Source organism: Candidatus Nomurabacteria bacterium, assembly GCA_023898605.1.
Classification (GTDB): domain Bacteria; phylum Patescibacteriota; class Minisyncoccia; order Phycocordibacterales; family UBA9973; genus HK-STAS-PATE-34.
In genome coordinates this window covers 457,492-572,834 of record CP060230.1, presented here as the reverse complement: position 1 = coordinate 572,834, position 115,343 = coordinate 457,492, and the positions used below count along the sequence as shown (strand labels likewise).

The following is a 115,343-nucleotide window of genomic DNA, read 5'->3' as shown; positions in this document are numbered from 1 at the left end:
AAAAATTTAAATCTAGATACAAGTGGCTTCTTATAAACCTTGGTACTGCATTTTTGGCAGCGAGTATAGTTGGGCTTTTTGAAGAAACTATAAAATCATATGTTCTTCTTGCAGTTTATATGCCAATAGTTGCTGGTATGGGAGGAAACGCAGGAACTCAAACTCTCGCTGTTATGGTTAGAGCCATAGCATTGGGACAAATAAACTTTTCAAATGCGCTTCCTGCAATAAAGCACGAAGTAACCGCTTCTGTACTAAACGGAATACTAAACGGTGTAGTGGTTTCTATAATTCTATTTTTCCTACATCAAGATTACAGAATAGGAATAATTCTTGGCCTAGCGATGATAATCAATCTTGTAGTCGCAGCCTTCTTTGGAACAATCATACCTCTAATAATGAAAAAAATCGGAAAAGACCCAGCAACATCTGCAACAATTTTTATAACAACAGCTACAGATGTTCTTGGTTTTCTTTCTTTCTTAGGTCTCGCAACACTACTTCTAAACTAGTGCTGTTTCTCAAAATCCAAAAAATTATAGCTATGTAATAAAAGACAAGCAAAAAAACCGGTATTTTTTCTATGTACAAAGTCGCAAATGATAAATCGGCAAAATATTTTGTAAGAAAAATAATATAAGAAAGTAGTTTTTCTCCCAGAAAGGCAATCGGTTCAGCCAATACCGGTAGAAAACCTAAAAATGCCAATATCCCTCCAAAAATCATAATAAAAGGTATAACGGGCAAAACTAATAAATTTATAGGAAGAGAAACAACTGAAAATGTCCCCATTTTATAAAGAATAAAAGGCGAAACTGCGATCTGGGCAGCGAGAGTTGTTGTAAGTATTGTAAGAAAAAAACCAAGTTTTTTTCTTTTGAGGACTTTTTGAATAAGAGGAGATATATATACAACTCCGAGAGTTGCCAAAAAAGAAAGCTGAAAAGATATATCAGAAGACAAAAGGTTTGGTTTTATAACTAGCATCAAAAATGCAGCCCAAAAGATTCCTCTTGTAATCGAATATTCAAATCCAGAAGAAAGCGCAAGAAGTGCCAAAATTGCCATAATTCCAGCTCTTATAGATGTCTGACTAGAACCGGTCATCAAAACAAACAACACAATAGAAATCATCGCGAGTGATAACGCAAATCTTTTTGAAAAAATAAGGTTGAAAAATTTTTCAACACCAAGCGCAACAATACTAACGTTGTATCCTGACAAAGCGACTATGTGTATGAGTCCAACAAGAATGAAATCTTTTTCTAAATCGTCAGGTATTCCACCTTTTTCACCTATCATAATCCCAGACAAAAGACCTTTCTCTGGAGATTTTACAAATCTTTCCATGTTATAAGTAACTTTTTGTCTAATTTTATAAAGAAAACCAACTAAAGATACTTTTTCATTTTCTAAAATCTGTACCTCGTCAGCATATATTATGTAGTTTATGCCATCTTTCTTGAGATAACTTATGTAATCAAACTCTCTACCAAAATCGTTGAAAAAATTTTCTGGCAAAGCTATTTGTCCTCCGATAAAAACTTCATTTTTATAATCTAACTCTTGATCTTTTTCTACATAAACTAAAAACTTTGTTCTATACTCACTGGATTTTAGAATAAACTTTTTCTTTCTAGTGGTTTCTTCGGGATAACTAGAAACTTCTCCTTCTACATAAAAATCTTTTCCAACATAAAAAGATAAATCTTCTGACTTTATTCCATCTCTATATAAAAAATACCCTCCTCCGGAACAAAAAGCTATTATAAAAATACCAATAGATAAGTTTTTGAAACTAAATGTTTTAAGAATTACAAAAAACAAAAATGAAGAAAAAACAAAATATAAAAAACCTTTATCAAACCAATCTATTTTCAAAAAAATTGGAGCCCAAAAGACTCCAAATATAAAACCAAAAGATATAGGATAAAAATATCTATCTTTCATCAGGATTTTCGAAACTCTTCAATTATTCTTTTTTCGTCTTCTTCGTTTCTGGACTTTTTATATAGTACTCCGCTTTTTCCCGAAACTCTTTTTTTGCAGTCTTCCCAACTTTTATCTATAAAAACTTTTCCTCCGACCAAAGATACATAAGAGTATGCTTTGAAATTTGGGGTTTTTGTTTTTTTCTCTTTTAACTCGTTTTTATAAAGGGCTTCGTACTGGCTTCTTGAACCAGTAAACAAAAAGACATGTTCTTTGTCGGCATACATTGTAGCAATATCATCCGCTCTTTCGTTCAAAAGAACACCGCTATGTCCTTTGACCTTGTTCATATTTATACCGTTTTTTCTTTTTATTCTAAGAAAAAGCCCAAGTAATTCTTGCCATATGTCTTTGTTCAAAACATCTTCGCCCGTGCTTGTTTTCCAGCCATTTTTTTCCCAGCCATACATCCAGCCAGAAAGTCCGTTGAGTGCGTAACTTGAATCAGTAAAAATATTTATTTCTCCTTCTATTTTTCTTTTTTCTATATGAGAAAGAGATTCTTTTATTGCCGTTAGTTCCATTCTGTTATTTGTTGTTGCTTCTTCAAAACCTCCGAGTTCAACAATCTTGTCTGTATTTCCATCTTTGTTTTTTGGCTTTATACAAACAATGCTCCCCCAGCCACCCCTTCCAGGATTACCTCGAGAAGATCCGTCTGTATATATATCGATAACCTGCATGTTCTAAATAGTACTAAAAACCAAAAAGATTGTCACAAAAATCTCTATCAAAAGAACACAACAAAACTCTAGTCAATAGACACGTACCTAAGTCTCAGTTCATAAGACCCTCCGTAATAAGATTCGTCAATATGAGCTTTGAGAGAAAATATATCTATTTCTTCTAGCGCTGCCACATCGTCATCCTTGGCAAAGAAATAAATAACCTTTCTATCTTGACCTCCGCTTTTATCAGAAACAATAAGTTCTAGGTGGGATTTGTCTTTACCAAACTTGCGAAGATTTTTTAAGTTTAGTTCTTCAAACTTTATTATGGGCTTTGGATTACCAAAACCAAACGGAGACATTTTTCTAAGCATTTCTGCGCTTTCTCTAGAAACATCTATAAGAGAGAGGGTTGTGTCAAAAATACTTTCTACTTCACCGGTTTCGTTTTCACCTCTTTTTGAGTTTTTAGAAAGTTCTTCTTCTAAAAAATGTATCTTGTCTTTGCTTACAGAAAATCCTCCTGCGCCCTTATGTCCGCCAAAAGAAACAAAAGAATCTTTTGTTTTGTCCATTAGTGTAAATACATCTTCATCACCAAAAGACCTGCAAGAACCCTTTATTTCACCTCCTCCGTCTTCTCCCCATACAAAAGTGCTCTTGCCATATTCTTCAGAAATCTTCGAAGCAACAAGTCCTAGTATTCCAGGCCTCCAAGTTGGGTCTCCTATAACGATAACTTTACCTGTTTCTCTTTTTGCCAATCTTTTTTTTGCTTCTTTTACTGTCTGGGCTACGAGTTTTTTTCTTGTATCATTTATTTCACTTAGTTTTTTTGCTAGAAGCATCGCCTCTTTTGCATCCTTGGTTGAAAGAAGTCTAAAAGCAATCATTGGATCATCTAGTCTAGAAGCGGCATTGATCCTAGGAGTTATCATAAACGTTATATCGTCTTCACTTATGAATCTTTTGTCGATAGAAAGTTCAGAAAGAAGTGCGTTTAATCCTGGTCTTTTTGTTTTTCTAAAAACCAATAGGCCGTATTTTGCAAAAACTCTATTTTCCCCCAAAAGAGGAACCATATCAGAAAGCGTCGCAAGAGAAACCATATCCAAAAGCCACTTTTCCCAACCATTAGGGACAGAATATTCAGTTCCATATTTGGATAAAAATCCTTCTACAAACTTGTAACAAACGCCACTTCCACAAAGCATCTTTTCTGGGTAATCATCAGTCTTTGGGTTTAGTATCGCGAAACACTCTGGTAAAACTTCCTTGGGTTCATGGTGGTCGGTTATGATGAGATCAACCCCTTTCTCTTTTAGTAAAAGTGCTTCTTCTATTGCAGTAATACCGAGATCTATTGTTACAAGAAGTTTTGTTCCGTTTTTTAAAATAGACTCTACTGCTGACATATTTAGTCCATAGCCTTCGTCATGTCTATCTGGTATATAAACTTCAAAATTGGAAAAACCTATTTTTTCTAAAAAATCAGAAAACACAACCGCCCCGGGTATGCCATCACAATCGTAATCAGAGTATATTGTTATTTTTTCGTCTTTATCTATGGCTTTTTTTATCCTTTCTACCGCCTTTTTCATATCTTTCATCAGAAAAGGGTCATGCCTATCTTCATAAGAGGGGTTTAGAAATTTCTCTATTTCAGTTTTGTTTACTATACCTCTCTTTTTCAGGAGATCTTTTATAAAGTCTAGTGACATAAGTACAATTATATCATTTCTCAAAATTGGCAAAATTATCAAAAAAACATATTTGTACTATAATAAAAATATGGAAAACAATGATAATTGCGTATTTTGCAAAATAATAAGCGGAGAATACCCGTCTTTCAAGATATATGAAGACAACGACCTGGTTTCATTTTTGGTAATAGAACCCATAAACGATGGCCATGCTCTTGTTGTGCCAAAAAAACATTTTGAGAACATATTTGAAACACCAGAAGAAACTCTTTCCAAAATACTTCCCGTCGCAAAAAACTTGTCACAAAAAATAATGAAAGCCGTTGATGCAACTGGGATAAATATAGTTCAAAACAATGGAAAAGATTCAGGGCAAGAAATCATGCACTACCACCTACACATAATCCCAAGGTTTGAAACTGACGGCCTAAAACCTTGGCATCATACTAAAAAATCACCAGAAGATTTGGCGCCTATTGCTGAGAAAATAAATTCTATCTCTTAACGAATAAAAAGTTTTTTTATAAAAAATCTTTTATTAGATTTTTTGACTGCATCGATACCAGGAAGTGTCCCGCCAGATAGGTAGTCTATCATTGCTCCACCAGCCATAGAAACAAAATAGAATTCGTTTTTTATTCCTAGTTTTGAAATTACAGCCACGGTATCACCTCCACCTATTATTATTTTTTTGTCTTTTTTGTCTTTCAAAAAATTTAAGATTTCTATAGTCGCCTTATCAAAACCTTCTTCATATTTTCCAAAAGGTCCATTCCATAAAATAGACTTACTTTTTTCTAATAAATCTTTCATAGCTTGAACTGTTGTCTCTCCTATATCTACAATTTCTCCATTAGAAGAAACTCCGGAAACTGAAACGAGTGAGCTTGTTCCGTTTTTTTCTTTTACAACAACATCTTCTGGTAAAACAATCTTTTTATTGTTTATTATTTCTTCCAAACCATAATCTCCCCTGTCAGAAAATGATTCTCCTATAGACAAACCTTTGAGTTCTAAAAATCTGTTCGCGAGTGCACCTCCGACAAAAACACTATCGGCTATTTTCAAGAACTTTTTTATAATAGGAAGTTTCGTATCAAACTTGGCTCCGCCTATAATAAAAGTAAACGGTCTTTCTGGTTTGAAAACTGCGGACAAACTTGTCATTTCCTTTTCAAAATGAAGTCCAAAATACGAAGGTAAGAAATGCGTTATAGCGTATACAGAAGATTGCTTTCTATGAGAAACAGAAAAAGCATCATTTACAAAAATATCCGCCAATTTTGAAAGATTTTTTGCAAACTCTAAACTGTTTGTCATTTCTCCATCAAAAGATCTAACATTTTCAAGCAGTACCAATCCTGTTATATCTTTTTTATTTTCTGGAATCTTCTCATAAAAAGTAATCTCATATATTTTTTTCAAATACTCAAAAACTGGCTTCAATGTCTCGTTTCCATCTTTGCCAAGATGAGAAATTATAAAAACCTTTGCACCTTTTTCTTTGAGAAAATTTATAGTTTCTATGTTTGCATCGATTCTAGACGTATCTACTATTAGACCGTTCTTTATCGGCACATTGAAATCCGCTCTAAGTATTACCACTTTTCCTTTTAGGTTTTTTACTTTTGAGATAAAGTTCATATTTTACAAACTCAAAAATCTTTTTGGATCAAGACTAACTCTTCCAACTAAAAATCCTTCTGCCATACCATCTTCTATGTAAGATGCGGAGTTTTCTTCATTTACTGAACCACCATATATTATTTTTACTTTTTTTGAAGAATCAGCATCATAAAGATCTCTAATTATTTTTCTTATAAAGATAACCATTTCTTGGCACTCTTTCGGTGTTGCCTCTCTTTTTGCGCCACTACCTATAGCCCAAACTGGCTCATATGCGATGATGAGAGAAGAAAGACTTTTCTTCGAAATACCATATAGCGCACTAGTTATTTGGTCAGAAACTTCTTTCAAATAAAATCCGTTTTCATCTCGATCATTTTCTCCTATACATAAAATAGGCGTCATAGAAGATGAGATTATAAAATTAACTTTTTTGTTTATAGATTCATGTGTATCGATAGAGGCCCTCATTTCTGAGTGACCAACAATACTATAATTAGCACCTATACTTTTTGCCATTGGCGGTGTAATCATTGCAGTGTGCGCACCAGACTTGTCGAAATATAGGTCTTGTACACCCAAAGCAGCACCTCTAGGGAGATTTTTTGCCACAACATCTAGAAATATAGCTGGAGGACAAATAACATAATCTTTGTTTTTAGAATCTCTAGATTTCCAGTTTTTTGATAGACCTTTGGCTAATTTTTCAGCTTCTTTTTTTGACTCAGGATTTGCTTTCCAGTTGGCAACTACGAGGATTTTTTCTGTTTTCATGTACTAATTATACACAAAACGAGACACTAATTTGCGACTTCTTTCCAAGAAACTGTGGAATAGGCCTCATCTGCAAGAGGAAAATATGGAGGCGGTCCATAAAGAAGGTTTGAGTCGTAATTTATAGATATGGCGGCATAACCAGATCCGTCATCATAATAAAACTCATGAGCTCCATATGTGGCAATAGCACCAAAAAGTGTAAGCTCGTCACGAGCATAATACGAAGTACACTGATCAGAATAATAATATCTACCTATTCTTCCATTTTGTGCAATAAGAGCTCCGTCTATCCTTAGGTGGTCAGCTGATCTAAGTCCTATGTTTATATTGTCTTGAGCTATCAAACCTATTGCGTCTTGTCCGTCATAATTTGTATAAGTAAGATCGTTATTTATAATTATATTTTTTCTATCTGATGGCACGTCTGGAAAAGTTGCCGCGACTATAGTTACTCTATATCTATCTACTTGCCCGCTAACCCAAACATCATCTTCAACAAAGATTATTCCATCAGCTGGCACGTCATAATTATCAATAAACGTTTCACCTCCAGTTGTTTTTATGCTCCACAAATCCCAACCATCTTGGTTTCCTGGATCAATACAAGACCCGCTTTGCTGTACCAGTTTTGCAACTCTATATAAATCATACGTTCCGTCAGTTTTTAACTGTATTCTATATCCATATGCACCACTAGAAGATAGATATGAGCCGTTCGTCTGAGAAGCTGTTTTCATTTCTGAAAAATCTCCACTCATGCCAACAAAATCTGCGGTTGTTGTAGGGAATTCTCTACCAGCAGAAAAAACATCTGTTCTGTCTGCCATAGTTGCCGGGGGTGTCTCTGCAGCAACAGAACCTAGGGCATCATCATATGTACCTGTTTCTGGTGGTGGTTTTACATGAGTGTGTACAGCGAATTCATTATCACCATCATGGTCTGGGTCATCATAATCAGAAACGGAACTAGTTACTATGTTATATGCAATACCATCCATTCTAACTCCCTGATTTGAATGAATCGGACCATAAACTTCTGTCCCCTCATCAAACTTCAAATTATCATTGGAAACAACAGCCCACTGCGCAAAAGAAGGTATAGCGAGTTTTGCCTGAATTGATCTTGTTGCATCTGGATTATCATATATAGAACCAGTAGAAGTTATTGTTACAAGATTTGACCCTTCTGAGGGAGCAGTTATATCTAAACTAAACTCGCCTATTGCTATATCGTTTCTGTTATAAAAAACATGAACATATGGTCCAGATGTACCTGTACCATCTTGAAAATCATCTGGGTCATGGGCTAAGTGCCATCTATAATAATCGATTCCTGCGTCGGCTATTTGAAAAGCTTGTTCTTTGTCTAGAACAGTATTTGAAACCCTAGAAAGAGAAACTGACCACCCTATAAAAGCAGTGACAAGCGATATAGAAATAGCAGAAAAAAATACAACGCCTAAGAGAAGAGATCCTTTTTTATTTTTTGAGTTAATCAATTTCATAAAGATTAATAATTATCTTTCAAGTTTCTAAAAGAAACCTCTGTAACTATTGATAATGGTGGTGGATCTTTCTGAGGATCTTCGTCTATTGTTAAGCTTATTTTTATAAGTCTCGCATCTGTAACAGTTATAGGAAAAGTAAGCGCGCTAGTTGTTCCGTCATAATCTGTATCATAATAATAAAATATATCACTATTTGTCACACCTCTTATTATAGTAATTGTCTCTGTTGTTCCACTGTTATAATCATATGGGTTTTCAGCTGGTTCAGTAACTTCTTTTTTTATATCAGTACCATCCAGATAATATCTGACCATTTCTGCAACATCATCAGAATCTATATCTGAGAAGAAAGTAACCGAAGTGGCTGTTCCTTCTGAAATAGCATAATTACCAACTTCAGAAGTTTCTGCTGCGCGAAGTTCGTTGGAAATAGGCTTGAGTACCCTTCTTGCATGATCTGCCGCACTAAGCCCAGCATTAAATGTTCTAGTGAAAGAGAAAACGTTTGCTTGGAAAGCCGCAACACTGGCAACAATAAGACCTACAACCGCCAAGGTCACAATTGTTTCTGCCAACGTAAAACCTTTTTGTAAATTTTTATTGTGAACTCTTTTCATATTATTCTGTAAGTGTTACTTCTGCTTGTTGCCACGTCGAACCAACTGTAAAAGATAATATGTCAGTATTATAGTCAGTCTTGGATGAAGTTATCGTGTAATTTCCAGTTGGAATACTTTGGAAGACTACTTGTCCAGGAGGTGTACAGTTAGTTGTATATGTAAAACCTATATCAGAAACTGTCGGCGTATAAGCAGTATTGTCAGTAGATAGATAAACTTTATATCTCAAATATCTATCCCCGTTGTGTACGGAAGAGATCGCTTGATCTCCATATGTATAGTAAGTGGCGTTTGTTCCATCTGGTCCCAAGAAATTCCAAGTTGTATAGTCATTGTTTGTAGCTATCTGGAATCTAACACTACTTGCCGCCCCAGCTTCAGCTGGCTGAGTATATGGGTTCCATGTTATTTCACTAAAATTACTTGCGGAACCAGTATCATAAGTAGAAGAAATAAGATAACCAGAAGATAGATACACTCCACCTTGATATCTTAGTTTCATATCACCTTCTGGACTTCTAAGTTCCAAGTTGCTGTCTGAAGAAAAGTAATCTACTCCATCTGGAACAGAGGTAGCCACACCAGAAGAACCAGACCAGTCTGTCTGACTCTTTGATCCCTTACCAGTTATAGCACTGTCCGTATAACCCGCACCGTCGTCTATATCTACCGTTACGTCAGAAAGTGCAAGGCCAGTACTTCCATCTTTTACACTAACTAGTAGTGTAGGCTGATCTTTTGGTGCTACTACCAATTGCATACTTTGAGTAGAGTTTGGTGAGACAGAAAACTCGAGAAGAGGGTTTGATCCTATAAGGTCATATACAGAGTCTATAGAAGTAACAGAATATGTGTCCCACTCAACATTTGAAAGATTTTTTATCCCAGAGGCGTTTGTAACGAGAGATTGATTATATTTCAAATATGTCGGATTAGTACCCAAAAGTTTTTCACCCGTAAGTTGAAAGTCAAAAGCACCAATAGCGTTGCAGTCTTCATCAACAGATGAAAACTGTATGTTACTGACCCTGTCTACAACCATTGTTATAGATGTAATTTCTTGATCAATTACAGAGGCGTGTGGAAGAACCGGAGTAGAGCCGCCAAGGTTTGACTTTAGATACGTACTGTCGAAAGTATACCCGGATTTCGTGGCCTGTATTCTATATTTTCTTGTTCCAGATGGTGCACCTATAACCTTGTACACACCATCGGCCCCAGTTTGATCGTTTATACTTATAGACTCTGAAGCATTATCTATATCTAAATCTATATTTGGGAGAGGGTCACCATTGGCATCTATGACATACACGTAAAGCGCTCCACTGTTTGTATCAAACTCCATATTTTTAGGAGAAATAAGTGCTGTAAAAGCCATCGTATTGTAATAAGTATCACATTCTATACACTGAACCCTTATCTCGACAAGTTTTGCGTCAGCTGGCATGTCGTCGTTTGGAGTACCACCAACAGTTCCGTCAAAATCTTGATCAACATTTTCTATAAAAGTCTGTATTCTCATAGTGTAACCATTTCTGGTTATATTTTGCTGGTAGGGTATGACCCCGTCTGGAACTCCACCCTCTACACCAACATCGGCATAAGGAAGATTTCTGATTATTTCTATATATTCATTTGCTGTAGTCGCGATAATATCTCGCATTCTAGCAACGCGAGTAAGTTCTAGTATTTTTCCATACACACCGTAGATTGCAGTCGAAACACCAACAAAAAAAGCGACGGCAATAAGCGTTTCAATCAAAGTCGTTCCTTTGCTATAAAACTTTTTATTTTTTTGGTTAAAAACCATTATTCTAATTTTAACCGATTGTGTCCAAAATGGAATACATAGGAGTTATCATAGATAGTGCAAAGAACCCCACAGCTCCACCAATAAATATCATAAGAACAGGTTCGATAATTGTTGAAAGGTTTTTTGTCTTGGCATCTACTTCTTCTTCGTAGAAAACAGCTATGTCCATAAGCATAGAAGCAAAGTTTCCTGTTTCTTCTCCAACTTCCATCATTTCACTAACCATGACGGGATAAAGTTTTGGATACTTTTTGAAAACTTCTGACAAAGCTACACCCTTCTGAACAGAAGCAATTGATTCGTCTATAACGTTTTTAAACTCTGTATTTTGAAGAACCTCTTTTGTAATCTCCAAAGCTTTTGTAACAGAAACACCAGCAGAAAGAAGAGAGGACATGGTTCTGGTTGTTCTGGCGGAATTGACCTGTCTTGCGATAAGACCTATGACAGGTATCTTCAATATGATTTTATGAAAAATCTTTTTAAGTTTTGGTGTTCTTTTTACAAAATACATAACTCCAAAAACAACTAGACCCAATCCCATAAACACAAATATCGCGTAGTTTTGGAAGAGTTCACTCATAAATATGATGAACTGTGTTGATGTGGGAAGATCAATTCCAAGCTCGACGAAAGTTTTTGTAATAGAGGGTACAACAAATATCATCATCAAAACTCCAACCAAAACTATTGCCCCCAAAATAATAGATGGATACGTCATCGCACCTTTTACTTTTTTGTTTAGGTCATAAGCCTTCTGAAGGTTTAGTCCAACTTCTTTTAGTGCATTGGAAAGTGCTCCAGACTCTTCACCTGCTCTAACCATAGAGACAAAAATCGCTGAGAAAACTTTTGGATTTTTTGCCATACCGTCAGAAAGTGTACCTCCCTTATCTATTTCATCTATAAGAAATCTCAAAACTTCTCTCATTTTTTTATTTTCTGTTTGCTTTTCTAAAACCTGAAGTGCTCTAGACAGAGAAAGTCCGGCAGAAATCATCCCAGAAAGGTTTCTGGTGAAAAGTATTTTTTCAGCTAGTTTTATTTTTCCAAAAGGAAGAAGGTCTAGGATAGAAGACCCCTTCTTTTCAGATTTTGGTTCAAGAGAAAGCACTGTTATTCCCTTCTCTCGGAGATCTTTTGCGGCATTGAACTTATCTGGAGACTCTATTGTCCCTTTTACTCTTCCTTTATCTTTTGTGATTCCTTCGTAATTAAAATTCATATTTTTATTCTGAAACAACTCTTAGAACTTCTTCTAGAGAAGTTATACCTTGAGCAGCTTTGACTACACCGTCTTCTAACATTGTTATCATGCCCTCTTCTTTTGCCTTGGCTTCTATCTCGTCAGGTGACCCGTCTTTTATTATTATTTCTTTTATAGCTGGGCTTATTTTAAGTATTTCGTGTATTCCGACTCGGCCACTATATCCATCTGGGCACTCGCCAGACTCTTTGGCTCTATAAAACGGTATAGTTGTCCAATCATCTTTTTCACCAACTATCTTTTCTTCTTTTAGAACCTCTAGAATCCTATCTAGATTTGCTATTTTCGAAACTGCAGCAAGTTCTTCTTTTGAAGGTATATATTTTTCTTTGTCTTGGCAAAGTCTTCTAACAAGTCTCTGAGCAATAACAGTTTTTAGAGTAGAAACGATCAAAAAAGACTCCGCTCCCATGTCTATAAGTCTCGGCACGGCACCAGCAGCAGAGTTTGTGTGGATAGTTGAAAGCACAAGGTGTCCTGTCAAAGATGCGTTGATACCCAAAGAAGCTGTTTCTCCATCTCGAATCTCACCCACCATGATTATGTCTGGGTCTTGTCTCAAAAGCGCACGAAGTCCGTTTGCAAATGTCATACCAATTTCAGACTTTACTTGAGTTTGGTTGATTCTCGGCATCTGATACTCGATAGGGTCTTCTACTGTCGAAATGTTTACGTCGGGAGTGTTTAGCATGTCGAGCATTGTATATAGTGTTGTGGTTTTACCAGAACCAGTTGGACCGGCAGCAAGAAGCATCCCTGTGTGTTGCTTCATACCTTCGTGTATTCTCTCAAGACCAAGTCCATGGAATCCAAGACCCTCTAGAGTAAATCCCTTACTAGACTCTCTCAAAAGACGCATAACGGTTTTCTCTCCAAAGTAAGTAGGAAGTGTAGATACACGGAAAGAAACTTTTTGGTCATCAGTGTTTATCTTGAATCTTCCGTCTTGCGGAAGTCTCTTCTCGTCTAGTTTCAAGTTCGAAAGAACTTTTATTCTTGCAGTTATACCTGCAGCAGACTCTTTTGGAAGTTTCATTGCATCGTGAAGGATACCGTCTATTCTATATCTAACAACGAGCTCGTATTCTCCTGGTTCTATGTGTATGTCAGACGCTCCTTGCAAAATCGCGTGAGAAATGAGCGTGTCGACGATTTTGACGATAGGTAGATCTTCCGCCATTTCTTTCAAATCTTTTTCTGAAACATCGTCACCAGCGTCTTCTTTGATTGCTTTTAGTGACATCGCTTCTTTTTGGATGATGTCGTCGAACTCTGCCTTTAGAGATTTTTTGTATTGCAAAAGTGCGTCCTTGATAGATGCTTCATCACTAAGCCTGGGAACAATCTTTAGGCCAGTCTTTTTCCTAACAAAGTCGATAACTGGAAGCTCATCTGTGTCTAGCATAGCCACTTCTAGTTCTTCGCCAGATTTTTTGTAGGCGATTATGTTGTTCTTTCTAGCAATCGGCTCCGGAATCATAGAAAGAATCTTGAAATCAACCTTTTGACCAACAAGAGAAACAAAAGGTATACCCAAAACATATGCTTGCATCCTTCTTAGATTATTTTCGGAGATTTTGCCTTGAGTTAGAAGTGCTTCATTCAGAGTTATTTCTTTTTCTTTTGCGATTCCCTCGGCGGCTTTTAGATCTTTCTCAGAAAGAAGTCCTGAATCTAGTATGAATCTTTTTAGGTCTGCATCTTTTATGCGCATGGCTAAATTATAACACGATAAAATTAAATCTTCGCTACAATATTTCCAGTTTTATTCATTTTTACCAAACTCTGCGCTTGCTTTCAAAATAGCTTCTTTGACAGAGCTCGGAGATCTCGCATCTTTTATGACAAAGTTTGTTTCTGCACCCGCTGTTTGGACATGAACATCTCCAACTTTGAAAATTGTTCTTAGAAGACCCTTTGTTTCTACACTTACATCTTGGATTCTATCTAGATTCATATATACAACTCTTCTATTGAAGAGCGCTTTTTGATCTACATCTATTATTCTCTTGTCAGTGACTATCCATATGTCCAAAAAGTAGTTTGTAAACTTGAGAGAAAGTCCCACCCATAAAAACAAAAACCATATACCGAGAAATATTCTCCACAAACCTATAAGATCAGACTCTGTACCTATAGTTACATAAGAAGAAAGGTACATTTTGAAGAAATACGCAACTAGAAGTGGCAAAATCATAAGCAAAACAAAACCAAACACCTGAAAAGAGAAAATTATCAGGCTTCTTCTTACTGTTTTGATCACCCTTTCTTCTTTTTCAAAAAATATTTTTCTCATATAAAAAATCTATTCAAAACACTTAACAAAAATCCAAGAGAAGTCAGAACTCCAAACAAATACACTCCAGAAAACACAAGTGGCCAAAACTTACTCCTAGAATACATAAACCAGTGAAACAGTATCGCCACAGAAATAACGCCGACAAAGCAAACCAAAAGCAAAAATGCTGGCCAAATCACTGTCGGAGATAGATATATATTGTCTAGATTTGTTAGGTCTAACCTTTCTATAAACTGAGCTGGGTTGGTCATCCTGTATGTGTTGAAATAGTCTATTTCATTCATTACCGGCTAATTTTACCACAAAAAGGCCTTTTTTTGCCTTATTTTGTGGTGTTGTGGAAAATAATCCTTAATTTGCTTGACATTTGGAGTAAAAAATAGTTTTATAGAGTCAGAAGAACTTTGTTAAACAAAACTATCAGCAATGAAAAAACTCATCTTTTTGATGCTTTCGCTGCTGGTAGTAGCGATCGCATACCCACAAGCACCAACGGTGCAGGGTTACATGAATCTTGTCGGCATGATCAACGACGATGCCTACATTTACGGTCAATATACACAAGATGATGGCAGTGTTGTTTGCTTCGGCAAAAACATCACCAACGTTAATGGTATGCCTGTAGATGGCGCGTTTGTGCTCGATGGCGACGACATCCTTTCGGGGTCCGTCAAAGACGGTACTCACGGGATCCTGGATTTTCAGGGTGAGAAATACACCTTCGGAGAAGGTGGAGTTTTCACTCTCGGAACAAGGGCTTTGGTATTTGGTATCGAAGGTTTCATTTCGTTTGGCTTTGCTGACGAAGAGAGAGGTTATTGCTTGTTTGTTCAAGAACTCCCTTATGATAATACTTTTGGATTTAGGTCCAGAATATTACTCTGGGACGGAGTAGACACTACAACCATTCTTCCTTATGGAACGTTGGTAAGGTGTCTCGAACAAAAAGGTGACTACCTTTTCATCGGCGGTGAAAACCATCACTACGAATCATTTCTGAAGTTTGATCTCATCTCGCAAGAGTTTGTAGATCTTTCAGCAAGTGAAGAGTGGGAAGGCTGGCCTCTCGAGTATATCGAGATCCTCGACATGAAACTCTTCCAAGGTAAACTAACAGTTGCAGCTGGAATGAGCGGTGGCGGTGTATACCAACAGTCAAATGCCGGGTGGTATGTAAACTATTCGGAAGACATGCTTGGAAGTTTCGGTGATATCGAAGACTTATACAATAGTCCCGATGGAGAAACTCTTTACATAACCACCGAAGATCCTGGAAACGGTGACGAGCTGTCTGAGATATTGTTCTCAAACAATGTCAAAGACTGGACCGAATTCATCGACCAAAGGGGTGCAAAGATTGGAGGTGGAGGCAATTGTCATGTTATCTTTACAAAAGGATATACGTGGCTTGTTGCAAAGCAAACTTTCGGAGGCGGCTTACGCTGTGCAACTGACGAAGAAGTCCAAGAATACTCCTACGAGTTGGGAGATATCTGGGTATTGAAAGATACTTACAATACTTTTACGTCTGTTGAAGATCAAAAGGATGCAAATTTATTGTATCTTTATCCAAACCCGGCAAATGATCATCTTGAAATCAGTGGGTTAATGGGGATTGGAACTATCTATACACTAGAAGGAAAACTTTTAGAAAAAGTTAGTTCAGGAACCTTGAATACATCTGATTACCTGCCCGGGATATACTTCATCCGAACAGAAAATGGTCAGTCAGCCAGATTCATGATCGCAAACTAAAAGTCCCCGACTACTCGGGGACTCTTTTTTTTATAATTATTTTGAACAGATTGCGTAAACTTCTATTTCCGATGTTGTGGCTCTACATTCTATCTTGAATGCATTGTAGTAAGCTGCGCCACTTTTTATAGGTTCGAGTCTTTTTATTCCTTTTTGATCAAATAGTCCGTCTGGATAACACTCTCCACCTCCACCAATCACATATGGGTGTGTTGCTGGACAATATGCTGTCCTGTCATCAGAGGTTAGTGCACTTGTGGGGTGAACTATAGTTATATCTCTAGAATATGAGTAGAACGGATCCTCACCTTCTGGGATTGCATCACATGTGACAATCTCTCCGGTACTATTTATACAAAGATTTTTTGGAAATACTCCAGGGCTATTATATTCATTATAAGGATCAAAAACTAAATCTTTTTTTACAAACAAATTTGGAGTAACTCCAGTTATACCAGCCACACCTATAAGAGTGTCGCCTTTTATAACGGATCCATCTTCCCATGTATATATTCTGTCAGCTGAAACCTGACCTTCTTCTACTCCACCAGTTGCAGTGTTGTCTTGGATAAAAATTCTTCCTGATTTATTATTAGAAATATTTTTCACGTCTATCGGTGAAACAGTATCACAAGAAGGAGGGTTACAACCACTTCCCGGTTCTGACCATGCAGAAACAAATGATCCTATACCAGCAACAATCGCAATAACAAAAGTCACTGCTACCAAACTCAATATTTCTTTTTTATTGTTTATTTTATTCATAACTATTTTGAACATATCGCATATATACGACCATTGTCACCTATACCCTTACATCCAAACCCCCAGTTTGTGTACTCTAAATGATCTATACCGTCTACATTTCCGCCCAAAGAGTCTGGGATTGATTTTTGTATTTTTTCAGATGTTAGCCCGTCCCCAGTACAGTATCCTCCACCACCGATTATATATGGATAATCTACCGGACAAACCATATACGGGTTATTTGTATCAAAATCTTTATAAACTACTGTCATTGTCGAACCCGCACTATAAAACACTGGATCTCCAACCTCGTTTGGTCTTGTGACCATAACTCCGTCTGTGTTTACCCCTAGAACACCCTCGTCTAGTGAAGTTACAGACATACTAGCATTTTCTTTTATATAGAGTGACGCATCAAGACTTGTTGTTATTGCTGGATGACCTATATTTACTGCATCGAAAAATACGCTTGGTCCAAAATCTGAACCAAATATTTCAAATCTATCGGCAACTAGTGAACCCTCTATCGCAGCTGTTGTTGTGTCGTCGAAAATAGAAAGGTTCGCATATTTATACTGATCAGAGTTTAGACTATTTATAGGATTAGATTTGTTACTGTATGGAGGATATCCTGTAGGTATAGACCACGCACTAGCAAATAGAGAATAACCCAAAGCGGCAACAAGGGCAATAGAGATTATTTTTATGTTTTTCTTTAGGTTATTTTTCATATTTATATTGAACATATTGCATACGAAGTTGTAGTGTCATTTGTGTTTTCGCAGTCTGTCATCCATGCGTTATATGTTGGACTACCGGTATTCTTATAAGGGATACTTTTCATGACTGTCTCACTTGTTCCGAGTCCTGTCGATGAACAATATCCTCCGCCACCTATAAGATTCGGATGACTAGCTGGACAAGTTGCAACAACATTGTTTCCCTCTACAAGCCCGGTCTCAACTATAGTTGTATAGTCATGCATAGAAAAAGTTTCTGGGTCAAAACCAGTATCAGTATCACCAGTACATATAACAGTTTTACCATCTGAATCTACACATATGTCAGCTGGATATGTTACTCCTGCATTTAGAGGGTTTGCTGATCTTTTGTCATGAAGGGTTACGTCTCCCAAAACACTAAGAGAAGACGGTTCTGTTCCATCACCTATATCTAGACTACCAAACAAGAAAGAGTCTCCCCATATACCGATTCTGTCTGCATAAATTTCACCAGAAGAAGAAGGAATATCCTCGTCAGCCACTACATATAGATCACCTTCTTTTCCTTGTGATGTAACAGACTCATTTACAAGTCCTGGAGTGTTACATTCTCCACCGCCACAGGCTGGATAGTTCCAAACACCGAAATCTTCTGCGCCAACAACACCAATAGCAGATATAAATATTGCAGAAAGTATCAGTGTTTTTATTTTTGTTTCTAGATTTGTTTTCATTTTATATCGAAATTATATCATTAAAACTCTATCCAAGTCGGTCTTACAATTGGGTTTTTCGGTGAAGAATCGTTGAGCTTAAGCGTGTCAGAAACTGTTGAGTCGTCGTCGCCTATACATGTAATTGTGTAATCTTCAAACGGTGATGTATAGAGCACCCCTACCTCTGTATATATTCCATCTGGAGTTGCAGCTTTTGGCCCAGTCCAGAGAGTATCAGTAGAAGAAGCTTCGCAAGAAACAACGTCTTGTGTTTTCCAGATAAGTGTCACAGATCCAGGAACCAATACTCCAGGAATAAAATCAGCATATGTTAGCGCAACAGCAGGTCCATCAGCTGGGAAACAATCTGTACATGAAGTATCTCCGTCATCTCCAGGATCAGAAGGCGGGAACACTGTTACAGAATCACTCGCAGAACCATAAGCACCAGAGCAAGTAATGGTATAAGTTGTCCCTCCGTCAGAAAGACTAACGTCACTTTGAGTATTGAGACCAGGTAGCGCAGACTTTGGTCCAGACCAACCAGATATTCCATCTTCGTTAGAAGCAGTACATGAAGTCACGTTTAGTGGTTCCCAAGAAAGATCAACGTTGTATGATCCAGGTGTTCCAGACGGACTCGATGCAAATATATCTACACTCGGCACCGCTAGAACTCTAGGTACAACGGTTGTTGCAGTTACGCTTTCGCTAGCAAGAACATCTTCACAAGTTATAGAGTATTTTGTCGGATTTTCTGGAACAAATATAGTTTCACCCGGAGTACTTGCGGTGTAAGAGTTTGTAGCTGTTAGTGATGTTTGTGGTCCTGTCCAGCCAGTTCCAGTTAGAGGGACGTCTGTTCCAGTTGCTATAGAGTAAGAGTTTGCAACACAAGATGTGAGTGTTGTAGCTGTAGGAGAATACCAAGTAAGTTTTACTTTGTATCCGTTGTCACCAGAAGCAATTGTTGGAGATGCTTGTAGAACCAAACTTCCAGCTGAAACACCATCTTCGTATATAACTTCTACATATTCTTCTGAAGAAATCGGTTCACCTGTTGTTGTATCGCAATCCATCACATATTTTGTGTAATAGTGTATATCTCCAAACTCATCTGTAAGGACGATATCGCCAGAAGGTATAACTGACTCCGGTGCTATAGAGTTTGTAGGTTTTGTACCGGTCCAAAGTGCGTCAGAAGAAGATGCGCTACAAGAAGTAGTACTTGTAGATGTCCAAGAAAGTGAAGTAGATCCGCCAGCAGAAACAATATTTGGAGTAGCAACGAGAGAAAGTGTTGGCTGAGGTAGATCAACAACAACATCTCCAAAATATACCCATCCTATAACATCGCTTCCCCATGCCCATCTATCTGTACCGCTTGTTGCACCTGTTCCAAGATCAAACTTAACCTTGTAGCTTGGAAAACAAATAACCAAATCGTGGTTCTTACAAGAAAGAGAGATCCACCCATCCCAACCGTCGTCAGATGTGTTTCCGTTTATTGCCTTTGCCCAACCTTTTAGTGCGCCAGTTCCAAGGTCCATACTAGGACTACAAATACCTTCTCCGGGGCATCCTGAAGATTCGTTGAAAGAAATCCAACCTATATTTTCACTCCATGCATAACCAGACATACTTCCTGTCAGAGGATCTATGTTTACTCCATAATCAACTCCAGGAGGAGAAATCCCATCTAGATCATCTGCGTATATAGTCTCTGGAGAAAGAGTATCTTTTATAAGATAAGAGAGTTTTTTGTATATTTTATATGTAGGTGAAACAAAAGCAGTATCGAAAGACTCTATAGTTTTATTAACAAGCATCCTCCAAGAATTTTCTATAAATCCTGTTCCAGCATCTGTTCCTCCTGTGTCTTCTGTTCCTGGAATAGTGTCTCCGCCAGGACCTTCGAGTGTCCCATCTGCTCCAGGATCATCAAAAAGTGTCCCGGCATCACAAGAGCTATCTGTAACACAGTTGAAAGATATCCAACCTATGTTGGAAGACCACGCCCAACCGGTAACATTGTCCCCTGTCCCAGCAAAAGACTTACTAAATCCAAACAAAAATAGTATTGAGAATATAAGAATTATTTTGCTAAAACTTTTTATCATATTATTGAGTACTTACACTATCTAATATTTGCTTCTTTTCTTCTTGAGTAAAAGTAACTGGTCCAGTTTCTTGGTTTAGATCATTTATTATTGCTTGTTTTTGAGCGTCTGATAGTCCGTCTTGTTTTTTGGAAAAATCACCGAACTTAGAATACAAAACAGCAACTCCTGCTATCAAAACCAGAGCTAGTGCAATAATAAAGACATGTCTTTTCTTCATGTGCGGATGGTGGTCTTCTACATTTGGAGTTATGGTGGGTGTAGGATTCGAAGCTCCTTCTTCAGGAATAGAAACAGTTTCTTTAGAAGAAGATCCTCCGCCAAAAACTTTGTCTTTTACTTCTAGATTGTAATCAGGAATATTTTCCATTTCTTGTCATGATTATATCATGATAAATATGACTTTATATATAAAATATCTTGTGGAAATCTATTTTTTGTGTATAATGGTTGTGTCGTAAACACTCGCCGAAAGCGAGTGATTTTTAGTAAAAATTGAATATAAAATTAAATATGTTAGATCTAAAAGTACTTTCTTCAGCACTAGAGCAACTAGAAGAAGAAAGAAAAATACCAAAAGAAAAGATCTTGGAAGCGATAAACCAAGCACTTGCTGCCGCTTACAAGAAAGAATACGGAAAAAAGGGCCAGATAGTCAGAGCCAACTTTGACACAGAGACTGGCGAAATGACATTTGAACAAGTAAAAATAGTAGTAGACGAATCAACAGTACGAATACTAGAAGAAGGAGAAGAGGATGAGGTAGTAGAAGGAGAAGAGGGAGAAGACGTACTGCCTAGATACAACGAAGAACATCATATAATGCTAGAAGACGCAAAAATAATAAAGGCTGATGCAAGTCTTGGCGATGAGCTAGTATTTCCACTAGAAACAAAAACAGATTTTGGTCGTATTGCAGCCCAAACAGCAAAGCAAGTTATTATCCAAAAGATAAGAGAAGCTGAAAAAGACGCTGTTCACGAAGAATTTGGAGAAAGAGAGGGAGAAATCGTGAGTGGAATAGTCCAAAAGATAGACAGGGGTATGGTTATCCTAGATCTTGGACGTGCTACAGGTATAATCCCACCAGAAGAACAACCAAACGGAGAACACTATAGAAGAGGAGATAGGCTAAAGGCTTATCTATATGAAGTAGAAGACGGTCCAAGAGGTATAAACCTTAGACTATCTAGAACTCACCCTAGATTTATCGAAAGACTTTTCGAAATTGAAGTACCAGAAATAACAGCTGGAACAGTCGAGATCAAGGCAATTGCAAGAGAAGCTGGATCAAGAACAAAAATGGCTGTTTATTCAGAAGACGAGCACATAGACCCAGTTGGATCATGTGTTGGACAAAAAGGTATAAGAGTTTCTACTGTTATGAGTGAGCTTGGAAACGAAAAAATAGATATCATACCTTGGTCAGAAGACATGGGTAGATACATCGCCAACTCTCTATCACCTGCAAAAGTTCTAGATGTTGAGATAAACGAAGAAGAAAAACAAGCTTTTGTTGAAGTAACGGGTGACCAACTATCTCTTGCAATAGGAAAAGGTGGTCAAAACGTTCGTCTCGCAGCAAAACTAACTGGCTGGAAGATAGATATAAAAGGAGCTGACATAGACGAAATAACAGAAGAAGAAAGTGAAGTTCAAAACGAAGAAACAGAGGAAGTGGTAGAAGAAGTAGTAGAAAACAACGAAGAAACAAATGAGGTCGCAGAAGAAGTAACAGAAGAAGAAGCAGAATAATATATGAATTTACTACACGAACTTAGTATCGGAGAAAAATCTCCAGAAGTAATAAACGTTATTGTAGAAATACCAAAAGGATCAAAAAACAAATACGAAATAGACAAAGAAACTGGACTTATTGCTCTAGATAGAGCAATGCACACTGCACAAGACTACCCTTTTGATTATGGTTTTGCACCACAAACATACTGGGACGACGGCGATGCACTCGATGTTGTGCTTCTAACAACATATCCACTTGCTCCATCTATACTAGTTAGAGCAAGACCTGTCGGAATCATGAATATGCTAGACGATGGAGACAGTGATGCAAAAATAATCGCTGTTCCAGCAAAAGATCCAAGGTGGGACGAGGTTACAGATCTCTCTCATGTAAATAAACACACATTGAAAGAAATCGAACACTTCTTCACAACTTACAAAAAAATCCAAGACAAAGTTGTAGAAGTAACTGGTTGGGGTGACAAAAATGCCGCACTAGAAGCAGTAAATAGATCTGTTGATCTATACAAGGAAAAATTTGGAAAATAGACTGTGTACAATAAATATTGATATATAGTCACTATGTTATACTAAGAAGGTGCATATCATGCACCTTCTTAGTATTTTAAGACAAATAATCAAACAAATTTATGAAAAAGAAATTATCATACATCCTGATTCTTATGTTGGTTCTTGGAATCAGTTTTGTAGCAACAAGTGCAAGAGCCGAAGACGAAGATGAGTCTATAGACGACAGCACAGAAACAGTAGTAGACGATTCTTCTGTAGATATCGAGGACAAAGATGAGGAGGAAACTCCAGCAATCGTTCCTGGATTTATAAGACCAAGAGCAGTGCCCGGATTCGTTAGACCGCTTAACGAAGACAGAGAAGATGGTGAAGATGGTGAACACATGATGGAAAGACATGGATTCAGAGGTCCAAACGGTGAAGGTGTTCTAGAAAGAGATGGAGAAGAAGGACACTTCATGAGAGGACTTGTTTCAGAAAGATTCCAAAACGCCATAACAAACCTAGAAAGAATCCTAACCAGAGTAGAATCTAGAGTAGAAAAGATAAAATCTTCTGGAGAAGATGTATCTGATATAGAAACTCTAGTAGAAGACATAAAAACTTCTATCGCCGATGCAAAAGTTTCAGTTGATGGTCTAAAAGACCTTATCTCAGACGATGAAAAAGATCCCGCATCTATCAAGGCTGCAGCAGAAGAAACAAAAGAATCACTCAAGAAAGTACACGAAAGCCTAAGAGCAGTAGTCGACGCTCTAAAACCTTATTCACAAGAACAAAACTAATAAAAACAAAATATGGAAGGTGAAAACATGATGAATCAAACTCCTATGAACGAAGGAGAAAATATGTCTCAAAACGAGATGCCAAGTCAAAACGAGTCTATGCCAGAGAGTAGTATGTCTATGGCAAAAGAACACAAGGGTAGTCCTTGGGGTATTGTGATAATAATCATAATACTTATTGCAGGTGGAATATTTATTCTTTCAAGCAAAAATCAAACAATAGCGCCAACACAAAATGATGTTGTAGAAACATTTACAGAAGTAAACATGGTAGATGATCTAGAAGTTCCAGAAATAACAAACACTTCTGACGACGTTAGCTCTATAGAACAAGATCTAAATTCTTTGGATCTAGAAAATCTAGACGCAGACTTGTAAAAACATCTTTTGAAAAAATCCGCCGATATCGGCGGATTTTTTTTGACATAAGCCTATATTTTGTATAAAGTGTGCTGTGTTATGGATAAAATAAAAATAAAACTAGGAGAGAAAAAAGACAGCAAAATAGAGATTTTGGGAGAAATACCAGTAGAGCTTATAGAAACAGAAAAAGAAAAAAGTCTCAAAAAACTGGCTGAAAATATAGAGATCAAAGGTTTCAGAAAAGGAAACGCGCCTCTTGATATGGTCAAAAACCAAGTAGGTGATCTGAAACTAATAGAAGAAACTGCAAAAGATCTCATACTAGATAGATATATAGAAACAATAACAGAAAATAACCTATCCCCTATCGGACAACCAGAAATATCTCTTACAAAAGTAGCGAGCGGTTCACCTGTTGAATTCAAAATAGTTACTTTTCTTATGCCAGAAATATCTCTTCCGGATTACAAAAAAATTGCGAGTGGTGTAAAAGAAGAAGCACCTTCTCAAGTAAAAGACGAAGATGTTGAGAATGTTATAAAAGAACTTCAAAACATGAAAGCAGAACAAAACGCACACGCAAGAGAACATGGAAACGACGAACACGACCACTCACATCCACACTCTCATGACATAAAACCAGAAGATATACCAGAATTGAACGATGACTTCGCAAAAAGTGTTGGAAACTTCGAATCTATAGATGATCTAAAGAAAAAAATCAAAGAAAATCTAGAAGAAGAAAAGAAGGCTGCTCAAAAAAACGAAAGGAGAATGAAAATACTTGATGAAATAAGAGAAAAATCAAAAGTATCTCTTCCAGAAATATTGATAGAAAACGAAATAGATATCATGATGTTTGAACTAGATGCAAGAATCAAAGGTTCTGGCATGAAAACAGAAGATTATCTAAAACAAATAAACAAAACACCAGAAGCACTCCGCGAAGAAATGAAAGAAAGCGCAAAGAAAAGAGTTGAACTACAAATGGTTTTCTCAGAAATTGCAAAAGAGGAAAAAATAAAAATAGATGATGCAAAAATAGACAAAGAAGTAGACGCTCTTATGGGTATGTATCCTGGAGCTGACAAAATAAGGGTCAGAAACTACGTAGAAGAAACATCTAGAAACGAAGAAGTTATAAAAATCCTAGAAGGAGAAGCTGGTGGAAAGGAATAAAAATTGTTATTATTCGAAAATACAAAACTAATTAGTAAAAACATATGTTAATCTCAACAGTCCCCCCAATACTAAAAAGCGCTCGTTGCTTCATTTTTAGTACGGGGCGAGAAGTGCTGATTTAACAAATAAAGACTTTTATAAACTTAATCAATTTTTATCTTATGTTGATACCTACCGTACTAGAAAAATCACAATTTGGAGAAAGAGCTTACGACATATACTCTCGCCTACTCAAGGAAAGAATCGTTTTTCTAAACGATGAAGTAAACGATTACACTTCTAACCTTGTAATCGCACAACTTATATTTCTAGCTCACGAAGATCCAAAGAAAGACATACAGCTATATATCAACTCACCAGGAGGTTCAGTAACAGCTGGTATGGCCATATACGACACAATGCAATACATAAAACCAGATGTATCTACTATATGTGTAGGTATGGCGGCTTCTATGGGTGCAGTTCTACTTTCTGGCGGAGCAAAAGGCAAAAGATTTGCTCTTCCAAACTCTAGAATCATGATCCACCAACCACTTGGTGGCACACAAGGACAAGCTTCAGATGTAGAAATCCAAGCAAGAGAGATACTCAAATGGAAAAAAGTTCTAAACGAAATAATTTCTAAAAACACAGGCCAAAAAATAGACAAAGTAGAAAAAGACACCGATAGAGACAACTATATGGAGGCTGACGAAGCAAAAAAATACGGACTCATCGACGACATAATCACAAAAGCAAAGTCATAGAAAAAGCCCGCACCAAAGAGTGCGGGTTTTTGTCAGAAAAATTCAGGAATTTTCTGGAGAAAATTTGAATCGCGGTCATCAAATCCACGATGGTGCCTCTGCACTGCCGGATTATTTTTGTTCCGTTTTTCCTCTACCTTTTTATTGCCTGGAGCTTTTTTCTCGTTTTTCTTCAAAAACTCGAGAAACTTTTTGAAGGCGAGTATCTCTTCTTCCTTGAGATATTTCGAACTTCTTTCCAAGAAGGAAGAAACTTCTGATATCAGACTGGAGAAGGTTTCTCTTTTGACAAAACCACTCTCATCCAAGACAATATTTTTCCCAAAATCACGATGATTTTCCCCGAGAAGTTTCTTTTTTTTGGAAAAGAGTTTTTTTAGTTTTATGGGCATATGTACGGGTTTTTTATTAAACTAACACAAAAATAACTTATGGCAAGCCAGATTCTGGCACTATACAAAAATAAATGTTAGTATGTATTTTGTAGATTAATAAGTAACCAAAAGAAGGGCAAATTCTGTCAAAACCGCCGAAACTCTGAAAATCAAACAAATTCAAACCTAAAAAACATTGAATCCTCTGAAAAACTAACGAAAAAATAAATATATCTTGGGCAGATTTTGCTCTTACAGAAAAAGTATGAGCACATTTGCAATTGCGCTCGGAGCATTGGGAATGCTTGTCGGGCTCGCGCTCGGGTACTACTTGAGACTTATAGTTTCTTTGGGAAAGAAAGGTTCCATGGAGCTCGAGATCAAAAAGATGATGATCTCAGCCAAAGAAGAGGCTCGAAAAATACTCGACGACGCAAAAAAGAAAGAAGAAGAAAAGATAGAAGAACTCAAAGGTCTAGAAAAAGAAAAAGAATTGGAATTCAAAAAGACCGAAGAGAGATTTATCAAAAAGGAAGAATTCCTAGACCAAAGACAAAAAGACTTGGACGAAGAATCTGAACAAATAAAACAAAAATCGGAAGAAATCGAGAACAAAAAGAAAGAAGTAGAAGAAATCGAGAACAAAAAGAAGACTGAACTAGAAAAAATTTCTGGTTTAACAAAAGAAGACGCGGAAAATAAAATCCTCGAAGAGATAAGAAAAAACAACGAGGAAGACATACTAGTCAAACTTCAAAAACTCGAAAGAGACGGTGAAGAAAAACTTGAGAAAAAAGCTCGAGAGATTTTGACTACAACAATTCAGAGATTAGCTAGTGCAACAAACTCTGAAATGATGACGACTTCTGTAACAATACCTTCAGACGAAATAAAAGGAAAAATTATAGGAAAAGAAGGTAGAAACATAAGAGCGTTTGAAAAAGCAGCCGGTGTAGAACTTATCGTAGACGACACACCAGGAACAATAGTTATATCTTCTTTTGACCCAGTTAGACGGCAAATCGCCAGAGTCGCTCTAGAAAACTTGATTCTAGACGGAAGAATTCAACCTGCAAAAATAGAAGAAGAAATCGAAAAAGCCAAGAATGACATAAACAAAATCATCAAGCAAAAAGGTGAAGAAGCAGTTTATGAGTGTGGGATACTAAACTTTGATCCTAGACTTGTTGCGGTTTTGGGAAGACTATATTTCAGAACTAGTTATGGTCAAAATGTGTTGCAACACTCGGTAGAAATGTCACACATTGCTGGAATGATTGCCGAAGAGTTGGGACTAGATCCGTATGTTGCCAAGGCCGGTGCTCTTGTTCACGACATAGGAAAAGCTCTGGATCATGAAGTTCAAGGTACACACGTAGAAATAGGTATAAGAATACTAGAAAAGTTTGGTGCTGATCCTAGAATAGTTATTGCGATGAGAAGCCACCACGATGAATACCCTTATGAATCACTAGAAGCTAGAATTGTTCAGACAGCCGACGCTATATCTGGAGGAAGACCAGGAGCAAGAAGAGATAGTGTCGAACAATATCTAAAGAGACTAGAAGATATAGAAAATATCGCAAACTCTTTCTCTGGAGTAGAAAAAACATATGCCCTTTCTGCTGGTAGAGAGGTTCGAGTTTTCGTAACACCAGGAGAAGTAACTGATCTCGATGCCAAAGAAATGGCGAGAGATATTGCACTCAAGATAGAGCAAGAACTCCGATATCCTGGAGAAATCAAAGTTATGGTTATAAGAGAAACTAGGGTGATAGAGTTTGCCCGGTAGTAGATCTTTGTTTTGTTATGTTCTATGTTTATTGCTTGCAAAGCAAAAAACATTCTAATGAGTTGTATTTTGGTTATACAAAAAACTTAAAAGATAGAGTTGCAGAACATAACGCTGGACAAAATATTTCAACCAAAAGATATATGCCGTGGAAAATCATATATTATGAGGCCTGTATTCTTGAAAGTGACGCAAAAAGAAGAGAAAAATATCTAAAAACTAGCACGGGCAGGAGAATGTTTAAAAGAAGACTAAAAGATTACTTTAAAAATATTTTGTCTTAAACAAAGGCTCACTACCGGGTTTGCAAGATAAAAATCAGTGATAAAATAAAAACATTAACAATCTAACTAAAGTAAAAAACTATGAATGAAGGATTTCCTGGTGCAAATACACCTGAAACAAAAGAAGATAGAATTAGTAGAGAGGATTTTGAAAAAATTCTCAAAAAAGTAGGTGCTATGAGCGAAAAAGCACAAGACTTATTGCTTAGCTATGCTAGAGAAGAGATGTCAAAAGAAGATATACAGTCTTATCTAGACAAAGGGTGGCTAGAAGGAAATGAAACAAGTAGAGAGGATTTTGAAAAAATTTTTAGCGAAATAGAATCTCTTAGGGAAAAAGACAAAAGTCTTGCACTTGAGTACATAAAAGGAGATATGGACAAAGAAAGTGTAGAGTATTATTTAGACAAAAAGTGGTTAGAATAATCAAAAGTCCGCCAAAACGGCGGATTTTTTATTTGTTTAAAAAACATGTAACAATTTTGTCAATATTTTGCCAAAAAATAGCCTTGCTGTATAATAGTTTATAGCTATCAAGCATATTTGAAAGCTAAGCTTAGTATTATCAGCCTAATAATGAAGCTCGTTTTCGACTAGTAGAAAACCTGTTTCTTATATAAAAACTATGAACAAACAAGCAATTGTTGAAATGGTACACCAAAAAATGGGTACAACAAAAGTTGCTGCAGAGGGCGTAGTAGACGGAATAATAGATTCTATCGTTTCTACTCTAAAAAGAGGCGAAGAAGTTTCTATAGCTGGTCTAGGAATCTTCTCTGTAAAAGACAGAGCAGCTAGAACTGCAAGAAATCCAAAAACTGGAGAAGCGGTTCAAGTTCCTGCAACACGTGTTCCTAAGTTTAGAGCAGCAAAAGCTCTAAAAGATGCGGTCAAATAAATTAAGGCCTGTCTGCCTTAGGTAGAACGCAGTTAAGTAGTAACAACTAACAAATCCTGAGCCTTACTTGTTGCAACAAGTAATGGCCGAAGGAAAAATAGTCCCCCGTATTCCTATTTACGAAAACACCTCGCTTTTAGCGAGGTGTTTTCGTTTTATATAAAATAAAAAAGGCCGGGCAATGCTCGGCCTAATAAACTATATCCTCCGGTCTGGAATAAAAAACTTCTAGATACGAATCAAAGCATTTTCTCAGGCATGTGTGTGCTTCATGCTCTAGGGAATTTTCTCTAGAGTATTCCAAACAATACAGATCAGATACACTTCTCCTGGCTCCAATAGAATTATCTACTGGCCAGAATAAAAATGATCTAAATATACCGCCCGTTGCTCGAGAAATTGACCTGCAGGGCTGATAATAAAACTGTAATGAATGTGCTATTTCACCAAAGAAAATATCGATATCCGGTCTGAATATTCCGTCATCTCCTTTTTTGCAGATTTTTTTGAAGGATATCCTTTTAGACAAAGGGTTGTAGAATGCGTCTGCTCCAATACGAAGCATCATGTTTCCTTCCCCTTTTTTCTTGAAAGAGAACTTTGATCCAGGAGACTTATTGTAAACCCCCCAAACCATTTCTTTCCAGAGATCAGCATCGACACTATCCGATGCGACAACAGAAAATCTATCCAAGCTTATGTTATGCTCATAAAGATATCTATCAAACTCAGGCAATGACATTTTTGAAAAAAGATCCAGTCTATTTTTTGTTTCATTTTTCCAAGAAAAAACAACAGCTCTTTCTAGTGCAGATTTACATTCAAAAATGGTGTCCTCCAAGAAAATAGATAACTTTTCCTCTCGAGTAAGTTCTTCACATCCTGCAAAAACATTAATAATATGATCTGTCTCAATGTCGCCGCTACTGTAATAGGTATTCAGAATTACTGGTGGAATAACTGTAAAGCTGTCTTCCGGTATTGGATTTTTATTTTTTTCAAAAATTCCAACAATCGCAAAGATGGTCCAAAAAAGAAAAAATGTACTGAGTAGGACAATTGCAATCCTTGTAACAAGTCCTAAAAAATCTTTTATTTTTTTCATTTTCAAGCGGTTTTTTCTATTTTTACACCCCCAAAAGCATTTTTGCAAATTTCTGCTATAATAGTCCTCATATATGTCTAGTTTAATATTTCTCGGACTTCTGGTTATTCTTTTGTCATTTATATTCTCCTTGGTTGAGACTTCTTTGTTTGGGGTCAGTCTTTCTAAGGCAAATATACTAAAAAAACAAGGAAAGTTCGGCTCCTCTGCCCTACTCGAAATAAAAAAACACCCTTCTAGAAGCATCACCACAATTGTTCTACTAAACAATGTAAACAATATTGTTGGTAGTATCTTTATAGGTCACGTTGCAACAAAAATTTTTGGAGACGAACTTTTGGGAATTATAAGTGCCATTTTGACAATACTTATAATCTTACTAGGAGAAATAATCCCAAAAACCCTAGGAGACAACTTTGCAGAACCAATAGCACTATTTGTATCTAGACCTGTTCTGTTTCTGACAAGTGTGTTTAGACCAGTAACGTTTCTTATAGAAAAAATCACCAAAAAATTCATACGCCACAAAAAAATAACTTCAGAAGAAGAGTTGAGGCTTCTTTCGGAGCTCGGTGAACTTGAGGGTTCTATCGAGAAAGACGAGAGAGAGATGATCGGTAGAGTTTTTACCATGAACGACAAAACAGCTAGAGACATCATGACACCCAGAACTGTTGTTGATTATGTAGAAAAAGACGCAAAGCTAGAAGATCTAAGCAAAAGCCTTTATGAAAAAGCTTATTCTAGGCTACCTGTTATAGACAAAGATCTAGACAACGTCGTAGGTGTTATACAGACAAAACTAGCCCTTATAGAACTTGCTCGAGACAACAAATACCTACGTGCTGTAGACATAGCAGACAAGCCTCTTTTTGTTAGTGAAAAAACAAGAGTAGACGCGCTTCTGACGATCTTCAAGAAGAATAGGACACACCTGGCAGTAGTTAGAGACGAATTTGGTGGAACAGCTGGCATAGTGACCCTAGAGGACGTTCTAGAGGTACTTGTAGGAGAAATAGTGGACGAAACTGACGAAGTTGTTGATTTGCGCGAATACGCTAAAGAAAATCAATCATAAATATGCTAAAATCTAGTTTATGAACCAAGGAATAAAAGGTTTCATGGATTTTATAAGAGAACAGGGAGTTGTTGGGCTCGCTATCGGTTTTATTCTCGGTGGTGCTGTTTCAAAACTCGTTTCAGCTCTAGTAGAAAACATCATAAATCCCCTAATTGGCCTCCTTATGGGTAGAGTCAATTTGGCTGATAAGATGATTGTAGTGGGAGATGCAAGTATTATGTGGGGAGCATTTGTCTCAACACTTATAGACTTCATCATAATAGCCGCTGTTGTTTATTGGGGTTTCAAAGCTCTCAAAATAGAGTCTCTGGACAAGAAAAAAGACGCTTAAGCGTCACAATTACAAAAACAAAAGCCCGCAAAAGCGGGTTTTTTGTTTGTTTATATAAATAAAGTCTAAAGGATATCTTCTGGATTCATCTTATTCATCTCTTTTCTATAGTCAGATTGTCTAACGCCTCTCTTTTTTGAGTTTTTGGCATCCATGCTTTTTTCACTTTTTTCATTCTTGTAAACACCATCCAAAAAATTTCTATGACCCAAGGTGGGGTTCATGGATTTATTTTCAGCCTCGTGATCAACCTCTACAAAGTCTTCATATTTTTCTTCCATTAATCTATTTTCATTTTGATTTTCTCCAATCTTATAAACTACTTGTGTTTCATTTGGACCAACATGCGCAGTTTCTAGATTTACATCATGAGGTATTGTTTTATCTTCTTCTTTGTTTCCACCAAATACTTCAAACATTCTTTTGAACATATATTTATTAAAAATTAATTACAATATATTAATTTTACCAGTAAAACAAAAACTTGCAAAAAAGCCAATAAAATCATAGAATAGTTCTACTCCACGAAAGTCATGCGGGTGTAGTTTAGTGGTAGAATGACTGCCTTCCAAGCAGTAGACAGGGGTTCGATTCCCCTCACCCGCACACAATTACAAAAGATATCGGGGCATGGTGTAACGGCTAACATACTCGCTTTGGGAGCGAGCGACTCTGGGTTCGAATCCCAGTGCCCCGACAAAGAAATTTCTATATTGGGCAAGTAAAACAACTGCTTGTTTTACGCCTGGGATTCGAAGGGTTTTATCATATCGAAAATTCGATGGAAAAACCCCGGCCCGAAGGGGAATCCCAGTGCCCCGACAAAGAAATTTCTATATTGGGCAAGTAAAACAGCTTTTTGTTAGTTAAAAATTATTTCTTAAAAAAATCTTTTCCGACTCTTTTTTCTATTTCATTTTTCACAAAAATTATATTTTCTTTAGAAATATTTTCATCAATTACAAACTCAACATATTCTATAAAATCTTCAAGGCCGTCAAAAAGACCTTTATCTATTTTTGAACTATCAAGATCTCTTACAAGTGTTTTTGTCCAAGTATTGTCAAGGTTTTCACTGATCCTAATATCATATTTATCTCGTATCTTAAAACCTCTTAAAACATCAACAATATCTAAAACTCTCTCGTCTAACAAAAAGATTAATTCTTCTGGTTTTTGAGGAAAACCATCTGGGAAAAATATCCCATTTTCAGTCATAATATATTTATCTGTATTATAGGATCCAAATACTGGTGGGAAATAAGCATCTTCAGGCATTTCTACAATATGTTTTTTAAGACCTGCATCTAATACGGGCTCTTTATCTCCTTTTTTTATAAAAATATCAATATCACTAGCTGTATTTTTGTTAAAAATTTTATCTAAAACATAAGAACCCTGTACAAACCACTTTGGTTCTTTTTCTATTGAAGAGTATTTAATTTCTCTCATTTTGTTTTCATTAAATAATTTTTCCATTGAAATAAATAATACTACAATATTATATTTTCCAAAACATCAACTTTCGCCAGCTTATTATCTTTGTCTATATAAACTAAAGCCAAGTCAAAAACCCACTCCCCTTCTATATTATTTCTAACAATATACTCCTCTATTGTTACCTTTAGACTACCAACCTTTTTAGGTGTCATATTCTCCTCTGGTCTAAAATTGTTTCCCGTGAAACCCATAGAAAGATCACAAAATGAGGATTTTACTTCTATAAAATGAATTTTACTTGTTTCATGAGAAACACTCTCTTTCATTATTAGATCTATTTCTCCCCTTTTTGTCATAAAATTATCTTCTATTTCAGAAAAACCCTTATTTATAAAGTACTTTTTGGCTATATTTTCTCCCATTTTACCCTTAACTTGAGATTTTGAAGTGAATACTTTTGGCATTATTAATATAAATTGTTACACGTGTAACAATTTTTATCAATAAAAATAGGTTTCACGTGAAACATATTATAGTGTCCTTTAAAAAACATTATAAAATAAAGGTTTTTTAGAAATGTCTTTTAAATGTCCGTTAAAAAATGTCCTTTACCAACATTATGAACACAATTATCCCCATATTTTATATAGAAATTGTGTATTTTGTCTTTTACTCTAAGGGACATTCTAAAGGACAAAATATAGTCTTTGTCTTTTTGCGCTCCCGGAGGGACTCGAACCCCCAATAACGGTTCCGAAGACCGTCGTGATATCCATTTCACCACAGGAGCCTATATATGGCTGGACTAGATTATGACACAAATTTCAAAATAAATATACACCGATTGCAAATATAATACATAAATACTATAATCCAACTTATCGAAATAACTTTCGAAAAAATATTATAAACCGCGGCTATGGTTTAGTGGTAGAATGCATCCTTGCCAAGGATGAGACAGGAGTTCGATTCTCCTTAGCCGCACACATAAAACCTCTTTCTTGAAATCAAGAAAAAACAAAAAATGAATAAAGTACCAACATATGTAATAGAAGTCATAAAAACCTTAAAAAATAAGGGTTTTGAAGCATATCTAGTTGGTGGATGTGTGAGAGATCTACTTATAGATAGGGTGCCAAAAGACTGGGACATAACTACAAATGCAAAACCAGAAGATATAACGTCTTGTTTTGAAAAAACAGTTTACGAAAATAACTTTGGGACAGTTTCTGTTTTTATACCAAAAGATGATGAAACTTATGAAATGGTGGAAGTCACTCCTTATAGACTAGAAGGGAAGTACACAGACAAAAGGCACCCAGACAATGTTTCTTTTTCTGACAAGCTAGAAGACGATCTTTCTAGAAGAGATTTCACAATCAACGCAATTGCATATTCTCCGGACATAGAAAGTCCAGATGATATTTCTAAAGGACAACTAATTGACCTTTATAAAGGACAAGAAGATATAAAAGACAAGACAATAAGGACAGTTGGGGGTGCAAAAGAGCGTTTTTCTGAAGACGCTCTTCGTATAGTAAGGGCTATAAGGTTTTCTACGGAACTTGGTTTTACTGTTTCACAAGAAACATTTGATGCGATTATAGATCTTTCAGGGACAATAAAGGACATTTCTAAAGAGAGAATAAGGGACGAATTTACAAAAATCATAATGTCCGATAAGCCAGAAGTGGGTATAATGCTTCTAGAAAAAACTAACCTTTTGGAACACATAGTTCCAGAACTACTGGAGGGTGTGGATTGCGAGCAGGGAGGTGCTCACAAATACGATGTATTTAGACACCTTGTTGAGGCACTGTCTCATGCTAGTCAAAAAAACTGGCCTCTTGATATAAGACTTTCTGCACTGTTTCACGATATAGGAAAACCTAGAACAAAAAGGCAACCAAAAGGTTGGGGAAGAAAACCGACTTTCTACGGGCACGAAGTTGTAGGTGCAAGAATGGCAAATAAAATAATGGAAAATCTCAAATTTCCAAAGGATCTGACAGAAAAAGTAACGAAAATGGTTAGATACCATATGTTCTTTTCAGATACAGAAAAAATATCTCTTTCTGCTGTAAGAAGAATAGTCAAAAACGTAGGGGTAGAAAATATATGGGACCTCATGAAAGTACGCGAGTGCGACAGGGTGGGTATGGCCAAGACAGAAGCTCCTTATAGACTGAGAAAATACCATGCAATGATAGAAGAAGTTCTTCGTGATCCAATAAGCGTGAAACAGCTAAAAATAGATGGCGAGTACATGATAAAAGAACTTGGCATGAATCCCGGACCTCGCATGGGTTGGATACTTCATGCACTTCTAGAAGAAGTTCTAGATGATCCAAACAAAAACGATATAGATTATCTTGTGAAACGCATCGAAGGGTTTGAAAAAATGAACGACGACGAATTAAAAGCTCTGGGTGAAAAGGCTAAACTACAAAAAGATATTCTGGAGGAGAATGAAATTACAAGGTTACATCAGAAACATAGCGTCAGTAATAAAAAATAGAAATATTTTTGTAGTCGCCCGATCATTTGCAGAGCAAATGATTTAAGGAAAAAGTAAAAAAGACGAGTTGGAAGAGTCGGAAGTAGGAGAGTTACACAAGAAACATCGAGTAAATAAATAAAATATATTTCTTGTTAAAATACTATTATTAAAATTAATTAATCAAAAATTATGAATTTATTCAAAGATCCCAGATATTCATCACTTAGACTTGTAATCCTTATAGTTCTAATCTTGATATCTGGATACTTTATAAACAAATATACAGGCTCACCAGACAACTACTTTTCTGGGAAGGTGGGTGATGTAGCAAACAGAAAACCTATAAACAAAAATATAGATAATATAGGTATGGGTAATGGGCAAAATGAACTAAAAAAATACCTAGTAAACACAACTACAGAATTTGATTACAGTGGCGGATGTACAGTTACGTTCTTCTTTAGTGATGGAACTTCTCAAACATACAGCGGTACACCCGCAGGACTTTTTCCAGAAGATGGCTGTAATATAGGTGGCGAAATATATTATGGAGAAGATACAGGAACTGATATTGTAATCTCTATAGACCAAGCGGGAGAAGTTTCTGTAAATTCTAGTAATCCAGTTATTACAACTCAAATGCTTCTTTGGATGAGAGGATTCTTGCCAGAAAACGCGATAACAGGAACAATGGGTGGAGAAACAGTATCGGCAATCAATAGTTTCCAGAGTTACCTTGGCGTTTCACAAACAGGAGAAGTAAACAGTGCCGTAGAAAGTGGCTTAAACAACTTCATAAACAATCTACCAGGGGAATCGAAAGGTGGAGTGTCTAACAGTACAAACTAAGTCAATAAAAAACACCCTCGATTGTACTCGAGGGTGTTTTTTATTGACTAAACATGGTGATTATGAGAATGTGAGAAAAACATTAACAAATGAGAGGATTGAGTATGTTTGTACTTTTTCTTTCTCTCAACACCATATCGATAGCACAAGAAGACGCTAGGCATCTTTTCGACAAGGAAATAGAGTCCGAAGATGCTTGGATGTTAGAAGTAGAAAAAACTATACACTGGGAGTTTGATCCAGTAACTGGAATATTCTACTTCATGCTTCCAAACGATTCGTCTGTTTTCATAAGCACAGAAAAACCGTGTGCTTTTGGATCGGATTACCTATCAGTGGTGGGAGACTTTTCCAAAAGGGAAGAGTTTCTATACACCAACTGGAAAGGTAGAGTCTATAGGTTCTCTCTGAGAATCGGAGTATGGTCTGTTGAGATAAAAGGAGAAGGTTGGCTTGATCTTGTAGACAAGAACGAGAACGATCCTCTCTATAAAGAAATATGTAAATAAATCCCTGCAACAGCGGGGATTTTTCAAAATAAAAGACCCGAGGTTACGGGTCTATGGTTGTTTCTTTTTTCTCTTCATTTTTTCCTGTACTTTTGGTCTTACGATAACTAGGTATCTTATAAACCAAAAAGAAAGATTTGCCTTGTACAAAATAAACTCCCATTTTATGAACGGGAATCCCTCTTTTGCAGCGTCAGCAATATTTTGCCAGAAATGATCAGCTCTAATACCAAAAAGGTTGAAGCCGAGATCTCTTATGGCAAAAATCACTCCTTCTATTCTTGATTCATCAGAATCCAAGTACTGAAGACCGTAAATAACCAAAACTATAGACAAGATTGTTGTTATATAAACCCTCTTCTTTTTTGGTAAATCTTTTTTAAAAAGATATGACGGATACACAACTTGCCACCCGAGAAACAGGTTCAGAGTCGAGACAAAAAGCGTCATCAAGACTCCATAATTGCTTACCTTTCCCCAAAAAACGTGACTGTTCAAAGTCGCAAGAAAAAATAAAGAAACTATCAATACGACAACAGTCAAAAAGATAGTCTTTGGTTTAGTTTGTTTCAAATTTCAATTTGTTTTGGTTATTTATACACCTATAATCAAAAACAGGCAAATAAAAAAGTCGGTCATGCCGACTTTTTCGAAATCAAGGTAAAAATGTTTAGATCATCATCCGTAATCTCTACATGAGATGGGAATATGATATCTCCGTTTGCCATAATCCATGGCTTATCCAAAAAAGGAATCTCCTCCTCTCTTGGTTCGTGAGATATCTCCTCACCACCATTTTCTACAATGAACCTTATGTACATTGCGGTGGCTGTTGAGTTGATCTCTGGCAGATCATCAGAAAGTCGACATATTTGCTCTATGTCATTTAGACTTTTTGTAAGACCAAGCCAGAAGAGTAGTTCCGTCGCAAGTACTACACACGCTTCATATCGAAGTTCGATAATTCCAGAAAAATGATTCGTTTTGGAAATATGACTTTCGAGATTTCGAATGAAGCTCTTCATCCTGTACGGGCAAACTTTTTTCTGTCCGATGATTTCTTGAAACTTCTCTCGGAATATTTGTAAAACAAAATCCGAAAGCGGTAATGGATTTCTTTTCATAGTCCAATCCTTTTTTATAAAAATACAAATTTTTCTATATCCTGTCAAGACAAATAAAAAGCCCCACTACAAAAGCGGGGCACTGGTTCTTCATGTTTTTTAACCGATCCTTTTATTCAGGATCTGAAATACGTGGGCCGGAATAGATCCATACACCAAAGCGAGATCAACTCGCCAGTTGCTAAAAAAGATTTCGACCGCATTCAAAAACAAAAGAATGAAGCCCAAAAGGGCTAAAGCAGCCGTAAAAACAATAATAGGCGCTTCTTTTTCTTTCAAGTTCAAAGTCTTCATCATAAAAAACGAGGGTTTAGTTCGGTAGTAAGATAACATGGTATAGATATTTTGTCAATAATTATTCATATTTAAATAACAATACGATCGTGTTACTATTTAAATAGTGAAAAAGATAAAAGAAAAAAAGAAACTTGAAAAAGTAAGGTTAGGAAAAAATATTTTAAAAGTATTAAACTTTGTATATGAAAACCCAATAATTTTATACGCAAACCAAAAAGACTCGATTTTTTCTCAAAAATCTATACTACAAAAAATAGGAGTCGGTGATATAACTCCTCAAAAAAAGAATAGTTATAATAAAGTTTTTGATTCACTCATTCAAAAAGGTTATTTACAAAAAATAAATAGTGGCGAAAAGATAAAAGTTATTATAACAAAAAGTGGAAAAGAAAGACTGGGGATTTTCCCAAATAAAAATACCAGTAAAAAATGGGACAAAAAGTGGAGACTGGTTTCTTTTGATGTTTACGAAAATAACAGATCAAAAAGAGATTTGTTTAGAACTAATTTAAAAAAATTTGGTTTTCAAAAGTTTCAAAATAGTATATGGATATATCCTTATGATGCAGAAGAGTTTATATCTTTATCAAAAAATAAGTTTGGTTTCGGATATAATGTAAATTATATTTTAGCTGAAAAAATAGACAACGAGGAGTATTGGAAGAAAAAGTTTGACCTAAGTTAATTAAAAAATAATCTTTTTTTTTATTTATTTAACAACACGGTCGTGTTGTTAAATAAATGTAAAATTATAAATATAATATTATATTTATAATTTATAATTTAACTCTACAAGGTTGCTGCAAAATAAATGATGTTTGATTTTCGTATTTTAAATAAAAGAAAGCCCCGATTTTACTCGGGGCTTTGATCCTCTGAAGGAGATCAGTCTTTTTGGGGTTCATCATTAGGATCCTTGGCCGGATGAGCACTGGACTCGATGATATATATCTCATCACCGTTTTGGTAAGTGACACGATCGTCAGAACCATCCTTTTGAACCTTATCCATCACTGCGAGGATGGCGTTCAGTTTCCTTTGGGAAACGTGATCGTCTGCCTCTTGTTGGGTTCGCGCTCTTTGAGCGCGAAGATTTTCCTCAGCCTGGTCGTTGGTGATCCTTGCGGAACGCAAACGCTCAGCTTCGGCATTATCTGCATGACGCCGGCGCTGCTCTGCGTCACGGCTTTTCTGATGACGTAGGGAAATGAATGACCAAGCCAGTACAGCTACGAGAGCAGCTATCAGCCATGGCCAGATCTTGTTCCATGTTTCATTTCCACCACCACCGGAACCAGAACCAGGAGCACTTACTCCAGGATTTGGAGGAACAAAACCGATTCCAGGAACGGGAGTTCCGGGATTCGTTATGTCCACACTACCATTTCCAGGCAGTGGGTTCCGATTGTTGTCGTAAACCACAACAGATCCATTACCGTAAACCGCAACCCAGAGGTTTTTTCTGGTGATACAGGTATCGTAGACAGTGGTATAATCCACCACCTTCTGATACCTGCTGGTACCACCAGAGCAGAGATTGATCGGTGCGAGGACCGGTTCATAATGTCTCATGACACAGGTGTCAACGTCGGTGAACATGTAATATGTGGTGCCAGAGTCTTTCTGACCACAGGAAGAAAATGCAAGCGCCGCAACGGCGACGATTGCGAGAAAGAAAATGTTTCTTTTCATTTCGCTTTTGTTTTAAGGTTCGAATTTAAACTTATCCCTTATATTATAGCACATAGTAATACAATTTGTCAAGTATTAAAAAGACATATAAATAAGGCTAAAAGTGGCGTTCCGAGCAAAATTATATATTTATGTCTAGCATGATCGGGCAATGTCCCTAAATCATGATGTCTATCATGATCGGGCAATGGTCTGAGCCCATATAGTCGGTAAGGTGCTTGCAGTCTTTGACCTTACTCACAAGGTTTTTCGAAACAAAAAAGTAGTCTATTCTCCAGCCGACGTTTCTCTCGCGTGCTTTTGCAAAGTGGCTCCACCAAGTATAGTGTCCACCACTTTTTTCAAAAATTCTAAACGCGTCGACAAAACCGCTATCTATTATATTGTCTATACCTTCTCGTTCTTCGTTTGTATAACCTTTCTTTCCAACATTTTGCTTTGGGCGAGCAAGATCTATCTCAGTATGAGCAACATTCAAGTCTCCACAAAATATAACTGGCTTTCCCTGTCCTGAGCCAGTCGAAGGATTTGCGAGACTTTTTACATATTCCAGAAAAGCTGGGTCCCACTTGTTGTGTCGGAGAGAGACGCGCGAAAGATCGTCTTTTGCGTTTGGAGTATATACATCTACTAAAAAAAACTTTTCTGTTTCTAGAGCAATAACTCTTCCTTCACGATTTGGATCTCCGTATGTGTCCTTGAGTGATTTGTACTTCTTCTCAATTTTTTCTGGTATGTCGAACAAAACTTTTTTGGTTTTTGGGAGTTTTGTAGATTTTTTTACAAATATAGCAGTACCGCTATAACCGCGTTTTTCTGCACTATTCCAAAACTCTTCATAAGAAGGCAAATCTATATCTATCTGATCTTTTTCTGACTTTGTTTCTTGTAGACATATTATGTCTGGGTCATATTTTTCTATTAGAGGTAGAAATAAGCCCTTTTTGTGTACAGCCCTTATACCGTTTAGGTTCCAAGATATGATTCTCAACATAAAAATATTTTAACACTTTATTGAGCTGCGAATAAAATAGTGACCACTTCTCGCCCCGTAAAATCTCGAACTTGTGAGAGATTGTTCGGGGTTCCAAGATATGATTCTCATGGTAGAAGTTTACCATATAAAAGGTTTGATTTTACGGATATGTATATATATACTAAAAGGGAATCAATCTCTTTTTGAAAATGAACCGAGAAGGGAAATCCATACTTGATTTGCTCATAAAGAATGAGGTCAAGTACACCTTTTGCAAAAAAGGATATCTACGCATAGCGAAACCCAAAAACTTAACCAAAAAAGAATCCAAGGAATTCTGGCAAAAGATAATGAAACTTCTAGAAGAAGTTGGTCTTCAAAAAGTAGGTGGACACATACACTTGTGTAAACCGAAAAGGGAAGAGTTTTCTTCGGAAGAAATGTTTTTGTTTATCGAAAACAACGAACTTCTCATAAACATACATCAGGCAAAGGCCCCGCCAAACACACATCAGCATCTTTTTACTGGTGAAGATAACAACATGCTTGGCTGGAGATTTCCGATAAGAAGTCTAGTGTATGTAAAACTAAGACTCGCGAGTTAGCGGGTCTTTTTATTCCAAAATATAAATACTTGACAAAAGTAAATAGGTGGTATATAATCTATCACAAGTCGACTGTTCTCTTGAGAACAAAAGGAGGTAAAAAGGCCGAAAACAAGAAGGTGGTAGGGTGTTATTATTTTTGAGCATTCTATCTAATCTTGAAGACCAGTAACCCCCACGCAGGTATTTGGGAAGGAGTTGCATAGGATCCTTGAGGTCCGCTCCATTGAACCAGTTAATGCCTGTATTATATAGGGTTTGGACATCGGACATCATCCATAGCAGTCCAGGAGCCGCATTGTGCTCAAAAAGGTCCTTTGGTTTCGGTAAGCTCAACACGCAGTTGAGGAGGTGCGCTCGGAGAATTGCGCACCTCTACCTTCCTTTTAAAAATTCGCGACATTTATTTGTCGCAAGATAAGCAGCCCAACCCGCCAGAGACAACAAACGCCATAGTTGTAATGCGGATGGGTTGCTACCTTTTACAGGTTCTCCGTCCGTTGGAAACCTGTTTTGGTAAAAACCCCGCCGTGTGCGGGGTTTTGTTTTTTATATTTTTTTCAGAACAAATCTATGAAACGTTGCTTTTTCTTGTCCGAGACTTGGAAGACTTTTGTAATCTATTATTTCAAAATATTTTGAAAGCATTTTTTCAAGGTCTGATTTTGTAAAAAAGTGATAATGAGTGTCATGAAACTCAAAATGATTTCCTTCTTCTTGTGAAGGGAAGTGGTTTAAGTATTTTGCAGTTTCTTTGGACAAAACAAAAAGCAAGAAATGTCCTCCTGTTTTCAAAACCCTATTAACTTCAGAGAGATACTTGTCATGATCTTCGTCAGTGAGGTGATTCATGAGAGAGATATCGATAGCCCCGTCGAAGCTTTCTCGTGTAAAAGGTATATCCAGTGCGTCTCCAGAAAAAAACTTTAGTTTTCCTTCTAGACCTTCTTCTTTGGCTTCTTTGTTATTTTTCTCGTTTATATCTTCTATATAGTCTAGGCCGATTATTCTAAACCCCATTTTGGCGATAGAAAATGCTAGTCTTCCTCGTCCGCTTCCGAGGTCTAGTAGTAGAGCGCTTTTGGGCAATATACCCAGGAAACTTTCTATGTCAGAGTCTTTGGAAATAGTGCTCCATGTATCTGATCCTGTCGTATAAGCTGTTTTGAAAAACTTTTTTTGAAGTTCGTAATTCATATTACATATTGTAGATTATTTATAGACTTTTTACTATTTATCTTTGACAAAAATAATATATAGATATATAAAGTATTGGAATAAAAGCACTATATATGGCAACACGAGGAACAACAATGGTTCTTATCATTGAAGACAACGCCATTCACAAGGGTGAAGCGTTGATTTTTCTGGCAAAAAACCAAAACCCTGGAGAAATAGAGATTTTTTTATGCAAGACCTACGAAGACGCCAAGAATAAAATTTACTCTCCTATAGATTGGGACATCGTCTACTTAGACGGTAACCTTAATCCTGGAAATGGAGTAGATCTTATCCAGGCCATAAAAGATTGCAGCCCGGAGGCAAAAATTATCATGACCAGTGACAGCCCCGATACAAACGATAAAGGGATCAAGGCTGGGGCACATGAAGCACTCGACGCAGAAGAGCTCCAAAAAGCACACGAGAGGTACCTTGAAGCAAGGTATCCCAGAAGAGGTTAAACAAACCAAAAGCCGCGAAACATTCGCGGCTTTTTTATTTCTGGATATTGTTTTGTTTTTCTTCTTCTACAAGTTGATTCACGAGTGCCATACCTCCATAGAGTCCACCGATACTTCCAAGTTTTGCCTTCTGCAAAGTTGGCATTTGAGAGAAAATTTTTGGCAACTTTGCATACTCTTCTAGAGTTTTGTCCCAAGAAACTACAACCTTCTTTGTAGCCATAGATCCACCAACGACAATAGTGTCTGGGGACCAGAAAAGAGTAGTGTTATACAAGCCTCTTGCGAGAGGTACGGCGAGTTCATCCCAAACCCTTTCTGGTGCAAGGGTTATATCTTGTATGCCAAACTTTTCTAGAACTGCCGTTCCAGAAACTATTTGTTCAAAAGTTTTGTTTTCTGTTATGTAGTGGTGCCCCGGCTCAAACCCATGTGTAGAGTTATCTATTTTCCCATTTACAAATCTACATCCACCAAGTCCTGTACCAAGAGAGATATAAGCCATTATCTTGGATCCTGCGCCAGAACCATAATAAAGTTCTCCGAGTCCAACCATTGCAGTATCGTTCTCGATTATTATTTTTGCATTTTTTGCATCTCCAAAAAGAAAAGCTATAGATTCATCTTCCCAAGAAGAAAGATGGGGCGCCTTAACAAGTCTTTTCTTTGTTTCATCTAAAACTCCAGCAATGCCAACTATTATGTATTTTATTTCTTCTGGATTTGTGTTTGTCCTTAGTATTGTATCTACCTGTCTTTTTGCTTCGAAGAAATCTTTTGGTGTTTTCTGTTCGATAACTTTGTCTATTTTTTCCAGAGACGAAGAAATACCGCATCTTAGATTTGTTCCTCCTATGTCAAAATATACGTACATAAATTATTTTCTTAATCTTTTTTTGAAATCTTCTATCATCGGCACCTCGAAAAGTTCTGCACCATATCTCTCACCTAAAGTAGAAGCTAGAAGTATAGGCAGCGCAAACCCTTTCAAAACCGATGTCATCCTACTATCTGAGGTTATGTCTAGAGATATGACTTTGACACCTTGTTCTTTTAGAACTTCTTCTAGGGCGGAAAATCTTTTTTTGACTTCGACTATGTCAGATTCATCTTTTACCAAAACTACTGCTATATCTTTTCCGAGTTTGTGGTTTTCACTTTTCTGATAAGACTGCATTTCATTGTGATTCATTTCAGAAAGAGTATTTGAAAAAGCAGGTATTTTAACTGTTTCGTTTAGAAAAATCTTGAAAAATTCCGAAACAAATTTATTTTTATTGGAAGAATAAAAGACTGGTATGTGACCATATAGTTTGTCAGAAAGGTTGTCTCCTGTAGATTTTGTAGCTTTTATGTCGAAACCAAGTGAAGAATTAGATAGAGTATTTACAAATTCCTCATTTCCCAAAATCTTGGCAATAGACATTGCAGAAATAAGGCTAGTATATCTCGGTTGCATGCCAGTAGACTCTAGAAATACATATGGTGTGTTGTTTTTCTTTGCCATTTCTAGAAGCTCTCCACCGTTTGAAATAACGGCTAAATTTTTTCCTTTTTCTAGGAGAATTTTATAAGAAGAAACGATTTCTTCAGTGTTTCCAGAAAAAGAAGAGAGTATAAAAAGAGCATTTTCTTCTAGAAGACTAGGGTACTCCTTGATATAACCCTTTATTATATCGATGCCGTGCATAGCAAAAGAATTATATATATCAGCGCCCATGTGAGAGCCCCCCATACCTAAAAGAACAACCTTGTTTATCTCGAGGTTCAGATTTTCTCTGTTTTGAACTATTAAATTCTTTTTTCCGATTTCGGAAATTATCTTATTGATTTGATCCATATTTTCAAAAATTAATTTACTGGGTTGCAGGCGATGCAGATATCTAATCTCTCTAGTGCATCAAAATAAGCAAAGACTGTTTTGACATATTCTGCATGACTCCACACAAGTGGTGTCGCAGAAAGAAAGTCTCCTGTAAGAGGATCTAGTTGTTCTGGCATCACACCAGAAGGACCAGCTTTTCTTGCAGCCCAACTTATATATTCTAACACCTTGTTTAGGTCTTTTTCGTTCTTTGCTTTCTGTGCATAATACTGTCCCATCCAAAGTGTCGTAACAAACCATGGATTTCCTGGGTAACCATCGCGAACTTTGTAGTATTTGTCACCTTCGTACCTTGCGATTCCCCCTATGTTACCTTGGCACCACAACTCTCTTTCTGTTTTTTTCATAGAAGACTCAACCATAGGATCTTCTCCATCCAAAACTCCAAAATAATATATTCCATATACACTAGATGCATCCAGAGTTTGATCTTTCTTGCCTGAGGCGTCTATTCTCTTGATAAAGTATTTTGATCTTTTATCGAAAAGATATTTTACTATCGCATTTTTCACCTCTAGGGCTGCTTTTTCGTATTTTGTTTTTTCGTTGTTTTTTCCAAGTATATCTGCAAATCTAGATGCCGCCATAAGTGCACCGTACACAGAAGCAGCGGTGTATGTATGTACTCCGTATTTTTCTTCCCACAAATCATAGCTCGGTAGGGGAAGACCTGTTTTTTTGTTGCGGTAATCACACATGAAATCAGCCGCTTTTTTGATAAGTGGATTATAAAGCTCCTCTATAAACTCTAGGTCTCGAGAGTATTCGTAGTGAGACCATAGTGAGAAAAGTACTGTTGCTGTTTCGTCTTCTTGGATAGGAAGTATTTCTTTGCCGTCCATAATCCACGGGTGCCAAGAAGATCCGAGCGAACCATCTGGCAAAAACTTGTGCATGAAATATCCGTCTTCAGTTATGATATCTCGACAAAATGAGAAATACCTCTGGGCAACGTTTTGGTCTCCGGCTCTGTCCATGGCGATAGCAGAGTATGATGCGTCTCTTGGCCACATATATGAGTATGTATCTTTACCGCCGTTTAGCATCTGTGTGTCAGAAGATGCGATTATCGCTCCGCGCTGATCAGCGTGTGCTCTTATATAAAAAAGTGATTTCTTGAAAGAGTTTATACTTACATCATCGAGTCCTCGGAAGTCGAAAATATACTTGTTTATCCATGCTCTCCAGTAGTGATTTGTTGATTTTATAAGATATTCTGGAGTTTTGTTTAGAGTATAAGTGTTCAAATCCCTTGCATCTTGCATAGAAGGGGCTACACAAACCCAATAAAATACAGTTTCTTCAGAAAGGGGCTCTATTTCTAGAGAAACACCCAAAACAGAGTCTACTGGACCATGTTCAATTGGATTTTGTGACAATTCTCCGTCCTCTGCGTCTATAAAACTTCCTCTTTTTCCGTCTATTCCATAAACACCAGTTGTGTAGTAGTCAAAACCTGGTTTGTCTTGTGTTTTTGCGTTCATCAAAAACACATTTCTACCTTTGTAGTGAATTATGGTGTTTGATTTTGTGTCGAAATAAGCTGTATCACCCTTCTTGGACTCTTTTATTTCAAATTCTTGCCCAAAAAACATTCTTACGCTTCTTTTTTGTTCAAATTTGTTCTCTATTACAATTTTTCTTATAAAAATATTCTTTTCGTTATATACAACATCTGTAAAGTGTAGAACTATACCTAGATCATTGTTTGTTTTGGTCATAACACCGGTAAGAGAGTCCTTGAAACAGTCTATAGATGTATGCCATGAATCACTATTTATCCAACTAAAATATCCATCGACCCATATACCGATTCGATGGGTATTTTCTTCAGCGATATGATTCTCTAAACCTACATATGGAAAATAAAAATCTTTTACAAGACCTTCTGTGTCCAGACCAACCAAGATGTTTCCGTTTCCTAGAACGATTGATCTTGCCATACGTTATTTATATAGAGTAGCCAGAAAGATGTTTTTTGATGGAAGTTCTTGCAGAATTTCGAGTTTTTGCCTTGGAAAGGTCTCTTGCGCAACTTTTGTCACACAAAACTTCAGCAACCCAGATAGAAAAGTCGTTTTTCTCTGGATTTACATGGTAAGAATAAGTATCGTCACTCATCTCATCTAGTGCGTTGTACAAATCTAGTAGACTAGATAGTACTCTTCCATCATTCGACCAAAATGCGAACTCTCCACCAGAAACAACTAGTGGCTTTTTTGAAGACCTAGAAGTTCTCTTGGAAACTTTTTTTGTCGCAGCTTTCTTTGTTGTTGTTTTTTTTGTAGAACTTTTTGATTTCATAAAATTAAAAAACATAAGCTTATAATAATTAGCTGGCTTTTAATTCTTCCAATCTTAATTTTACATCATTTATTACATTCATAAAAGAGATATATGCATCATATGGGGAAGAATACGGACTAAAGTATGCGTGCACATCTCCATCTTTCCACCACTTGGTACACATATAATAAAAGTGATCGGATGTTTGAAGATATTTCCAATCTTTTATCAGTTCTTTATTTTTTGTTTTCAAAATATCTTGTTCAAGTTTGTATATAGATTCGAGTGCCGCTCTTTGTATATCGTTTCCGATCCATGCAGTCAGGTCTCTCTCAGTATCGGCCCAAGTTATAGTGTGTGGAACATCAACTTCATCACGAACTTGATACACTTTTGCTGTTTCAGAAATAGTTCTAAATGTAGTATCTTGGTGAGAAAGTATCTCTCCTGGAAAATGTCGCAGAAAATCAAATATACCTGTATCTTCCCACTGGTGTTCTCCAAATGTTTCGTAGTCCATAAACAGATTTATAGTTTCACCGGAACCGTGGTTTGCCAAAACCCAAGAAGCGAACTTCGATGCATCTAGTGGCCAGCCAGCCCAGCTTTTCTCTCCGAATCGAAATGCAATATCGTCAGAAAGTCTATAGTTTTTCATAAGAAGCTTTATTTTCTTGGTTCCTTTTGGTCTATATACAAAGTTTGGACTTCTCCAGCCCAGTATAGGATCCCACCCCTCTGCAAGTATTGCTTTATAACCTTTTTGGTCAGCCCACTTGGCAAGTTCATTGTTATAAGAAAGTTCTGTATTTCTGAAAACTTTTGGTGTTTTTTTGAAAAGTCTTTTCAAGATTTTATGATGTTCATCTACTTGTCTTTCAAACTCTTCTCTCGAGTAGAAAAAGGCGAGTGAGTGATAAAAAGTATCTGCAACAAGTTCTACTCTTCCTGTTTTGACTAGGTCTTGAAAAGATTTCAAAACTTCTGGATGATATTTTTCAAATTGTTCTAGAACGGTGCCAGATATAGACATAGAAAATCTAAACTCTGGGTGTTTGTTTAGAAGTTCGAGTAAAACTTTGTTTGTGGGTATATATGATTTCTCGGCAACTTTATACAAAACTTTTTCGTTGTTCAAACTTGTATCAGAAAAATCACCAAAATAATCTCTGTCGTTTCCTATAGAAAAAGCATTGTACTTTTTGATACGAAATGGTTGGTGCACGTGAAGATATAAACAAATGGACATCATAACTATTTTTTCCTCTTAAAAATTTCTATAACCTTATTATAAATCTCAATTATTTTTTTGAAGCTTTTTGCCAAGTTACTGACATTGCTTCACTTTTTCCTTCTCGAGAAAGTTGCTGTGACAGTGCGGGGTAGTGGAGTGCTGCGATTATCTTACTCGCCATATCATCTATATCCCAGAAGTCAGTTTTTAAAGCGTGCGATAGAACCTCTGAAACTCCAGACTGGTGAGAAATAAGAACCGGAGTTCCTTCGTGAAGTGATTCTAGTGGAACTATACCAAACGGCTCCGAAACACTTGGCATTACGAAAAGATCCGCACTTTTGTATAGACTCTTTAGATCTTCTCCTCTAGTAAAACCGAGAAATGAAATATTTTCTGCAATACCGAGAGTTGCAGCCAGATTCATAATCTCTCCCATCATATCTCCAGAACCAGAAACAAAAAATAATGTTTTTGGATATTTCTCCAAAACTCTCTTTGCAGCTTTTACAAAATAATCTGGACCTTTCTGTATTGTTATTCTCCCGTTATACAAAACTATTTTGTAACCCTGAGATTTTAGTTCTTGGAATCTATCGTATGAAGATCCAGATTCTTCTCTATATACAGGATCTCCTCCGTTGTGAACAACGGAAATCTTGTTTTCATCTATTCCGTATTTTTCTACCACTATGTTTTTTGTAAAATTACTAACCGCTATTATATAGTCGGCTTTTTCTAGGCCCTCTTTTTCTAGTTTATATATAAATTCATTGATTCCTTGCCCAGCATTTCTGTCGTATTCGGTCGAGTGTATATGAGCAATCATCGGTTTACCTGATACTTCTCTAGCCATAAGACCTGCTCCAAAAGAAAGCCAGTCGTGCGCGTGGATTATGTCGAACTCTAGAGAAGACGCTACTTTTGCTGCGTTTTTGGCATAGGCGATAACTTCTTCTGCAAGAGAAAAACCGAAAAACTTACCGGCGTTACCTAGTCCGGACATAATATATGGAGTAAGAGGGGAGCCAATTGGCCTTAGATGTAGGTTGTCGTCGTCTGCAAAAACGATTTTTGTTTTTCCATCATAAGAAAGGTCTGTTTTTTTAGGCAAAACAAAGGTTACTTCTTTTCCTTCTGACAAAAGACCCTTTACAATCGCCTCACACGCAACACCAAGACCCCCACTATTGAAAGGGGGGAACTCCCATCCGAACATAAGGACTTTCTGTGCTGCCATAAAGTTTTACTTTTTTATTATAACAATAATTTAAAAAATTTATTGAAAAATAATGTAAGTTATTGACAAAAAATATGATTAGAGTAAGAATACGGAAAAACCAGCTCTTATGGATAGGAATATAATCATGCGAACCTTTTGTCCGCTGACAAGGGAGCTCGCAATAGGATCGATTTTTATGTTCGTGATTGCACTTATTTCACCCGTGGTGTCAAACACTTTCTACAACAACACGTGGGAATATGGAAAAGAAGTGGCGCTAGTGGGCGTAATTATCTCTTTCTTGATAATTTTCATCACCTCGGAAACCAACAAAACCAGTTTTGGAAAAGAAAAATTTGTCTTCTATACCGGGAGACTTGTATTTCTGATCATCTTTGGTTTGATGTTGGTTGCCACACCAATGAAAACAGGTGTTGTAATACTTACGACATTTGTATCTCTTTTTTTGGGGGTTGCTTTCAGCGAACTGAAATACGAAAATTCACCGCGCTACCATTAGGTAGCGCTTTTTATTTCCTACTATGAAACTTCTTATGTATTTCTCGGAGTTTTTTGTCTGTAAGGTGAGTATATACCTGAGTTGTAGCAATATTTGCGTGCCCAAGCATCATCTGAACACTTCTTATATCAGCACCATTTGAAAGTAAGTCAGTTGCAAAACCGTGTCTTAGAACGTGGGGAGTGACTTTTTTGGAAATTCCGGCTTTTGTAGCGTAAGTTTTTACCATTCTTTCTATGGATCTAGGAGAAAGTCTTCCGTCATCTGTCTTTCTAAACGAATTCTGTACAAAAAGTGGCTCTTTCATGTCTTTTCTTTTATCAAGATACTTTTTTATGGCCGTTTTAGCTGCACTAGAAAGAAAAACGACCCTTACTTTTTCACCCTTTCCTCTTATAGAAAATTCATCTTTGGATAAATCCAGATCTCTATTGAGAGAACAGAGCTCCGAAAGACGAAGACCAGTAGAAAAGAAGAGCTCCAAAATAGCCTTGTCTCGTAAGCCTTTTTCCGTTGTTTCGTCTGGAGAAGACAGTAGTCTATCTAGCTCCGCAGAAGAAACCAGATCCAACTCTCTACCACCTGTCTTGGCTAGCTCTATTTTTTCGGGAGAAACTGTCTTTACCCCCCTTTTTGATAGGTATTTTAGAAACGCTCTTAGGGCAATAAGGTGGTAATTTTGTGTATTTTTCTTGAGATTTGCCCTAGTTTGTCCACGAACCTTCATCCCCGGGAGTCTATTCAAGAAAAGTCTGTATTCTCGCAAAATGTCTTCGTTTATATCCTTGGCTGAAGATATCTTTGAGAAATCCAAGAATCTACTTATGTATCTTTCATAATTTTCGACTGTTTTTAGACTTTGACCCTTTTCGATCTCTTTGTATTCTAGAAACTCTCTTAGATATCTTTCTATTTCACTCATATAATTATCTATATTTTAGCATAGGTAGTCGCAAAATATAGTGAATATCTCAAAATCTTGTAAAAACAGGGTGTATGTACTATAAATAGAGTAAACAAGTACAAGAAAAATGAAAAACAAGATACTCGGCTATATATCTATAGCCACAATAGTCTTTCTTTTACTCAAAATTCTGATCAAATTTGGAATACCCACAGAGTATATAGATCCGGAATGGGGAAGGTGGCCAACCATGATTATTTCGGTTCTGTTCCCTCTGGTATGTGTCTCGCTTGGTTTGAAGCTTGAAGAAGTAGGCCTGCGGGTTTATTACTTCGTAATTCTTGGGTTGAAGTATTTCATATTTCCGCCCCAAAAAACCATCAGTGAGATGGAAAAAGAGTAACCGCACAGTCCTGCACACCGCAGGACTTTTTTAATCCACAGGAAATTTTTGTTGACTATTTTTTGTTTGTGTTATAATAGAGCCAAGCATAGTTCGGTAACATACACGTTGTGAGACGAGAAGTCTTTTTACAAATGGCGTGGAGGGCGAAATCAAAAAAAATAAATAAATCCTCTCCAAAAAACAAACTCGAGGCAACTGCCTCACCAAAAACAAACGCCCAGCGCAAAAGTGTAAAACACAAAAAGATCAAAAAAATCACAATCAAAAATAAAGCACATTATTACGAAGACCCTGCCACAAGCGGGGTCTAACTTTTTGTACAAAGGCCCAAAAAGAGGCGTTAAAAGGGGACCAGAAATGGGGTTGCAAATATTTGAGTTTTATGATATAGTATGCCCACTATGCTTAGTAAGAAGAAAAAAGAAAAAGTAATAAAAACCGCACAGGTGCACGATACTGATACTGGTTCTACCAAGGTTCAGGTTGCAATTTTAAACGAAAGGATCAACGAGCTTTCTAGCCACCTCAAGAAACACAAGAAGGATAACTCTTCTAGAAAAGGACTTCTCAAGATGGTTGCCGAAAGAAGAAAGCACGAAAAAAATTTGAAATAATCAAAATCAAAAATTGACCCTTCACGGGGTCAATTTTGTTTTTTTGAAAAAGTTTTATAATACAAAAGTACATTTTTATAACAACTAAGCATTTTTATAAGAAATTTTAATAAGAGAATATTTTTTTATGAGTATAATCAAACACCCCTAACTTTTTCGTCAGTAACTGACTCAAAAAACGGGGCGAGAAGATGGTAGTCTAAAAAATATTTAGATTTTAAAATAATAATTAAACAAACATTTTATGAGTATAATTAAACACAAAGAACAAAGAGTCGCTGTTTTTATAGATACACAAAACCTCTATCACAGCGCAAAGAATCTCTATAAGAGAAAAGTAAATTTTGGAAACATATTGAAAGACGTCGTGGCCGGAAGAAGACTAGTTAGGGCAACAGCATATGTCATAACAACAGAATCTGGAGACGAACAAGCGTTTTTCGATGCACTAACAAACATAGGCATAGAAACAAAGACAAAAGATTTGCAAGTTTTCGGTGACGGTGCCAAGAAGGGTGACTGGGATGTCGGACTTGCGATAGATGCGATTACCGCAGCTCCAAAAGTCGATGCGATTGTTATCGTTTCTGGAGACGGAGACTTCGTACCGCTTGTCGATTATCTTTCTTCGACAACACAGGTTGAAGTTGCATCTTTTGGTAAATCAACATCTCAAAAACTAAAAGAAATTACAGACGACTTTATCGATCTATCAGAAAATCCTAGAAGATATCTTATAGGTAGATAAAAACAAAAAACAAAAGTGAGGCAAAGGCCTCGCTTTTGTTTTTGTTGCAGAAAATCAAATTTCGTGTAAATTGAAAGAAAAAGATCTGTATATGAAATCTACGATTGTATATTTGGGAACTTCTGGAGAAAAAATCCTTCTGGAGTATCTTAAAAACAAGAAGCGCTTCTGTGTAAAAGATGAAAACGAAGACGGTAAATACCGACTCAATGTCGGAAGGCCCGGACACGAAGAAGAAGATCGTGTTTTTGTGGAGATAAAAAACGATGAAAACGGAAAAGGAAGAATTGCTATTTTCAGTAGCGTGACTGAAGCTTCACAAGAAAATTATGCGTTCGAAATCTGCGAATGGGCACAAAGACAATACAAAGTCCAGCTAGAGCGAAGATAACCACAGGCCGAAAGGCCTGTTTTATTTTATTTGAAAAATAATTTTTTTCTGCTAATCTTCTAATATTAAAAGCTTAATCTATGGTCTTTGGACAATTAGTGGTGAAATATAGATTTCAGTACTACAGTCTGAAGATCATACAAAAGTATGAAAATAAAAAAAGAATATAGTTTATCTATTGGAGGAAAAGAAATAAAAGCAGTCTTTTCTGATTTGGCAGAACAAGCAAGTGGAAGCGTTATGCTTTCTTGCGATGGAACAGTTGTACTCACAACATCAGTTATAGGAAGTAGCACCAAGGGAAATCCTGGTTACTTCAACCTGACAGTTGAATATATAGAGAGGTTCTACGCTAGAGGTAAAATCCTTGGTGGACAATACAACAAAAGAGAAGGTAGGCCTTCTGACCAAGCGATCCTAGCCAGTAGGATAATCGACAGAACAATAAGGCCTCTTTTTGATCACAGTATCAAAAATCCAGTTCAGGTCATAACAACTGTTTTAGCTCTCGGTTCTTTTGATCCAAAAATCTTGGCAGTAAACGCGGCGTCACTTGCAATCGCAACTTCAAAAATACCGTTCGCTGGACCTGTCGCTTGTGTACACGTCTCTAGAGAAGTTGGACAAACTGAAACAAAAATAAACAATTACCTACCACAACAAGAAGACAGTGTTTACGACCTAGATCTAACTGTCTGTGGTAAAGAAGGTGAAATAGTCATGATCGAATCTATGGCAAAAGAACTTACTGACGAAGACATGGGGGAGATGTTCACACTGGCAATGGAAAACATAACAGAAATAGAGTCTTGGCAGAAAAAGATAGTTCAAGAAATCGGAGAAGAAAAAATAACTTTTGAAAAGAAAGATCTAGATGAAGAAATAAAAAATCTTTTCAAAGAAAAGATTGTACCAATCTTGGAAAAATTCCCATTATCAAAAGAAGATTTCAAGGAAGCTGAAAACCTCTGGTCTGAAATCCTAGAAGAAAAGTTCGGAGAAGACGACGAAATGAAAAACATAGCCAAAGACTATGCCGAAAAAGAAACAGACGAAATCGTTCACAAACTAGGACTAGAAAAAGGCAAAAGAGTAGACGGTAGAGACTTCAAAGAGGTTAGGTCTTTGTTTGCAAAAGCTGGAGGCATCTCAGAAGAAGTTCACGGAAGCGGTATCTTTTATCGAGGTGAGACTCACGTTATGAGTTTTACAACTCTTGCTGGGCCAGACACAAAACAAATGGTTGAAGGTATGGAGTCAGAATACCAGAGAAGATTTATGCACCACTACAACTTCCCGCCATATTCTGGTGGAGAAACAGGAAGAGTTGGTGGACTAAACAGAAGAGAAATGGGACACGGATTTCTTGTAGAAAAAGCGCTTGTTCCAGTTATGCCAAGCAAAGAAGATTTTCCTTACACAATAAGAGTTGTTTCTGAATGTGTTGCTTCAAACGGATCAACTTCTCAAGCTTCTATATGTGCTTCGACTGTATCTCTTATGGATGCCGGTGTACCTATTAGTTCTCCTGTTGCAGGAATCGCCATGGGACTATTTCTAGACACAGAAAACAAACAAAACTACAAGATACTTACTGATATCCAAGGTCCAGAAGACCACTATGGAGACATGGACTTCAAAGTTGCTGGAACACAAAATGGAATAACAGCTATACAACTAGATATAAAACTATCTGGTGTTCCAGTAAATGTTCTAAAAGAAGCTCTTGTAAATGCAAAAGAGGCAAGACTCCATATACTAGAAACAATCAAAAAGGAAATAGCTGGTCCTAGAGAAGATATATCTCCAAAGGCACCAAAAATAGTTACAACAAATATTCCAGTTGAGAAAATCGGAATGGTTATCGGTTCTGGAGGAAAAACAATCAACGAAATCAAAGACAAAACTGGAGCAGAAATAACGATAGAAGACGACGGTACTGTGTATGCTACAGGTACAGGCGGGTCAGCAGATAGCGCAATAGAAATAATCAGATCTATGACACGCGAGTGGCAGAGAGGTGACCTAATAGATGGACAAGTTGTAAAAGTTATAGAAGTTGGAGCAATAGTAAAAATATCTCCATTCTCAGAAGGATTGGTGCATATATCAGAAATAGCTCCTTGGAGAGTAGAAAAAGTTACAGACCTATTGAAAGAAGGTATGACTGTGCCTGTAAAAGTTCTAGAAGTAGACAAGATGAAAAACAGAATATCTCTATCTATAAAACAAGCAAACGAAAAATTCTTCAAAAAAGAAGAAAAATAATCCTTTTATCAAAACCGAAAGGAGGGTAAAATATAACAAATGGATGAATTCCAGAAAAATATCATATATCCAAGACAAAATCTGGATGACCTTTCTACCAAACTAGAAACTAGTGAAATAGAAAAATCTCCACTTCCAAAACCTGTTATAAAAAACGAGGTTTTGAGAACATACTCTAGTGATCTTGCTAGAGCAATAAAAGAAAAGAAAGGTTCGGTAATCAAGATAGCCGAAAGTGAAGAAAGGGCTAGGAGAAACTCTGGTAGAGAAAACAAAACTACAAATTCTTGGGCCAAGGCTTCACTTCTCGTTGCAGTTCTTGGAATGATGGTTTTAGGAGCAGCATATCTCATACCGAAACTAAAAAAAGATTCTTCTTCTCAAAACACGCCGGACGAAGAAAAAATATATACAGAAAATACAAAAATTATAAAACTTGAAAACGACAAAGAAACTCAAATAGAAAACATAAGAAAAATTCAAACACCAGGAATATCTGACATAATTTTTTCTTATACAAGTTTCGAAGGAGAAAAAGTTGCAGACCTTTCACAAATAGGGAGGTTCTTTGATCTAAAGATTCCGCTTATCGTAACTCGGAGTTCTGCCAACAGTTTCACGTTTGCAAGAGATGTATATCAAGAATCAAACGGTGTGTCACTCATAATACAAACAGATTCTAGAGATGATCTTTTTGCGGGGATGCTGGATTGGGAAAAAAACATAGTAACTTCTGCTGGAGAATTTTTCTTGATAGACAAAACAACCATAAACAAAAGTTCTTCTGGTGAGTGGGTGGATGATTTATACCAAAATATAGATCTAAGGATTTTCGAGATAGAGGGTGAGGAAGTTTTGTTGTACGGTTTTGTGAACTCTAACACAGTTATCATAACTCGAAGTAAAAAAGTTTTTGATATCCTTGCTGAAAGAGTAAGAAACAAAGCCTTTTAGAAGCTGGTTTACTGACACCGAGATATTTCGTATAATTAGAACATGAATACAGATACATACAAAAATGCGCTTTTGGAAGAAAGAGCAACACTAGACAAAGAACTAAGAGAGATCGCTGTCTACAATGAAAAGACTGGAGACTGGGAAGCCGTACCGCAAAACATAGGTGACGACACAGCAGACCTAAACGATGTTGCAGACAGGTTCGAAGACTTCGGAGAAAGAAGTGGAGAACTTGCAGTGCTCGAAGCAAGATGGATGAGTGTAGAAGGAGCTCTAAAAAGAATCGAGAATGGAACATACGGAACATGCAGTGTTTGTGGAGAAAAAATAGAAGAAGACAGACTTGGTGCAAATCCCGCAGCAGACACATGTAAAGCTCACATGAATTAAAAAAACCCCCGAACATCGGGGATTTTTTCTTTTGTAAACAAAAATAATTGTTAGAATAAATTTATGGCATTTTCTAGAGTCTACTCGGCACAACCAGATCTTCTTGATGCTGGAATAATCACAGTAGAGACAGACATAACCCCAAACACACTTCATGCTTTTTCGATAGTTGGTCTTGCGGAAAAATCTGTAGACGAAGCAAAAGATCGTGTTTCATCTGCGCTCAAGAATTCTGGGTTTCACAGTCCAAAACAAAGTAATCAAAAAATAGTTGTTTCACTGTCTCCAGCCGACATAAAGAAAGACGGCTCTTCTTTCGATATTGCGATAGCTATATCATACTTACTATCTAGCTCTCAAATCAAAGCAAGTACAGACAATATGATTTTCTTGGGAGAGTTGTCGCTCAATGGAGAAATCAAACCTATTCGAGGCACCCTACCACTTGTAATAGCCGCAAAGAATTCTGGTTTCACAGAAGTGTTTGTCCCGAAACAAAATGTAAAAGAAGCGGGGCTCGTAAGAGGTATAACTATATACGGAGTGGAGAAACTGAAAGACCTGGTTGAGCACATAAAAGAAAGTGAAGAAAAAATATTTTCTCTTACTCCAGAAAAAGAAACGGAAATTGTTTACCAAGAAAGTGCTCAAAGTATTTTCGACATAAGTGACATAAGAGGACAAGAAAGTGCAAAGAGGGGACTTGAAATCGCCGCAGCGGGAGGGCACAACATCGCACTTTATGGGCCACCCGGCACAGGAAAAACAATGCTTGCAAAAGTTTTCCGATCACTTTTGCCACCACTTTCAAACGAAGAAGTTATAGAAGTTACGGGGATACACTCTGTCTCTGGAGTACTAGATGAAGACTTTGTGACAATGCCACCATTTCGATCACCGCATCACACTGCTTCTTATGTTTCACTAATCGGTGGTGGGGCAAAACCAAAACCCGGAGAAGTAACACTCGCTCATAGAGGTGTACTTTTTATGGACGAACTTCCCGAGTTCGACAAGAAAGTTTTAGAGGCCATGCGTCAACCACTTGAAGACAACATAGTTTCTATAACACGAGCAAGCGGACGAGCAATATTTCCGTCAAACTTTATGCTTATCGCAGCTATGAATCCATGTCCTTGCGGAAACCTAACTTCAACAAAGAAAAGGTGTATTTGTAGACAAAGTGACATAGAAAGATACAAAAGAAAAATATCTGGACCAATCATGGATCGTGTAGATATGTGGATCCTTGTTGGTGATATAGATCTAGCAAAACTTGGCGACAAAGACGAAAACGCAGAAAAAACTTCTTCGGTAAAAGAAAGAGTTTCGCTTGCTAGAAAAGCTCAAAAAAATCGTTTCGAAAAAGATGGAAAAAAAGTTTTTCTAAACTCCGACATGAATGTAAAAGATCTAGAGGTTTATGCAAAGCTCGACGAAAATTTAAAAAACATTTTGGTCAAAAGTGCAGAGAAGCTGGGACTTTCTGCGCGGGCTTTTCATCGCGTACAAAAAATAGCTAGAACAATTGCGGACTTAGAAGGTGAAGAAGACATAAAAGAAGCACACTTATTGGAAGCACTTCAATATCGACCAAAATTCTAAACAAGCCTTCAAATAAACAAACAAAAGGTAACACATTTCACGATCGTAGTTTTGTGTTACCTTTTGTTTGTTAATTTTTTAGGCAATGAAAAACCCCGCCGAGTGGCGGGGTTTGTTTTATAAAAATTTTATAGTCCGAATCTTGGATCGCTGGCGATTGGATTCTTTGCTCCGTTTACTTCCCAGTGGAGGTGTGGACCAGTAGATCTACCAGTTGATCCAACATAACCGATAACTTCACCCTGAGAAACGTTTGCTCCGGTAACTGTTGCAACACGTGACATGTGAGCGTACAGAGTCTTTACTCCATTTCCATGATCGATAATCACATATTCACCATAACCTCCGTTATATCCTACAGCGTCCGCCAAGATAACACGTCCAGATGCTGCAGCATATATAGGTGTTCCTGTCGGTGCACCAATATCAACTGCGTTTTTCCCGTGGTAACCCTGTGTTCTTGTTCCGCCCGCTAGAGGTCTTATAAACATGCTGTTCTTGTTTGGAAGGGAACTAGTTTTGGCACTAGAAGCAGAAGACTTAGTACTTGAAGAACTTTTTGCAACTGTTGGTTTTTGAACTTCTACAACTTCACCGTTTGGTACGATTATTTCCATTCCGATTGTTAGAGATTGTCCAGTAGAAAGACCGTTATATAGCGCGATGTCGGCTTCGTCACCAGAATACATGCTTGCGATCTTCTTTAGGGTGTCGCCGCTTTTTACTATGTGTCTTATTCCGCTAACTGGCAAAATAACGAGTTCTTGTCCTGGTCTTATAGATTTACCTTTTAGGTCGTTTGCCCAGATTATTGTATTTACAGAAACGTTATACATCTTGGCGATTTCAGAAAGAGTATCTCCATTTCTTACTATATATAGAGAAATGTCGTCAGAAGATGCTGGAACAAACACTCCACTCGCTCCACCACTAGGACCTTGTCCGGGGACAAGCGCTCCACCTTCAACAGCGAGAAGGTCCTCAGTTGTGTGATCGTCATCCTTTTTTACAGAGATATTTGAAGAGAGAAGGCCGAGGTTTTGGATATTTTGAACCTCTGGTTCTTTGGCTTCAGTTTCTTTGGTTGGGAAAATAGAAAGGAACCCCGCAAGCACGTCTTTTGAAGAAATCAAAACACCAGAAAAGACAAAAACTGTAAAGGCTAAAAATCCCACTAGTTTCTTTTTCGTTATGTTCACCTTGCCTTTTTTAGAGTATTTTTGGGGCAGAGGATCTTGATCTTTTTTTGTTATAAGCCAATTTTATGCGAGTTTTAAAAGGTTTTTTCGAACTCGCGTTACGGTCGTCACAGAATATATGGGGCTAAAATGCCTCTCTATCGGTACAAATATAATGTTAGCACTAAGGCATATAAGGTCAATATGTTTAGGAACAGGTCAAAAATTAGAACATAAATTTGACAATATGTATCTTTTTATTATATAATCACAATATATAAATTAACGCCAAAAAACATGCTAGAAAACGAACCAAAAAATAGTATAAGTGGGGCTCAATCTCCAGAAGACGCGGATGTCGAAAAAATAGAAAACCCGGAAGACTTCAAACTTCCAGATGGAAGTTTTGCCAAAGAGGTAAATTCTGAAATGAAAAGACAAGAAGAAGAAATGGAATAAGATTTGTAGTAAAATAGACCAGTAATGAGTCTAGACCTGCTAAACGAAAAACAAAAAGAGGCCGTACTCCACAAGGATGGGCCTCTTTTGATTGTGGCTGGAGCTGGTTCTGGAAAAACTCGTGTCATAACAGAGAGGATCGCAAATCTCATAAGAGAAGGTGTCCTACCTCACCGGATACTGGCAGTTACATTTACCAACAAGGCCGCACGAGAAATGAAAGATCGTGTTTCAAAAATAGCGGGCGACATGCATATCCATCCTTTTATAGGAACATTTCACGCACTGTCACTTTATATATTGAGAAGAGACGGGGAAGAGATTGGTATAAGAAAAACATTTTCTATTGCTGACGAGGGCATATCGCTCCAATATATAAAAAGTGCAATAAAACTACTCGGTTTCGACGAAGATAAACTGGAACCCAAAAAAGTTCTTTCTATGATTTCTAGAAGGAAGGGCGATGGAAAAAGTTTTGAATATTTAGACAAAATAGAAAGTCATAGAGAAAAATCTATTTCTGAAATCTGGAGAGTTTATCAAGAAAGAATGAAGGCAGAAAACATGCTCGACTTCGACGACCTCCTTTTCTATACAGAAAAAGTTTTGAAAGAAAAAGCGCATATCAAAGAAAAATATCAAAAAATGTTTGAGTACATACATATAGATGAGTACCAAGACACAAACAGGCTCCAATACGACATAATCAAACACTTAGTTGGAGAAAAACAAAATATATGTGTAGTTGGAGACAGTGATCAGACTATATATACATGGAGAGGTGCAAAGATAGAAAATATTTTGGGGTTTGAAAAAGATTATCCCAAAGCAAAAATTGTTCTTCTGGAAGAAAATTATCGTTCGTCACAAAATATTCTCGACGCAGCAAACGCTATAATAGAAAAGAATGAAAAAAGAACAGAAAAGAAACTTTATTCTCAAAACAAAAAGGGTAATCCGATAATCATATGCGAGTGCTATGACGAAAAAAGTGAAGCAGCTTTTGTTGCAGAAAAGATTTTCGATTTTATTGAGTCAGGAATAAGCCCCAAAGATATCGCTGTACTATATAGATCAAACGCACAATCTAGAGTCCTAGAAGAGGGGCTTTTGAAACAAAGGATTCCATATCAAGTTTTGGGTACAAAGTTTTTTTCTAGAAAAGAAGTAAAAGACATACTTTCATATATAAGAGCATCTATAGACAAAAACTCTCTCGGAGACTTACGTAGAATTGCCAATGTTCCTAAGCGTGGAATAGGAGAAAAAACTCTAGAGAAACTAATCGAAGGAGAAGAATCAGGCATAACAGAAAAAACAAAAGAAAAAATAGCGAGCCTAAAAAAAATACTTTCTGATATAAAAGATTTTTCAGAAAAAAATAGTGTTTCAGAAACAGTAAGGTTTGCAATAGAGCGCTCTGGTATATACGAAGATTATCAAAACAAAGGGGATGAAGATTCTCTGTCTAGAATAGAAAACCTAGAAGAACTTGTTTCTGTTGCAACTGAGTACAACATGAGAGAGGGTGGGCTACTTACATTTCTAGATGAAGCATTTCTTTCTGGAGAACAAGACAACATGGATGAAACAGTAGACTCAGTAAAACTTATGACAATACACGCATCAAAGGGTCTAGAGTTTAGAGTTATTTTTGTGACAGGATTAGAAGAAGGACTTTTCCCGCACGATAGAAAAAATGAAGACAAAGACGAAGAAGAAGAGAGGCGACTTATGTATGTTGCTGTAACTAGAGCAAGAGAGTGGCTTGTCCTGACTTATGCAACAGTCAGAAATGTTTTCGGAAGCAAAGAAATACACAATATGTCTAGGTTTGTTATGGATATACCAGAAAAAGATATTATAAAAACATTCCACATAGGAAAAACAGATTATTTGGATATGGACGAAAAATCTATATACTTTGACTAACATTATGCCAAGACCAAAAAAATCATTAGGGCAAAACTTTTTGAAACAAAAAAGATTTGTAACCAAAATCATAGATTCTGCAGATCTAAAGACTGGGGACTTGGTTCTAGAAATCGGACCGGGTTATGGAGCCATAACAGAAGAAGTCTTGGCTAGAGGATTCAAGGTTCTGGCAATAGAAAAAGATGATGCTATCGTTCTACATCTAAAAGAAAAGTTCAAAAAAGAAATAGCGGACGGGAAGCTTCATCTTGTAAGCGAGGATGTCGCAGATTTCGATATATCAAAAATAAAAAAACTAGCAAAATCTTATAAAGTAGTAGCAAACATTCCGTACTATATAACGGGCCTTATAATACGAAAATTTTTGTCTTCTGATTTTCAACCACAAACAATGTCTCTTCTGGTTCAAAACGAGGTTGCAAAAAGAATAGTAAAAAGAGAAGAGGGCGAAAGCATACTAGCTCTTTCTGTTTGGGTATATGGAACACCAGAATATATAACAAAAGTTCCAAAAGAAGCATTTAGACCTGTGCCAAAGGTAGAATCGGCAATTATTTCTATAAAAAACATAAGCAAGAAAAATTTCAAAAACCACAAAGAAGAAGAGGGGTTTTTTGAGCTCATAAAAACTGCATTTCTACACAAAAGAAAAAAGGCTATAAAAAACATTGAGGATCTTTACGACGAAGAAAATCTAAAGGAGATTTGGGACAAGCTGGGCCTAGAAGAAAACCATAGACCAGAAGAGATAAATCTAGATAAGTGGATTTCTATCTCGAGAGCACGAAGGTAAATCGTGCTATCATATAAACATGAAAAAAGTAAAAATATTTCTAGCTATTTTCAGCTTGTTTTTAATGTTTGGTCTCGTCTATAGTACAAATGCCTTTCTTCAACCGGTTGGATTTGGTGGAAAAGTTCTTATGACTGGCATGTCAGGGGTTGTCGAATGCCCTAATCTAACAAGCCCACTAACAATAGCTCCTGCATCTATAACAATGCCGTCAACTCCTTATGGAATAATCCCAGGAACAGGCGGGCTTCAAAGCATAAGGACTGGATCTTATGTTTTGGGTCTATACAGAAGAACTCTTAGTACGGCGCCAGGGTGTATACAGGTAGAAACGGCGACTCCGTATCTAACATTCCCAATAAGCCTAATAGGCTCATCCGGATCTTCACTCCCAAAATAAAATGTTCAAAAAAATAAAACAAAAAATAAAAAGTGTTGCACCATACATGCCCAGTAAAAAACTACTTATAAAAGTGAGTATTGTTTGTGGATGTATAGTTTTGTTTTTTGTGGGCAAAGAACTTCTCAAAAAACCGACCGAAAATGATATAAAGAAAAAAATAGCCAAAAGAGACTTAAAACAAGTTTTGGTTAGTGACCTTGCATATGTAGATACAGATGGGGATGGTGTACAAGACTGGGAGGAATACTTATGGGGCACAAACCCAGATAGCAAAGATACAGATGGAGACGGACAAACAGATGGCGTATATATAGAACAAAAAAGGGCAGAACTTCGAGAAAAAACAGGCGCTTCGGCTGACACAGCAGACACACAAACAGAAATCTTTGCCAGAGAATACTTTGCAACACTTATTTCCCTACAAGAAGCGGGCGTTCTAACGAGTGAAGCTGTAAATAATCTCGCCCTGACTATGAGCGAATCATTTTTCGAAACAACATACGCTGCAACTTATAGTTTAGACGATATAAATATTGTAGGTAGTTCTGAGGCAGAGGTTTTGAGCTACTACAACAAACTAGCTGCAATATATGCGAGTGATCAAGCGCTACTTCTAGGAGATGAAGTTTCATACTTGGGAAACTTTGTGGGAATAGATGGTGGAGATAAAGCATCTCTTATTGGGATACAGGGGGCAATAGAGTCTTACACACACGTAGAAGAAGAGCTAAAGAAAATAAACGTGCCTAGAACGGCAAGCGAATATCATTTAGCTTTCTTAAACGCAATTTCTGGAAGCAAGCGTGGCCTTATAGATCTACTAAACCTTTGGATAGACCCAGTTCTCGGAACAAGAGGTCTTGCAACATACAGGGCCTCACAAGAATCTGGGGAAAGTGCCCTTGATAAAATTACAAGCTACTTTTCTTCTTATGGTATAATTTAGTGATAAAAAATGCCTACCCCAAAATCAAAAAAACTCAATAAAAACATAAAATTATTTGTTTCTATTTTTTTGAATCTATCTTTTGTTTTTGCATACATTTTGGGTCCGGTTTCTGTTGCAAGGGCACAGTATAACCAGCCTTCATCTAATCAAGGTAGTTTATATTATGATCAAAACTCCCCAATAGCTTCCGGTGTCGGTTTAGCACTACTTGGCTGCACTGGGACAGATAGTAAAATAAGTGGTGCATTAAATAATATTTTTGACAAGGCAGTTGGTACAACAAATGCATCACTTCAGTTTGTTCCTGTTAAGGATGCTGAATCAATTAAAATAAGTAGGGAATACACACAAAAAGAAAAGTGTCTTGACGCCATAGGTTATGCTGCTGCGAAAAGCGTCTTGGCAGCCATAACAAGAGATACGGTAAACTGGATAAACACAGGTTTCGAGGGAAACCCTCTTTTTCTAAGCGAACCTATATCTTTCTTGAAAACTCTTGCTGATCAAGAGGTTTATGCATTCGTTTCAGAACTCAATGACCCTGTGAAGTATCCGTTCGGCGCAGAAATTGGTGCGAGTTTGGCGGCAATATATGATGGTCAAGATTTCGAAAGCACCGCAGTATTTACACTTGCAGACGATATAGGAGAAAACTGGGAAGACTTTGCTACAGACTTCTCTGTTGGCGGGTGGAACGGCTGGCTTGCCATGACACAAAACCCAGCAAACTCTCCTATCGGATTTAACTTTCTAGCTTCTCAAGAAATAAATAAGAGAATAGAACAAAAACAAAGTAGTATAAAAGATGAGCTTCTACAAAATAATGGTTTTCTAAACTTGAGAAAATGTGTTGAGTACAAACAAACGGTTGGAGGTGTAACCTATACAACGGCTGTAAGTGGAAATACCGCCGAAACAACAAACACAGCCGAGGGCCTCCCTGAAGGACTAGCTGTTAGCAGTAACCCGCTACTGGGCGGAGGAGGTTCAAACTTGCTTGATGGAAACTACGAATATGCTTGGGCGGGAGAGGTTGACAACTGTACGAGATACGAAACAACAACACCAGGAGGTGTACTCGCAGATCAACTAAACATATCTCTTGGATCATCTGTAAAACAACTAGAACTCGCAGACGAACTAAACGAATCTCTGGGGGCTATTTTCGATGCGCTTATGCAACAACTTATATACCAAGGTGTCACATCTCTTACAACTGCGTCTGTTACAACAGACCAGACAGGTGGTTATGGTGTAAACACTTCATACTACCTAAACGGTGAGGGAAGCACTTGGTATCAAGACCCATTCTCCCCCGTAGACCTATACTATAAACTTCAGTGTGTAAAGTATGGAAATATAATATCTGGGGCAGACATTGGTGGAAGAAACCTCTTTGGCGGTGGTGTAATAGGAACCGGAGACATAACAACTATAAGCCTAGATGATATACTCGCTGGCGGGATAGCTGATCCCGACACAGGAGATGTTATCGAATCTGGCCTTGACGGAGTCGGCGGAGGAGTAGATGTTGGAGGAGGAATATTTGACGATGGTATAGGGATAGAAGGTGGTGGAATAATTTTTGGAGGGGCAGGAGCACTAACAACAGAACTATTTGGACCAAGAGGATCACTTTCTGGGACAATAGATTTCTCAAGCGATGCTCCTTGTAGAACTGACATTGCTGTAACAGAAGAGTATATAGAAATCTTGAAGCAAAACATAGACTATATACAGTTAGTTCTACTACCAAAACTCCAACAACTAGACAAAGTTATGCCGGAACCAGACCAAGGTTGGCAAGCGAGGGTGACTGATCAATACCTAACACAAAGAGAAGAAATCATGACAGCAGATGAAACAGTCCTTGATATAGTAAATGCACTTTATGCACTACCTCTTTCTGGAGTTGTCGCAGGAATATCACACGCACTCGGATTCTGTTGGGAGTGTAATATAGAGGAAAAAAGAAGAAACCTTTTGAATAGCATAGATCTTGTATACCAAAACGAGATGTCTCGTATCCAATACGATATAGACAACTTCAACCTACCAAGTGCATCTCTTGGAAGAGCCCAAACTCAAAAAATACCTGCTTATAAAGATCTTCTAGAAGAATACAGATCAAAATACATCGAACAAGTTTCAAACTTGTATAGACTCCAGTACATAGCCGATGAATTAGACAAAATACCTTACGCACAACAAAACACTGCCGAGAATCAGACTGCACTAGAAAGACTACAGTACATATATTCATTTGCTCAGCCGTTTCTGGTAACAGACGACGTTATAACTTCACTCAAGACAGATCTTTCTTATGCTCAAGTAGACCTAGAATCTACTGGCGATATAATTCCAAAAATAGAAAGTGAAATAAAAACTTGTGGTTGGGGAAATTGGGGGTGCGTGAACTATATAGAAAATCCAGACATAGGCGCGATAGCAGGAGATGTAAAAAGTCACCTTCTTAGAAATTATATGGATACAGATTATTCTATAAGCATAGCCAGCGATAGCTGGGTATATGATTCGCTATACCAAGTTGTAAGACAATGCTATCCAGACGGAATAAATATGAGAACAACAGTTATGCCAGATGGGTCTTCTGCAAGTAGTATATGTTCTTATGCAAACCTTCAATCAAAAGGCGTGGGAAATACTATAGATAATGTAAAAAATAATATTTGGAGAATATATCTATACGATACAAAATCACTATACCCACTAGACGTATCTGCAAATCCATACTCTATATACTATCCATTTAGAAACCCTCCTTACAATCCTTGGGGCTTCTATCAAATATATGACCCAACATCTGGATCAGAACCTATAGTAATAGATGGTGGTATAAACGATATTGCTCAAAACATATGGCAATACCACCTGAGCTTTGAGGCACGTGCGTATGGGGCAAAACTTGGGGCACAGCTTGGAGATGAAAATTATTGGGGACCAGTTCTTATAAATCCCTGGATTAACTCTTACGAAAATCCAGATTACGGATACTAGAAACTCTGTTGATATTTAGGAAAAAAATAGAGTAATTTCATATAAATGAGGTATAATTTATCTATATATTATGCCAAGTATTTTCAGAAATTCTTCAATAAGAAATATTCTGCTTTTTGCCTTTACCTTTTCTATTTTGGTGCTTTTTCCTTTGAATAAGGCTTCTGCGTCAACATGGGAAATGGAAGACGTTTTTTGGGGAGATCCTAGTATTCTTGGAGATTATGGGACATTTGATAACTGGAAAGTATTAAGTAATTTTATAAACATATACCCAGTAAGAAACACTAACTTGAGTGTTTCAAATGTTCAGCCAAGTTCAGCACTTTTTGAATTTTCTTTGGGCTTCTCGAATGACTCTACTCCGGGTGCGGTTGTAAATGCAACAGCAGGAGTCCCTACTGGCTTCGGTGATTATCATGGATGGGATTCGCTGTTTGTTAGTGGGGCAGATGACAAGTGGGAAACAAGATATGGTGGAGGTTTTTTGGGTAGAAAAAACGGAATATTTTTAGTTGTATCACAAAGCAAAACAACTCTTTATAATTATTTTGAAGCAGAAGGATCCCCGGTAAACCTTGGAAATACAGATGACTCAAAAAAACTTGTAAATAGTGCTCCTGGTACCGGAGATGGATATATACCAACTACGATTCAAACTATTGATTGTTTTTTTGAAAACTCAGAAGAACTGGATGATTGTCCGTGGACAGGAGGAACACTAGGAGAATTAGGTTTTGCGGGAGGTGGAGAAATTAATTTTGAAACAACGCCAGAATTTGTTCTTTTGTCAGAAATGGGAGAAGCTGGTTGGGATAATTATAAAAACTTTGAAATAGCAAATATTCCAACTGAAGATACTTACGAGGCGTCGAAAAATCAAAGAGTAATACCCATTTCTCCTACGTTTTCACAGTTAACCGTCGGCGCCATAGATGCAACAGAAATAACAAATATAAATAGTTTTGTATTTACAGTTCCAAACTTAGAACCAGGAAAACCATATTATGCGCAGCTTGTTATAGTAGAAGACGCTGGTCTTTCTGGAACAGACCAAAGAGTTGGTTTTGGTCCACTTAAAACATTTGTGACTCCGGCCGGAGAAGCTGCGCCGCTCTCTGAAGACAGTTATATATATGAAACATCCTCTTTTGAACAAAACGATAGAAACATAATACTTTCTGGACTAGACTGTGGTTTTGGAACGGCGGCTCTTGGTGGAAAGGAAAGTAATTTTCAATCTTGTATCATAATAACCCTTTATTATGTTGTATATATGCCGTCAGCAACACTTCTTTATGTTGTTGGATCATTTTTTGATGCGTTTCTATCTTTCTCAATATCAAGTTATATATACAAAGACCCGAGCTTTGTACAGGAAGGATGGAGAATAATAAAAAACTTTGCAAACATAGGTTTTATACTCACTCTGGTTTGGGCTGGAATATCTACAATACTGGGGGGAAGAACAAATGTCAGAAAAGTAATAGTAAATGTAATAATATTTGGACTACTTATAAACTTCAGTTTATTCTTCACACAAGTAGTAATAGATGCGGGTAATGTTCTCGCAAAAATATTCTATAACCAAATATCAATTACCGGCGATCCCATAAATACCGTAACTTCTACTGACAGTATAGGTCAGACAAAGTCTCTTTCTGCCGGTGTTGTACAGGGAACAAAAATTCAAACAATATTTTCAAGAGAAACGGTTTCTGCTTTGAGGCAGGGGGATTTTGGAGGAGCTTCTACTTGGGCTGTTCCCGCAATAATTATAATTTTTGGAATAATACTAAATATCACACTTATATTTATTTTCATAAAAGTTGCGATGGTTTTCTTGGGTAGAATTGTTGGTCTCTGGGTCATGATGATTGCTTCTCCGTTTGCCTTTCTAAGCAAAGCTCTGGACCAAGGATCTATTGCAAGTGGAGAGTTTGGTATGAAAAAGTGGTCTTATAGTCTTGTAAGGTTAACGTTTTTGGCGCCACTATTTTTGTTCTTCTTGTATCTAATAATACTTTTCATAAACAGTGACTTTATAGGGGGACTAGTAAAATCAGAAAATCTTAACTTCTACGAACTTATGCTTTCGATAGCACTCCAGTTCTTGATTGTGATAGCACTTCTAAAACAAGCTCGGGATATAACCATAGATATGTCAGGAAAATTTGGAAAACAGGTGGTAGAAACTGGAACAAAACTTGTCGGAACAGCTCTTGGTGTTGCTGGTGGTGTAGCTCTTGGAGCAACCGCATTTGGTTTGCGGGCAACTGCTGGTAGAATTGCTGCAACTGCAGGAGAAAGTGAAACTGCCAAGAAGTGGGCAAACAGCAAGAACTTCTTCACTCGTCAAATCGGTACAGGTATTACAAAAACTGGTAAAGCTGCAAAAGAATCTAGTTTTGACCTGAGACAAACTGGACTCGGCGGTAAATTGCAGTCTAGTCTAGGTAAAAATCTTGGCGCTGGTGTAAACTTCGATCAAAAGGGAATAGGTTTCGGTTCAAACGCCGGCAAGGGTGGCCTAGCTGCAATTGAAAAGAGAAAGAAGAAAGCAAAGATCAAAGAAATGGAGTCTCATATAGAGTCTAGGAAGATGAGCAAAGACTGGTTCGAGGAAGAACTAACGGATAAAGATGGAAACAAGAAGAAGAGAGGTGTTCTTTATCAAGAAAAGAAGTTGGAAAAATACAATAAAGATAAGCAGAGATTTATAGAAGATCAAATAATAAAACTTGCGAGAGAAAAAGGGCAAAATATAGACACAAAAACAGTCCGTGATCCATTAGCACTTGCGTCATTAGCCAAAAGAATTAATTTTGAAGAAAAAGATGCTGTTGAAAAATTTGAAAAACAAAGAGGTAAAACTGTTTCTGTAAAAGACAATGTAGATGATCTAAACAAAGACCTACGAAATCAATACCTAGACAGAAGAAAGAGTACTGATGGTTGGAAGAAAACAGGAAATATGTTACTAAGAAACCCTCAAGGAGTTGGTGGTCAAAGTCTAGACAGAAGGGCGGAAGTTGCTGCAGCAAAGGCTGTGGGAGAAAAATATGATAAGAAAGAGAGTTCCAAGGGTGCTAAAGACAAGTTGAAAGAAAAACGCGACAGACTACAAGAAAAAGTAGGAAAAGTAGAAGAAACATTGAAAAAACTTCTTGACGTAACAACGAAAGAAGGTGAAAAGATGGCAGAACTAGTAAGATTAGAGGGTGAAAGAAAAGGTAGAGAATTAAATGAAGCAGAAAAAAGAAGTTATATATTAAATGTAGAAAAGCAAAACAAAAAAGCCGACATGGATCTAAAGAGAGATATGGTTAAATTACTTAGGGCAAAACACAACGCGACAAATGATACCGCAGAAAAAGATAGAATTAATGGAGAAATAAGAGATCTTTATAGAGAAATTGGAGAACATGAAGTAGAGGCCAAGACAATAGAAGATTACGAAAAAAATAAGAATGACTTGGCAGAAGTTGACACTAAATTAAACCGAGAAGAGGGTGGTGGTTCCAATCCATCTAGTGGGGAGACTAAAAAATAATGTATAATTTATAATATATGATCAAAAAATTCACTCCAGACCAAATAATAGAAGCATTTGAAAACTTGCCCGTTACAACAAAAGAGGCTGTTTTGGATGTAAACGTTCCAGAAAGAATAAAAGATCTTGTAGAAAAAGAGGGGCTACACTTAGATACCGGAAAAGATCTTTTCGACGTGGTGGATCTTGCAACAGTAGGACTACTATCAACAGATGAACTTCGTGTAGAAATAAACGCCATAAACGGTATCCCAAAAGACAAAGTTTTGTCTGTCATAGAAAACCTAAACTCAAACATATTTAACCCTATAAGAGAGCGAGAGATAGAACTAACAGAAATCATGAACGAGGTAGAAGACAAAGAAGAAATATCTCCAGAAGAAAAAAATGTTTTAGAAAAATCAGGGGTTGAGATATACGAGAAAAAAGAACCAGAGATAGTAAGTAGTCCTGTAGTAGAAACTAAAAAAACAGAAGACGAGAAGCCAAACGAAGTATCGATAGAGGACGACCTTAAAATAAAACTTCCTACTGGTGAACCAGACAGAGGACAAGAAAAACCAAGCTTTTTGAAAGAAAAACTTTCTGCACCGACAACCATGAGAACAGAAGTTAGCGACAGATCTCTACCAAGTATCGGAAAAGAGATCAAGCCTCCAAAAACCGGCTCATATCATGGTTTGGATCCATACAGAGAAGAAGTATAAAAAATCCCGCACTCAGCGGGATTTTTATTGTTTTAATTCTTTGTTTTGTGTAGAGGAATCGAGAACATCCAAGCTCCAAGCAAGGTCTTTGAGCTTACTCTCGGACATTTTTGGGAGGTATCCTGTGTTTGGTATTATGTCTTCTTCTTTTTTAGGCTTTATCTTTTTAGGTTCTTTTTTCCAGACATATAATTTAGATGCGATTTGATAATTCAAAAACGCTTCAACTATTTGGATAAAAGGCTTTTGATTTATTTTGAGGAAAGTTAACGCCGCAGCAAAACCAGCAACAGGTGCTATAAATATAATAGCTAGAAAGTGGGGTAGGAGTCTCCACAATATAAAGCAGAGACCTGCACCACCCGCAAGATATATAAACTGCTTGAATGTAAGTGGTCCAAAAACCTTATCTTCAACTTCTATAAATTGTGGAACTTTGAAATTCATAATTATGCCAAATTATCTGCCACACCACTTTGTGCAGAATCTCCTGGATTGAACCATTTGTAGAAAACTTCTATCAACTCTTCTGTTCCAAGCCTAGCAGATCTTATACCAACTCTTGCCATTCCTTCTTCTACAACGGTGAGTCTTTGTTCAAGTTGAGACTTCATTTCTTCAAACTCAGTAGCGCCTTCTTTTTTGGGAGCAGAGCCCTTGAGACTAGAAGGTAGAAACTGTTCTAGTTTTCCGGCGGCACCTTTTGTATTTAAAACAACAGAGTTATAAGGGACAACTAGGTAGAAATATTTCTTCATTATCGCATTTTGCTCTGTAAAAGAACGTATAAATTCTATATACTCTTTGGTTTGAACCTTGAGTAGAGGTTCTGTCTGTTCTCTCATCCTTTCTTCTAGAGATAAAAGATATGGTCTTACGTCATATCTTCTAGATTGCACTATTATCTGAAGAGAAAAGTCTAGCGAGTTCAAAAAAGCTTGAAATTGCCCTATTATAGCCTGCTCTTCATCATAAGACTTCAAAGAAAGGTTTACAGAAGAAGCAAGAAGAACCGCCCTAAGAGAGCCGTCTTTCAAAACAACCACACCGTCTCGTATTTCTTTTATTGGGACAAATTGTTGTGTTGGTGCCCCGATTTGTGCCATATGTAGATAATTATAACCTATTTTAATTATATTAAAATAAAAATGGGTTATAATATATGAAGATAAAAAAATTATGGGATTACTAGACTCTATCTTGAATAAAAAAAGCGCGAAACAAGAGCCAGATGTTTCTCTTTCTCCTATTTTGCCAAAAGAAATCTACGAAGCTGCAACTTTGGAATTGCAAGACTATATAGCACCTTCTGCACTAGAAATTTCTTCAAAGAGTTTGAACTTGGGAGACAAGATAGCAAAGACATTTTTTGTTATTTCTTATCCGAGATATCTTTCTGACAACTGGTTCACGCCCATAATAAACCTCGACAAGATATTTGATGTATCTATTTTTATACACCCCGTAGACACATCTTCTGTTCTAAAGCACTTCCAGAAAAAAGTTGCCGAAGTTGCAAGCCAGATATCTATAAGAGAGCAGAAGGGGCTTGTGAGAGACCCTGTGCTAGACACTGCGTACAGAGATCTAGAAGAGCTTCGTGACAATTTGCAACAAGCACAAGAAAAGCTTTTTGATGTAGGTCTTTATATAACAATATACGCAGAAAATGAGTCAGAACTATACAAAACAGAGAATGAAATCAAGTCTATACTAGACGCAAAGCTTGTTTATCTAAAACCTGCTCTTTTCCAACAATCAGAAGGCTTCAAAAGCACTATTCCAATAGGGGACGACCTACTTTCTGTTCATCAGAAACTAAACTCTGCGCCGCTTTCTTCTCTTTTTCCTTTTGTTTCTTTTGATCTAACTTCTGACAAAGGAATACTTTTCGGAATCAATAGGCACAATGCCAGCATGGTGGTGTTCGATAGATTCTCTATGGAAAACTATAACTCTGTTATTTTTGCAAAGGCCGGTGCAGGAAAAAGCTTTGCGACAAAACTAGAAATACTACGTTCTCTTATGTTTGATATAGAAGTTATGGTTCTAGACCCAGAAAAAGAGTATGAGTATCTTGCAGAGGCTGTTGGTGGAAGATATTTCAACATATCACTTTCTTCAGATCACCATATAAACCCGTTTGATTTGCCACTTCCGACAGAAGATGAGTCTGGCGCAGATGTGCTGAGATCAAACGTTATAAACCTTGTTGGGCTTTTTAGAATCATGCTTGGTGGTCTAACTCCAGAAGAAGACGCGATTGTAGACAAGGCAATAACAGAAACATACGCCATAAAAGATATAAACGGAGATTCTGATTTTTCTAAAATTGAGGCACCTCTTTTGTCAGATTTTGAAATGGTTCTTTCTGGTATGGAAAACACAGACTCTATACTCCAGAAGCTTCAGAAATTCACACGTGGTAGTTGGTCAACTTTTATAAACCAACCAACCAACATAGATATAAACAAAAAGTTTATTGTTTTCTCTGTTCGAGACATGGAAGACGAGCTTAAGCCGGTCGCAATGTATATAGTTACTCACTTTATATGGAACGCAATAAGAAGAGAGAAGAGAAAAAGAATTCTTGTTGTCGACGAGGCGTGGTGGATGATGAAATCGGAAGATACAGCTTCTTTCCTTTATGGAATTGCAAAAAGATGTAGAAAATACTGGCTTGGTCTTGCAACTATAACCCAAGACGTGGACGACTTTATGCGGTCCCCATATGGAGTTCCAATAATAACCAACTCCTCTATACAACTACTTTTGAAACAGTCTCCGTCAACCATAGAATCACTCCAGAAGACATTTAATCTTACAGATGAAGAAAAATATCTACTACTAGAGTCTGGAGTGGGAGAGGGAATATTCTTTGCCGGACTAAAACACGTAGCGATAAAAATCATAGCTTCATATACAGAAGAACAAATAATCACATCTGACCCAGCACAAGTTCTAGCAATAAAAAGATCAAAACAAGAATTCGAGGAAAACTCTGGAATAAAGGCTTAAGAGAAGGCCTTTTGTGATATAATTTAGCCATAAATATGATGAAAGTATTCGGGCAAATAAGTTTTATTTTTATGCTTGTTTTTGGTTTTTGGGGTTTTTCTTCTGCACAAACAGTAAACCCGGCAGACACAATAACGATAGGTATAGACTCTGTTCCAGAAAACCCGGCTCCAGGAGAAAGTGTGACAATAAATCTAACTAGCTTTTCTACTGATCTAAACCGGGCAAATATTTCTTGGCAAGTCGGCGGAGAAACTGTCTTGTCTGGATATGGAAGAAAAAGCTTTAGTACAAAAGCACCAGCTGCTGGACAAACACTAGAAATAAAAGTTGTTATAACAACTGGAAATGGTATAGCAGTAGAAAGAAATATCTTTATAACACCACAAGATGTAGACATATTGTGGGAAGCGGTAGATTCATACACACCACCGTTTTATAGGGGAAAAGCCCTTCCTGGAAGAGAGGCGATTGTTAGAATAGTTGCAATACCACACTTCAAAAACACTATTGGCCAAAACATAAACTCTGGAGACCTTGTATATAACTGGAAGCAAAACTACAACAACATGCAAGATTATTCTGGTTATGGAAAAAATTCTTACACATACAAAAACGCGTTTCTAGACAAAGAAGATAAGATTTCTGTAACAATAACATCTAGAGACGGTTCAGTTTCATCTCAAAAAGAGTTAACTATAAGACCGTCTTCTTCAGAGGTTGTTTTCTATAAATATGAACCGCTCAAGGGTATTCTATATAATCAAGCCCTTGGAACAAATACAAATCTAACCTCTGATGAAATAAACATCGTTGGTGAACCATATTTTATAAGCACAAATTACAAAAACATATCTAGGTCTTCAAATAATATTTCTTGGAAAATAAATGGTTCTTCTGCAAACAGTTCTGGAACCAGAAATCAAATCACACTACAAAAACCAGATGGGGTTAGCGGAACTTCTTCTGTAGAGATATCTGTTACAAACCCAAACACTGTTTTCCAAAAAATAAGTGGTATTCTTAATATAGAATTTTAGAAAATGAAAACAAAAAGAAACATATTAATAGCACTGGGTTCTATATTTGTTATTTTTTCCTTGTTTTTTGGTGGATCAACAAAAGCGCAGACTGAATTTGAAACTCAAGCAGAAACAATTTGTAAAGACGGTGATACTGGCTATTGTTTTTTACAACCACTTCCAGGATTTGAAACCAGGTTCGATGGAGAGGACACTAGTTTTGGTAGCTACTTCAATGGGGTTCTTGGGATAATAATAGGTATTGCTGGGGCGCTAGCTGTTGTGATGATAGTAGTAGGTGGTATCCAGTATATGGGAAGTGAGGTGGTCACCAAAAAAAGTGATGGGCGAAACATGATAGAAAACGCACTATTGGGACTCGGGGTTTTGCTTGGTGCGTATGTCTTACTAAACACACTAGATCCAGACCTCGTAGACTTTAAACTTTCCTTGAACAAGGTGGAGATTGAAATAGCCGGCGATGATAATGCAAGTTTTACTTTGGCTTTTGACGACATTGCTATACCGACAGATATTTATTGCCCGGAAGGCGGTGGTTCTTCTTATATAAAATCTATAGCAGATAGTTTTTATGGAAATGTAACATACGATCAAACTCAAAGAACACAGCCTGGCCCAGCTGGAACTATATATTTGGATTGTTCTAGTTATGCAAACATGGTTAGACAATGTGCGGGTCTTACTCCTATACCAACAGGAAATGGTAGGACAGCAACAATGTTTACCGAAGATTATTCTTCAGAAATATTCTCCATAACAAGTACCATGGTTAATGGTATTACACTCCAGCCTGGAGATCTTTTGGGCTGGAAAGCTGAGGAGTGTGATTTGGCGGAAGGTGGACACGTTGTTGTATATACGGGTTCTGGGTTAATAGCAGATGTTCATGGCCCAACTGGGTCAATCGGAAACGCAACAACAATAAACAGACCTTTGGACTCTTATAAATATAAGAACTGTTTAAAACATATAATTCCAGTATCTTAGTATGAATAAAACATTTTTTAGAATCATTGTAATAATACTTATAGCGATCCTTTCTGGAGTTGGGTATTTGATACTAAGAAGCGAGCAAACGGGCAAAACTCCAAACGAGGTTTTTGTGGACACGACAAGAAATATTTTTCCTTTCTCTCAAAATGGTCAAAATGGAGAAAATACGGGGACGTTGCCAGACTCAACAACTGGAGACAATGGGGAAGAATCACCATCTAGTATAAATATACAAAATCTAACAAAAATATATTCGAAACCTGTGGCTGGGGCTGGTTTTTATCAAAAAGAAGAAGCTATTTTAGGACTCGATGAAAACGGACTAGAAACAACTATTTTGGAAACAAAAGATTTCGTCAGGTTTGTAGAACAAGAAACGGGCCACGTTTACGATCTAGACCTTTCTACTGGCATAACAACAAGAGTGTCAGGAACAACAATTCCTCGCGTCTATGAGGCTTATATAGGCCACGAAGACTATGTAGCTCTTAGGTATCTAGATGACAATGGAAACATAAAAACATATATCGGAAAAATTACAGAAGTAGAGGGTGGAGCTGGTTCACTAGAAGGAGAGTTTTTGGTTGATAATATATCTAGTTTCTCTATATCAAAAGATGGTTCAAAATATTTCTATATATATAAAATAGGTACTGAATCTGTTGGTATTTCTAGTAATTTTGACGGCACAAATCAAAAACAATCGTTCTCTTCTCCTTTTTCTGAGTGGTTGGGACAAGTTCTAGCTGTTGGGACAAGTACTGTGTCTATAACAAGCAAGGCTTCTGGGTTGGCTTCTGGGTATTCATATAAAATAAACGAGAATACAAAGATTATGGAAAAAATAATAGGTGGAGTTAGTGGTCTAACATCACTTGTTAGTGAAAACGGAAAACTTGCACTCATATCAACATATTTCAACAACAAACTAGAGCTTTCTGTGGTAAACGAAAACGGAACCGTAACAAATACAGGACTAAAAACTCTCCCGGAAAAATGTGTGTGGTCAAAAGACAGCACTGTCGCATGGTGTTCTGTTCCTCAAAATGTTTCTTTGGGTCCTATATATCCAGACGCTTGGTATAAAGGGCAAATTTCTTGGAGTGATAATATTTGGAAGTTCGATATAAACACAGGACTTTACATATTAAACGAAAACCTTTCAAAAACATCTGGTTCGCAAATAGATGGTGTTAATTTGAAACTAAACGAAGAAGAAAATAATCTTTTGTTTATAAATAAAAAAGACCAGAGTCTCTGGCTTCTGAAAATATAGAAATATATTACTACTTTCCTGTGTAGTAAATTACAACATGTCTTGATCTACCCTCGCCGTCAGACTCTGTTTTTATGTCTGGTTTAGTAGAAAGAAATTCGTGTATTATCCTTCTGTCATACGGCGACATAGGATCAACTGCTATTTTACTTTTGAAATATCTCGCTCTTTCTGCCATCATATGAGCTATTGTTTTTAGATTTTCTATCTTTTTTCTTTGGGCACCGTTTATGTCAAAAAGTGCCATAGGAACTTTTATTTCCTGCCCACTAGTATTTTCTTTTGTTATTTTTGTTTCTATTATTCTTCTGAGAAGATGGTTCAGGGAGCTCAATATTTCTTGATCTTTTATCTTTTGATTACCAAGAGATCCCTCGATAGAATACCAATATGTATTACTTTCTTCATCATAAATAAACTGCTCAGATACTGGCTTTAGTCCACTTTTTTCTACTATTTCTTTTGCTGTTTGTTCTATAATTTTTTCCATATTATTCTTTTTCGCTTTTTTTCTTCAAATACCACTCGTGAAGAACTCCAAAAAGGTTACTTGTTGTCCAATACAGCGCAACCGCACTAGGTAATCTGCTTGCTACAAATGCAATAAAAACAGGTAGGAAGTATTTCATCTGCATATTCATTGTCTTTGCAAGATCTTGCCCAAAACCTGATCCAGAAGGAGAACTAGATGCTGTCCTTCCCATCATTAGCCTTGTTTGGAAGAATTGGCTGAGTCCGGTAAGAACCGCCAAAACTATACTCTTTTCTCTTATATCAAGAAAACCTAAAAATGTATAGTTTATATTTTCTGGAAAGGATAAAAAGTTATATAGATAGCTGTGGTCGGCGGAGAAATCTTGTAAAAATACTTGGTAAAGAGCGATAATTATAGGAAGTTGTATAAGAAGCAGTAAACAACCTGAAAATGGGTTTATTTTTTTATTTTTATATAGTTCAAATGTTTTTTTGGCTTGCTCTTCTTTGTCTTTATATTCTTCTTTTATTTTTTGAACTTCTGGCTCTATTTTTTTGAGCTCAATCTGGCTTTTTATAGATTTGGTTTGAATGGGGAAGAGTATTAGTTTTACAACTATCGTCAAAGAAACTATCGCCAAACCAGCATCTGGTAAAATATTTATTAAAAAAATAAGAGCGTTGTAAAGCGGCTCAAAAAACAAATTATTCCATATCCCCATAGGGATATATTATATTAAAATATCTATATATATCAAACTTATATTTTATCTATTTTGTGTTCTGAGAAAGGGTGGCATTTCAAAACCCTTCTAACACCAAGAAAAAGCCCTTTGAAAAAACCATGTTTTTGAAGGGCCTCTTTTGTATACTGTGAACAAGTTGGGTAAAACCTGCAAACTCTATTACCACTCAAAATGCCTTGTTTTATAAGGGTTTTTTTGATTTTTTGGTAAAAATCTATAAAAATAATAGCTATTTTAGACATTTTGGTTTATTAAAAAATGAACCATTTTCTCTATTTCTGTTTTTGTTTCATTTTCTGTCTTATTGTTTATTTCTTTCTTTATAAAAATAAGTATTTTGTTTTTTAGCCTTATTTTATATAGGTTTTTTGAAACTTCAGCCAAAACAATTCTCTTTATTCTGTGTCTTTTTACCGCGCTTTTTATGATTTTTTTAGGTATTACAACAGAAAAACCCAATTCCTTGGGTTCCCTGGTCTTTTTTAGAGAAAAAACGTCATTTTCGTAAAAAAATACGAATTTTTGATCAAAATCTACACTTTTTAGTCTAAAAATCTTATTTAACATGCCTAAACAGCAAGTTTTGCTCTACCTTTTCTTCTTCTAGCTTGTAGTACTTTTTTCCCAGTAGAGGTCTTAGTTCTAGTTAGAAATCCGTGAGTTTTTGCTCTTTTTCTCTTTTTTGGTTGATATGTTACTGACATATGGGCGAAGTATACACTGGTTTTTTAGAAATGTCTATATACAGAAGTCTTTTTTTAAGATATTCTTTGTTATAAAAGTTTTCCACAGTTATAAACATGTTTTTAACATTTTAGACAAATTACTTAGTTTTTAAATTAACGATTATAATTACAAATATATTTTTATGGATAACACTATTTGGAACCAATGCTTAAAGCAAATAGAAACTAGCGTATCTCGCGCTAATTTTAGTACTTGGTTCAAACACACCTCAATTGTTAAACAAGATGGGGGAACTGTTTATGTTGGTGTTCCAAATGAATTTGTAAAAGAGTGGCTTTCAAATAAATATCAATCTCTGATTTTGAAGAGTATGATAGATAATGTCGATGCTGGAATAAGATCTATTGAATTCCAAATAGTAAAAGCTGGTCAATCTCCTAAGAAAGAAATAAAAAAAGAAACCTTGGATGAGATTGTAAAAAAAGAACTTCCTCTAAAAGATCTTTATATAAACAAGGAAGATAATTTGAATCCTAGATATACTTTTGATTCTTTTATTGTTGGTGGTTTCAATGAATTAGCACACGCGGCTTCTCAAGCTATAGTTAAACAACCGGGACAAATATATAATCCGTTTTTCATCTATGGAGATACTGGTTTAGGAAAAACACACCTTATACAAGCAGTAGGGAATACTATAAAAACAAATTTTGCAGAAAAAAGAGTTTTTTATACAACACTTGAGAGATTTTCTGTAGACTATATAAACTCAGTACAAAACAATAAAGCAAATCTTTTTAAAGAAAAATATAGAAAATATGATGTTTTAATAATGGATGATATTCAATTTATCTCTGGAAAAGATAAAACTCAAGAAGAGTTGTTTCATTTATTCAATGAACTTTATGAAAACAATAAGCAAATTATATTTTCTTCAGATAAACACCCTCATTTTATAACAGGATTAGAAGATCGTTTAAAATCAAGGTTTTCTCAAGGAATGACTGTAAATATAAATGAACCTGAGTATGAATCTAGAGTGGCAATACTTAGAAAAAAAGCAGAAGAGCAAGAGGAGTTGATAGAAGATGAAATAATAGATGTTATTGCTCAAAGTATTTCTGGAAACATAAGAGAGTTGGAAGGGTGTTTTAATTCGATTCTTTGTAGTCAAAAAATCAAAAATAAGCCTTTGTCTCAAAAAGAGATAAAAAACCTCTTAAAAAACAATATAAAGCCAAAAAAGAATATATCTATAGATGATATAGTTTTTATTGTTTCTGATTTTTATAATATAGAAACTAGTTCTATTTATGATAGAACTAGAAGAAAAGAGATTGTTAAAGCGAGGCAGGTGATTATGTATATATTGAGAGAAGATTTCAATATTTCATTCCCTCATATAGGACAAAAACTTGGTGGAAAAGACCATACAACAGTAATTCACTCGTGTACAAAGATAAAAAACGATTTAAGTAAAGATCCAGAATTAGTTGATGAAGTAGAAAGACTGCGTTTATTGTTTAAATAGTGTTAATAATTATGTTAAAAATTTTTTATAAATGTTAATAAAAAAAATAAAAAAATATAAGTCAGTGTTTGTTAAAAAATTTTTATAAAAGAATTAACATATAGATTTTAAAAAAAGTGTTGAATTATAAGAATTAAAAAAGATATACACATATAAACACCCTTAATAGTAATAATAAATTTATATATAAAGAATTATGAAATGTATTGTTAAAAGTGAAGATATCCAAAAAGCAGTATCGATGGTAGAAAGAGTTACAGGTAAAAATCTTACATTACCAATACTTTCTGGTATTAAAATAGAAGTAAAGAAAAATAAAATAATACTTAAAGCAACAAATTTAAATATTGGTGTTGAATATGAAATAGACGGTCAAATAGAAAAAGAAGGAGAAACAGTTGTTCATGGCGTCACTTTGAGCGGAGCTATATCAAATTTAAAAGCAAAAGAAAATATAACATTAGAGAAAAAAGATTCAATTCTTAAAATATCTACAAAAGCTCAAAATTCAAATATAAAAGTACTTGAGGATGATGAGTTTCCAATACTTCCAAAAGTAGAGGGTCAAAATATAATTATTTCTAGTAAAAAACTTTATGAAGTTATAAAATCAGTATCTTTTAGTGCATCACTTAGTGATATAAAACCAGAAATAGCCAGTGTTTATATTTATATAGAAAATGGACATCTTATATCCACCGCTACAGATTCTTTTAGATTAGCTGAGAAAAAAACACTACTTAAAAAAACAGATGACATAGAAGGGATAATTATTCCTATAAAAAACTGTGGAGAATTACTTAGAATTTTAGAAGAAATAAATAGTGATGTTGAACTTATTATTTCTAAAAATCAAATATCTATAAAATCTGAAAAAATATATTTTACAACCAGGATTATAGACGGAGTATTTCCTGATTATAGACAAATAATTCCAAAAGACTCTAAAACAAGTGCAACTATTTTGAAAAAAGATTTTATAGATGCATTAAAAACATCGACTTATTTTACAGATAAATTCAATAATATAAATATTAAAATTCTTCCAACAGATAAAAAATTTGTAGTAGAAACAAAAAACCCAGACGTTGGAGATAGTGTTATAGAAATAGACGCTGTTATAAAAGGAGACAAATTAGAAGCTAGTTATAATTATAAATACATATTAGATTCACTATCTTTTATAGAAGATGACTCTATTATTATCTCTTTTATGGATGAAAATAAACCAATGGTTATAAAAGGAAATTCTGATAAAAGTTTTCTTTATCTAGTAATGCCACTCAATAGATAAAATGAAAGAAGAACACATAGAATCTTTTTTAAAAAAAATAAAACAAAGAATAAATTATTATTCTAAAGATAAAGAAATTATTTTAAATGAAATAAAAAACCAACTAGGTTTTGAAATAGATCAAAAAATAAAAGATATCAAAATAAAAGATGGAGTTATTTCTATAAAAATTTTTTCAGGACCAGAAAAAGTTTTTCTAAAAACAAAAAAAGATGAGATTATAAAAAATCTAAAAAACAAAACCGAGAAAGAATATTTTGTTTTAGATATTTTATAAAACTAATTTATAACAGTTATATATTTCTCATCAGAAACCTTGTTATAAACAGAGTCCGTTGCAGAAACGGATATTTTTACATCACCACTAAAACCAAAGTCCATAGGTGAGAATGAATAGCTGTAAGGTTTTGTTTCATCTACTCCCAAGAAAATACCATTTACAAAAAAGCTAACAGAATCTATTGGATATTTAGAGTCGGTATCGACATCTATTTTTACATTACTAGTGTTTGAGAATATTTGATAATTATTTATGTTTGATATTTCTATATCAGGTATGTTTGCCTCAGTGTGTACATCATCAAAGAATCCCGGTTTATCTCCAGAAAAAACTTCTGGATATTTATAAGCATTTTGAGCCCACCAGTTTTGAACAGCAGTTTCCCAACGACTATATTGTGAGTCACTTTCTGGATTTATAGGAGATGGCCCCGTTGGATCACTTTTATTTATCCAATGAAGTATTGTATGAACATTTGTTATTATTTTTTCTTCCTTTGTTTCTTCAGGGGTTAAGTTTGTTGCTAGTCCTCCAGATATTGTGTCGATAAAGAATGATTCTCCACCCTGCCAATAACCTCTAATTATAGGTTTAGTTGTTTCATTATAAGAAATAATAGGTTCATCAAAATAAGCTATAGGTTTATCTTTCAAATATTCATTCATAATAGCGTTGAAAGACGGACCAGATATAGAAGAACCTTTTTTCATAGAGGTGTTGTCGTTGTTACCACTCCACACAGCAACTACAACATCCGGAGTATAACCAACAAGCCAAGCGTCTCTGTTGTTGTTTGTGGTACCTGTTTTACCAGCTACTGGTCTATCTCCAAAATATAGGAATGATGTTGGACCAAAAAGAGGTGTTCTAGCAACGTTGTCTGACAAAACATCGTTTATAAGAGCAGCTACGTTTCTATCTAGAACTGTTTCTGGTTTTGGAGCGTAAGATTCCAAAACTGTTCCATCTTTTCTTTCTACACTTAGTATTCCTGTATAAGGATTTCTAACACCTGCGTTTGCAAATACTCCATATGCAGAAGCCATTTCAAGAGGGGAAACTTCACCACCTCCCAAAACAAGAGTAAGTCCATACTGATCTTTTTCTCCGAGAGATGTTATACCCATTTCTTTTGCTGTTTTTAGGGAGTCAGTAACACCAACCAAATAAAGCATTTTTACCGCTGGAATGTTTCTTGATTGAGCCAAAGCATTTCTCAAAGTAAGTGGCCCTAAATAAGCGCCATCATAGTTGCTTGGTTTATAACACTTGTCTTGAGAAACAGTCACAGCGTTGCCATATGCGTCACAACCAGCCTGGAACTCTGTAGGTACATCAAAAATCGCTGTATCAGGCGTATAACCCTTTTTAAAGGCTGTTGCGTATACGAACGGCTTGAATGATGAACCAGGTTGTCTGTAAGCAGTAGCGACGTTGAAACTACCATCTATTTCTTTGTCGAAATAATCTCTAGAACCAGTAAGTGCCAATATATAACCAGTCTTTGGATCTATAGCAACAGCAGCTTGATTCTCAGCACCCCAAGATTCTTCGTTTTTTATAGCATTTTCTTTTACTGTCTCTTCAACTTTTTTCTGAAGCTCCCAATCTAGTGTAGTTATAACTTTTAATCCACCAGACTCAACCATATCTGTTCCATATTTTTCTTCCAAAAGAGACTTAATCATAAAAACAAAATGAGGAGCCTTTATACTGTTTGGTTCTTGTGGGATGAAGGCAACTTCTTCTGTTATTGCCGCGTCATATTCTTCCCTTGTTATATAATTTAGGTCTAACATTCTACTTAGAACAAGATTTTTTCTCTCTTCTAATCTGTCTCTATGTTCACCCCTTGGTGAATAGTATGTAGGAGCCTGCGGTATTGCTGCCAGATAAGCAGACTCAGCTATAGTTAGTTCAGCTGGATCCTTCCCATAAAATGTTTCAGAGGCTTCTTTTATTCCATAAACAACACCACCATAAGGTGCTTCGTTTAGATATATGGTTAAGATTTCATCTTTTGAAAGTTTTTGTTCAACTTTTACTGCCAAAATAACCTCTTTTATTTTTCTAGAAATTTTCTTATCTGTTGTAAGAAGTGTGTTTTTTACAATTTGCTGAGTAATAGTTGATCCTCCTTGAGAAAGAGAGCCACTGCTCAGGTTTGCAAAAAGAGCTCTTATTATAGACGTTGGTCTTATACCGGAGTGTTCATAAAATTTCCAGTCTTCTATTGCCACAGTTGCATTTTTTATATTGTCACCCATTTCCTCAAAAGGTATAACCGTTCTTCTTATATCTTTATTTACATCATAAAGGAGAACCTCTCCAGTTGAGTCATATATTTTTGTTGAACTAGCCACTTTTCTCTCTTCAAAAGCGCCAAAATCAGGTATTTCCATTGTAGAAGCCCAGATAATACTAGAGGCTATTCCAAAAAGGACAAAGCTTCCAAATCCAAAAAAAAGGATCTCCAAACCATGTCTTAACTTAGACTTTTTTCTTTGCATAAGGAAAATATACCACGAATATGATATATTTTCCTTATGTCACAGAAGATAAAAGAGGATATTTTTGAAAGGGGTATTTCATCATTTATAGACCCAAACGGAGATTTCAAAGAAAAATTGACCAATAGTCCAGAAAAGGTAGTTATAAAATTTGGAGTTGATCCAACAAGGCCAGACATTCATCTGGGCCACGCGGTGGTTTTGTTGAAGCTTAGAAAAATGCAAGATCTTGGCGCAAAGGTTATTTTTCTTATTGGAGACTTCACCTCTCTTATTGGAGACCCAACAGGAAAAAGCAAAGTTAGACCCGAGATAGACCAGAAAGAGGTTGAGAAGAATATGAAGACATATCTTGCTCAAGTTGGGAAAATACTAAAAACAGATAAAAAAGTTTTTTCATGGATTAGAAACTCCGACTGGTTTCTGTCACCTGCCGACATAGAGCCAAAAGATGGAATATTGATAAGGATTTTAAACAGGGGAATAAACCCAAAATCTTTGGTTGGTAAAACAATTCTGTTTAGCGAAACAAGGATGCAAAAGAAAGTTCTGAACAAAAAAGAAATATTAACTATAACAATGGCATCTTTCTTGAGAACCCTCAGAAAACTAACACACGCAAGACTTATAGAAAGGGACATGTTCCAAGACAGACTCAATAAAGGTGATGAGCTTTTTATGCACGAGATGATGTACCCAGTTCTTCAGGGTGTAGACTCGTACGCCCTCTCAAAAATATATGGGTCATGTGATCTAGAAATAGGGGGAAATGACCAAACATTCAATATGATGATTGGACGAGATGTTATGAAAATGAACAATCAGTCACCCCAAGCTGTCATGGCCATGAATGTTTTGGTTGGAACAGACGGTAAAGAAAAAATGTCAAAAAGTCTAGATAACTATATCGCTATTACAGATGAGCCTTGGGATATGTATGGAAAAATAATGTCTATTGGAGACTCTTTGATAGGTGAGTATTTTGAGCTTTGCACATTTACACCACTTTCTGACATAGAACAAATAAAAAAACAAGTTGAAGCCGGAGAAAATCCAAAAGAGTTAAAAATGAGATTAGCGAGAGAAATAGTTTCTATATATCACGGAGAAGAAAAGGCCAAAAAAGCAGAACAAGACTTCATAAATAAATTTCAAAAGAAAGACAATATAGATAATTTCATAGAAATAAATAAGGACTCCATAGTTGAATCTTTACTAGAAAAACAAATAGTTTCTTCTAGAAGCGACCTTAGAAGGCTTGTATCACAGGGTGCCATAAAAGATATAGAAAGCGATCAAAAGATAGAAAATATAGAAGACTTGAAAGAAGGAAAAAAATACAAAATAGGCGCAAAGAACTTTGTAGAAATAAAATAAAAAGACCCCGATCGGGGTCTTTTTATTTTGTATTAGTCTTCGTCCTCGTCGTCTCCTCCAAAGTCCATGTCGTCGTCTTCATCATCTCCCATGTCTTCAGATTCTTCATCAAGATCGTCACTTTCTAATTCATCGTCTTCAAGCTCAGAATCCAGTTCTTCCATTTCTGGGTTCAACTCTTGATCTTCGTTGTAATTTTCTTCAAAATCGCTCATGTTTTTTTGAAAAATTATTTTATTAATAACTCGATAAACTATTTTGTACCAAAACCAAAAAAGCTTGGCAAGTCGAGTCTATGCTTTTTGTGGAAAAGTCGAAAGAGTACTGGTTGTAAGCGCTATCGCTATGGCGTCAACCTCGTCGTCAAGCATCTTTTTTTCTGGAAAAGCTATTATTTTTGGAAGTATTTTTAAAATCGCCTTTTTATCAGAGGACCCAGAGCCTGTCACAGAAAGTTTCACTGTTTTTGGGTTTACCTCTATTACATCAAAATCATAAGAACCCAAAACCTCGAGTATCACACCCCTTACACCACTTACTAAAACAGCAGTTTTTTGATTGTTTGAAAAAAGAATACTTTCTACACCAACAATATCCGGTTTTTCTTTTTCAAGTATTTTTACAAGCTCGCTTCTTATGTAAGAAAATCTTTTTGGATGAGTTTCTTTTTTATCTGTAGTTATTGTTCCAGAGTTTAGAATAACTTCTTTTTGACCAGGGTTTTTTTCTATAAAAGCAAAACCAAGACGATCAAAACCTGGATCTATGCCCATTATTTTCATATTATTTTTTTTCAAAACCCAAGTGCTGAAAAGCTTTCTTTGTCGCGACACGACCTCTTGGAGTTTTTTCTATAAAACCTTCTTGTATTAGATATGGCTCAACAACATCTTCTATTGTGGCTTCATCTTCCGACAGAGCAGTTGCGATTGTTGTTAGTCCTACTGGTCCACCAGAAAACTTGTCGATTATTATTTCTAGAACTTTTCTGTCGAGTTCAGAAAGTCCATACTCGTCTATCCCTAGAAGTGATAGCGCTAGAAAAACAGTTTTTTTGTCGAGTGATTTTTTGTGAACCTGGGCGTAATCACGACACCTTTTTAAAAAGTAGTTTGCTGTTCTCGGTGTAAAACGAGATCTTTTGGCGATTTCCAACAAAGCTTCTTCTTCTATTTCTATACCAAGTATTTTTGCAGACCTTTTTATGATTTCTGCTATTTCTTCTGTTTTGTAAAAATCCAATCTAAAAGATCCTCCGCCAAACCTAGATCTAAGTGGGGCAGAAAGTAATGCAACTCTTGTGGTTGCTGCAACAAGAGTAAAGGGTGGCAGGTCAAGCTGAATACTTCTTGCAGACGGACCTTTGCCGATTATTATATCTAAAACACCAGACTCCATAGCGGGGTATAGAACCTCTTCTATCATTTTGTTTAGTCTGTGTATCTCGTCTATAAACAAAATATCTCCCTCAGCAAGGTTTGTAAGAAGTGAAGCCAAGTCTCCAACTTTTTCTATTGCAGGACCAGAAGTTATTTTGAGATTTCTTCCAGTTTCTTTTGCGATAAGGTGTGCGAGGGTTGTTTTACCCAAACCCGGTGCACCATAAAACAAAATATGTTCAGCTGTGTGACCGCGCTCTTCTGCTGCTTTGAGTAGTATTTTCAGGTTTTGTTTTATAGATTCTTGGCCTATATATTCTTCCCAATTTGATGGCCGAAGTACTGTGTCTAGATGATCGTTTTCTTTCATATGGGTAAATTGTATCACGAAAAAATAACCTTTCACCCAAAAAGAAAAAACCGTAAATCTCTAAACAATCCTTAATCTGCTTCTGCGAAACTAAGTAACAGTGTCTCAAAGGATAGTCCCAGGAAAGAAAATTAATTCTCACCAAGACGTCCTCCTTGAAACTGTAGAGGCAAGGCCTGATTGCTTAGAGATTTACGATCTCTTCAAAAAATAAAAGCCATATAAGTATAAAATCTTGTCAAATAATTGACAAAATCTAAAAGTTTATATGTTTGTGGAATCTCTGTGGAGAAACCAATATTCTTGTGGAAAACAACAAAATATTTATTTACTTACACAGTATAGCAAATAGAATGATTCTTGTCAAGTCTTAATCCTTATACAAATCAACTGTTTCTGCCACCTCTTCAAAACTAGTTACCCCAAGAAGAACCTTTATTATCCCGTCTTCTTTCATGTCCAATAAGCCTTGTTTATCAGATATTTCTTTTATTTCTCTCTCGCTTGGGTTGTTTGGGATTATTTTTTCTAGTTCAGGGTCTCCCATATACATGGCTTCAAAAATACCAATTCTACCTTTGTAGCCTATGCCACTGCATTTATCACAACCAACAGGTTGGTAAACCTTTATTTCCATATTTTCATTTATTCCATAGTCAGAAAAGTTTTTTCCTTCTGATATACCGTCTTTTATTATTCCTCTAACCAGGTTTTCTTTTTCTTCGTCTAGAGAAACTTCTTTCTTGCAGTTTTCACAAAGCTTTCTTACAAGTCTTTGGGCGATAGATAGGTTTAGAGAAGACGGGATTGTTTTTGGGTTTACCTCAAGATCAATAAGTCTAGGTACAACACCAGCAGCGTTGTTTGTGTGTAGTGTTGAGAAAACAAGGTGCCCAGTAAGAGAAGACTCTACTGCTATTTTTGCAGTCTCGGCATCTCTTATCTCACCAACCATGATTATGTCTGGGTCTTGTCTAAGCGAACTTCGAAGTCCCTCTAGAAACGTATAACCTTTTTTATTGTCTACTTGTGTTTGTGTTATTCCACGCAAGTGATACTCGATAGGGTCTTCTATTGTTATTATTTTTTTCTCAGGAGAGTATATTCTCTGCAAGAACGCGTATAGTGTTGTTGTTTTACCAGAACCAGTTGGACCAGTTAAGAGTATTAGTCCGTTTGGTTTTGCGATTTCTTTCTCGATTATAGTGAACAATCTTTTGTCTATTCCGAGGTCCTCTAGTTTTGTTTTGATTGTGTCTGGGTCAAGAAGTCTCATAACAATAGATTCTCCATATGCTCCGGGGATTATAGAGGTTCTTATATTTATTTCTTTCTCTTCGATGTTTATACTAAATCTTCCGTCTTGGGCGATTGATTTGAGTGTTAGCTTTACTCCAGAAAGAAGTTTGATTCTAGAGTTTAGAAGCTTGTATATATCATGGCTTATGTAGTGTATATCGTTTAGTGCACCGTCTAGTCTGTATCTTATCTTTACCATTTCTTCTTCTGGTTCTATGTGTATGTCAGAAGCATTTGTCGCGATTGCTCCACCAAGAATTATTTCCAAAATAAGAGAAACCTTGTGAAGCTTGTCTTTGGATGCTTCCTCTAGGATTTTTGGTATATCTGAAACAGAAGAAATTCTTTCTCTGTATGAGAGTAGGGTTTCTCCAGATATGTCTAAACTTCCACCTCGAGTTTCTTTGGAAATAGAAAGTTCTTTGTATCTTTCCCAAACTTTTTCTGCAGAGGCGTGACTAATCATGTATAGATAAACTGTGTAGTTTTTTCTTTCGATTGATTCAACTATTTTTGAGATGTTTTCATTGTTTGGAGACAGAACACCTAGATAAATATTTTTTCCTATTAGTTTAAAAGGAGCAACGCCAGACTCTTTTGCTTCTTTTTCATCAACAAAACGAAGTGCTGCGTTGTCTACAACAACTTCTCTCAAATTCATATAGGGAAGATTGTACTTGGCCTCGGCCAAGACCTTCACAAGATCCTCTTCTTCTTCTTTTTTTAAGTCATTTAGTTTTTTGAGTTGTATATCACTATCACCAAGTGGCATGGGTTTATTTTATCACAAAAAGCCTTGTTTTTAGGGCTTTTTACTTGGTGTGATAGGGGATACCACTCTCCTTGACACAAAGCTATAAATGTGATAATATCCTCTCGAATAAAAACAAAACTTGCACAATGAAAAAACTCATCTTTATGGTCTTTTTCTGCCTCGGATTGGCAGAGCTGACCAACGCGCAGAATTCGCAATATGCGTTTTCTGCCGAGACACTTACTTTTAATGCATGGCAGGACCAGGTTTTGGGTAAAACCACCTGGAAGATTCGTCAACCTCGCGATAAGTACCTTGAAGAGATCCAAAAAAATCTCCAAAAGGCGGTAAACACCCACAAGCTTGTAGGTGTTGGCGTTATCACAAAGGACGTCGTCTTGGATGCGATCAGGAATGCCTACGTGGCTTACCTTGACCCATCAGACAACCCAAAAATCGCCGGTTACAAAAATGGCCTGGTTGATTACTCTGACAGACCTGATTTTGATGAAACTACAGCGTTTGCTGTGGTAGATATCAAAGATCAGACGGGTAAGATTGTAACAGTGGTGTTGGACAAGATATCTTGTGCCAACCACACTGACTACTCCTTCCTTAAAGAGGATCGACAGCTCGCAACAATCCCACCGCCTTCTGGCGACGGGGAAGTTGAAAAAACATCGACCTCTGGGGATGCCAAGGCTACAGCTACCGCTACAGCCAGTGCAACTGTCACCGGGTTTCCTCAACAGGTAACCAATAACTACTATGGTGGTTATGACGGTTATGGATATCCTACTACCTACGGTAACGGATATTTCCAGGCAGGCTACGGCTTGAACTACGGATGTTCATCCTACTTTGGTTCCAGTTTTGGCTGGGGCTACGGGTGGAACGGATGCGGTTCTTCGTGGGGTTATGGGTGGAACAATTGTTATCCTTCTGGTTACGGAAACTACTGCAGTCCTTACTACAGTACGCCGTCGTACTATGGAGGTAACTACACCTACAACTACACGTACAATTACAGTGATGATGATTACACCTACAACGGTGGTGATCATTGGAACTGGAATTGGAACTGGCACAACAATGGTGGCGGTTCCGGTGGTGGAGACACAGTTGTTGATGTTCCTGACGATCCTATTGTTTGGAATCCTGATATCCCGGACGATATTGGTGATGCTGGAGATGTTTCTGGTGGATCCGGAGGAGATTCTGGATCAACTGGAGACGGAAACATACCAGATGATAATGGAAGGTTTGGTCAGTTTGCAGGCAATCTTTCTGGCAAGGTTCGTAACGAATCAGCCAATAAGGAGTCTGTGGCTCATCCTATACAGATTGTCGAGCAAGACAACCTGGCAGGTAAAAACCAGTTTGAGAGCAGTTCCGGTCTTCAGTTCGGCAATATTACCCCTCGTGGTGAAGTTGCAACGGTCAGCCCCGTTATTCCAATAGGGGATCAAGGTGGTCGTCCTGGTACAAACCAGACGAGCTATCAGGTTTCTACAGAATCGGTTCCGACCGTAGTTCCACCCAGTCAATTTATTGACCGGTCTGGAATGGCATCAATGAATCCCAGTGTTGGTGTATCAGGAGTGACAATAGTTTCTCCCGAAAAGTATCTGGGTAGTGGTTTGGCTTCCATGGGCACCAGCACTCCTTATCAGGATGCAGGTGTTCGCACGGTTGATCCAAGCTTGGCGATGAATTTGGAGAACACAGAAAATCCCACAAGGGATAATTATGTGCCTAAATACGTACCAAACACCGAGTATTCTACTCGAGATAGACAGGCATACGATCCGGATCCCACAATGAAGGAAACAAGAGAAAGGAATAATTATTCCACTTCTCTTCCTTCGGCTCGGTACCAGGAACAGCAAAAGCAGGTTTGGGCAACTCAGCCGAGGAACCAAAACCAGCAAAAGCAGGTTTGGGCAACTCAGCCGAGGAACCAAAGCAATCGGGTAATAAGATGAGCCCAAAAGTCTCTTCCAGAATGTCGCAAGATATGCTGGAAGGGACCCTTTTTTAAGCTTTTTTTGACAAAAGAAAGTTTAAAGAGAGGGTATTGACGCCACTATAATATAGTGGTATAATATACTTATAGGTTGAAGAAATTAGAAGCCTTATTATTATTTTTATTTATGAAAAAAATTATCAAAAAATTCGTTTTTGTCCCAATGGTCATCATGGCCCTTTTTGGACAAGCCGGAGTAGCTAGCGCTACTTGGACATACCTAAACACTGATCCAGCAGATTTCGATACTGTTACAGTTAGAAACTCTACTGTCGGTGGTGGTTGTACAGACTGTGCTGACTGGTCTAGTGTTACAAGCGCAGAAGATGGCGATACTATTGCTATTGCTTTCTACTACCACGTAACTGGTCCTGTAGCTGCAGACGATCTTAGATTCCTACTTGATACACCAAGTGGAGTTTCTGAGACATCTTCTTCTGTTACTGTGAAAGGTACAGTGGTTGCGGACAACGCATCTGCTATATCACAAACAGTTACAGTAAATATCTCTGGAGGAGGAAAGCTTGTTTACAAGCCCGGATCTGCAAAGTGGTATCCTGATCAACTAGATACTTACACAACACTTCCATTCTCAGAGTACGATTTGTTTAGTGCTTCAGGTGGAAGCGTGGGTACTATCGGTACTGGTTGGGCGCACCAAGGTTCTCTTGTTGTTCAATATACAGTTAGCGGTAGCACAACTGCTCCAGAAGTTGTAACAGAGAGTGCAACAAGTGTTGACTCTAGTGATACAACTCTAAATGGGAGTCTTACATCCCTAGGAGGGGCTTCTTCTGCAAGTGTTTACTTCAAATGGGGAACATCTACAGGTTCTCTTACAAACACAACAAGTACTTCAACAAAATACTCTACAGGTTCTTTCTCAAAAGAAATAACCGGACTTTCTGAAGGCACAACTTACTACTTCCAAGCTGTTGCCTCTACGGGCTCAGGTACTGATTACGGTACTATCAAGAGCTTTTACATCTCATACGACGGATCAGGTAGTGGAGATGACAACCAAGATTTCGACGTAGACACTCTATCAGCAAACTCTATAGAAGACGACAGAGCTGATCTTAGAGGAAAGGTTTATGCCGGAGACTATGATGTCGATAGTTGTTGGTTCGAATGGGGATATGACGATAGTATCTCTGACCTAGATTACACAAAATATGCAGACTGTTCTGTAAATGACGGAGACACTGAAACAGTAGAGGAAACTCTAACTGGTCTAGATAGTGACGAAGTTTATTACTACAGATTCTGTGCAGAAGACGATGATGGAGATGAAGAGTGTGGATCTATCGAAGACTTCAGAACAGATGACAACAACGGTTCATCATATTCTAGCGGAGATGATGCTCCACAAGTTGTAACAACAATCGCAAAAAGTATAACAGCAAACTCTGCTCAGCTAAACGGTCTTATGGTTGACGCTGGTGGAGAAACTAGCTACGGATTCTTCGAATGGGGACCATCTACAACACTAGCGTTTACTACTTTTGATCAAACACTAGGTGATGACGATGATGTTTCTTTCTGGAACACAGTTACAGGACTTGCACCAAACACAACTTACTACTTTAGAGCTTGTGCAAAAAACGGCGAAGGAACAGATTGTGGAGACATCCTTACATTTAGAACTCTTGGACTACCTGTTGTAACAGTTTCTAGTCCAGTTGTTACAAACCCAGTTGTTATAAACACAGGTGTTGTAGCGGGAGTTTCTACTGGAAATGGCAACGGTTCAAACCTACTTATGCTTACAATCGAAGCAGGCGAAAGTGATGTATGTTACAGAGATGAAGTTGACTATGTAATCGAATGGGAAAATATCTCAGGAAGAGATCTAGACGACGCTGTACTACAAATCGCTCTTCAAAAAGGTGTAAAGTTTGTTGACACTTCAAGAGGTGACTATATCAATGACGATCACATGATTATCTACGAAATAGGAAACCTAGATAGAGGTGAAGATGGAAGAATGACTATAACTCTTTCTATGACTGACAGACTAGAAACACAAGAACCACTAGTTACTACAGCGCTTATGGCATTTACAGATTCTGAGACTAGAGCTCAAGAAGACGTGATAGCATATGAGCTTCAAGATGTATCAAGATGTGGAAGCGCACTAGGAGCATTTGCTCTCTTTGGAAACAGCTTCCTACCAAGCACACTTATTGGTTGGTTGATTATCGCTCTACTAATACTAGCTATAATCATAATTGTTAGAACTTTCTACAAGAAAGACGAAGACAAGCTAGCACCAGTAGTAGTTTCAAATGATAGAAACAACTCTGGCCCAACAAACCTACCAGGAGCTAGAATGTAATAACTACAAACTCAAAAAACCAGTCCTACTAAAGGGCTGGTTTTTTGTTGTATACTTTGTCTATGGAATATAGTTTAGATGAAATAAAATCTGTAGCAGAAAGTTTGATAAAAAAAGCTATAGAGAAAAAAATAGATGGTTTTGCAACAATACTTCTTCTAGAAGGAGAACTCGGCGCCGGTAAAACTACCCTTGTTCAAAATATAGGCAAAGTTTTTGGTATAGAAGAAAAGATCGCCTCACCGACATTTGTTATACAAAAAAGATATGAGATAAAAAATTCTTCTTATGAACTAGACACCATGGTTCACATGGATGCATATAGACTCGCAGAAGAAAAAAACCTAGAGGTTCTAGACTTTGGCAAGATTATGAAAAACGAAAAGAATTTTGTTGTTATAGAGTGGCCAGAACTTATAAAAGAGCATCTTCCAGAGAGTGCACTATGGATAAGGCTAGAAATAAAGGGTGAAAACGAAAGGGAAATAGTGTTCAAATAAACCTTTGACTTTTTTCTAAAAAGTTATATAATATAGGCAAATAAAATACACGAACCATGAAAAATATTTTTTTCATCTTTGCGATGATTTTTGCTGTTTGTGCCAATGCGCAGACGGCAACACTCTCTTTTGAAGAGGTTTCTCCCGATATGAGTATGAAAGAACAAAGGAAGACGGGAAACTGGATTTTTCCAGTTGATTGCCAAAAAGAAGGAGCAGCAATGCTTTACCGAAAGGCAACAGCAGAGTTTTATTACTATAACACTGTTTTGGGGGATACTTCGTGGAATATGATTTATAGTGTTCCTTCTGGAGGCTGTGAATCACAGACCACTACAGACTTTCTGTATGTGGTCCACCCTAACCCTGAGAATGAGTGGGGGCCGTGGCTGTTTCTAAAAGTCTCTCTTTTTACCGGAGAAGTCACAGAGATGCTTGCCAGAGATGGAGGAAAAATGACGACTAAAGAGTGGTATTTTTTTGTAAGGCTACAAGAAAGGGCCAAAAAGGAAGAACTTTCCTCTCTCTGAAATTACAAAAGCGTTGCTTCGGCAACGCTTTTTTTCTTTGTTTCAAAAAGGTATTTTGCGGGTTATAATGTAGTTTAGAAATGCCAAAAACCCCCAAAAAACAAAGGAAAACAATGGTTGTTCTGGATTCTCATGCAATCATTCATAGGGCTTATCACGCTCTTCCGGACTTTTCTACCAGAAGCGGTGTTCCAACCGGAGCTCTTTATGGTGTCTCAAACATGCTTATCAAAATAATTCAGGATTTTTCTCCTGACTATATTGTTGCCGCATATGATCTTCCTGGCGGCACATTTCGCCACGAAAAGTTTGACGACTACAAAGCGGGTAGAGGTAAGGCCGAACCAGATCTCATAAGACAAATAGATGACTCTAGAAAGATTTTTGCAGCTTTTGGTGTGCCGATTTATGAAGCACCTGGATTTGAGGCGGACGATATTATAGGAACTATTTGCAAACAAACAGAGAAATCCGACACAGATATAATAATCGCCTCTGGTGACATGGATACGCTACAGCTTGTAGAAAAAGGGAGGGTCAAAGTTTATACACTCAGAAAAGGAATAACTGACACAGTTTTGTACGACGAAAAAGCTGTAAAAGAAAGATTTGGTTTTTCACCAGAACTACTTCCAGATTACAAAGGTCTTCGTGGAGATCCATCTGACAACATCCCTGGAGTGAGGGGTATAGGAGAAAAAACAGCAGAAACTCTAATAAGCGGAGTTGGCGATCTCGAGTCTATATATAAAAAAATAGAAAAAGACAAAAGTGCACTAGATAAACTTGGAATAAAAGAAAGGATAATAAATCTCCTTCTAGACTCAAAAGAAGAAGCATTTTTTTCAAAAGAACTCGCAACAATAAGAAAAGATGCGGAGATAAAGTTTGTTTTTCCAAACAAGGTTTTCGACGAATCTCTTGATCTTGAAAAGATAAAACAAGTTTTCCTAGAGTTTGAGTTCAAGTCTTTGACCACAAGAGTAAATAATCTTTTTGGACAAAAAGGTGAAGATGGAGAAGTTATAACTACAAAAGAAAATATAAATATAGACGAGATTTTGCTAGAAAAATTACAGATAGCATTTTGGCTTATAGATTCTCAAAAGACAAAACCTACACTAGAAGATATATACGCAACCTATAAAGTATACGACATAAAAGAAGCAGAAAGAGAAATAATATCAGAGATAAAAAAATCAGGACTAGAATATGTTTTGGGCGAGATAGAGCTCCCTATAACAAAAATAGTCAAAAGCATGGAAGAAAGAGGAATACTTGTAGACAAAGAGTATCTTTCCAAGTTAAGTGTCGATTACCACAAAAAACTCGATAAACTAGAAAAGGAAATATGGAAACTGTCTGACATTGAATTCAACATAAACTCACCAAAGCAACTTGGCGAAGTTATATACGACAAGATGGGGCTAGTTCCTTCTTCTGGAAAAAGAATAAGCAAAACAAGTGGTGGGGCAAGATCAACAAGAGAATCTGAACTTGAAAAATTATTAGACTCACACCCTATAATAGAAAAAATATTTGAATACAGAGAGCTCCAAAAACTCTTGTCGACATATGTAGACACAATTCCAAGTTTTATAAAAGAAGATGGAAGAGTCCACGCAAAGTTTAATCAGTGTGGCACCACTACGGGTAGGTTTTCTTCCCAAGATCCAAACATGCAGAATCTTCCAATCAAAAGCGAACTAGGGAAAAATATAAGAAATGCTTTTGTTGCCACAGAGGGATATACTTTTTTGTCTTTTGACTATTCACAAATCGAACTTCGAATAGCTGCGCTTTTATCAAAAGATGAGTTTTTTGGAGGAGTTTTTTCTAGCGGCAAAGACGTTCACAGCGCTGTTGCTTCCAAAATGTTTGGCTTAAAAGAAGAGGACGTAACTTATGAAATGAGAAGACGGGCCAAGGTTATAAACTTTGGAATTCTTTATGGTATGGGAATAACCGCTCTTCAAAAAAATCTAAAAACAACAAGAAAAGAAGCAGAAGAATTTTATAACAACTATTTTGAAGAGTTTCCAGAAATAAAAAACTATCTAGAAGAAGTGAAAACTTATGCTAAGAAAAATGGTTTCACTACAACCTTGTTTGGAAGACGTAGATGGTTTCCGGAACTAAAATCTAGAATTCCATACATAGTTGCTATGGCAGAAAGGATGGCGATAAACGCACCGATACAAGGAACATCTGCTGACATAATCAAAATAGCTATAAAAAACGTTTCTCAGAAAATCAAAGAGTCAGGGTTAGAAAAAGATGTTTTCTTGATCCTGCAGATACACGACGAACTTATTTTCGAGGTAAAAAAAGAATCTTTAGAAAAAGCAAAGAAAGTTATAGAAGATGCAATGACAAACCCGATACCAGAGAAATTTTTGGAAGGATATCCCAATATACCAATTGTAGTAAATAGCTCAGAAGGGGACTCTTGGGGTAAACTTGCTTAAGAATTATAGGAGAGAGTATAATTATAAATAGAATCAAAGACTAAATATGGGAGAACTAGAAAAACAAAAAGCTGGCGTTCACTACGCACTATCATACTCTTACACCTCTTTTTATTTTGGGATGATTTTGGGTATAGTTCTACACCTTTTCTTCAAATATCCTATTTTTGAAAATAATTCTTATCCAGATGTTGGGTTTTTTCTGATACTAATCGGTACGATATTTGTATTTTGGGCACAGAACACAACAAGAGGGAGTAAAGACGAGAGAAGCGACAATAATCAGACTGTTATGGATTTCTATAAAGGGCCATATAAATTTTCTAGGAGTCCAACCCACCTTGGTCTACTTTTTATGATTGTCGGAGTAGCACTACTCATAAACTCACTATTTATATTAGTTACTATATTCCTTTCTTTTCTTGTTTCTCAAACTATTTTTCTAGACAAGCAGGATGAGTATTTGGAAAAAAAATACGGAGAATCATATAGACAGTACAGAGAAAAGGTTAGAAGGTGGTTTTAGTTTATGATAATAGTTTTCATCGGGACAGACCTTGTCGCAAAAAATAAAAAAATAGACGTCTATAAAAAAGACTTTTCAAAGAAAGGTTTTTCTTTCGAAAGAGTTTCTTATAAAGACGTAGAAAGTCCAGAAGATATACTCATTTCTCATATCAAAGGTGAGGCGCTTTTTGAAATCAAAAAAGTTCTTATTCTAGAAGGTTTTTTAGATAAAGATCACATACTAAAATTTCTGGAAGAAAACAAAAACAGTGATAAAACAATCTTTTTTGTAGAAGAAAAAATAGATAAAGATGCGGAAAAAGTAATTACAAAAATAGGTGGAGAGGTTTTAGATTTTTCTAAAAAGAAAGAAGAATGGAAAAAAGATTATTCTTTGACAAACGCACTTATCTCTCGAGATAGAAAAAATCTATGGCTTCTTTTCTTGAAAACCCTAAAAGGGGGAGAGAGCGCCGAGGCCATTCACGGACTTTTATGGTGGCAGATGAAAAATATATCAATGGTTTATTTTGAAAAGAAACAAAACGAGTTCAATCTAAAACCCTTCCAATACTCTATTTTGAAAAAATCCACTAGTCTTTTTGAGAAAGATGAACTAAAGAAAATAATAAAAGACTGGGTGTCTCTACCAGATTATTCTAGAAGTAGAAATATTCCTCTTTCTGAAACGATGGAAAGGTTTATCCTAGAGAGGATCTAAAATTTTTATTCCAGTAAAACAAAACAATCAAAAAGAGAAATCCCACAAAGGACATAAGGGGGATTGTTACAAAACCAAACGAGTTTACTAGAAGTTTTGTACAATCAGAGCCAGAAGAACATATACTAGAAACATCGAACCACGTTATAAGGTTTTGGTATATAGCTATTGTTATACCAACAAAAGATAGGTTTCTTCCAAGAACCCACAGTCCTCGGCTCTCGTATTCTTTTTTGAGTGCCATCATTCCAAAAATAAAAACAAGTGGGTACATAAATATTCTCTGATACCAACAAAGGTCACATGGTGGATACCCTACTACTGTAGAATAAATCATAGAGAAAGCCATAGCGCCAAGAGAAACAGAAAAACCAATCCAAAGAAGATTTTTTGTCATAAAACTTTTTATTTTTTTAGGTAGTATTTTTATTCCAAAAAGTTCAAGCGATAGCAGTAGGGAAGAAATACCGAGAATTATTATCCCGATAGCTATGATGTTATTCAATATATTTACTTCTTCAAAAGACATATATTATTGTGGCAATTCACAACTAGTTTTTTCTGCCAAAATATCCAATTCAACTTCGCCACTCAATCTTTCTCCGTCCGGGAATATCCATGTTGGATAACCTTCTATACCTTTTTCAGTACATATTTCTAGTTGCCCTTGTCCGTCTGGAGTAGAGCATTCTATATATGGGAGAAGTTTTTGTGATGAACCAAAAGCCTTCTTTTGCGCTTGGCAGTGTGGACACCAAAAAGCTCCATAAAACTCTGTACCGCTTTCTGCTATACAACTTGCGAACGCGTCATATTTTCCACCGGTGCCACTTTTTGCTCCGGCCCAAATAACGACCACCGCCACTACTAAAATTGAAATGATTGTTACTATAAGTTCTTTCTTTTTCATATTTATCTATATTAAAACAAAAATCGTCCAGATAAAAGCCCGTTTTTAGCGTTGCATAAATATCTTTTTTGTGTTATTTTGCTTGTACCGATAAAGGAATCCCCTTGTAGGGATCAGCCCCGACGTCCTTGCCACGCAAGGAGGTCGGGGAGCCGACAGAATCGTCGGCTTTGGTAAAATAGACGCTTCAAAGATTTTTAATCTCGAAATAAACAAAAGATAAAAATAGAAATATCCCCTTGTAGCTCAGTTGGTAGAGCAGCTCCCTTTTAAGGAGATGGTCGCAGGTTCGAATCCTGCCGAGGGGACAGAAAGACACAAAAACAAAAACTGCTTTTTATTTTTGTGCTTGATGTCAGCCACAGCCATGTCGCTTTGCGACGGGCGAGGCGGGGTCGAAAGTACTTAGTTCGCACAGTCCTGAACTTGTGAAGGACGAGCAGACTTAGTAACTTGTGACCAAAAAGGCTCATAGTTTTACTTAAACAGACGTGAAACAATATACTAAAATCTTAATTCTAGAAAATATAAGAAGTGCCCAAAATGTCGGGTCTATTTTTAGATCTTCTGATGCCGTAGGTATAGATAAGATATATATAGCTGGCATCACACCAGATCCAGTAGATAGATTTGGTAGATATAGAAAAGACATCTCAAAAGCTTCACTCGGCGCTGAAAAAAGTATTCCTTGGGAGCATGTGGCTAGTTCTTCGGATATTGTAAAAAAGTTAAAAGAAGATGGTTTCAAGGTGGCCTCTCTTGAACAAGACGAAAGGTCAATTGATTACAAGTCTTTTGATGCTCCAGAAAAAATAGCAATAGTTTTGGGGAGCGAAGTGGATGGTGTTTCAAAAGAAGTTTTAAATATTTCTGATGTCATACTGGAAATACCAATGAAAGGAGAAAAAGAATCTCTCAATGTTTCTGTTGCGGGAGGAGTTTTGCTTTTCAGACTTTTCGATAAATAGATTATTCTACGTGCGCGTCTTGGATTGGTGACTCTATGAATGGTTGATTTTTTTCTTCGAACTTTTGTGGACCACCGGTTATAACCCAAATAATCCATATAAGCAAAAGAACACCCAGTATCCAGAATATAAAATCTATATCGTTTTTTGGTTTTCCTAACATAACTATTTTTGATGTTTTGGACAGAAGTGGGAGCTTCTGCCGCCTATAACTTCTCTTATAATAACACCACTGCAACCCTTTTTACTACAACGCTCTCCCTTTCTTCTATATACATTGTGTTTATGTTGGAATTTTCCAGGTTCTCCATAGATGTTTCTGTAATCACTCGTAGAATCTCCACCGAAATCTATACCTTTCTCTAGAACCTTTTTTGTGTTTTGGAAAAGTTTCTTCCACTCTTCTTTTTTTATTTCCCTCACAATCCTTTTAGGTGATATTCCAGACAGAAAAAGCGCTTCGTCCGAATATATATTTCCTATACCAGAGATAAGTGTTTGATCCAAAAGAGCTGTTTTTATTTTTGTACTCTTCTTTCTTGAAACACGCTCTATAAATGTTTCTAGGGAAAGTTTTGGGTCTAGCGGATCTAATCCTATAAATCCTATGTGTTTTTCGTTTGTGATTTTGTCATCGAGTAAAACTACTTTTGCAAATTTTCGGGAGTCACAAAGAACCAATTCTTTGCCATCAGACAAAGTAAAAACAAGTCTTATAAATCTATTATATGGGTCATGTAGCGGGGCAGGACTTTTCTTCTCAGGTGACCATGATTTTTTCTTCTTATCAAAAACGTACTCACCATACATAAGGTGACCAGTCATTTTCATGTGTATCAATATGCTTTCTTTACTAGAAAGGTGTATAAGTATGTTTTTTCCAATCCTTTCTGCGCCTAGGATTTTCTTGCCGACTATTTTTTTCTTGAACTCTAGAAAATATTTTGGATCTTTTATTGTGTTTTTGTGTGGTTTGTAAGAACTTTTGTATTCTGTCCAAACATCTTTTATTGTTTTGCCTTTTACTGTTTTGTTTAACCCCAAAACAGTTGTCGTTACTTCTGGAAGTTCAGGCATAGGTTAAGACTTACTTATTATTTTTAGTGCTTCTCGTATCATTTCGTTCAGATCTTCTATTTCTTCTGAAACACTTTTTATTGCATCACGAGCCTCTTCTTTTTTATACCCAAGAGAAATCAGTGCTTCTAGTGCGTCTGTTTTTCCTCTCAATCCTTCGTCTATTTGTATATCTTTCAACTGATCTCTTAGTTCCAGAACTATTTTTTCTGCTGTTTTTTTACCTATTCCTGAAACTTGTGTCAGGTAAGATGAGTCTCCAGAAGAAATAGCACGGAGGAGTGTTTCTCTGGGTGCAATCCCCAATATAGAAAGAGCAGACCTTGGCCCTATTCCTGACACACTCAAGAGTCTTTCAAATATTTCTTTGTCACCCTCTTCAAAGAATCCATATAACTCTATGGCGTTTTCTTTGACCGCCATGTAGGTATACAAAAAAACAGATTCTCCTATTTTGGTGCTAATTATATCCGTCTCTGTCATGTAGATACTATATCCAACACCTCCTGTATCTACGATTATTCTTTTTCCGTCTTTTTCTATAATTTCTCCTCTTATTACTCCGATCATATAGGTCAATTCTATCACAAACTAAAATCTTTTATCTTCTTCTTGCAAGAGTTAAAAATTGTGTTATTATCCTAGGGTTCGCAATATTAAGTGTCTATTATTATTTAAATAAAAGCGATTATGCCAATTACAAAATCAGCAAAGAAAGCGCTTCGTGGTTCTCAAAAGAAAAAGATAGTTAACGATAGAAAAAAGAAGACCATGAAGGAGGCAATAAAGAAAATAACAAAAACAGCTAAAACTGATCCAAAAGAAGCACAAAATATGATCAGTGCTACATACAAAGCTATAGACAAGGCTGCAAAAACTGGAATCATCAAGAAAAACACAGCAGCTAGAAGAAAGTCAAAAGTCTCTAGAATTGTAAAAGAAGCAAAAGCAAAGTAATCAAAAGTCGGGGTAACCCGACTTTTGTATTATTTTAGTAAAAAAGTTAGAATCAAAGATATTGTTAGGTTAAATAAAGTTTATAAAATATGTCACTAAAAATGTTTTATGGTAATGAGTGTCCGCACTGCGAACACATGATGCCTCTTATAGAAAAGCTAGAAAAAGAAGAAGGTCTTTCTGTCGAAAAACTAGAAGTTTGGCACAACGAAGAAAATCTAAAAATGATGGAAGCTTGTGATAATGGCAATTGTGGGGGAGTGCCTTATTTTTTCAACGAAGAAAGCGGAAAGTGGATTTGTGGAGGAGAAGACTACGAAGGTCTACTTGCTTGGGCAAAAGGAGAGTAGTCTGTTCAAAAATATATAAAACAAAGTATTCTTGTAGTACAATATCTATATGCAAGAATTACTTTCTTGGGAAGCACCAGAATTTATAGAAAGGAAAAAGAACGTCGACTGGTTTTGGGTCGTTGGCGGTCTTTTTGTTGTAGGGATAGTACTTTCTGTATTAGATAGAAATTTTTTCTTTGCTATCTTTCTACTTATATCTTCTATACTGATGTTCTACTATTCGACCAAGAAAGCAGAGATTCTAAACGTTAGAATAACAGATCAAGGGGTTGTTTTGCACGACAAACTTTTCACGTTTGATTCGATAAAATCTTTTGACTTGCAGGAAAGACCAGACTATAACGTACTTCTTTTGCATATAAATAGATTTGTTCTTCCTGTTGTTTCTACAATAATCTCTGAAAGTGTTTCGATGGAACAAATAGATCAAATATTGTCTCAATACATACAAAAAGAGGAGCTAGAACACCCGCTCGCCGAGTCTTTCATGGACAGAATTGGGTTCTAGATACAAAGCCTGTTTTGTGTTAATCTCTTTTTTCGAGGCAAGACTCTGTCGTTCAATGGATAGGACGCGACTTTGCGGAAGTCGTAATGTAGGTTCGATTCCTACCAGGGTCGCATTTTAATAAGAATGATCGTGCGCATGAGCATGACTGTGCACATGGAAACTTTTGCTATGCTTTTTGTTTTTTAGATAAACTACAGCAAGTAGAGTTACTATTGGAACTGTCATTATTATTCCTATGCTTCCAACCATTGTTCTTACAACTTCTGTTGCAAATATTTCCAAATTTACCATAGAAAAACCCATATCACTTCCTGACGATGAAAACAAAAGAAGGAGTGGTAGTGATGTTCCCGTATATGCCAAAATAAGAGTGTTTACAAGCGCACTAACGTGTTCTTTTCCGACACGAATAGATCTTTTGTAAGCTTCTTTTTTAGTCATATTTTTATTGCTGTCATATAGCTCCCTAACAACGGCAACTTGTGTTATTGATATATCATCTAGAACTCCCAGAATACCAATTATTATTCCACCCAAAAGAAGCTCAACAAAATTGATCGATCCTTGTGTGTTGAAGTTTAGATAAACAGACTCTTCTGTTGCTATCCCAGATAAACTCGTTATATTTATGGCAAATTTTGCCAAAAGTATTGTTAGTACAACAGAAAGAATCGTTCCTATGTACGCCACAAAAGACTCTCTATTGAATCCGTGTGTAAAAAATATAGCGAAAAATAAGACACTACCAGCAACAAGAGAGCTTGCCAAAACGGGACTCCACCCAGCAAGCATTCCTGGTATTAGAATATAAAATATTGCCAAAAAGCTTCCGATAAGTGCAATTATAGATCTCGCCCCCTGCCAGCCACTTAAAAGTACAACAGATAAAACAAAAATAAGCGTTAGAATTATAAGCCCATTTTTTCTTTCTATATTTATTATTGAGTAGTAATCTCTGCCGTCTATATCTGAAAAGTGATTTGCATAAAAAACACTACCGGGTTTCATTTCAAGAAAATCATTTTCTATTGTTATTATTTGACCTTCTTTTTCTCCGCTTAGAATTTCGGCTGTTATTGTCTGATATGTGTGCGGAGTGTTTGTTCCAGGGACGTTTCTTGTTTCTTGGTCTAGTATTTCAACAACCCTTCCTTTTATTGTTGTGTTTGTTTCTACTACTTCTTGAGCACTAGAATTAAAAAAGGGAACAAGAACAATAAGTAAGATTAGTATTGTTTTTATTTGTTTTCGCATTTTTTACATTTTCCAAAAAATTCTAATATATGGTTTGATGGAGAATTAAACTTTTTCAAACTACTTTTTATTTTATCTAATTTATCACTTATACAAAAATCTATAGATTCTCTATCTCCACAAATCGTACAAGTTATGTGGTGATGGTGATTTGTTTGATACTCAAAAAAGGCACGACCTTTTCTAAAGTCTGATCTGTAAATTATTCCACGTGACAAAAAACATTCCAGGTTTCTATATATAGAAACTCTATCCAATTCTCCTCCGGAAAGATTTCTTATGTCTTGTACGCAAAGAGGTTTCCGAGACTCAATCAGTATGCTCAAAACTTTTTCTCGGGAAAGAGTTTGTTTTATATTACTTTTTTCGAATACCTCTGAGACGATATGTTTTGTTGACTTTTCTCCCATATGCACCTATAATGGCATAAATGCAACAATGTTGCAATTCTAAACAAATTTATCCAAATAAAAAAATCAACATGATAAACACAATAACAGCCTCTTTCCTGAGTATAATCCTCGTTAGCCTTGTTTCTTTGATAGGGGTTTTTACTCTGTACTTAAAACAAGAAACTCTAAAAAAGTATATATTTGTCTTTGTTTCTCTCGCACTTGGAGCACTTCTTGGAGACGCGTTTTTACACCTTATACCAGAATCTTTTGAGAACCTTGAACCAACACTTGCGTCTATGCTTGTAATAGCTGGAATATTTTTGTTTTTTATTCTCGAGAAATTTCTTCACTGGCATCACCATGAAGTAGACGAAGAAAACCATGACCACTCGCATCATCACGTTGGTAAAATGATTCTAGTTTCTGACGGACTTCACAATATACTAGATGGTGCGATAATTGCAGCAAGCTACCTTGTAAGTATTCCTGTCGGAGTGGCTACAACTATTGCGGTACTTCTACATGAAATACCACAAGAGATTGGAGATTTCGGAGTCCTTCTTCATAGTGGGTATTCTAAAAAAAGAGCACTGTTTTTGAACTTTGTTTCAGCGCTTCTTGCTGTTGTTGGTGGTGCTATCGTACTTTTGTTTGGAAGCGTTACTGATAAACTCATACCTATAGTTGTACCTATTGCCGCTGGAGGATTCATATACATAGCTATGGCTGACCTTATGCCAGAGATACACAAACCAGGAAGAAAAAAGATGGTTATACTCGAGACGTTTATGGCCATTCTGGGAGTCGTCTGTATGTACCTACTTCTGTTTCTAGAATAAGAAAAAATCCCCCGACTGGGGGATTTTTTCTATGCGGGCCATGTGGGTTCAGTACCAGAGTAGTGAGACACCGTAAGGGTTGTTTGAGAGATTTTTATGACTCCAAGTGAGGCATGTGGGTCGGGGCTATTTTTCTTGATTAACAATAGTTGTAAGAGTCTAGATCAATTTTGGTACAATCTACAAGAATTTTTTCTGATAGATCGTAAAAAGAGTTTTCGTAAATATTTTCTGGCGTAGATAATTCAAAAAAGTTTTTCTGATATACATATATCTGACCCTTCAAATATGGCCCCGGGTAACAAGGCAATATCCATTTCTCGCGACCTTGTACATACTCGTTTGGCAACACAATCTGCTTTTTAGTTATAAAGTAGGTCAGTAAAAATTCTTCCAAAAAGAAATTAACTTGTTCTTTTGTAAGTTCTCTATCACAAAAAACTGCATCATCTTGAACAAGTTTTTGAAAATACTCGTCTTGATTATAAATATCTTTCAATTTCTTGAAAGCGTCTGTAAAACTTGAACCCTTGTAATTCAAATACAACTGATTCCAAACTTGGAAAGAAAAAGCTTGCTGAATTTGAAACTTTTCCCAATTTTTTGTTACCAAATTTGAAAACGCATTTTTATGGTTCAGAACAACGTTCATAAATTTCTCTTTGAGGAGGCTCGCCTGTTCAGAAGAATTCATATAGAGGTAATCACTATAAATAACATTGAGTCCAACCTTTGGTTCAGAAATTTTCTTTGGCGAAAAATGTTCAATATATTTTAAACACTCTTCTGGTGACTGTCCTGTACCAGCATGTGTACGAGAAATAGAGATAGGAAAAACTAAAAGACCATAATCTTTTGGGAATTTGTTAATGTCATAAAATATATTTTCCATATGTATATATTAGCTTACATTCAAAAATTCGAATAATTAAAAAACAGGGTTTCCGAGCCGCCTCACATACCTAAGCATGTGGGTCTTCCGATACTAAGTTCTATTGGCGGAGGCGGTGAGATTCGAACTCACGGACCAGTTGCCCAGTCTCTTGTTTTCAAGACAAGTGCCTTCAACCACTCAGCCACGCCTCCATTTTATTTAATTTTTCAAAGTATCTTTTAACAAATACTTTATTCTTTCTCTACCTTTTCCTGTTTTCAAAAACTTTTCTTCAGACTCGGCATCAATTTTTGATGTGAATCCCTGATAGTAAATGAGTTTCCAGGGTTTGTGTGGTTTGGTAGATTTTACGTTACCTAAATTGTGTTCTCTCAACCTTCTTTTTAAGTCAGACGTTACTCCTTTGTAAAGATTAGAGTTTTTGGTACTTTGTAAAATATATACATAATACATGTTTACAATATACCACTCTCCGACCAAGTCGGACCAGTCAAGTGACTGGAGCCACGTCCACCCGCCTTGGGCGGGCCTCCTCTCTGGTTGATAAGTAACAATCTAACTCATTTTGTTATATTTTTCAATATGCTAGTCTAATTGAGTATGAAATACCTAGGTATAGATTTTGGGTCGAAAAGGGTCGGGCTTGCCGTATCAAGCGAAGACGGCAAATTTGCTTTCCCGCTAAAGACTCTGGATAACAACTCAAAACTATTGGAAAACACGATTTCTGTCATAAAAGACGAAGGAATAGAAACTTTGGTTTTTGGTCTTTCTAAAAATAGTTCAATGGAAGAAAATCCTATAGAGGAAATGGTTCAAGATTTTATATCAAAACTAAAAGAATCTCTTCCAGAAATTTCTATAGATAGAGAGTTGGAGTACTTTTCATCTGTAGAGGCGGTGAGGTTTCCAAATGTTTCTCAAAAAAAGAATCTTTTAGATAGAAAAAGTAAAGTCGAAAAAATAGAAAACATAGACGAGAAAGCTGCTGCAGTCATACTTTCTCGTTATTTAGATAAAAAGAAAGTATAATTTATTTTATGGATCCCGTACGAAATCCTGCCTGCCGGCAGGCAGGAGCGGACGACGGGTACCCACAAGTTATAAGATTATCTTTATTAAAAACTAATTAATTAAATATCGGAGGTGACAAATATGTCCGCGTCCGATTTTGTAACGGGATGGAAAAACGAAGAAAAAACAAAATTTCAATAGATGACTTCTAAAAAGATAGAAGTAAAAGTAGAGAACACTATGCCGAGGCAGTAGAAGACGCTGATAAGCTTTATAAGTTTATGGTTGATCTATTCAAAACCATCTGCCGATGGTTCGACTGAAGAGAAGGATATAAGACAGATACTTTCTGCAATAAGAGTATTTTCCCATTCAGAAGAGTTGGGTTATAAAAAACTCTTTTGTTACAAACCTTGAACCGAGAAAAATAAGAGGATTAGAATCAAACGGCATGTTGTTTGCAGTCGGTATTGAAAAAACTGTTTTTGTCGTTCCAAAGTAGATGTTCCAAATGGATCAAAAGCAAGATAAAAGTGAAAAGAGTTCTCAAAAAAGCCATAGATAGATTCGTCATTGTAAGTATCAAAAAAACTTGTTTTGGGTGTTATTTCTTTGCAGAGTCTTCATTTTTTCCATTACCACCAGATATTTTTCTGATGGCGCTTCTTTCCAAGGACGCAAGAAGATGGATGTTTTTGCAACAATCAAGCAACTGTTTCTTCGGTATTTGGAGGACTTTTTTACAGTGCTATAGGATTCTTTTTTCTTTCTAGGAAGTTCTATATCTTTCTGCCATGGATTAGAGGCCGAGTTTGAGAAGTTAAGAATTATTTCAAGAAAATACTTTTATTTCTCTGTTTATAGCGGCTCTCGTTAATTCCATCCCTTTACAAAGTATTCGCCATTGTGGAGGGTTTGAGTATCAATTTTCAACTCTTATAGCTTTATTTTGGGAAGGGGAACAAGATTTTTGCCGTAGCGTTCTTGTTTAGAAGATTTGGAGAGAATATCAAGTTTTCATAAATAAATATTTCAATTTACTTACACTTATCGTTTCACTTTATTTCCAGTGCTTTATATCGTATTTCGTTAATATCTTCTGTTTTTGGTTCGTTTTATGTAGTATAATCTGTTATAAGGTTTATGAGCATAGAATCAATTTTTCCTGTACCAAAACTTTTGAACATGCAATCTATCGGATTAGATATTTCTGATAGGTCTGTTAAGTATGTCTCTGCTCAAAAAGACAAAGAACTCTGTAAGAATAAACACCTATGGTACAAGCAACACCAGCTGGTATTGTTGAGTCTGGAAAAATCATAAACAAAGACGCCCTAGCTGAAATCATAAGAAGTATCGTCAAAAGAAAAAAATTCCGTTTACAAGAGTTGCCCTACCAGAAGAACAAATATACCCTTTACACTTTCTATGCCCAAAGTTGATCCCAAGGAAGTTGCAGCTATAGAGCTTTCTGTGAAGAGCATATCCCCATTGCTCCAATAATGAATCCGTTTATGACTATGACCTTAATCAAGGAAGACAAAGAAGGCTATCATTTTTCATATTACACACCGTTTGCGGCCATCAATAGTTATATTGAACTTTAGAAGAGTCTGTGTTATACCACTGTCTTTGAACTAGAAGCATGTTCTCGCCAGAGCGGTATTTCCACAAGGTAGTACTGACACTGTTATGTTGGTTGATCTTGTGCAACAAGAACAGGTATATCTATTGTAGATTCTGGTAGTGTTGTGCTAACTCAAAATAGTAGAAATAGGTGGTTACAAAAGGAAGTCTTTGGAGAAAAATCTAAAATCAAAGAAGAAGAAGCCGAGAAACTAAAAAAGAGAATTTGGTATGAACCTACGAGGGGAGAGTCTTATCTAGAAGCTATGGCTGAGTTTTGTCTGCAATACGAGATGAGATAAACAAGGTGTATATATACTGGCATTACCTACGCAGAAGAAAAAACAGCAAAAAACAATAAAATAAAAAATAATTCTTTGTGGTGGAGAATCTCTACTAAAAGGTTTTCCAGAATATATTTCTTCTAGTATGGTATACCTGCAGAACTCGGAAACTTGGAAAATATAACTGATTTTTTTCTGATTATATACCAGAACTCAGCTTGGAAGAGTCTGTCGTATTATGGTACGGCTATAGGATTAGCACTAGGTGATTTTGAAACATGATAAACCTTTTTACTGTGCTAATAACAAAAGACAAAAGTTACAAACCTATCAAGCAAGAGAGTAGTAAATATGTCTATGAGAATGTTTTCAGTTGTTGCTTTTGTTTGGAGGTTTATTTTTGACACCAGTATTTATAGACGTTTTATGACTTGGTATAAGAAAAGAATATTTTAGAAAGTTTAGCTTGCAGTCTGCAAGCGCTTTCTAGATGAAATACTAGCTAAATATAGAATAAAACTATCTTCTTTCAAGATTTCATGAAATTTTACGCATGCTTCTTTGGTTGAAAGTTAAAGAACAATTTTTCACCATAAAACCACAAATTGCTTTATGATTTGAATAATGAGGGCGAGAGAAGTTTTCTCTCGCCCAAGTTCTAGCAATGCTGTGCATCACTACTTTTAATTAGTAGTTCGCCTTGTTCATTCTTGTAGCCATCTATCACATCAAGGTAAAATCCTTCGTGGTATGCACTAAATTCGCATTCAAGCTCCCTTAACACCCTGTCCTTGTGGTTGTCATACCAATACAAGCCCAACTTGTTTAAGGTAGTTAAAAGGTTGCCTTGTGTAATTTCTACATACTGGCATGAGCCAAGTATGTTTGTAGCTGCCCAGCAATCAACATAGGTCTTGCATTTTAAAATTTTTACTTTCTCCATTTTTAATTGTTTTTAAATTGTTTGAATTTTCAGAGTAGTTACTACAGACAAAAGTCCACAGCTCAAACAATGTAAAGACCGCAATCATAAGATCAGCGTATAAAACAATCAAAATGGTCAAAAACAGTGTTTTAAAAGAACTACGAACAGTATAGCAGATTATGCTTGACTTGTCAAGCGTTTCGTGCTAGAGTATCTGGGAAAAATTAAATATAAAATATGTACAATACAAAAGAAAGAAAACGGATTGTACCCGTAACTGTACAATTAAATTATTCTCTGGGGCGATGGCTCCGTATGGAAATAGGAGAATTAGGATTAATTTTTGATTTCTCGGTGAGAATACACAATGTTTTAAGAGCGAATCGTATTGAAAGATTAGAAGACTTACTTCTTTTCTCCAGAAAAGGATTCACTGATGGAACGGGGCTTACCACTGAAGAATTTGAGGCATTGACATTTAATGAACAACGCAGGGTTGAATATTTAGAAGGGGAAGGGAAATATAAGGTAAAACTTGTAAACCCAGACAAACCACTAAACCGAAACCTTGGAAAAGCAGGAATGCAAGAAATTGATGCGATGCTTGAAAAACTCGGATTGAAATTCAGAGGAGAATAATTTATCTAAGAACTGTTCGCAAAGCGAACAGTTCTTTTTTCTTTAAGGGGCAGAATTTGTGCGCGAACGGGATGGTGGTTCAAGCATAATACTAAATTTTGTATCTGGGCTTTGCCAAGATTTAAATATTATGTATTTTCTTTCTTAATGCCCGCCCACCAAAACCCAAAAAGAATCCGACTCGCATTCCTCCCCAGACCCCTCCTGCGGGCGGGAAGAGAGCCGAGGTTTTGCGAATCCATGTCCCCAGAAAATTGTTTCGCAAAACCGACGTCCATTAGTGTATTCCGTTCTGAACGGATGTTCGAGTGTGGTAGTATAAAAGACACAAAATCCCACCTGCGTGGGATTTTATGTCTTTTGTGCCGACCGTAGCGATGTCGCCTTGCGACCGCGAGGTGGAGTCGAGAGTACTTGGTCTGCGCAACCCTCCATTTGTTAGTACAAATGAAGGGTGAGCAGACTTAGTAACTCGTGACCACAAGCCATGTAGATACTTTTCATATTTTTTTGTTTGTGCTAATGTACTTACTATCCACCAAATATTTGCGCGATTAGCTCAGCCCCGACGTCTTTGTAAAACAAAGAGTACGGGGAGCCGACAGAATCGTCGGCTTTGGTAGATATTAAATTTGCGCGATTAGCTCAGTTGGTAGAGCAGTCCGTTTACACCGGAAAGGTCGGGGGTTCAAGTCCCTCATCGCGCACATAAAACAAAAGAACCGCATTTGCGGTTCTTTTGTTTTTACTGGTTACTGATTTGTCTATCTCTTCTAGCTTCTAATTCTTCTTCTGTCATATCACTTGATTCCATAACTGATCCACCTGAACTTTCTTCAAAAGTTTTTGGTGATGCGTCAGCCATTGATAGGGCAGCAGCCCTTTGTGCCATAAAAGCTTCTTTTTCTTCTGGAGACATGTTTTGTACTTTAGCTGCTATTTCTTTTGGTAAACTTTCCATAATATGTAAAAAATTACTTAATAAAAACGACTTATTGACAAACGTCATTTACTATAGTATTATACTCTCAAATCAAAAAATTGTCAATTGAAAGAGAAAGCAGTTTTTGATCTCAAGGGAAGGGTCTGTCGGGAGATGCTTGGTCAGCTGGCTTCTATTATTGCCTGGTCTGAAAAAGAGAAGGATCAAAATATTGATATTTTCTTTAGGACTAAGGGCGGTGAAGTAGAGGTCGCTGACACCATGATAAGGCTGATAAATGGTGCCAACGACAAAAAGATATACTTTCATTTTCTTATTGAAGAGGTTTGTTCTTCTGCTGGAATATTAATTCTGGCAAGGGCGAATAGGGTCTCAGCAAAACAAAATGCTATCTTCGAATGGCATTATGAAAGTAACCCGTCTTTATCAGAAGAGGAGATAGTTATAAGGGCAAAAGAAAAAGCCCAGTACCTATCTTTGAGGTCAAGAAACGCCACAAAGCCTGAGGTTTTTCTCGAGCTTATGGCAAATAAAAAAGTGTTGAATGCCGAAGACATGAAAAAACTCGGCCTTGTACACAAAATAACCCCTTAGCAGATACTTCTGCTGAGGGATTTTTATTTGACACCATCTTTTTTTGTGAGATAGTGTGTCTAGTGAAAGATAATATAAAGATAATTTTTGAAAACCAAGACTTTGCCGTTTTGTCTAAGCCAGCAGGTCTTCCAGTTCACGGCGACGGAAAAGCCAAGTTTGAAACGCTGGTAGATTTTGTTTTGGAAAAATGGCCAGAGATAGAAGGAGTGGGAGAAGACGCATTTCTTTCTGGTGTTTCAGTCAAAAGACCAGGTATTGTTCATAGATTAGACAAAGATACATCTGGGATTATTTTGATTGCAAAAAACCAACATTCTTTTGAATATTTCAAAAATGTTTTCAAAATTCATCAAATAGACAAAGTTTATGAAGCTTTTGTATACGGTTGGCCCAAAGAAGATGAAGACGTAATAAATGTCGATATAGGAAGGAGTTCTAGTGATATAAGAAAGTGGACATCTGGCCGCGGAAAAAGAGGAACACTAAGAACAGCTATTACATACTACCGTGTTCTTTCTCGTATAGACAAAAGATCAAAACCAGTAGAACAAAAAGATAGGATTGGAGGAAATACTCAAGAAGGAACATTTGCTCACCTATCTTTGTCTCCAAAAACAGGAAGAACCCACCAACTAAGAGTGCACCTCTCTTATATAAATCACGCCATAGTCTCCGACTCTCTATATGCCAGCAAAAGAGAAAAGGCACTAGGATTTGACAGGCTTGCCCTTCACGCCAAAGACCTTTCTTTTGTTGGTCCAGATGGAAAAGACTATAGTTTCTCGGCTCCATACCCAGAAGACTTCGAAAAAGCCATAAAAAGCCTGTAAACTCTTGCAAATCCGGCTATCGTGTGTTAGATTACTCGGACGTATGGAAACAAATAAATTTACACCAGTTGATGTTAACTCTAGAAAAGCTCTTGATATGAAGTCAGGTGATACTGTTAGAGTTTGGTCAAAAATAGAAGAAAAGGGAAAAACTAGACTCCAAGCTTTTGAAGGTGTTGTTTTGGCTAGAAAACACGGAGCTGAACCAGGAGCAACATTTACAGTTAGAAAAGTTTCAAATGGTGTTGGAGTAGAAAGAATATTTCCACTTTACTCTCCATTGATAGATAAGATAGAAGTTCTAAAGAGATCAAAAACAAGAAGAAGCAAGCTTTACTTCATAAGAGAGAAAGCTATCAAAGAAATGAGAAAGAGAATGAAAGCGTTTATGTTCTCTAGCGATACAGCTACTCTAGAAGCAGAAAATCAAGCAAACGAACCTGAAACAGAAGAAGTTGTAGAGAATGAAGAGGCGACAGAAGTAGAAACAACAGAAGAAGTTGTAGAAGAAGTACCAGCTGAAGAAGCGGCTCCAGAAGAAAAAACAGAAGAAGCGCCAAC

The 115,343-nt window shown here is 36.6% G+C and carries 124 protein-coding genes and 8 tRNA genes (2 of these 132 only partly in view); 71 read left to right on the top strand and 61 right to left on the bottom strand.

Translation table 11 applies throughout. The features are described 5' to 3' along the window. Positions 1-512 carry the 3' end of a magnesium transporter gene (locus H6791_03265; protein ID USN94747.1) on the top strand. Its footprint begins 748 nt before the window's first position, so the window shows 512 of its 1,260 coding nt (coding positions 749-1,260); its start codon lies off the left edge, out of view; its stop codon occupies positions 510-512. Here H6791_03265 and H6791_03260 read toward each other — a convergent pair. From H6791_03260 to recJ, 3 genes are all read right to left on the bottom strand, one after another. After that, on the bottom strand, positions 454-1,950 hold the full coding sequence (locus H6791_03260) for a ComEC/Rec2 family competence protein (GenBank protein ID USN94746.1): 1,497 nt from the start codon (positions 1,948-1,950) through the stop codon (positions 454-456). The two genes, H6791_03265 and H6791_03260, sit on opposite strands and share 59 nt — an antisense overlap. Continuing rightward, on the bottom strand, positions 1,950-2,675 hold the full coding sequence (locus H6791_03255) for a ribonuclease HI (GenBank protein ID USN94745.1): 726 nt from the start codon (positions 2,673-2,675) through the stop codon (positions 1,950-1,952). Before H6791_03255 ends, H6791_03260 begins: the two co-directional genes overlap by 1 nt. Before the next feature lie 68 nt (positions 2,676-2,743). Further along, positions 2,744-4,381 (bottom strand): single-stranded-DNA-specific exonuclease RecJ, encoded by a 1,638-nt coding sequence (gene recJ / locus H6791_03250; protein USN94744.1) that lies wholly within the window; start codon positions 4,379-4,381, stop codon positions 2,744-2,746. Positions 4,382-4,451: 70 nt separating this feature from the next. Here recJ and H6791_03245 point away from each other — a divergent pair, with 70 nt between their 5' ends. After that, positions 4,452-4,868 (top strand): HIT family protein, encoded by a 417-nt coding sequence (locus H6791_03245; GenBank protein ID USN94743.1) that lies wholly within the window; start codon positions 4,452-4,454, stop codon positions 4,866-4,868. Here the strand turns inward: H6791_03245 and pgk are convergent. From pgk to H6791_03200, 9 genes are read right to left on the bottom strand one after another with little or no spacing between them, the layout of a single operon-like run. Next, entirely contained in the window at positions 4,865-6,007 is a 1,143-nt protein-coding gene (gene pgk / locus H6791_03240) for a phosphoglycerate kinase (protein USN94742.1), read from the bottom strand. The two genes, H6791_03245 and pgk, sit on opposite strands and share 4 nt — an antisense overlap. 3 nt (positions 6,008-6,010) lie before the next feature. Continuing rightward, positions 6,011-6,763, bottom strand: a complete 753-nt coding sequence (gene tpiA / locus H6791_03235) for a triose-phosphate isomerase (GenBank protein USN94741.1) — start codon at positions 6,761-6,763, stop codon at positions 6,011-6,013. 26 nt (positions 6,764-6,789) lie between these two features. Beyond that, positions 6,790-8,271 (bottom strand): hypothetical protein, encoded by a 1,482-nt coding sequence (locus H6791_03230; protein USN94740.1) that lies wholly within the window; start codon positions 8,269-8,271, stop codon positions 6,790-6,792. 5 nt (positions 8,272-8,276) lie between these two features. Continuing rightward, complete coding sequence (locus H6791_03225) at positions 8,277-8,891, bottom strand: prepilin-type N-terminal cleavage/methylation domain-containing protein (protein USN94739.1); 615 nt, start codon at positions 8,889-8,891, stop codon at positions 8,277-8,279. Position 8,892: 1 nt separating this feature from the next. Beyond that, positions 8,893-10,704 (bottom strand): hypothetical protein, encoded by a 1,812-nt coding sequence (locus H6791_03220; protein USN94738.1) that lies wholly within the window; start codon positions 10,702-10,704, stop codon positions 8,893-8,895. Positions 10,705-10,714: 10 nt separating this feature from the next. Then, on the bottom strand, positions 10,715-11,932 hold the full coding sequence (locus tag H6791_03215) for a type II secretion system F family protein (GenBank protein ID USN94737.1): 1,218 nt from the start codon (positions 11,930-11,932) through the stop codon (positions 10,715-10,717). Positions 11,933-11,936: 4 nt separating this feature from the next. Then, the gene (locus H6791_03210) at positions 11,937-13,688 is read right to left on the bottom strand and encodes a type II/IV secretion system protein (GenBank protein USN94736.1); all 1,752 of its coding nucleotides are present in this window, start codon (positions 13,686-13,688) and stop codon (positions 11,937-11,939) included. Positions 13,689-13,739: 51 nt separating this feature from the next. Continuing rightward, a complete protein-coding gene (locus tag H6791_03205) occupies positions 13,740-14,270 on the bottom strand; it encodes a PH domain-containing protein (protein ID USN94735.1) in 531 nt (176 codons plus the stop codon). Continuing rightward, complete coding sequence (locus H6791_03200) at positions 14,267-14,557, bottom strand: hypothetical protein (GenBank protein ID USN94734.1); 291 nt, start codon at positions 14,555-14,557, stop codon at positions 14,267-14,269. The genes H6791_03205 and H6791_03200 overlap by 4 nt, the downstream gene beginning before the upstream one ends. A gap of 142 nt (positions 14,558-14,699) precedes the next feature. On the opposite strand from H6791_03200, the gene H6791_03195 reads away from it, so the two are divergent. After that, positions 14,700-16,028, top strand: coding sequence for a T9SS type A sorting domain-containing protein (locus H6791_03195; protein ID USN94733.1), 1,329 nt, complete (start codon positions 14,700-14,702; stop codon positions 16,026-16,028). A 36-nt stretch (positions 16,029-16,064) separates the two neighbouring features. On the opposite strand, the gene H6791_03190 is transcribed toward H6791_03195, so the two are convergent. The 5 genes from H6791_03190 to H6791_03170 are packed head-to-tail and all read right to left on the bottom strand — an operon-like array spanning position 16,065 to position 20,703. Further along, the gene (locus H6791_03190; GenBank protein USN94732.1) at positions 16,065-16,808 is read right to left on the bottom strand and encodes a hypothetical protein; all 744 of its coding nucleotides are present in this window, start codon (positions 16,806-16,808) and stop codon (positions 16,065-16,067) included. Beyond that, positions 16,796-17,506 (bottom strand): hypothetical protein, encoded by a 711-nt coding sequence (locus tag H6791_03185; protein USN94731.1) that lies wholly within the window; start codon positions 17,504-17,506, stop codon positions 16,796-16,798. The genes H6791_03190 and H6791_03185 overlap by 13 nt, the downstream gene beginning before the upstream one ends. Positions 17,507-17,508: 2 nt before the next feature. Further along, the gene (locus tag H6791_03180) at positions 17,509-18,231 is read right to left on the bottom strand and encodes a hypothetical protein (protein USN94730.1); all 723 of its coding nucleotides are present in this window, start codon (positions 18,229-18,231) and stop codon (positions 17,509-17,511) included. Between the two features lie 20 nt (positions 18,232-18,251). Beyond that, complete coding sequence (locus H6791_03175; protein ID USN94729.1) at positions 18,252-20,333, bottom strand: hypothetical protein; 2,082 nt, start codon at positions 20,331-20,333, stop codon at positions 18,252-18,254. 1 nt (position 20,334) lies between these two features. Then, complete coding sequence (locus H6791_03170; protein USN94728.1) at positions 20,335-20,703, bottom strand: hypothetical protein; 369 nt, start codon at positions 20,701-20,703, stop codon at positions 20,335-20,337. Between the two features lie 143 nt (positions 20,704-20,846). Between H6791_03170 and nusA the strand changes: the two genes are divergently transcribed. From nusA to clpP, 6 genes are all read left to right on the top strand, one after another. Then, positions 20,847-22,088, top strand: a complete 1,242-nt coding sequence (gene nusA / locus H6791_03165; GenBank protein USN94727.1) for a transcription termination/antitermination protein NusA — start codon at positions 20,847-20,849, stop codon at positions 22,086-22,088. 3 nt (positions 22,089-22,091) lie between these two features. Continuing rightward, positions 22,092-22,622 (top strand): inorganic diphosphatase, encoded by a 531-nt coding sequence (locus tag H6791_03160; GenBank protein USN94726.1) that lies wholly within the window; start codon positions 22,092-22,094, stop codon positions 22,620-22,622. A 101-nt stretch (positions 22,623-22,723) separates the two neighbouring features. Then, positions 22,724-23,389 carry a hypothetical protein gene (locus H6791_03155; protein ID USN94725.1) on the top strand — a complete coding sequence of 222 codons (666 nt, stop codon included), beginning with the start codon at positions 22,724-22,726 and terminating at the stop codon, positions 23,387-23,389. A gap of 12 nt (positions 23,390-23,401) precedes the next feature. After that, entirely contained in the window at positions 23,402-23,767 is a 366-nt protein-coding gene (locus H6791_03150) for a hypothetical protein (GenBank protein USN94724.1), read from the top strand. A gap of 81 nt (positions 23,768-23,848) precedes the next feature. Next, the gene (locus H6791_03145; GenBank protein USN94723.1) at positions 23,849-24,931 is read left to right on the top strand and encodes a hypothetical protein; all 1,083 of its coding nucleotides are present in this window, start codon (positions 23,849-23,851) and stop codon (positions 24,929-24,931) included. 164 nt (positions 24,932-25,095) lie between these two features. Next, positions 25,096-25,680 carry an ATP-dependent Clp endopeptidase proteolytic subunit ClpP gene (gene clpP / locus H6791_03140; GenBank protein ID USN94722.1) on the top strand — a complete coding sequence of 195 codons (585 nt, stop codon included), beginning with the start codon at positions 25,096-25,098 and terminating at the stop codon, positions 25,678-25,680. Between the two features lie 32 nt (positions 25,681-25,712). Here the strand turns inward: clpP and H6791_03135 are convergent, their stop codons facing one another. Continuing rightward, positions 25,713-26,072, bottom strand: coding sequence for a hypothetical protein (locus H6791_03135; protein USN94721.1), 360 nt, complete (start codon positions 26,070-26,072; stop codon positions 25,713-25,715). Positions 26,073-26,319: 247 nt separating this feature from the next. On the opposite strand from H6791_03135, the gene rny reads away from it, so the two are divergent. From rny to H6791_03115, 4 genes are all read left to right on the top strand, one after another. Continuing rightward, the gene (gene rny / locus H6791_03130) at positions 26,320-27,846 is read left to right on the top strand and encodes a ribonuclease Y (protein USN94720.1); all 1,527 of its coding nucleotides are present in this window, start codon (positions 26,320-26,322) and stop codon (positions 27,844-27,846) included. 17 nt (positions 27,847-27,863) lie between these two features. Next, positions 27,864-28,130: a GIY-YIG nuclease family protein gene (locus H6791_03125; GenBank protein ID USN94719.1), complete on the top strand. Its 267-nt coding sequence runs from the start codon at positions 27,864-27,866 to the stop codon at positions 28,128-28,130. A gap of 81 nt (positions 28,131-28,211) precedes the next feature. Beyond that, the gene (locus tag H6791_03120) at positions 28,212-28,556 is read left to right on the top strand and encodes a hypothetical protein (GenBank protein USN94718.1); all 345 of its coding nucleotides are present in this window, start codon (positions 28,212-28,214) and stop codon (positions 28,554-28,556) included. A 199-nt stretch (positions 28,557-28,755) separates the two neighbouring features. Beyond that, on the top strand, positions 28,756-29,028 hold the full coding sequence (locus H6791_03115; GenBank protein USN94717.1) for an HU family DNA-binding protein: 273 nt from the start codon (positions 28,756-28,758) through the stop codon (positions 29,026-29,028). A 190-nt stretch (positions 29,029-29,218) separates the two neighbouring features. Here H6791_03115 and H6791_03110 read toward each other — a convergent pair whose 3' ends face one another. After that, positions 29,219-30,133, bottom strand: coding sequence for a hypothetical protein (locus H6791_03110; GenBank protein ID USN94716.1), 915 nt, complete (start codon positions 30,131-30,133; stop codon positions 29,219-29,221). 73 nt (positions 30,134-30,206) lie between these two features. On the opposite strand from H6791_03110, the gene H6791_03105 reads away from it, so the two are divergent. Together H6791_03105 and H6791_03100 are read left to right on the top strand one after the other, a co-directional pair. Continuing rightward, complete coding sequence (locus tag H6791_03105; GenBank protein USN94715.1) at positions 30,207-31,211, top strand: HlyC/CorC family transporter; 1,005 nt, start codon at positions 30,207-30,209, stop codon at positions 31,209-31,211. 19 nt (positions 31,212-31,230) lie between these two features. Next, complete coding sequence (locus tag H6791_03100; protein USN94714.1) at positions 31,231-31,545, top strand: MscL family protein; 315 nt, start codon at positions 31,231-31,233, stop codon at positions 31,543-31,545. Positions 31,546-31,610: 65 nt separating this feature from the next. Here H6791_03100 and H6791_03095 read toward each other — a convergent pair whose 3' ends face one another. After that, on the bottom strand, positions 31,611-31,976 hold the full coding sequence (locus tag H6791_03095; protein USN94713.1) for a hypothetical protein: 366 nt from the start codon (positions 31,974-31,976) through the stop codon (positions 31,611-31,613). 104 nt (positions 31,977-32,080) lie between these two features. Between H6791_03095 and H6791_03090 the strand changes: the two genes are divergently transcribed. Continuing rightward, positions 32,081-32,151: transfer RNA gene (locus H6791_03090), tRNA-Gly, on the top strand. Positions 32,152-32,169: 18 nt separating this feature from the next. After that, positions 32,170-32,242: transfer RNA gene (locus H6791_03085), tRNA-Pro, on the top strand. A 176-nt stretch (positions 32,243-32,418) separates the two neighbouring features. On the opposite strand, the gene H6791_03080 is transcribed toward H6791_03085, so the two are convergent. The 3 genes from H6791_03080 to H6791_03070 form a co-directional block, all read right to left on the bottom strand. Further along, positions 32,419-33,024, bottom strand: coding sequence for a hypothetical protein (locus H6791_03080; protein USN94712.1), 606 nt, complete (start codon positions 33,022-33,024; stop codon positions 32,419-32,421). A gap of 14 nt (positions 33,025-33,038) precedes the next feature. Then, positions 33,039-33,449 (bottom strand): YraN family protein, encoded by a 411-nt coding sequence (locus tag H6791_03075; protein USN94711.1) that lies wholly within the window; start codon positions 33,447-33,449, stop codon positions 33,039-33,041. A 254-nt stretch (positions 33,450-33,703) separates the two neighbouring features. Continuing rightward, positions 33,704-33,775, bottom strand: a tRNA-Arg gene (locus H6791_03070). 123 nt (positions 33,776-33,898) lie between these two features. On the opposite strand from H6791_03070, the gene H6791_03065 reads away from it, so the two are divergent. The 4 genes from H6791_03065 to H6791_03050 all read left to right on the top strand — a co-directional run bounded on the left by H6791_03065 (position 33,899) and on the right by H6791_03050 (position 36,843). Beyond that, positions 33,899-33,969: transfer RNA gene (locus H6791_03065), tRNA-Gly, on the top strand. 40 nt (positions 33,970-34,009) lie between these two features. Then, a complete protein-coding gene (locus H6791_03060) occupies positions 34,010-35,503 on the top strand; it encodes a CCA tRNA nucleotidyltransferase (protein ID USN94710.1) in 1,494 nt (497 codons plus the stop codon). Between the two features lie 171 nt (positions 35,504-35,674). After that, entirely contained in the window at positions 35,675-36,334 is a 660-nt protein-coding gene (locus H6791_03055; GenBank protein USN94709.1) for a peptidoglycan-binding protein, read from the top strand. Positions 36,335-36,423: 89 nt separating this feature from the next. Beyond that, on the top strand, positions 36,424-36,843 hold the full coding sequence (locus tag H6791_03050) for a hypothetical protein (protein ID USN94708.1): 420 nt from the start codon (positions 36,424-36,426) through the stop codon (positions 36,841-36,843). A 51-nt stretch (positions 36,844-36,894) separates the two neighbouring features. On the opposite strand, the gene H6791_03045 is transcribed toward H6791_03050, so the two are convergent. After that, entirely contained in the window at positions 36,895-37,293 is a 399-nt protein-coding gene (locus H6791_03045) for a hypothetical protein (protein USN94707.1), read from the bottom strand. 185 nt (positions 37,294-37,478) lie between these two features. Next, positions 37,479-37,967, bottom strand: coding sequence for a hypothetical protein (locus H6791_03040; protein ID USN94706.1), 489 nt, complete (start codon positions 37,965-37,967; stop codon positions 37,479-37,481). A gap of 400 nt (positions 37,968-38,367) precedes the next feature. Between H6791_03040 and H6791_03035 the strand changes: the two genes are divergently transcribed. Further along, positions 38,368-38,949 carry a hypothetical protein gene (locus H6791_03035; GenBank protein ID USN94705.1) on the top strand — a complete coding sequence of 194 codons (582 nt, stop codon included), beginning with the start codon at positions 38,368-38,370 and terminating at the stop codon, positions 38,947-38,949. 200 nt (positions 38,950-39,149) lie between these two features. Here H6791_03035 and H6791_03030 read toward each other — a convergent pair whose 3' ends face one another. Both H6791_03030 and xth read right to left on the bottom strand, forming a co-directional pair. Then, positions 39,150-39,863, bottom strand: a complete 714-nt coding sequence (locus H6791_03030) for a hypothetical protein (protein USN94704.1) — start codon at positions 39,861-39,863, stop codon at positions 39,150-39,152. 250 nt (positions 39,864-40,113) lie between these two features. Continuing rightward, the gene (xth, locus tag H6791_03025; protein USN95139.1) at positions 40,114-40,947 is read right to left on the bottom strand and encodes an exodeoxyribonuclease III; all 834 of its coding nucleotides are present in this window, start codon (positions 40,945-40,947) and stop codon (positions 40,114-40,116) included. 194 nt (positions 40,948-41,141) lie between these two features. Here xth and H6791_03020 point away from each other — a divergent pair, with 194 nt between their 5' ends. After that, positions 41,142-41,537, top strand: a complete 396-nt coding sequence (locus tag H6791_03020) for a hypothetical protein (protein USN94703.1) — start codon at positions 41,142-41,144, stop codon at positions 41,535-41,537. A gap of 549 nt (positions 41,538-42,086) precedes the next feature. Here the strand turns inward: H6791_03020 and H6791_03015 are convergent. Next, positions 42,087-42,734, bottom strand: a complete 648-nt coding sequence (locus tag H6791_03015) for a class I SAM-dependent methyltransferase (protein ID USN94702.1) — start codon at positions 42,732-42,734, stop codon at positions 42,087-42,089. 95 nt (positions 42,735-42,829) lie between these two features. On the opposite strand from H6791_03015, the gene H6791_03010 reads away from it, so the two are divergent. Beyond that, entirely contained in the window at positions 42,830-43,219 is a 390-nt protein-coding gene (locus H6791_03010; protein ID USN94701.1) for a hypothetical protein, read from the top strand. A gap of 34 nt (positions 43,220-43,253) precedes the next feature. Here the strand turns inward: H6791_03010 and H6791_03005 are convergent, their stop codons facing one another. From H6791_03005 to H6791_02980, 6 genes are read right to left on the bottom strand one after another with little or no spacing between them, the layout of a single operon-like run. After that, positions 43,254-44,093, bottom strand: a complete 840-nt coding sequence (locus H6791_03005) for an ROK family protein (GenBank protein USN94700.1) — start codon at positions 44,091-44,093, stop codon at positions 43,254-43,256. Positions 44,094-44,096: 3 nt separating this feature from the next. Continuing rightward, complete coding sequence (locus H6791_03000; GenBank protein USN94699.1) at positions 44,097-45,059, bottom strand: hypothetical protein; 963 nt, start codon at positions 45,057-45,059, stop codon at positions 44,097-44,099. A gap of 11 nt (positions 45,060-45,070) precedes the next feature. Further along, positions 45,071-47,047, bottom strand: a complete 1,977-nt coding sequence (locus tag H6791_02995) for a glycoside hydrolase family 15 protein (protein USN94698.1) — start codon at positions 47,045-47,047, stop codon at positions 45,071-45,073. Positions 47,048-47,054: 7 nt separating this feature from the next. Then, positions 47,055-47,423: a hypothetical protein gene (locus tag H6791_02990; protein ID USN94697.1), complete on the bottom strand. Its 369-nt coding sequence runs from the start codon at positions 47,421-47,423 to the stop codon at positions 47,055-47,057. Positions 47,424-47,436: 13 nt separating this feature from the next. Next, complete coding sequence (locus H6791_02985; protein USN94696.1) at positions 47,437-48,642, bottom strand: polysaccharide deacetylase family protein; 1,206 nt, start codon at positions 48,640-48,642, stop codon at positions 47,437-47,439. A gap of 49 nt (positions 48,643-48,691) precedes the next feature. Continuing rightward, on the bottom strand, positions 48,692-49,864 hold the full coding sequence (locus H6791_02980) for a glycosyltransferase family 4 protein (protein ID USN94695.1): 1,173 nt from the start codon (positions 49,862-49,864) through the stop codon (positions 48,692-48,694). A gap of 109 nt (positions 49,865-49,973) precedes the next feature. Between H6791_02980 and H6791_02975 the strand changes: the two genes are divergently transcribed. After that, positions 49,974-50,366: a hypothetical protein gene (locus H6791_02975; protein USN94694.1), complete on the top strand. Its 393-nt coding sequence runs from the start codon at positions 49,974-49,976 to the stop codon at positions 50,364-50,366. Positions 50,367-50,376: 10 nt separating this feature from the next. On the opposite strand, the gene H6791_02970 is transcribed toward H6791_02975, so the two are convergent. Next, positions 50,377-51,288, bottom strand: a complete 912-nt coding sequence (locus H6791_02970) for a tyrosine-type recombinase/integrase (GenBank protein ID USN94693.1) — start codon at positions 51,286-51,288, stop codon at positions 50,377-50,379. A 109-nt stretch (positions 51,289-51,397) separates the two neighbouring features. Here H6791_02970 and H6791_02965 point away from each other — a divergent pair, with 109 nt between their 5' ends. The 8 genes from H6791_02965 (at position 51,398) to H6791_02930 (ending at position 58,649) form a co-directional block, all read left to right on the top strand. After that, positions 51,398-51,673, top strand: a complete 276-nt coding sequence (locus H6791_02965; GenBank protein ID USN94692.1) for a hypothetical protein — start codon at positions 51,398-51,400, stop codon at positions 51,671-51,673. Positions 51,674-52,077: 404 nt separating this feature from the next. After that, entirely contained in the window at positions 52,078-52,290 is a 213-nt protein-coding gene (gene rpsO, locus H6791_02960) for a 30S ribosomal protein S15 (protein USN94691.1), read from the top strand. Between the two features lie 244 nt (positions 52,291-52,534). Then, the gene (locus tag H6791_02955) at positions 52,535-53,038 is read left to right on the top strand and encodes an NYN domain-containing protein (protein ID USN94690.1); all 504 of its coding nucleotides are present in this window, start codon (positions 52,535-52,537) and stop codon (positions 53,036-53,038) included. Between the two features lie 91 nt (positions 53,039-53,129). Then, positions 53,130-53,429, top strand: coding sequence for a hypothetical protein (locus tag H6791_02950; protein ID USN94689.1), 300 nt, complete (start codon positions 53,130-53,132; stop codon positions 53,427-53,429). 147 nt (positions 53,430-53,576) lie between these two features. After that, complete coding sequence (locus H6791_02945) at positions 53,577-55,697, top strand: polyribonucleotide nucleotidyltransferase (GenBank protein USN94688.1); 2,121 nt, start codon at positions 53,577-53,579, stop codon at positions 55,695-55,697. 39 nt (positions 55,698-55,736) lie between these two features. Continuing rightward, the gene (locus H6791_02940) at positions 55,737-56,651 is read left to right on the top strand and encodes a hypothetical protein (protein ID USN94687.1); all 915 of its coding nucleotides are present in this window, start codon (positions 55,737-55,739) and stop codon (positions 56,649-56,651) included. 258 nt (positions 56,652-56,909) lie between these two features. Further along, on the top strand, positions 56,910-57,044 hold the full coding sequence (locus H6791_02935) for a TraR/DksA C4-type zinc finger protein (protein ID USN95138.1): 135 nt from the start codon (positions 56,910-56,912) through the stop codon (positions 57,042-57,044). Between the two features lie 63 nt (positions 57,045-57,107). Continuing rightward, positions 57,108-58,649: a YifB family Mg chelatase-like AAA ATPase gene (locus tag H6791_02930; GenBank protein USN94686.1), complete on the top strand. Its 1,542-nt coding sequence runs from the start codon at positions 57,108-57,110 to the stop codon at positions 58,647-58,649. 128 nt (positions 58,650-58,777) lie between these two features. Here the strand turns inward: H6791_02930 and H6791_02925 are convergent, their stop codons facing one another. Continuing rightward, entirely contained in the window at positions 58,778-59,848 is a 1,071-nt protein-coding gene (locus H6791_02925) for a peptidoglycan DD-metalloendopeptidase family protein (protein ID USN94685.1), read from the bottom strand. Between the two features lie 276 nt (positions 59,849-60,124). On the opposite strand from H6791_02925, the gene H6791_02920 reads away from it, so the two are divergent. The 8 genes from H6791_02920 to H6791_02885 all read left to right on the top strand — a co-directional run bounded on the left by H6791_02920 (position 60,125) and on the right by H6791_02885 (position 71,644). Then, positions 60,125-60,286, top strand: coding sequence for a hypothetical protein (locus tag H6791_02920; protein USN94684.1), 162 nt, complete (start codon positions 60,125-60,127; stop codon positions 60,284-60,286). Between the two features lie 24 nt (positions 60,287-60,310). Next, positions 60,311-62,218: a UvrD-helicase domain-containing protein gene (locus H6791_02915; protein USN94683.1), complete on the top strand. Its 1,908-nt coding sequence runs from the start codon at positions 60,311-60,313 to the stop codon at positions 62,216-62,218. A 4-nt stretch (positions 62,219-62,222) separates the two neighbouring features. Next, positions 62,223-63,014, top strand: coding sequence for a ribosomal RNA small subunit methyltransferase A (gene rsmA, locus H6791_02910; GenBank protein ID USN94682.1), 792 nt, complete (start codon positions 62,223-62,225; stop codon positions 63,012-63,014). Between the two features lie 19 nt (positions 63,015-63,033). Further along, complete coding sequence (locus H6791_02905; GenBank protein USN94681.1) at positions 63,034-63,414, top strand: hypothetical protein; 381 nt, start codon at positions 63,034-63,036, stop codon at positions 63,412-63,414. 1 nt (position 63,415) lies between these two features. After that, entirely contained in the window at positions 63,416-64,363 is a 948-nt protein-coding gene (locus H6791_02900) for a hypothetical protein (protein ID USN94680.1), read from the top strand. 9 nt (positions 64,364-64,372) lie between these two features. Further along, entirely contained in the window at positions 64,373-67,384 is a 3,012-nt protein-coding gene (locus tag H6791_02895) for a hypothetical protein (protein ID USN94679.1), read from the top strand. A gap of 70 nt (positions 67,385-67,454) precedes the next feature. Next, a complete protein-coding gene (locus tag H6791_02890; protein ID USN94678.1) occupies positions 67,455-70,937 on the top strand; it encodes a hypothetical protein in 3,483 nt (1,160 codons plus the stop codon). Positions 70,938-70,954: 17 nt separating this feature from the next. Next, on the top strand, positions 70,955-71,644 hold the full coding sequence (locus tag H6791_02885; protein USN94677.1) for a hypothetical protein: 690 nt from the start codon (positions 70,955-70,957) through the stop codon (positions 71,642-71,644). Between the two features lie 24 nt (positions 71,645-71,668). On the opposite strand, the gene H6791_02880 is transcribed toward H6791_02885, so the two are convergent. Together H6791_02880 and H6791_02875 are read right to left on the bottom strand one after the other, a co-directional pair. Next, complete coding sequence (locus H6791_02880) at positions 71,669-72,091, bottom strand: PrgI family protein (GenBank protein ID USN94676.1); 423 nt, start codon at positions 72,089-72,091, stop codon at positions 71,669-71,671. 2 nt (positions 72,092-72,093) lie between these two features. Next, positions 72,094-72,750, bottom strand: coding sequence for a hypothetical protein (locus tag H6791_02875; GenBank protein USN94675.1), 657 nt, complete (start codon positions 72,748-72,750; stop codon positions 72,094-72,096). A gap of 73 nt (positions 72,751-72,823) precedes the next feature. On the opposite strand from H6791_02875, the gene H6791_02870 reads away from it, so the two are divergent. Genes H6791_02870 through H6791_02855 form a run of 4 tightly spaced genes read left to right on the top strand, consistent with a single transcriptional unit; the run spans position 72,824 to position 77,974 of the window. Further along, the gene (locus H6791_02870) at positions 72,824-74,662 is read left to right on the top strand and encodes a DUF87 domain-containing protein (protein ID USN94674.1); all 1,839 of its coding nucleotides are present in this window, start codon (positions 72,824-72,826) and stop codon (positions 74,660-74,662) included. 35 nt (positions 74,663-74,697) lie between these two features. Further along, on the top strand, positions 74,698-75,702 hold the full coding sequence (locus H6791_02865; GenBank protein ID USN94673.1) for a hypothetical protein: 1,005 nt from the start codon (positions 74,698-74,700) through the stop codon (positions 75,700-75,702). A gap of 3 nt (positions 75,703-75,705) precedes the next feature. Continuing rightward, on the top strand, positions 75,706-76,692 hold the full coding sequence (locus tag H6791_02860) for a hypothetical protein (protein ID USN94672.1): 987 nt from the start codon (positions 75,706-75,708) through the stop codon (positions 76,690-76,692). Between the two features lies 1 nt (position 76,693). After that, complete coding sequence (locus H6791_02855; protein USN94671.1) at positions 76,694-77,974, top strand: hypothetical protein; 1,281 nt, start codon at positions 76,694-76,696, stop codon at positions 77,972-77,974. 10 nt (positions 77,975-77,984) lie between these two features. On the opposite strand, the gene H6791_02850 is transcribed toward H6791_02855, so the two are convergent. From H6791_02850 to rpmH, 5 genes are read right to left on the bottom strand one after another with little or no spacing between them, the layout of a single operon-like run. Continuing rightward, positions 77,985-78,464, bottom strand: coding sequence for a hypothetical protein (locus H6791_02850; GenBank protein ID USN94670.1), 480 nt, complete (start codon positions 78,462-78,464; stop codon positions 77,985-77,987). Between the two features lies 1 nt (position 78,465). Then, positions 78,466-79,170 (bottom strand): YidC/Oxa1 family membrane protein insertase, encoded by a 705-nt coding sequence (locus tag H6791_02845; GenBank protein USN94669.1) that lies wholly within the window; start codon positions 79,168-79,170, stop codon positions 78,466-78,468. A gap of 38 nt (positions 79,171-79,208) precedes the next feature. Continuing rightward, entirely contained in the window at positions 79,209-79,436 is a 228-nt protein-coding gene (gene yidD, locus H6791_02840) for a membrane protein insertion efficiency factor YidD (GenBank protein USN94668.1), read from the bottom strand. Next, a complete protein-coding gene (locus H6791_02835; GenBank protein ID USN94667.1) occupies positions 79,429-79,761 on the bottom strand; it encodes a ribonuclease P protein component in 333 nt (110 codons plus the stop codon). The genes yidD and H6791_02835 overlap by 8 nt, the downstream gene beginning before the upstream one ends. A 2-nt stretch (positions 79,762-79,763) precedes the next feature. Then, positions 79,764-79,898: a 50S ribosomal protein L34 gene (gene rpmH, locus H6791_02830; GenBank protein ID USN94666.1), complete on the bottom strand. Its 135-nt coding sequence runs from the start codon at positions 79,896-79,898 to the stop codon at positions 79,764-79,766. A 164-nt stretch (positions 79,899-80,062) separates the two neighbouring features. Here rpmH and dnaA point away from each other — a divergent pair, with 164 nt between their 5' ends. From dnaA to H6791_02815, 3 genes are all read left to right on the top strand, one after another. Further along, positions 80,063-81,412, top strand: coding sequence for a chromosomal replication initiator protein DnaA (dnaA, locus tag H6791_02825; protein USN94665.1), 1,350 nt, complete (start codon positions 80,063-80,065; stop codon positions 81,410-81,412). A 196-nt stretch (positions 81,413-81,608) separates the two neighbouring features. After that, positions 81,609-82,706 (top strand): DNA polymerase III subunit beta, encoded by a 1,098-nt coding sequence (gene dnaN / locus H6791_02820; GenBank protein USN94664.1) that lies wholly within the window; start codon positions 81,609-81,611, stop codon positions 82,704-82,706. A gap of 1 nt (position 82,707) precedes the next feature. Beyond that, positions 82,708-82,983, top strand: a complete 276-nt coding sequence (locus H6791_02815) for a hypothetical protein (protein ID USN94663.1) — start codon at positions 82,708-82,710, stop codon at positions 82,981-82,983. Positions 82,984-82,985: 2 nt separating this feature from the next. Here H6791_02815 and H6791_02810 read toward each other — a convergent pair whose 3' ends face one another. Next, positions 82,986-85,496, bottom strand: coding sequence for a PBP1A family penicillin-binding protein (locus tag H6791_02810; protein ID USN94662.1), 2,511 nt, complete (start codon positions 85,494-85,496; stop codon positions 82,986-82,988). A gap of 36 nt (positions 85,497-85,532) precedes the next feature. Between H6791_02810 and tyrS the strand changes: the two genes are divergently transcribed. Continuing rightward, complete coding sequence (tyrS, locus tag H6791_02805) at positions 85,533-86,873, top strand: tyrosine--tRNA ligase (GenBank protein ID USN94661.1); 1,341 nt, start codon at positions 85,533-85,535, stop codon at positions 86,871-86,873. A gap of 32 nt (positions 86,874-86,905) precedes the next feature. Here the strand turns inward: tyrS and H6791_02800 are convergent, their stop codons facing one another. From H6791_02800 to H6791_02785, 4 genes are all read right to left on the bottom strand, one after another. Further along, a complete protein-coding gene (locus tag H6791_02800) occupies positions 86,906-87,088 on the bottom strand; it encodes a hypothetical protein (protein USN94660.1) in 183 nt (60 codons plus the stop codon). A gap of 78 nt (positions 87,089-87,166) precedes the next feature. Beyond that, the gene (locus tag H6791_02795) at positions 87,167-87,655 is read right to left on the bottom strand and encodes a crossover junction endodeoxyribonuclease RuvC (GenBank protein ID USN94659.1); all 489 of its coding nucleotides are present in this window, start codon (positions 87,653-87,655) and stop codon (positions 87,167-87,169) included. Position 87,656: 1 nt separating this feature from the next. Next, positions 87,657-88,622, bottom strand: a complete 966-nt coding sequence (gene ruvB / locus H6791_02790) for a Holliday junction branch migration DNA helicase RuvB (protein ID USN94658.1) — start codon at positions 88,620-88,622, stop codon at positions 87,657-87,659. A 370-nt stretch (positions 88,623-88,992) separates the two neighbouring features. Next, positions 88,993-90,693: a type II/IV secretion system protein gene (locus tag H6791_02785; GenBank protein USN94657.1), complete on the bottom strand. Its 1,701-nt coding sequence runs from the start codon at positions 90,691-90,693 to the stop codon at positions 88,993-88,995. Between the two features lie 818 nt (positions 90,694-91,511). Between H6791_02785 and H6791_02780 the strand changes: the two genes are divergently transcribed. From H6791_02780 to H6791_02750, 7 genes are all read left to right on the top strand, one after another. Then, positions 91,512-92,660, top strand: coding sequence for a hypothetical protein (locus H6791_02780; protein ID USN94656.1), 1,149 nt, complete (start codon positions 91,512-91,514; stop codon positions 92,658-92,660). Positions 92,661-92,828: 168 nt separating this feature from the next. Continuing rightward, entirely contained in the window at positions 92,829-95,039 is a 2,211-nt protein-coding gene (locus H6791_02775; GenBank protein USN94655.1) for a hypothetical protein, read from the top strand. A 62-nt stretch (positions 95,040-95,101) separates the two neighbouring features. Beyond that, positions 95,102-95,539: a tRNA (adenosine(37)-N6)-threonylcarbamoyltransferase complex ATPase subunit type 1 TsaE gene (gene tsaE, locus H6791_02770; protein USN94654.1), complete on the top strand. Its 438-nt coding sequence runs from the start codon at positions 95,102-95,104 to the stop codon at positions 95,537-95,539. A gap of 56 nt (positions 95,540-95,595) precedes the next feature. Then, entirely contained in the window at positions 95,596-96,069 is a 474-nt protein-coding gene (locus H6791_02765) for a hypothetical protein (protein ID USN94653.1), read from the top strand. Positions 96,070-96,149: 80 nt separating this feature from the next. Continuing rightward, complete coding sequence (locus H6791_02760) at positions 96,150-98,537, top strand: hypothetical protein (GenBank protein USN94652.1); 2,388 nt, start codon at positions 96,150-96,152, stop codon at positions 98,535-98,537. Between the two features lie 46 nt (positions 98,538-98,583). Next, positions 98,584-99,063, top strand: a complete 480-nt coding sequence (locus tag H6791_02755; GenBank protein ID USN94651.1) for an isoprenylcysteine carboxylmethyltransferase family protein — start codon at positions 98,584-98,586, stop codon at positions 99,061-99,063. Between the two features lie 3 nt (positions 99,064-99,066). Then, positions 99,067-99,765 (top strand): hypothetical protein, encoded by a 699-nt coding sequence (locus H6791_02750; GenBank protein USN94650.1) that lies wholly within the window; start codon positions 99,067-99,069, stop codon positions 99,763-99,765. Here the strand turns inward: H6791_02750 and H6791_02745 are convergent. Both H6791_02745 and H6791_02740 read right to left on the bottom strand, forming a co-directional pair. Beyond that, positions 99,746-100,294 carry a disulfide bond formation protein B gene (locus H6791_02745; protein ID USN94649.1) on the bottom strand — a complete coding sequence of 183 codons (549 nt, stop codon included), beginning with the start codon at positions 100,292-100,294 and terminating at the stop codon, positions 99,746-99,748. The two genes, H6791_02750 and H6791_02745, sit on opposite strands and share 20 nt — an antisense overlap. Before the next feature lie 3 nt (positions 100,295-100,297). Next, a complete protein-coding gene (locus H6791_02740) occupies positions 100,298-100,675 on the bottom strand; it encodes a hypothetical protein (protein USN94648.1) in 378 nt (125 codons plus the stop codon). 235 nt (positions 100,676-100,910) lie between these two features. Between H6791_02740 and H6791_02735 the strand changes: the two genes are divergently transcribed. Both H6791_02735 and H6791_02730 read left to right on the top strand, forming a co-directional pair. Then, positions 100,911-100,983: transfer RNA gene (locus H6791_02735), tRNA-Lys, on the top strand. Positions 100,984-101,166: 183 nt separating this feature from the next. Next, positions 101,167-101,643 (top strand): TrmH family RNA methyltransferase, encoded by a 477-nt coding sequence (locus tag H6791_02730; protein USN94647.1) that lies wholly within the window; start codon positions 101,167-101,169, stop codon positions 101,641-101,643. Position 101,644: 1 nt separating this feature from the next. Here the strand turns inward: H6791_02730 and H6791_02725 are convergent, their stop codons facing one another. From H6791_02725 to ruvA, 3 genes are read right to left on the bottom strand one after another with little or no spacing between them, the layout of a single operon-like run. Next, positions 101,645-101,806, bottom strand: a complete 162-nt coding sequence (locus tag H6791_02725; protein USN94646.1) for a hypothetical protein — start codon at positions 101,804-101,806, stop codon at positions 101,645-101,647. 2 nt (positions 101,807-101,808) lie between these two features. Continuing rightward, positions 101,809-102,720, bottom strand: a complete 912-nt coding sequence (gene mutM, locus H6791_02720) for a DNA-formamidopyrimidine glycosylase (protein ID USN94645.1) — start codon at positions 102,718-102,720, stop codon at positions 101,809-101,811. Positions 102,721-102,723: 3 nt separating this feature from the next. Beyond that, entirely contained in the window at positions 102,724-103,290 is a 567-nt protein-coding gene (ruvA, locus tag H6791_02715; GenBank protein ID USN94644.1) for a Holliday junction branch migration protein RuvA, read from the bottom strand. Positions 103,291-103,410: 120 nt separating this feature from the next. On the opposite strand from ruvA, the gene rpsT reads away from it, so the two are divergent. The 4 genes from rpsT (at position 103,411) to H6791_02695 (ending at position 104,651) form a co-directional block, all read left to right on the top strand. Continuing rightward, positions 103,411-103,677 (top strand): 30S ribosomal protein S20, encoded by a 267-nt coding sequence (gene rpsT, locus H6791_02710; GenBank protein ID USN94643.1) that lies wholly within the window; start codon positions 103,411-103,413, stop codon positions 103,675-103,677. Between the two features lie 89 nt (positions 103,678-103,766). After that, positions 103,767-104,027: a hypothetical protein gene (locus H6791_02705; GenBank protein ID USN94642.1), complete on the top strand. Its 261-nt coding sequence runs from the start codon at positions 103,767-103,769 to the stop codon at positions 104,025-104,027. A 49-nt stretch (positions 104,028-104,076) separates the two neighbouring features. Further along, complete coding sequence (locus tag H6791_02700; GenBank protein ID USN94641.1) at positions 104,077-104,538, top strand: hypothetical protein; 462 nt, start codon at positions 104,077-104,079, stop codon at positions 104,536-104,538. Between the two features lie 41 nt (positions 104,539-104,579). Next, positions 104,580-104,651: transfer RNA gene (locus tag H6791_02695), tRNA-Arg, on the top strand. Between the two features lie 4 nt (positions 104,652-104,655). Here the strand turns inward: H6791_02695 and H6791_02690 are convergent. Continuing rightward, complete coding sequence (locus tag H6791_02690; protein USN94640.1) at positions 104,656-105,795, bottom strand: YibE/F family protein; 1,140 nt, start codon at positions 105,793-105,795, stop codon at positions 104,656-104,658. Further along, a complete protein-coding gene (locus tag H6791_02685) occupies positions 105,780-106,205 on the bottom strand; it encodes a transcriptional repressor (protein ID USN94639.1) in 426 nt (141 codons plus the stop codon). Before H6791_02685 ends, H6791_02690 begins: the two co-directional genes overlap by 16 nt. 71 nt (positions 106,206-106,276) lie before the next feature. Between H6791_02685 and H6791_02680 the strand changes: the two genes are divergently transcribed. After that, positions 106,277-107,029, top strand: coding sequence for a ZIP family metal transporter (locus tag H6791_02680; protein ID USN94638.1), 753 nt, complete (start codon positions 106,277-106,279; stop codon positions 107,027-107,029). A 139-nt stretch (positions 107,030-107,168) separates the two neighbouring features. Here the strand turns inward: H6791_02680 and H6791_02675 are convergent, their stop codons facing one another. The 3 genes from H6791_02675 to H6791_02665 all read right to left on the bottom strand — a co-directional run bounded on the left by H6791_02675 (position 107,169) and on the right by H6791_02665 (position 108,377). Beyond that, a complete protein-coding gene (locus H6791_02675) occupies positions 107,169-107,921 on the bottom strand; it encodes a hypothetical protein (protein ID USN94637.1) in 753 nt (250 codons plus the stop codon). Between the two features lie 104 nt (positions 107,922-108,025). Beyond that, positions 108,026-108,115 (bottom strand) — tRNA-Ser (locus tag H6791_02670). Between the two features lie 7 nt (positions 108,116-108,122). Further along, positions 108,123-108,377, bottom strand: a complete 255-nt coding sequence (locus H6791_02665) for a GIY-YIG nuclease family protein (GenBank protein USN94636.1) — start codon at positions 108,375-108,377, stop codon at positions 108,123-108,125. A 147-nt stretch (positions 108,378-108,524) separates the two neighbouring features. Here H6791_02665 and ruvX point away from each other — a divergent pair, with 147 nt between their 5' ends. Both ruvX and H6791_02655 read left to right on the top strand, forming a co-directional pair. Next, a complete protein-coding gene (gene ruvX, locus H6791_02660) occupies positions 108,525-108,956 on the top strand; it encodes a Holliday junction resolvase RuvX (GenBank protein USN94635.1) in 432 nt (143 codons plus the stop codon). Between the two features lie 352 nt (positions 108,957-109,308). After that, positions 109,309-109,440 carry a hypothetical protein gene (locus tag H6791_02655; protein ID USN95137.1) on the top strand — a complete coding sequence of 44 codons (132 nt, stop codon included), beginning with the start codon at positions 109,309-109,311 and terminating at the stop codon, positions 109,438-109,440. A 720-nt stretch (positions 109,441-110,160) separates the two neighbouring features. Here the strand turns inward: H6791_02655 and H6791_02650 are convergent. Next, a complete protein-coding gene (locus H6791_02650) occupies positions 110,161-110,301 on the bottom strand; it encodes a hypothetical protein (protein USN94634.1) in 141 nt (46 codons plus the stop codon). Between the two features lie 388 nt (positions 110,302-110,689). On the opposite strand from H6791_02650, the gene H6791_02645 reads away from it, so the two are divergent. Further along, on the top strand, positions 110,690-110,866 hold the full coding sequence (locus tag H6791_02645) for a hypothetical protein (GenBank protein ID USN94633.1): 177 nt from the start codon (positions 110,690-110,692) through the stop codon (positions 110,864-110,866). A 640-nt stretch (positions 110,867-111,506) separates the two neighbouring features. Here H6791_02645 and H6791_02640 read toward each other — a convergent pair. Next, the gene (locus tag H6791_02640; protein USN94632.1) at positions 111,507-111,791 is read right to left on the bottom strand and encodes a hypothetical protein; all 285 of its coding nucleotides are present in this window, start codon (positions 111,789-111,791) and stop codon (positions 111,507-111,509) included. A gap of 219 nt (positions 111,792-112,010) precedes the next feature. Between H6791_02640 and H6791_02635 the strand changes: the two genes are divergently transcribed. Both H6791_02635 and H6791_02630 read left to right on the top strand, forming a co-directional pair. Then, positions 112,011-112,412 (top strand): hypothetical protein, encoded by a 402-nt coding sequence (locus H6791_02635; GenBank protein USN94631.1) that lies wholly within the window; start codon positions 112,011-112,013, stop codon positions 112,410-112,412. A 634-nt stretch (positions 112,413-113,046) separates the two neighbouring features. After that, positions 113,047-113,119: transfer RNA gene (locus tag H6791_02630), tRNA-Val, on the top strand. Between the two features lie 38 nt (positions 113,120-113,157). On the opposite strand, the gene H6791_02625 is transcribed toward H6791_02630, so the two are convergent. Further along, entirely contained in the window at positions 113,158-113,373 is a 216-nt protein-coding gene (locus H6791_02625; protein USN94630.1) for a hypothetical protein, read from the bottom strand. 87 nt (positions 113,374-113,460) lie between these two features. On the opposite strand from H6791_02625, the gene H6791_02620 reads away from it, so the two are divergent. The 3 genes from H6791_02620 to rplS all read left to right on the top strand — a co-directional run. Next, complete coding sequence (locus H6791_02620) at positions 113,461-113,949, top strand: hypothetical protein (GenBank protein ID USN94629.1); 489 nt, start codon at positions 113,461-113,463, stop codon at positions 113,947-113,949. Between the two features lie 62 nt (positions 113,950-114,011). Then, positions 114,012-114,782 carry an RluA family pseudouridine synthase gene (locus tag H6791_02615; protein ID USN94628.1) on the top strand — a complete coding sequence of 257 codons (771 nt, stop codon included), beginning with the start codon at positions 114,012-114,014 and terminating at the stop codon, positions 114,780-114,782. Positions 114,783-114,825: 43 nt separating this feature from the next. Continuing rightward, positions 114,826-115,343 carry the 5' portion of a 50S ribosomal protein L19 gene (rplS, locus tag H6791_02610; protein ID USN94627.1) on the top strand. 34 nt of this gene lie beyond the right edge of the window, so only the first 518 of its 552 coding nucleotides appear in the window; the start codon lies at positions 114,826-114,828; its stop codon lies off the right edge, out of view.

What these genes read in the sequence shown, in the direction of transcription:
- H6791_03115 (USN94717.1), top strand. Translation starts at nt 28,756, where the DNA reads ATGAACAAACAAGCAATTGTTGAAATGGTACACCAAAAAATGGGTACA.
- H6791_03020 (USN94703.1), top strand. Translation starts at nt 41,142, where the DNA reads ATGAACCGAGAAGGGAAATCCATACTTGATTTGCTCATAAAGAATGAG.
- H6791_02835 (USN94667.1), bottom strand. Translation starts at nt 79,761, where the DNA reads ATGTTAAATAAGATTTTTAGACTAAAAAGTGTAGATTTTGATCAAAAA.
- H6791_02950 (USN94689.1), top strand. Translation starts at nt 53,130, where the DNA reads ATGAAATCTACGATTGTATATTTGGGAACTTCTGGAGAAAAAATCCTT.
- H6791_03145 (USN94723.1), top strand. Translation starts at nt 23,849, where the DNA reads ATGGATAAAATAAAAATAAAACTAGGAGAGAAAAAAGACAGCAAAATA.
- H6791_03040 (USN94706.1), bottom strand. Translation starts at nt 37,967, where the DNA reads ATGAAAAGAAATCCATTACCGCTTTCGGATTTTGTTTTACAAATATTC.
- H6791_02915 (USN94683.1), top strand. Translation starts at nt 60,311, where the DNA reads ATGAGTCTAGACCTGCTAAACGAAAAACAAAAAGAGGCCGTACTCCAC.
- H6791_02990 (USN94697.1), bottom strand. Translation starts at nt 47,423, where the DNA reads ATGTTTTTTAATTTTATGAAATCAAAAAGTTCTACAAAAAAAACAACA.
- H6791_02860 (USN94672.1), top strand. Translation starts at nt 75,706, where the DNA reads ATGAAAACAAAAAGAAACATATTAATAGCACTGGGTTCTATATTTGTT.
- H6791_03150 (USN94724.1), top strand. Translation starts at nt 23,402, where the DNA reads ATGGAAGGTGAAAACATGATGAATCAAACTCCTATGAACGAAGGAGAA.
- tyrS (USN94661.1), top strand. Translation starts at nt 85,533, where the DNA reads ATGTCACAGAAGATAAAAGAGGATATTTTTGAAAGGGGTATTTCATCA.
- H6791_02940 (USN94687.1), top strand. Translation starts at nt 55,737, where the DNA reads ATGGATGAATTCCAGAAAAATATCATATATCCAAGACAAAATCTGGAT.
- ruvA (USN94644.1), bottom strand. Translation starts at nt 103,290, where the DNA reads ATGATCGGAGTAATAAGAGGAGAAATTATAGAAAAAGACGGAAAAAGA.
- H6791_03225 (USN94739.1), bottom strand. Translation starts at nt 8,891, where the DNA reads ATGAAAAGAGTTCACAATAAAAATTTACAAAAAGGTTTTACGTTGGCA.
- H6791_03075 (USN94711.1), bottom strand. Translation starts at nt 33,449, where the DNA reads ATGCCAAAAGTATTCACTTCAAAATCTCAAGTTAAGGGTAAAATGGGA.
- H6791_03000 (USN94699.1), bottom strand. Translation starts at nt 45,059, where the DNA reads ATGGATCAAATCAATAAGATAATTTCCGAAATCGGAAAAAAGAATTTA.
- H6791_02815 (USN94663.1), top strand. Translation starts at nt 82,708, where the DNA reads ATGAAAGAAGAACACATAGAATCTTTTTTAAAAAAAATAAAACAAAGA.
- rny (USN94720.1), top strand. Translation starts at nt 26,320, where the DNA reads ATGAGCACATTTGCAATTGCGCTCGGAGCATTGGGAATGCTTGTCGGG.
- H6791_03005 (USN94700.1), bottom strand. Translation starts at nt 44,093, where the DNA reads ATGTACGTATATTTTGACATAGGAGGAACAAATCTAAGATGCGGTATT.
- clpP (USN94722.1), top strand. Translation starts at nt 25,096, where the DNA reads ATGTTGATACCTACCGTACTAGAAAAATCACAATTTGGAGAAAGAGCT.
- H6791_03175 (USN94729.1), bottom strand. Translation starts at nt 20,333, where the DNA reads ATGATAAAAAGTTTTAGCAAAATAATTCTTATATTCTCAATACTATTT.
- H6791_02895 (USN94679.1), top strand. Translation starts at nt 64,373, where the DNA reads ATGCCTACCCCAAAATCAAAAAAACTCAATAAAAACATAAAATTATTT.
- H6791_02680 (USN94638.1), top strand. Translation starts at nt 106,277, where the DNA reads ATGATAAACACAATAACAGCCTCTTTCCTGAGTATAATCCTCGTTAGC.
- H6791_03190 (USN94732.1), bottom strand. Translation starts at nt 16,808, where the DNA reads ATGTTCAAAATAGTTATGAATAAAATAAACAATAAAAAAGAAATATTG.
- H6791_03200 (USN94734.1), bottom strand. Translation starts at nt 14,557, where the DNA reads ATGAATGAAATAGACTATTTCAACACATACAGGATGACCAACCCAGCT.
- H6791_02890 (USN94678.1), top strand. Translation starts at nt 67,455, where the DNA reads ATGCCAAGTATTTTCAGAAATTCTTCAATAAGAAATATTCTGCTTTTT.
- H6791_03045 (USN94707.1), bottom strand. Translation starts at nt 37,293, where the DNA reads ATGACGCTTTTTGTCTCGACTCTGAACCTGTTTCTCGGGTGGCAAGTT.
- H6791_03155 (USN94725.1), top strand. Translation starts at nt 22,724, where the DNA reads ATGAAAAAGAAATTATCATACATCCTGATTCTTATGTTGGTTCTTGGA.
- H6791_03220 (USN94738.1), bottom strand. Translation starts at nt 10,704, where the DNA reads ATGGTTTTTAACCAAAAAAATAAAAAGTTTTATAGCAAAGGAACGACT.
- H6791_03170 (USN94728.1), bottom strand. Translation starts at nt 20,703, where the DNA reads ATGGAAAATATTCCTGATTACAATCTAGAAGTAAAAGACAAAGTTTTT.
- nusA (USN94727.1), top strand. Translation starts at nt 20,847, where the DNA reads ATGTTAGATCTAAAAGTACTTTCTTCAGCACTAGAGCAACTAGAAGAA.
- H6791_03185 (USN94731.1), bottom strand. Translation starts at nt 17,506, where the DNA reads ATGAAAAATAACCTAAAGAAAAACATAAAAATAATCTCTATTGCCCTT.
- mutM (USN94645.1), bottom strand. Translation starts at nt 102,720, where the DNA reads ATGCCTGAACTTCCAGAAGTAACGACAACTGTTTTGGGGTTAAACAAA.
- H6791_02905 (USN94681.1), top strand. Translation starts at nt 63,034, where the DNA reads ATGAAAAAAGTAAAAATATTTCTAGCTATTTTCAGCTTGTTTTTAATG.
- H6791_03015 (USN94702.1), bottom strand. Translation starts at nt 42,734, where the DNA reads ATGAATTACGAACTTCAAAAAAAGTTTTTCAAAACAGCTTATACGACA.
- H6791_02855 (USN94671.1), top strand. Translation starts at nt 76,694, where the DNA reads ATGAATAAAACATTTTTTAGAATCATTGTAATAATACTTATAGCGATC.
- H6791_03255 (USN94745.1), bottom strand. Translation starts at nt 2,675, where the DNA reads ATGCAGGTTATCGATATATATACAGACGGATCTTCTCGAGGTAATCCT.
- rpsT (USN94643.1), top strand. Translation starts at nt 103,411, where the DNA reads ATGCCAATTACAAAATCAGCAAAGAAAGCGCTTCGTGGTTCTCAAAAG.
- H6791_02930 (USN94686.1), top strand. Translation starts at nt 57,108, where the DNA reads ATGGCATTTTCTAGAGTCTACTCGGCACAACCAGATCTTCTTGATGCT.
- H6791_02810 (USN94662.1), bottom strand. Translation starts at nt 85,496, where the DNA reads ATGCAAAGAAAAAAGTCTAAGTTAAGACATGGTTTGGAGATCCTTTTT.
- pgk (USN94742.1), bottom strand. Translation starts at nt 6,007, where the DNA reads ATGAACTTTATCTCAAAAGTAAAAAACCTAAAAGGAAAAGTGGTAATA.
- H6791_02740 (USN94648.1), bottom strand. Translation starts at nt 100,675, where the DNA reads ATGAAAAAGAAAGAACTTATAGTAACAATCATTTCAATTTTAGTAGTG.
- H6791_02980 (USN94695.1), bottom strand. Translation starts at nt 49,864, where the DNA reads ATGGCAGCACAGAAAGTCCTTATGTTCGGATGGGAGTTCCCCCCTTTC.
- H6791_03010 (USN94701.1), top strand. Translation starts at nt 42,830, where the DNA reads ATGGCAACACGAGGAACAACAATGGTTCTTATCATTGAAGACAACGCC.
- H6791_02920 (USN94684.1), top strand. Translation starts at nt 60,125, where the DNA reads ATGCTAGAAAACGAACCAAAAAATAGTATAAGTGGGGCTCAATCTCCA.
- rpsO (USN94691.1), top strand. Translation starts at nt 52,078, where the DNA reads ATGCTTAGTAAGAAGAAAAAAGAAAAAGTAATAAAAACCGCACAGGTG.
- H6791_03210 (USN94736.1), bottom strand. Translation starts at nt 13,688, where the DNA reads ATGCGCATAAAAGATGCAGACCTAAAAAGATTCATACTAGATTCAGGA.
- H6791_02745 (USN94649.1), bottom strand. Translation starts at nt 100,294, where the DNA reads ATGTCTTTTGAAGAAGTAAATATATTGAATAACATCATAGCTATCGGG.
- H6791_02865 (USN94673.1), top strand. Translation starts at nt 74,698, where the DNA reads ATGATGAAAGTATTCGGGCAAATAAGTTTTATTTTTATGCTTGTTTTT.
- H6791_02640 (USN94632.1), bottom strand. Translation starts at nt 111,791, where the DNA reads ATGGAGAAAGTAAAAATTTTAAAATGCAAGACCTATGTTGATTGCTGG.
- H6791_03230 (USN94740.1), bottom strand. Translation starts at nt 8,271, where the DNA reads ATGAAATTGATTAACTCAAAAAATAAAAAAGGATCTCTTCTCTTAGGC.
- H6791_02800 (USN94660.1), bottom strand. Translation starts at nt 87,088, where the DNA reads ATGAGCGATTTTGAAGAAAATTACAACGAAGATCAAGAGTTGAACCCA.
- H6791_02795 (USN94659.1), bottom strand. Translation starts at nt 87,655, where the DNA reads ATGAAAATAATGGGCATAGATCCAGGTTTTGATCGTCTTGGTTTTGCT.
- H6791_02875 (USN94675.1), bottom strand. Translation starts at nt 72,750, where the DNA reads ATGGCACAAATCGGGGCACCAACACAACAATTTGTCCCAATAAAAGAA.
- H6791_03080 (USN94712.1), bottom strand. Translation starts at nt 33,024, where the DNA reads ATGGAAAAATTATTTAATGAAAACAAAATGAGAGAAATTAAATACTCT.
- H6791_02665 (USN94636.1), bottom strand. Translation starts at nt 108,377, where the DNA reads ATGTATTATGTATATATTTTACAAAGTACCAAAAACTCTAATCTTTAC.
- H6791_02945 (USN94688.1), top strand. Translation starts at nt 53,577, where the DNA reads ATGAAAATAAAAAAAGAATATAGTTTATCTATTGGAGGAAAAGAAATA.
- H6791_02685 (USN94639.1), bottom strand. Translation starts at nt 106,205, where the DNA reads ATGGGAGAAAAGTCAACAAAACATATCGTCTCAGAGGTATTCGAAAAA.
- H6791_02705 (USN94642.1), top strand. Translation starts at nt 103,767, where the DNA reads ATGTCACTAAAAATGTTTTATGGTAATGAGTGTCCGCACTGCGAACAC.
- H6791_03105 (USN94715.1), top strand. Translation starts at nt 30,207, where the DNA reads ATGTCTAGTTTAATATTTCTCGGACTTCTGGTTATTCTTTTGTCATTT.
- H6791_02995 (USN94698.1), bottom strand. Translation starts at nt 47,047, where the DNA reads ATGGCAAGATCAATCGTTCTAGGAAACGGAAACATCTTGGTTGGTCTG.
- H6791_03180 (USN94730.1), bottom strand. Translation starts at nt 18,231, where the DNA reads ATGAAAACAAATCTAGAAACAAAAATAAAAACACTGATACTTTCTGCA.
- H6791_02765 (USN94653.1), top strand. Translation starts at nt 95,596, where the DNA reads ATGAAAAATATTTTTTTCATCTTTGCGATGATTTTTGCTGTTTGTGCC.
- H6791_02755 (USN94651.1), top strand. Translation starts at nt 98,584, where the DNA reads ATGGGAGAACTAGAAAAACAAAAAGCTGGCGTTCACTACGCACTATCA.
- H6791_03110 (USN94716.1), bottom strand. Translation starts at nt 30,133, where the DNA reads ATGAAAAAAATAAAAGATTTTTTAGGACTTGTTACAAGGATTGCAATT.
- H6791_02760 (USN94652.1), top strand. Translation starts at nt 96,150, where the DNA reads ATGCCAAAAACCCCCAAAAAACAAAGGAAAACAATGGTTGTTCTGGAT.
- dnaN (USN94664.1), top strand. Translation starts at nt 81,609, where the DNA reads ATGAAATGTATTGTTAAAAGTGAAGATATCCAAAAAGCAGTATCGATG.
- rsmA (USN94682.1), top strand. Translation starts at nt 62,223, where the DNA reads ATGCCAAGACCAAAAAAATCATTAGGGCAAAACTTTTTGAAACAAAAA.
- H6791_03120 (USN94718.1), top strand. Translation starts at nt 28,212, where the DNA reads ATGAATGAAGGATTTCCTGGTGCAAATACACCTGAAACAAAAGAAGAT.
- H6791_02635 (USN94631.1), top strand. Translation starts at nt 112,011, where the DNA reads ATGTACAATACAAAAGAAAGAAAACGGATTGTACCCGTAACTGTACAA.
- H6791_03215 (USN94737.1), bottom strand. Translation starts at nt 11,932, where the DNA reads ATGAATTTTAATTACGAAGGAATCACAAAAGATAAAGGAAGAGTAAAA.
- H6791_03260 (USN94746.1), bottom strand. Translation starts at nt 1,950, where the DNA reads ATGAAAGATAGATATTTTTATCCTATATCTTTTGGTTTTATATTTGGA.
- tsaE (USN94654.1), top strand. Translation starts at nt 95,102, where the DNA reads ATGGAATATAGTTTAGATGAAATAAAATCTGTAGCAGAAAGTTTGATA.
- ruvB (USN94658.1), bottom strand. Translation starts at nt 88,622, where the DNA reads ATGAAAGAAAACGATCATCTAGACACAGTACTTCGGCCATCAAATTGG.
- H6791_03160 (USN94726.1), top strand. Translation starts at nt 22,092, where the DNA reads ATGAATTTACTACACGAACTTAGTATCGGAGAAAAATCTCCAGAAGTA.
- H6791_03100 (USN94714.1), top strand. Translation starts at nt 31,231, where the DNA reads ATGAACCAAGGAATAAAAGGTTTCATGGATTTTATAAGAGAACAGGGA.
- H6791_02970 (USN94693.1), bottom strand. Translation starts at nt 51,288, where the DNA reads ATGAGTGAAATAGAAAGATATCTAAGAGAGTTTCTAGAATACAAAGAG.
- H6791_02700 (USN94641.1), top strand. Translation starts at nt 104,077, where the DNA reads ATGCAAGAATTACTTTCTTGGGAAGCACCAGAATTTATAGAAAGGAAA.
- H6791_02675 (USN94637.1), bottom strand. Translation starts at nt 107,921, where the DNA reads ATGGAAAATATATTTTATGACATTAACAAATTCCCAAAAGATTATGGT.
- H6791_02750 (USN94650.1), top strand. Translation starts at nt 99,067, where the DNA reads ATGATAATAGTTTTCATCGGGACAGACCTTGTCGCAAAAAATAAAAAA.
- H6791_03245 (USN94743.1), top strand. Translation starts at nt 4,452, where the DNA reads ATGGAAAACAATGATAATTGCGTATTTTGCAAAATAATAAGCGGAGAA.
- H6791_02690 (USN94640.1), bottom strand. Translation starts at nt 105,795, where the DNA reads ATGCGAAAACAAATAAAAACAATACTAATCTTACTTATTGTTCTTGTT.
- dnaA (USN94665.1), top strand. Translation starts at nt 80,063, where the DNA reads ATGGATAACACTATTTGGAACCAATGCTTAAAGCAAATAGAAACTAGC.
- H6791_02870 (USN94674.1), top strand. Translation starts at nt 72,824, where the DNA reads ATGGGATTACTAGACTCTATCTTGAATAAAAAAAGCGCGAAACAAGAG.
- H6791_02955 (USN94690.1), top strand. Translation starts at nt 52,535, where the DNA reads ATGAGTATAATTAAACACAAAGAACAAAGAGTCGCTGTTTTTATAGAT.
- H6791_03055 (USN94709.1), top strand. Translation starts at nt 35,675, where the DNA reads ATGAATTTATTCAAAGATCCCAGATATTCATCACTTAGACTTGTAATC.
- rpmH (USN94666.1), bottom strand. Translation starts at nt 79,898, where the DNA reads ATGTCAGTAACATATCAACCAAAAAAGAGAAAAAGAGCAAAAACTCAC.
- H6791_03125 (USN94719.1), top strand. Translation starts at nt 27,864, where the DNA reads ATGTTCTATGTTTATTGCTTGCAAAGCAAAAAACATTCTAATGAGTTG.
- H6791_02850 (USN94670.1), bottom strand. Translation starts at nt 78,464, where the DNA reads ATGGAAAAAATTATAGAACAAACAGCAAAAGAAATAGTAGAAAAAAGT.
- H6791_02885 (USN94677.1), top strand. Translation starts at nt 70,955, where the DNA reads ATGATCAAAAAATTCACTCCAGACCAAATAATAGAAGCATTTGAAAAC.
- H6791_02965 (USN94692.1), top strand. Translation starts at nt 51,398, where the DNA reads ATGAAAAACAAGATACTCGGCTATATATCTATAGCCACAATAGTCTTT.
- H6791_02880 (USN94676.1), bottom strand. Translation starts at nt 72,091, where the DNA reads ATGAATTTCAAAGTTCCACAATTTATAGAAGTTGAAGATAAGGTTTTT.
- H6791_02935 (USN95138.1), top strand. Translation starts at nt 56,910, where the DNA reads ATGAGTGTAGAAGGAGCTCTAAAAAGAATCGAGAATGGAACATACGGA.
- H6791_02785 (USN94657.1), bottom strand. Translation starts at nt 90,693, where the DNA reads ATGCCACTTGGTGATAGTGATATACAACTCAAAAAACTAAATGACTTA.
- H6791_03205 (USN94735.1), bottom strand. Translation starts at nt 14,270, where the DNA reads ATGAGAAAAATATTTTTTGAAAAAGAAGAAAGGGTGATCAAAACAGTA.
- H6791_02625 (USN94630.1), bottom strand. Translation starts at nt 113,373, where the DNA reads ATGGAAAGTTTACCAAAAGAAATAGCAGCTAAAGTACAAAACATGTCT.
- H6791_02845 (USN94669.1), bottom strand. Translation starts at nt 79,170, where the DNA reads ATGGGGATATGGAATAATTTGTTTTTTGAGCCGCTTTACAACGCTCTT.
- yidD (USN94668.1), bottom strand. Translation starts at nt 79,436, where the DNA reads ATGTCTAAAATAGCTATTATTTTTATAGATTTTTACCAAAAAATCAAA.
- H6791_03050 (USN94708.1), top strand. Translation starts at nt 36,424, where the DNA reads ATGAGAGGATTGAGTATGTTTGTACTTTTTCTTTCTCTCAACACCATA.
- H6791_02985 (USN94696.1), bottom strand. Translation starts at nt 48,642, where the DNA reads ATGATGTCCATTTGTTTATATCTTCACGTGCACCAACCATTTCGTATC.
- H6791_03060 (USN94710.1), top strand. Translation starts at nt 34,010, where the DNA reads ATGAATAAAGTACCAACATATGTAATAGAAGTCATAAAAACCTTAAAA.
- recJ (USN94744.1), bottom strand. Translation starts at nt 4,381, where the DNA reads ATGTCACTAGACTTTATAAAAGATCTCCTGAAAAAGAGAGGTATAGTA.
- tpiA (USN94741.1), bottom strand. Translation starts at nt 6,763, where the DNA reads ATGAAAACAGAAAAAATCCTCGTAGTTGCCAACTGGAAAGCAAATCCT.
- ruvX (USN94635.1), top strand. Translation starts at nt 108,525, where the DNA reads ATGAAATACCTAGGTATAGATTTTGGGTCGAAAAGGGTCGGGCTTGCC.
- H6791_03030 (USN94704.1), bottom strand. Translation starts at nt 39,863, where the DNA reads ATGTTCACCGACGTTGACACCTGTGTCATGAGACATTATGAACCGGTC.
- H6791_02900 (USN94680.1), top strand. Translation starts at nt 63,416, where the DNA reads ATGTTCAAAAAAATAAAACAAAAAATAAAAAGTGTTGCACCATACATG.
- H6791_02775 (USN94655.1), top strand. Translation starts at nt 92,829, where the DNA reads ATGAAAAAAATTATCAAAAAATTCGTTTTTGTCCCAATGGTCATCATG.
- H6791_02725 (USN94646.1), bottom strand. Translation starts at nt 101,806, where the DNA reads ATGTTAGGAAAACCAAAAAACGATATAGATTTTATATTCTGGATACTG.
- H6791_03135 (USN94721.1), bottom strand. Translation starts at nt 26,072, where the DNA reads ATGCCCATAAAACTAAAAAAACTCTTTTCCAAAAAAAAGAAACTTCTC.
- H6791_03095 (USN94713.1), bottom strand. Translation starts at nt 31,976, where the DNA reads ATGTTCAAAAGAATGTTTGAAGTATTTGGTGGAAACAAAGAAGAAGAT.
- H6791_03195 (USN94733.1), top strand. Translation starts at nt 14,700, where the DNA reads ATGAAAAAACTCATCTTTTTGATGCTTTCGCTGCTGGTAGTAGCGATC.
- H6791_02975 (USN94694.1), top strand. Translation starts at nt 49,974, where the DNA reads ATGGATAGGAATATAATCATGCGAACCTTTTGTCCGCTGACAAGGGAG.